This window comes from Aeromonas sp. OTU364 (genome assembly GCF_038440395.1).
Taxonomy (GTDB): domain Bacteria; phylum Pseudomonadota; class Gammaproteobacteria; order Enterobacterales; family Aeromonadaceae; genus Aeromonas.
In genome coordinates this window covers 454,236-569,578 of record NZ_JASATR010000001.1, presented here as the reverse complement: position 1 = coordinate 569,578, position 115,343 = coordinate 454,236, and the positions used below count along the sequence as shown (strand labels likewise).

Below are 115,343 nucleotides of genomic sequence, written 5' to 3'. Positions count from 1 at the left end.
CCCGCCGCAGGCGCTGCAGCATGTCGGGAATGGGGATGCGCACCGGGCACACCTCGCCGCAGGCCCCGCACAAGCTGGATGCGGTCACCAGATCCTGAGTGTTTTCCAGCCCCAGCAGGTGGGGGGAGATAATTTTGCCGATGGGGCCCGGGTAGATGGTGCCGTAGGCGTGACCGCCGATGCGGGTGTAGACCGGGCAGTGGTTCATGCAGGCACCGCAGCGGATGCACTGCAGGGTCTTGCGCAGCTCCTCGTCCCGGTAAGCCTGGCTGCGGCCGTTGTCGAGCAGCACCAGGTGCACCTCGTCCGGGCCGTCCAGCTCCCCTGCCCGGCGCGGGCCGCTGATGACGTTGAAGTAGGTGGTGATGGCCTGGCCGGTGGCCGAGCGGGTCAGGGCGCTGTAAAGGGGCGGTACGTCGGATAAGAACTCCACCACCTTCTCGATGCCGGTGATGGCCACGTGGACTTTCGGCACAGTGGTGCACATGCGCCCGTTGCCCTCGTTCTCCACCAGACACAGGCTGCCGGTCTCCGCCACCGCGAAGTTGACGCCGGAGAGCCCCATGCCGGCGCGGCGAAACTCTTCACGCAGGGCCCGCCGCCCGGTCTGGATCAGGGCGTCCACGTCGGTGGTGGGGGTGAAATCCGCCAGATTGCCGGCGAAGGTGTCGCTCACCTCCTGCTTGTTCTTGTGGATGGCGGGCATGATGATGTGGGACGGGGTATCGCCGTCGAGCTGGACGATAAACTCCCCCATGTCGCTCTCCAAGCAGCGGATGCCGTGGCGCGCCATCTCGTGGTTGAAGCCCACCTCCTCACTCACCATGGACTTGCCCTTGACGATGCTGCTCACCCCATGTTGCTGGGCGATGCCGAGGATGATGGCGTTGGCCTCGGCCGGCGTCTGGGCCCAGTGCACCCTGATGCCGTTGCGCTCGCAGTTGGCATCGAGCTGATCCAGCAGCTCCGGTAGGCGCGACAGGCAGCGCTGGCGGATCTGTTCGGCCGCATTGCGCACCGATTCTTCTTCGGCCGGGTCTGCGAAGGCGTCGCGGCGCTTGCCGCGCAGGTAATCCATGGCGCCGCGAAAATTCTGGCGCAGCACGGGGTCGGCCAGGGCCGCCTCGGCCTGGGGATGGAAGCGGCGCGGCGAATACTTAGCGTGATCACTCATGATGGGCCTCCTCTTTTGCTGACAAAGGCTCGCTGTGGGCGAGCAGGAAGCTCGCCAGATGGGTAGCAGGGAGCGTCTTGCCCTGATAGGCCAGGGATCCCTTGATGTTCAAGAGGCACCCCCAGTCCGCGCTCACCAGGGTATGAGCGCCAGTGGCCAGCAGGTGGCGGGTCTTGTCCTCCACCATGGCCTGGCTGATGTGGGGATGGCGCACCGAGAAGGTGCCGCCAAAGCCGCAGCACTCGCTCTCGTAGGCCTGCTCATGCAAGGTGACGCCATCGAGCTGCCCCAACAGGCTGCGGGCCGTGGTGTGCACCTGCATCTCGCGCCGGGCCGAGCAGGAGGTGTGCATGACGATGCTCGCCTCCCCCACCGCGTGCCAGCGCACCCGGCAGACCCGGGCCAGAAACTCGGTGAGCTCGAACACCCGATCGCAAAAATCGGCCACCTCGGGGCTCTCGGGGAAGAGGCGGCGGTAGTGGTGGTGCATCATGCCGCCGCAGGAGCCCGACAGCACCACCACCGGCCAGGGCTCGGGGAAGAGCGCCATCTGGCTTTGCGCCACCTTGCGCGCCTCCTCCTCGTGACCCGAGGTGTAGGCCGGCTGCCCGCAGCAGGTCTGTTTCTCGACAAAGTGCACCCTTATCCCCTCCCGCTCGATCAGGGCGATGGCATCGAGCCCCGCCACCGGGTCAAACAGGTCCACCAGACAGGTGGCGTAGAGATAGACATCGGCCGGCTTGGCCGGATAGACCCGCATTACCTTCATCACTTGCTCTCCTTACTTCAACTGCAGCAGTGCGTCCGAGACGTGGAAGCTGTACATGAGCGCCAACCCGATAAGGCCGGTGGCCAGCAGGTAGTAGAGGGTCGGCAGCGCCGTCTTGCGCAGTGTCGCCCCCTCACGGCCGAGCAGCCCCACGGTGGCTGACGCCGCCACCACGTTGTGGATGGCAATCATGTTGCCGGCCGCAGCGCCCACGGCCTGCAGGGCCAGCATGGCGGCGGTGGAGACCCCCAGGGTCTGGGCCACTTCAAACTGGAACTGGCTGAACATCATGTTCGACACTGTGTTGGAGCCGGCGATAAAGGCCCCCAGCGCACCTATGGTCGCACTCAGGGCCGGGAAGAACTCCCCGACGAGCCCCGCGGCAAAATTGGCCGTGGTCACCGGCATACTGGCGAGATCCGCTCCGTTGACGCCGGAGTTGATGAAGATGCGCACCATGGGCACGGTGAAGATGAGCACGAAGCCGGCGCCGATCAGGGTGCGGCTGGACTCTCCCAGTGCCCGCCCGAAGGGGGCGAGGGAGCGCGATTGCAGCCAGGTGGCGATCAGGGCGCAGAACACCAGCAGGCCCCCCGGCAGGTAGAGCGGCTCAATGGAGGCGCTGACCCCCTTCTCTCCCAGGAGGTCGGTGAAGGCGAGGCTCACCGACAAGAGGCTTGCCTTGAATTCCGGGCTCACCCGGCTGGCCACCAGCAAGAGGGCCAGCGCCACATAGGGGAGCCAGGCCAGCAGCAGGGACATGGGGCGGCCGGCGGCCTCTTTGAGATCGAGCTTCAAGGAACCCAGCCACTCGGCGGGCCACTCTTTTTCGGGGGCGAAATCCCAGGTGTTTTTTGGCACCAGGAAGCCGTGGCGCGCCGCCGTCACCACCAGGGCCAGCCCCACCAGACCACCGATGAGGGACGGGAACTCGGGACCGAGCAACATGCCGGTCAGGGCATAGGGGACGGTGAAGGCGAGCCCGGCGAAAATCGCGAACGGCAGGATGGAGAGCCCCTCGGTCCAGCTGCGGTTGCGGCCAAAGAAGCGGGTCAGCATCATCACCATCAGCACCGGCATCAAGGTGCCGACGGTGGCGTGAATGAGGGCCACGTTGGTGGTCACCTGTTGCAGGTAGATGTCCCAGCTGTTGCCACCGGCGCTCAAGGTCTGGCCGATGGCCTGGTTATCCAGCCCCTTGTTGATGCCCACCAGGATGGGGGTGCCCACCGCACCGAACGACACCGGGGTCGACTGGATCATCATGCCGAGCAGCACGGCGGCGAGCGCCGGAAAGCCGATGGCCACCAGCAGGGGAGCGGCGATGGCGGCGGGGGTGCCAAAGCCCGAGGCCCCTTCGATAAAGGCGCCGAAGCACCAGGCGATGATGATGGCCTGGATGCGCCGGTCCGGCGAGATGTTGGTGAAACCGCCGCGAATGGCGGTGATGGCACCGGTGTGTTTCAGGGTGTTGAGCATCAGGATGGCGCCGAACACTATCCAGAGCACGGTCACCGTGATCACCAGCCCCTGCAGGGTGGAGGCGAGCACCCGGGTCGGGCTCATCTGCCAGCCCCAGAGGGCGATGAACACGGTCAACAGAAAGGCGATGGGCATAGCGCGCTTGGCGGGCCAGTTGAGGCCGACCAGCAGCACGGCGGCCACCAAGATCGGCGAGAAGGCCACCAGGGCCAGCAGGGTGTCTGTCATCATTGCGTCCTTGTCCAGAGGGGCACCCTGAGGGTGCCTTGTTGTTGTTTTGTTAACCGGACGTGACCTTACCCTGTTCCTTTTTCGCGATATATGGAAATAATGAACAACATTCGTTCCAAAAGTTTATCAATATGGCCAGTACAGACGACCTCATCCTCTTCGCCCAGGTGGTGGAGGCAGGCTCCTTCAGCAAGGTGGCTGAGCAAAATTCCATTACAAATTCAGTGGTTAGCAAACGGATCGGGCGTCTTGAAGAGGAGCTCGGGGTACAGCTGCTCTATCGCACCACCCGTCGGCTCACCCTGAGCGAGGCGGGCAAGGAGCTCTATCAGGGTGCCAAAAATGTGAAGGCCGCCGCACTGGACGCCTTCGACGCGGTGGCGGGATTCGGTGAAAAGGTGAGCGGCCATGTGCGCATGTCGGTGCCCACCATCTCCGGGGAGCTGCTGCTGGCCGATGCGGTGGCCGATTTTTGCCAGCAGCACCCGGGGCTCACGGTGGAGATGTCGCTGGACAACCGCTTCGTCAACCTGGTGGAAGAGGGGTTCGATCTGGTCATTCGCACCGGTTATCTGGATGACTCCAGCCTCATCGCCCGCCATATCCTCGACTCCCAGTGGGTGATCTGCGCTGCCCCCGCCTATGTGCGCCGCTTCGGAGCACCGCGCGAGCCCGCAGACCTGCAGGCTCACAACTGCCTGCGCTACGCCTATCAGAGCACGGGGGCGTCGGAGTGGGCCTTCAAGGGGGAGGACGGCAACTATCTGGTGTCGGTGTCGGGGAGCTTTTCAACCGACAACGCCGGTGCCCTGCGCAAGGCGGCGCTGGGGGGGCGCGGCATCGTCTATGTGCCGCGCTGCCTGGTCTATCACGATTTGATGAGCGGGGACCTGGTGGATTTGTTTCCGGAACGGGTGGGCAAGAAGCTTGGCATCTACGCCGTCTACCCCTTCACCCGCCAGCCACCGCGCAAGATCCGGCTGCTGATCGAGCACATCCGCCAGCGCTATCTGGATATCGCCCACTACTTCATCTGAGGCACCAGGCGGGCCTCAGAGGGCGGGCTACGCCGCCTGGGTGGACAAAAACGCCAACGACTGCCGGTTAAAGTGCTCCGGCTGCTCCACGTTGCAGACATGGCCGCAGTTTTCGATGATCTCGAGTCGGCTGTAGGGATCCCGGGCCACCTGCTCGCGCACCGGGGCGAGGAACATATGATCCTCCTGCCCCATCACATAGAGGGTCGGGATCGGCAGGGCGCGCTCCTTGAAGTAGCGCATCAGGGGGTTCACCTCGGTGGCGAGGCGGAACCAGCGTTTGAACTCCTTCTGGCACAGTTTGCGGGCCTCGCGCACGAACAGGTTGCGGGACTCCTGATGGTGCTGGCGCGGCATGATGATGAAGGCGAACAAGCGGTAGAGCCACATGTAGGGCAGTATGTGCTGGCCGACCCGGCAAAGCTGCACCAGTACCCGGGAGCGGATGTCGAGGCGCAGGATGGCGCCGCCGAGCACCATGCTCTTGACCCGTTCCGGGCAGAGCTCGGCCAGGTGGCGAATGAGGATGGTGCCAAGGGAGATGCCGACAAAATGGGCGCGGGGAATGCGCAGGTGATCGAGCAGCCGCAGTATGTCCTCGGTCACGGCCCGAAAGCTGTAGTGCCCCTTCACCACCTGTTGCAACTGGTTGGATTGGCCGTGGCCGCGAAGGTCCAGCAGCAGCACGTTGAAGTGCTCCCGGTAGGCCCGCAGTTGCTTGAACCAGATGGAGGAGCTGCCGCCGGCACCGTGCACGAACACCACCCAATCCCGATCGGGGCCCAGCTCAAAGGTCTTGTGGTACAACATCTTATGGGCTCCCGGGGGGTTGAGGGATATACTCGGCGGGCATATTAACAGAAGCCTCGCCTCGATGAATATGCTTGCTCTCATGATCGGACCAGCCTGGAGGCCTGTATGACGCTCACCCTTTTGCGCGAATTTCTGCTCAGCCAGCCGGGGGCCACCGAGGATACCCCCTTCGGCCCGGAGATCCTGGTCTATCGCATCGCCGGCAAGATGTTCGCCCTGGTGGACTGGCAGGCCGAACCGCTGACCATCAACCTCAAATGCGAGCCTGAGTTGGCGCTTTTGCTGCGAGAGATCCACCCCGAGGTCAAACCCGGCTGGCACATGAACAAGCAGCACTGGAACACGGTGACCCTGAGCGAGAATCTGGACGCCGAGCTCTGGCAGGGCTGGATTGAACACTCCTACCAGCGGGTGGTGGCGGGCCTGCCCAAGGCCAAGCGGCCCCAGGCGCCGACCTCCCATTCCAAACCATGAGCCTTCCCATGTCTGACTCCCCTGCTCCGCACTCCCTAAACCCTGACCTCTATCGCGTCGTTCCCCTGGATGAGCGCCATATCCCGGCCCTGCTCGCCCTGTTCGAGCAGTCGGTGCGCCGCATGGGCCCTGAGCACTACAGCCCGGCGCAGGTGGAGCAATGGGCGCTGGGCGCCCGTCATCCGGGTCTCGCCAGCCAGTTGCGCGAGCACCACGGCTGGATCATCGAGCAGGAGGGCATCCCCCTTGGCTTTGTCACCTTAAGCGATGATGGCCACCTCAGCCTGCTCTATGTGAGCGCAGATCATCCGCGCCAGGGGCTCGGCGGCCTGCTGCTGGCGCAGGCCTTGCAGGCGGCCAGCCGGCTGGGCCTGCACAGCCTGACCACAGAGGCCAGTGCCTTCAGCCTCGCGCTCTTTCTTCGCCACGGCTTCGAGCAGGCCGGATTGGAAACCGTGGAGCGCGGCGGGGTCAGTTTTGTCCGCCATCGCCTCTACTGCCGCTTGCCAAGCCAAGGCCAGCCACTAAAATACCCCCCATTTCCCCAAAGCGATGAATGAAGGCAGCCATCATGGTGGTAGAGAGCGACGGTTATATTGCGCTTATCGAGTATCTGGTAGAGAGTCTGGGCCTGTTCGAGAGCCAGCAGCAGGGCACGGGCACCCAGACCATAGAGGATCTGGTGAGCAACCGAGTGGCAGGCAACCTCATGGCCATCTGCGAGCAGAACCCCCAGCTCGACCCCAAGGTGCGTTTCATGATCATGCAGGAGGCCGACGCCGTGGTGGCCGATCTGGAGGAGGTGCTCTCCGCCGTCTGGCTGCGGGCGCCCACCCCGGCCCAGCACGCCTTCCTCGATGAGTTCATCGATCTCATCAAGAACCTGTTCGACAGCACCATCGGCTAGTCCCCTCCCCCGCGGCCGCAGGGCCCGCAAAGCTCCGCAATGAAAAGGGCCGCCTCAAAGGGCAGCCCTGCTTGCTATCACTTCCGATTCATCGCGCTTGTCAGTTGAATGAATATCGAGGCAAGAAATGTGTCTGGTCTTGGCTGCCGTCCATGGTAGCTACCCTGTTAGTCTGCCGAGGTTCGGTTAAGTTCCCGGCCAGGACGCTTTTTTTAATCTTTCTTTCAAAAAAACGAAACAGGGGCCTAATGGCCCCTGTTTTATCCAGACTGCGCCTCAGCGGTTCAGGCTGGGGGGCAGGCAGACGCCAATGCCCCCCAGGCCGCAATAGCCTTCCGGGTTCTTCTCCAGATATTGCTGATGGTAATCCTCGGCGTAGTAGAAGGGTGCCAGCGGCAGGATCCGGGTGGTAATGGCGCGGGCATCGCCGCTCGCCATCATGGCCTGCTGGTAGGCCGCCAGGCTCTGCTGGGCGATGGCCTCCTGGGCTTCATCCCCATAGAAGATCACCGAGCGGTACTGGGTGCCGATGTCGCCGCCCTGGCGCATGCCCTGGGCCGGATCGTGTTGCTCCCAGAACAGCTTGAGCAGATCGCCATAGCTGATGACCTTGGGATCGAACACCACCTGCACCGTCTCCGCATGACCGGTCAGACCGCTGCACACCTCCTTGTAGGTGGGGTTGGGCGTCAGGCCCCCCTGATAACCAGCGGCGGTGGAATAGACGCCGGGCTGCTGCCAGAACAGGCGCTCCACGCCCCAGAAACAACCCATGCCAAACCAGGCCAGCTCCATCCCCTCGGGCCAGGGGCCCTGGGTCGGGTGGCCGTTGACGGCATGCTGCTGGCCGATCGCCAGCGCTTCCCGTCGTCCCGGCAGGGCCTCTGCCGGTGAAATAATCTGCTCCATATGCCCTGTCCTTGAATAAAATCCCGCGCGACGCGGCTGACGAAAAGGAACCCCGAAGATAACAGGTTATGAGCCCGGATCAACCAGGGCGGTCCCTTCAGCGGGCTGACCGCCTTCCGGCTCGCCCGGGCGCAGGGCGCCTGCGGCTGGTCAAAATGGCGGCACAAAACACCAAAACCAATATTTAGTCTTGATTTGTGAATTTATTTTCATATATTGAGCAAATTGCTGCTTTTTTATGGAACGAAACACGTGCGTGAACGCGAACCCAGCCTGGTCCATGCCTTTCGGCAATCCACCCCCTATGTCAACGTGCACCGGGGTGCCACCTTTGTGCTGATGATGGGCGGGGAAGCCATCTGCCACCCCAACTTTGCCAACATAGTGAGCGACATCGCCCTGCTGCAGACGCTGGGGATCCGCCTGGTGCTGGTGTTCGGCTCGCGTCCGCAAAACGACGAGGCGCTGGCCCGCGCCGGCATCCAGGCCCAGTACCACAGACGGATCCGGGTCACCGATGACGAGAGCTTCGCCATCATCAAGCAGGTGTGCGGCGGTCTGCAATACGACATCACCGCCCAGCTCTCCATGGGGCTGGCCAACACCCCCATGCAGGGGGCGCGCATCAGCGTGGTGAGCGGTAACTTCGTCACCGCCCAGCCGCTGGGGGTGGAAGATGGCATCGACTACTGCCACAGCGGCCGGGTGCGGCGCATCGACGTGGAGGGGATCACCCGCCAGCTGGATCAGCATGGGCTGGTGCTCATCTCCCCCATCGGCTGCTCGGTTACCGGCGAGAGCTTCAACCTGAGCTCGGAAGAGGTGGCGCGCCGGGTGGCGGTGGATCTCAAGGCGGACAAACTCATCTGCTTCAGCAGCACCCAGGGGGTGATGAACAGGCAGGGCGTGGCCATCTCCGAGCTCTTCCCCGAGCAGGCCGAGGAGCTGCTGGTGGAGCTGGAGCAGGCGGGCGAGGAGATGTCCGGCACCGCCCGCTACCTGCGCGCGGCGATTGCCTCCTGCCGGGGCGGCGTGCCGCGCTCCCACCTGGTGAGCTATCAGGATGACGGCGCCATGCTGCAGGAGCTGTTCAGCCGCGAGGGGCTCGGCACCCAGATAGTGCGCGAAAGCGCCGAGCGGGCGCGGGCCGCCACCATAGAGGACATCGGCGGCATCCTGGATCTGATCCGGCCGCTGGAGGAGGAAGGCATACTGGTGCGCCGCTCCCGGGAGCAGCTGGAGATGGAGATAGACAAGTTCACCATCATAGAGCGCGACGGCCTCATCATCGGCTGCGCGGCGCTCTACTGCTTCATGGAGGAGGCCATGGCCGAGATGGCCTGCGTCGCCATCCATCCCGAGTACCGCAACTCCAACCGAGGGGATCAGCTGGTAGCCAAGGTGGCCGAGCGGGCCAAGCGGCTCGGCATCCGCCGCCTGTTCGTGCTCACTACCCGCTCCATCCACTGGTTCCGGGAGCGGGGCTTCGATCCCCTGGAGGTGGAAGATCTGCCGGTGGCGCGCCAGCGCCTCTACAACTGGCAGCGCCGCTCCAAGGTTTTGTCCAAGACCATTTCGTAACTGATTGATCTTGTGCCTGGTTGTTGCCAATTGTGTACTTTTTTACAAACTCGATTGACAGTGCAATCCAGTGCAGGGTATTTCTACATGCACGCCACCTTCCAGGGTGGCACCAGAAGAGGAGCGCTGCCCAGGCAGCCCAAGGGAGGACACCAGAGTCCGGTGAACTTGGGTCAGGGGGAGCAGCGCCGAGACGAGTGAGGCAACTGGATACCTCAACGTCGGCTGCGGGGGCTGAATCCCCCGGGTTGTCATCGGTCGTGTGCATCCCACAGGCATCCAGCAGGATCCTTGTGGGATGGGCACCGCGGATGGAGTGCTTCTGGCCGGGATCCTTACGTTTTCCTGCCATTTTCTGCCTCCTCCTCTCTTTTGCCCGATGAAACCGGATTTTCACCTTGAGACAGGAGTATGCAATGAACCCGATCAACGTCGCCAAGTTTGGCGGAACCAGTGTCGCCGATGCCGCGGCCATGAACCATTGCGCCGACGTGGTGCTGGCCAATCCGGCGACCCGGGTGGTGGTACTGAGCGCCAGCGCCGGGGTCACCAACCTGCTGGTGAGCCTGGCCCAGGGTGAACTGGACGAAGCCGGGCAGGATGCCCAGCTCGACAAGCTGACCGGGATCCAGCAGGCCATACTGACGGCGCTCGGCAACCCGATCGAGGTGAGCGCTCTCATCCACGCCCAGCTTGGCGACATTCGCACCATGGCCCGCCAGGCCTGCCAGCACACCGATGCGGAGCTGGCCGACCGCCTCATCGCCTGCGGCGAGCTGATGTCCACCCGCCTCTTCACCGAACTGCTGCACCAGCGGGGCATCAAGGCCCAGTGGCAGGACGCGCGCCAGCTGCTGCGCACCGACAGCCGCTTTGGCAAGGCGACCGTGGATCTGGCCGCCACCCGCACCCTCTGTCAAGCCACCCTGGGCCCCCTGCTCGGTGACAGCCTCATCATCACCCAGGGCTTCATCGGCGCCGACGCCGATGGCCGCACCACCACCCTGGGCCGGGGCGGCTCCGACTACAGCGCGGCCCTGCTCGCCGAGGCGCTCGATGCCGGCAGTATCGAGATCTGGACCGACGTGCCCGGTATCTACACCACGGATCCGCGCCTGGTCACCCGGGCCCGCCCCATCCCGGAAATCAGCTTCGTGGAGGCGGCCGAGATGGCCACCTTCGGCGCCAAGGTGCTGCACCCGGCCACCCTGCAACCCGCCCTGCGCCAGGACATTCCGGTGTTCGTCGGTTCAGCCCGGGATCCCGCGGCCGGTGGCACCTGGATCCGCGCCAGCACCGGCAGCAACCCGCTGTTTCGCGCCGTGGCCCTGCGCCGCCAGCAGGTGCTGGTCACCCTGCACAGCCTCAACATGTTCCACGCCTACGGCTTTTTGGCGGAGGTGTTCGGCATCCTGGCCCGTCACCGCATCTCGGTGGATCTCATCACCACCTCCGAGGTGAGCGTCTCCCTGACCCTGGATCACACCGGCAGCCAGAGCAACGGCGAGCCCATCCTGGGCGACAAGGTGCTGGCGGAGCTCGGCCAGCTGTGCAAGGTGGAGGTGGAGACCGACTTCGCCCTGGTGGCACTCATCGGCAACCGCATGAGCGAGGCCGCCGGGGTGGGCAGCCGGGTGTTCGACGCCATTCGCGAGCACAACATCCGGATGATCTGCTACGGCGCCAGCGCCCACAACCTCTGCTTCCTGGTCAAGGAGAGCGAGGCGGGCCACATCGTCAACCGCCTCCATCAGGAGCTGCTCGACTGAGCCTGACATAACCTTGCAGTCCCTTCTCCCCGCGAGGGAGAAGGGCTGGCATCAGGGGAAGCCCATGGCGACCCTATACCAACGAAGAGGGGCGCCGATGCGCCCCTCTCGTCATGCTGTCGTCCCCATGTCAGCGCGCGGGCTGGCGGGTCCGGGTCGGCAACAGGTTGGCCCGGATCTGCTCGCGCAGCCCCCCCAGCCGCTGCAACAGCGCAGCCTGGCTGAGCCCGGCCTCGTCAAACCCCAGGTTATCGGCCAGCGCCGGGAAGTGATCCCGCACCGCCAGCTCCAGCCAGTCGAGGCGGCGCAGGGTCATGGGGCCGCAGCTCTTGCCGCTGAGATCGTCCTGGATGTCGAGCCGATGGCTACGATACATGTCGCGCCACCAGTTGGCGGCGAGCGCCTGCTCGCTTGCCAGCGCCGCGCTCCACTCCCCCACCAGCCCCTGCATCCGGGCCAGCACGGGGGCACTGGCCCCCTCCCGTGACAGATATTGCAACTCCCCCTTCGCCCAGGCGAGGCAGAGCGTGCGCCAGTGGCGAAACAGCGGCAGGGGATCGCTCTGCTCCAGCCAGAGCCCGGACAGGGTGCGGGTCTCCAGCCGCTCAGGCACATGAAACGCCGGATCGGTGAGGCCGTTGGAGTTGAACTCGTGGAGGGGATCGAAGGGCCACATGTAGCCAAAGTCGAACACCGAGATCTGCTGGCCGTCGTCGAGCAGGTTGCCCGGGCTCGGATCCCAGTCAAACCAGCCCCAGCGGGCCAGCTCCGCCTCCACCGCCAGCATCTGCGCCAGGTTGCGCTCATTGAGCCTGCGCACCGGCTCTCCCCTCAGCCAGGGGGAGACCAGCACCCCGGCGCGGGCGGAGCCGAAGCTGGTGCAGACCACGTTGGAGAGGATGGTGGGGTGCAGCTCCCGCAGGCTCTCTATCTCCCGGCGCCGCTCCAGCTCGGTGAGAAAGGCGGTCTTGCCGTCGACGTTGGCCACCAGGGAGTCTGGCCGGCACCGCTTCAGGCACCAGTGATGGCCCTCCACCTTGAGGTGGAACACCTCGGCGGTGAGCCCGTGACCATAGACCTTGACGACGTCCGGGTGATCCTCGGTCAGCCTGATCAACTGGGCCAGGGGCAGGGGGCAGTCCCGCTCACGCCCGATCCGGATCTCGTCCCCGTTCTCCAGCATCTGGAGCAATCTTGCCTGACGTGCCGCAACCTTGGGATTCATGCATGTACCTCCAACCGTTACTGAGAGACTAAACAGCGCCCCCCTCCCAGACCAGCGGCAAAGCCCCATGATGACGCTTTCATCACAGAATCAGTGCCCCTCCCGGATCGGGATCACAATTTGCACGCCCAGGCTGTCACCCAGGATTCATCCCGTCGTCATTAAATTGACATCAAGGAACAAGCCCCTCACCATCGGGTCAAAATAGATGCAGCGTTGCTGCCCTGCCCGCTCCAAGGATGAGCCCCTATGAATGCCCCCGTCTGTGGTCACAGCCCCTCCCTCTCCCGGTCTCTGGCCGGGTGGTTGTTCGGCCTGCTGATCGCCCTGCTGTTGCTGACCCTGGCCCTGCCGCTGCTCAATCCCGCCGGCTGGCTCGGGAAGGCACAACCGCTGATCCTGGGGCCCGCCGATCAGCCCATCGCCACCCTCACCCGCCACAGCCTGCTCTACAAGAGCGACAGTCGCGGCCTCTATCTGGTGGTGCGCAGCCAGTGGCAACTGCTCAAGCCGCTGCAGGCGGGGGACAAGGTGCGGGTGGAGCTGCTCAACGACAAGGGCATTCGCATCGATCAGCTGAGCCAGGCGGTGGAGAAGCGCCAGAAGTGTCGCCAGAACCGCTGCACCCTGGATCTCAACAGCGCCCTGCGCGCCCCCGACGACGCCCTGGACAGCCGCTATCAGCTGCGGATCGGCCTGCTGCTGGCGGACAGACCCGAGAGCGCCGAGTACAGCCAGATCCTGCAGACCCTGCCGGAGCGCGGCTTCAACCTGACCTATCTGATGACCAGCCTGCTGCTGGTGCTGCTGCTGAGCGCCGCCGTGCTCAGGACCCTGCTGCCGCGGCTGCGCCGCAGCTACCGCTCCCGGGTGCTGGGCAGCCTGCTGCTCGGCAACCTCACCTTCGTGCTGCTGCACGGCTTCGTGGTGTTCAAGCTGGGGGAGTTTCTGCTCTGGTCGGGTTTTCGGCCCGAGCACTACTACCTCGCCTGGGGCAGCATGGTGCTGGGCTGGAGCCTCTGCGCCCTCGCGGGCTTCAACCTCTATATGGGGCTGGTGTTCACGGCGCTCTCGGGCATAGGGCTGCTCGCCAACTTCATGAAGATAGCCATCTACGGGGTGCCGCTGGGGGGGGACGATCTCGGCAACCTGATGGCCCTGCTGCACATACTGCTCGATCAGCACCCCGTGCTGCCGGTGCTGGCCCTGCTGGGGCTCTTGTTCCTGTGCTGGCGCTTTGCCCTGTCGCGCTGGATCCTGCGCACAGCCGCCGCCACCGCCGCCTTCTTCGCGCTCTGCGTGTTCGCCACCCAGACCGGCAACAAGCTGCTGGGAGCCAACATCCGCTACGTGGACAGGGCGGTCAACTACCACAGGGACATCATCCGCGCCGGTCCCGGCCTCTACCTGTTCAACCTGGTGGACGAGATGCTGCAAAGCGGCAACATCTTCCGCTACCCCCTGCAGATCAACGAGCGTACCCCAGAGCTCAGCCAGCCGGCCCTAGGCCAGCCGCCCCGCTTCGATCTGGTGATAGTCCTGCAATATGAGTCCCTCTGGCTCGACTGGCAGGGCAGGATCTGCGCCCCCGCCCCCACCCTGAGCCTGCCCGCCGGCGTGGCCCAGTGGCACAAGACCATCCACTCCCCCACCACGGGGGGCATGACGGTGCTGGCGGAGTTCGAGATGAATACCGGCCTGCCGGCGGGCCTGCTCAAGCAGGGGGTGGTGCCCTACTACTACCTCTCGGACAAGGTGCCAGGCCTTGCCAGCAGCGCCAGGCAGAACGGCTACCAGACCCTGTTCGCCCACCCCTATGTGGAGAAGTTCTGGGGCCGCGCCAAGGCGATTCCGGCGCTCGGCTATGAGGAGCGCTGGTTCGACACCCGCTTCACCACCCTCGAACACAAGGGGATCTACATCTCGGACGATGCCCTCATCGATCACCTGATCAAACGCAGCGAGCAGGATGACAAGCCGCTGTTCGCCTACGCGGTCACCATGCAGGGGCACGGCCCCTTCGACGGGGATCGCTACCGGGCCCAGCAGATCGACAAGGCCTGCCCGGATCAGAGCCCGGCAGAGCGACAGTTGCTCAACACCTACTACACAGGGGTGGTGGACGCCATGGCGTCGCTGGAGCGGTTGCTCAAGACCCTGGACGGCTCAGGCAAGCGCTACCTGGTGGTAGCCTTCGGGGATCACCAGCCCTTCCTGATGTCGGCGGGCAAGGGCATCCATGGCGCCAAGCCCCCCCGCGATGCCCCCTACCAGATCCCCATGATGGCCTTCACCCGAAACGATGGCGCCATCGCACTCGATCGCCAGTTTGCCCCGGTGCGCCAGCTCTACCAGATGGGCCAGGCCACCCGAGCGCTGCTGGCGGGGGATCTCACCCCCATAGAGGACAGACCCCTGCTCCACCCGGTGCTCGGGGAGGAGAAGGGTTTCGACCCCTCGCCCCTGGTGCCGCAGATCCGCGCCAGCTTCCGGGCCGACGCATTACCCTGAGATCAATAAACATTTAAGAGACGGGGGCCGCAGATCCTTGCAACACCTTCCGGGCCGATGCGCTGCCCTGACAGGGATCTGAAACGCAAAGAGGCCGCAATAGCGGCCTCTCTTATGGGTGAGCACCCGAGCTAGCGCAACCAGGACTCCAGCAGGGTCAGGCACTGGCCATCGAGATCCAGCTCGGCCTGGATGCCGAGCGGCACCGTCAGCATGGGGTGGGTGTGGGCACAGTCGAACTCCGCCAGAATGGGGAAGGCCGGCTCCCCCACCACCTCCAGCAGGATATCCAGCGGCCGCTTGCCGCTGCCCTGGCCGTCAAACAGCTCGTGCTTGCCGAGCACCAGGGCACCGATGCGCTCGAACACCCCGCACAGCTTGAGGTGGGCAAATGAGCGCTCCACCGTCTCCGCCGACAGTAGGCTGTCTTCCAGCAGCAGAATGTCCCCCCGCGCTATGGGCGGCATATAGGGTGAACCCCAGATCCCCGTCAGGGTGTTGAGGTTGCCGCCGATCAGCCGGCCCCGCACCCGGCCGGAACCCACCGAGATCAACCGGTTGGGCTGGCACTGCTTGGCCCGGGTCTGGTTTTCCCAATCCAGCCGCTCGTCGGTCCATTGCGTCGGGGTCGGCAGGGTATGGGGCGCGGCGGCGCCACCGGTCAGGCAGATCTGGCAAAAGCCCGCCAGGGTCTCGTTCACCAGCGGCGAGAGCTCGCCAAAGGAGGCCACCAGCGCCGGGCCATAGAAGGTGACGAGGTCGGTCTGGGCGTGGATGCCGAGCAGCAGGGCCGTCACGTCGGAGTAACCGACGATGATCTTGGGATCCTCTCTCAGCCCCTCGTAGTCCACATAGGGCAACAGGGAGTTTGAGTTGCTGCCGCCAATCACCGACATGATTGCCCGCACCTCTGGATCCCGGATGAGGCCATTGAGCTCTTCGGCCCGCGCCGCGATGGAGCCGGAGCGCCAGTGATCCCGCTCACCGGTCAGGCTGCCCGCCTTGAGCCTGAAACCCTGCCCTTCCAGAAACGCCCTGGCACGCTCGAACCGCCGGGGAGCCCAGGCGGTGGCCGCGCTGGAGGGAGAGAAGAAGCCTATGGTGTCGCCGGGCTTGAGCCCGGCGGGTTTGCGCAGTGCCATGGATGACGGTCGCTCCTGAGAGTCTGGGGCCGGGATCTCCATGATCCGGCATCAGGCTCCATCCTAATCCAGCTGTTCTCTCCCCGACAAGGACTCATAGGCTCCGTACAGGCCCTTTTTTGTTTGGATAAACCAAACGACACAAGCCAGTCGGATAGAAAAAATAAACAACTTTCCCGGCCCAGGCCTCCCCCTCATCCTTCACCCTTCTTCCGCAAGGAAGAAGGGTGAATCGCCCCCCCATGCCATGGCGGTGCCGCGCCCAATAAAAAGCCGACCCTGGAGTCGGCTTGCTGCGGGCCGCCTTAGGCAGCCAAGGGCAAAGGCGGGCTAGATCACCACGGCGGTGCCGCTGATGCTGACCATCAGCATGCTGCCGTTCTGCCCCACCACCTCGTAGTCGATATCGATGCCGACCACGGCGTTGGCCCCCAGCGCCTGGGCGCGCTCCTTGAGCTCCTCGAAGGCGATCTCCCGGGCCCGGGCCAGCTCTTTTTCGTAGGCGCCGGAGCGGCCGCCTATGATGTCGCGGATGCCGGCGAACAGATCCTTGAAGATGTTGGCGCCGAGGATGGCTTCACCCACGACGATGCCGCGGTATTCACGAATGGTCTTGCCTTCCAGGGTGGGGGGTGGTTGAGAGGATCATGAGGTCTCCTGTGGGTTGGGCTGGGTGCGCGAGGCACCGTTGCGTCATGGTAGCAAGGCGCTGGCCAAAGCATAACCCCGCCTTGCCGGAGGCGGCAGGAGACACTGCGCCCCCGGCACTGACAAGTGACTGATTCAGCATTCAAAGTGCCATCTATACTGCCTGTGTCGCGGATCTTCTCCCTCTTTGCCAGATACATCTGGCACTTGCCTGAGGGGGCCGATCCTCAGGATTGATGGGAGAGGGACCTTGATGAAACGAACGCTGCTGCTGTTGCCACTGGCCACCTTGCTGAGCGCCCCCACCGAGGGCGCCGGCCTCTATCTGTACGAAACCGGCACCAACGATCTCGGGCTCGCCTCCGCCGGCATGGCCGCCAGGGCCCAGGATGCCACAGTGCAGCTGGTGAATCCCGCCGGCCTGAGCCACCTGGAGGGGCGCCACCTCACCCTGGGCGGGCAACTGCTCTACGGGGACGTCCCCTACGATCTGGACGATCCCGCGCAGGGGGATGTCGATACCGTCATCGGCTGGTTCCCCGCGGCCTCCGCCTACTACAGCCAGCAGCTCGATGAGCGCTGGTCGGCGGGCCTGGCGCTCTATGGCAACTTCGGGCTGGGGCTCGATTTTGGCGACTGGGCCGGCAAGCAGCTCATCAAGGAGGCCACCCTGCTCGCCCTCACCCTGCAGCCATCCATCGCCTACCGCCTCGACCCGCACTGGTCGCTCGGGGCCGGGGTCAGCATCAACTACGGCCTATTCGCCCTCACCCGGGAGGGCAGTGGCGGGGAGCAGAAGCAGGACGACAGTGACTGGGCCCTCAATGCCAGGCTGGGGCTGCTCTATGAGTGGAACCCGGGCACCCGACTCGGACTCGGCTATGCCAGCGAGGTGACCTATCACTTCGCCATCGACCGCGACATCACCTTCTCGCGCCCCAATCTGCCCGGGATCGGCGCCAGCCTCCCCCTCTCCGGCATGGTCAACAGCCCCCAACAGTTGATGGTGAGCGCCTTTCACGCCTTCGCCCACGACTGGGCCATCATGGGCAATCTGGGCTGGCAGGATTGGAGCCGCTACAACGACAACGAGGTCGCCATCTTCGACCGCACCTCCTCGCAGAAGGGGCTCTATCAGGACAGCTACCACCTGGCGCTGGGGCTCCAGCACGCGCTGACGCCGCAGTGGGCCCTCAATGGCGGCCTGGCCTACGACAGCAGCGCCTATCGGGATCAGGACCACACCTCCCTGACTGTGCCAAGCGGCGCCGCGCTGCGCCTCGGCACCGGGGTGACCTATGCCTTCAACGCCCAGGAGACCCTGGGTGCCGGGTTTGAGTACATTCACATGGAGAGCGCCAGCGTCGATGAAAGCTCCCTCTCGGGTCGCTACCCCACCCCGGCCCTCTACTTCTTCGCCCTGAACTACGGCAGGCGCTTCTAGGCAGGCCCCGCTTCGGCCATAAAAAAAGGAGAGGCCCAGGCCTCTCCTTGTGGTTTCCCTTGCCGACGCCGCTCAGTGCAGCTTCATGCTCGGGCGCAGCACCCGGTTGATGCGGCCCACCAGCATGATGAGACCGGTCTTGATGTAGCCGTGCAGGGCCACCTGGTGCATCCGGTAGAGGGAGATGTAGACGATGCGGGCGATGTAGCCTTCCACCATCATGGAGCCGCGCATCAGGTTGCCCATCAGGCTGCCCACGGTGGAGAAGCGGCTGAGGGACACCAGCGAGCCGTGGTCGTGGTAGAGGTAGGGCTTCATCTCGCCGCCGTTCATCCTGGCCAGGATGTTCTTGAACGCCTGGGTCGCCATCTGGTGGGCGGACTGGGCGCGGGGCGGCACGAACTTGCCGTCCGGCTGCGGGCAGGCGGCGCAGTCGCCGATGACGAAGATGTTCTCGTCGCGGGTGGTCTGCAGGGTCTCCTTGACCACCAGCTGGTTGATGCGGTTGGTCTCGAGGCCCGCTATCTCCTTCATGAAGTCCGGCGCCTTGATGCCCGCGGCCCACACCATGAGGTCTGCTTCAATCAGCTCCCCATCCTTGGTGTGCAGACCCTCGGCAGTGGCTTCGGTGATCATGGTGGCGGTGCGCACGTCCACACCCAGCTTCACCAGCTCCTGGTGGGCGGAGCCGCTGATGCGCTCCGGCAGGGCCGGCAGGATGCGGGGGCCCGCTTCCACCAGGGTCACCTTGAGGCTGTCGGTGGTGAGGTTCTTGAAGCCGTAGGCGTAGAGCTGCTCCACCGCGTTGTAGAGCTCGGCGGAGAGTTCGACGCCGGTGGCGCCGCCGCCGACGATGGCGATCTTCACCTTGTCACCGGGCTGGTATTCGGTGGCGAACTGCAGGAAGCGGTTCATCATGCTGTTGTAGAAGCGGTGCGCCTGGGAGGGACTGTCCAGGAAGATGCAGTGATCCTTGATGCCCTTGGTGTTGAAGTCGTTGGACACAGAACCTATGGCCATCACCAGCACGTCGTAAGCCACTTCCCGCTCGTTGACCACCAGGGCGCCGCTCTCGTCGTGGATGGGGGCCAGCACGATGCGTTTCTCGTCGCGCTTGATGTCGGTCAGGCTGCCGAGCTGGAATTCGAAGCCGTGGTTCTTGGCGTGGGACTGGTAGCTCAGGGCGTCGATGCCCGCATCCATGGAGCCGGTGGCCACTTCGTGCAGCAGGGGCTTCCACAGGTGGGTGCGGTTGCGATCCACCAGGGTGATCCTGGCCTTGTTCTTCTTGCCCAGCTTGCGGCCCAGGCTGGTCGCGAGCTCGAGACCGCCGGCGCCACCGCCTACAACGACAATATTCATCATGATGATTTTCCTTGGTTCCTCAAAACGAAAGGGAGCCATTGGCTCCCTAAAACGAAATCGGTTGACGTGATGGCTCAGGCTTCTTTGAAGGCCTTCATCCGTTGCAGATGGTGCGAGATGTTCTTGAACTTATGGGTCTCGCGCTCATCCCATACGATGTCGTAATAGTTCTTCAATTCACGTTCAGTGTCCCGATTATCGCGGATTTCATCCTGAACGGAAAGGATGCACAGGCAGTTTCCTGAATTTTTATTACGAAATTCGGTTACACACTTGGTGCCGATGTCCTCGTACTCTTCCGGCCTGTCGATCTTGCCCTGCATGTTCTCTTCCGGGTGCAGGTTGGGGTTGAAGACCACCTGTTTGATGCCGCACAGAAACCCGATCCGCTCGCTCCAGTAGCCGCCGAGCCCTACCCCGCAGATGAGGGGCTTGGGGTCTGTGCTCATGTCGAGCTGCTTCTTCACCTCCTTGAGCAGGTGGCTCATGTCGTGGCGGGGGTGAACCGTGCTGTAGTGAACGAAGCGCACATCATCATCGATAAACTGCAACTGCAGCACTTTCTCATGATTGCCGGGGCTGGTGGCATCGAAGCCATGCAGATAGATGATCATGGATAAGACCTCAAGAACTGTGTCGGTTCTATCGAAACTACCCCAGCGAACCGCAGAGGCGCCACCAAAACATCGCACTTTCTTGCTTTGGATCACGCCCCCCGCCGCCGGAAAATCCTTTCCCCACCCCGTTTGGGCGCATTCGGCAGGGGAAAAGGGGCGCCAGCCCCCTGACGAGGGCAGGCGCGCTGCCCTGCCTGCTCCCGGCCTCAGCCCAGGGTCTGCTCGAAGCGCTCCACCGCCGCCGCCACCAGGGCCAGGCTCCCCTGCCAGAAGGCCGCCTCGCGGATGTCCTGCCCCAGGTGTTTCGCCACCAGCGCCTCGGCGCTCATGCGGCCCGTGTCTCGCAGCAGGGCACGATAGGCCTGTGCTACATCCTGCTCGCCCGCGGCCTGACGGCTCATCAGCTGCTGATAGACCCCGAGGCTGAACAGGTAGCCAAAGAGGTAGGGATAGTTGTAAAAGCCGAAGCCCGCGATGGAGAAGTGCGCCTTGGCGGCCCAGAACATGGGGTGATAGCGGCCAAGGCTCTGCTCATACCAGCGTCCCCAGGCCTCGTCGGTAAGCGCCTTGAGCCGGGCCGAGGAGACATAGCCCTGCTCGCGCTCGGCCACCAGGGCCTGCTCGAACGCGAAGCGGGCCGGGATGTTGACCAGGAAGGTAGCGGCGCCGTCGGCTTCCGCCCAGGCGATGGCCTGGCGCTCCTCGGCGCTTCGGGCCTGCTCGAACAGGGCGCTGCGCACCAGGGTCTCGGCGAAGATGGAGGCGGTCTCGGCGAGCGTCATGGGGTAGCTGCGCTGGCTCATGGGCAAATCCCGGATGAGCCAGTTGTGCCAGGCGTGCCCCAGCTCGTGGGCGAGCGTGATGACGTTGTCCATGGTGCCCGCATAGGTGATGAAGACCCGCGGCTCCACCGGATCGGCAAACTTGGTGCAGTAGGCCCCGGTGCGCCGGTTCGGGGTGGGAGCCGCATCAATCCAGCCGCGCTCGGCCATCATGCGGGCAAATTCCCCCATCTCGGGATCGAACCCGGTGAAGGCCAGGGCGATGATCTCGATCGCCTCCTCGAACGGGATGCTGCGGTGGCTGCTCGCCGGGGGCGGCGCGAACAGATCCTCAGGCCCCAGCTCCTCGATGCCGAGCCGCCGGGCCATCAGCCCCAGGGCCCGCTGACCCAGATGGCGCGCTTGCCAGGTCTCCTGCATCAGGGTATCCAGGGTCGCCCGCTCGATGTGGCTCTGGTGGCAGGAGAGATCCAGCGCATCCAGGGTCCGCCCCCTGCCGCGCTGGCGCGAGAGCTCCAGCCGCCAGCCGTTGAGGGCGTTGAGGATGGCGGCCACCGTCTCCTGCTCCCCCTCCCAGCCGGCGCTGATGGCGTCGAAGGCCTCTTTGCGCAGGGCCCGATCCGGGCTGGAGAGCAGGTTGCTCGCCTCCGCCAGCCCCCGCTCCTGGCCGGCGACCTGCACCCGGATCTTGCCCACCAGATCGTTGTAGAGGTTGCCCCAGGCGTGCAGCCCGTCGGTGCCAAGGCCGATGACCAGCTGCTCCGCCTCCACCGGCAGCCGCTGATCCTGCAGGCGGCGCTCGTGGCGCAGCCGGTACTCCTCCTCCCCGAGCAGGGAGTCCTGCATCAGCTGCTCGAACTCGGCCTCCGGCAGCCCCAGCATCAGATCTTCGATGGGGGCCAGCGTCTTGAACAGGTCCGCGTTGAGGGCCCGGGCCCGGGAGGCCAGCTGCTTGGCCAGGGGATCCCGGGCGTCCTGGCTCCCCGTGCAGGCCGCCAGCACGGCGATGTTCCAGCCTATTTCGCGGATGCGGCGGGCCCGCAGCCGCACCTCTCGCAAGCCATCCCGTAGGCCATCCCGCAGGCCATCCTGCTGGGCGGCGTCCAGATCACGCAACGGCAGGCCGTCGATGAAGAGCGCCAGCTCGGCGAGGCTGGCGCGGGCCAGGCTCATGTCCGCCTCCAGCACGCTGCTGTCGAGGGAGGGGTAGATGTGCTGATTTTGCCACTGCTGTGGGTAGACTCGTTGTTGCATCGAACGCTCATTGTCAGAGACGGGTCCGGCCCGTCGTGAAACAGGGTGGCCCAGGGCCACGCACAGGAATACCAAGGCTGGCGGCGACACCAGCCGGATCAAACGCGGCGACTACACCAGCCGCTCGAGACGCTCCACCGCCTCCTCGACAGAGCGCAGGCTCTCCTGCCAGAAGCTCAGGAGGAGTCGCGACTACACCAGCCGCTCGAGGCGCTCCACCGCCTCCTCCACAGAGCGCAGGCTCTCCTGCCAGAAGCTCAGGAGGAGTCGCGACTACACCAGCCGCTCGAGACGTTCGACTGCCTCCTCCACCAGGTGCAGGCTCTCCTGCCAGAAGGCGGGCTCGCGAATGTCGACCCCCAGGTGCTTCTCCACCAGGCTCTCGGCACTCATGCGCCCTGTGTCGGCGAGCAGCGCCCGGTAGGCCTCGACGAAGTCATCGCCCACCCGCTCCTTCTGGGCATAGAGCCCCAGGCTGAACAGGTAGCCAAACAGATAGGGGTAGTTGTAGAACCCGAGATCGGCGATGGAGAAGTGACCCTTGCTGGCCCAGAACAGCTCGTCATATTGGCTGAGGCTGTCACCATACCACTGCTGCTTCGCGGATTTCATCATGGCCCTCAGCTGGCCCGCCCCCAGATACCCCTGGGCCCGGCCTGCCACCAGCGCCCGCTCGAAGTGGAAGCGGGAGGGGATGTCGAGCAGCAGGCTCGCGACCCGCTCCCCGTCCATCCAGGCGATGGCCAGGCGCTGCTCCCGGGTCTGAGCACGGGCGAGCAGGGCGTCCCGCACCAGCACCTCGGCAAACAGGGAGGCGGTCTCCGCCAGCGTCATGGGGTAGTCCCGCTGCTCCAGCGGGAGGTCTCGCAGCAGCCAGCTGTGCCAGGCGTGGCCGAGCTCGTGGGCGAGCGTGATGACGTTGTCCATGGTGCCCTCGAAGGTGAGGAAGACCCGGGGCTCGGCGGGGTCGGCATACTCGGTGCAATAGGCGCCGCTGCGCCTGTTGTCGCTCGGCGCGGCATCGATCCAGCCCCGATCCGCCATCATGCGGACGAAGGCCCCCATCTCGGGATCGAAGGCGGCGAAGGCATCGGCCACCAGGGTCAGCGCCTGTCCGAAGCCAAAGCCGGCCTGCGCCCCATAAGGCGCCGGGGCATAGAGATCCCAGGGGGCGAAATCCGTTATCCCCTGGGCACTGGCCATGGCCCGCAGGACCCGCCTGCCCAGCGCCTTGTGGGCCTCGGCCTGCGCCATCAGGGTCTCCAGGGTGATGCGCTCCAGGTGCCCCTGGTGGCAGGAGAGATCCAGCGCATCGAGCAGCCGCCCCTTGCCGCGCTGGGTGGCGAGCTCGTTGCGCCAGCCGTTGATGGCGTTGAGGATGGCGGCCACCGTCTCCTGCTCGCCAGCCCAGGCGGCCTGAATGCCGTGCCAGGCGCTGGCGCGCCGCGCCCTGTCCGGGTGGGAGAGCAGGTTGTCCGCCTGGGCCAGCCCCATGGGCTCCCCCGCCACCTCTGGCCTGAGTCTGGCCACCAGGCTGTCGTAGAGATCCCCCCAGGCTTGCAGGCCGTCCACCGCCAGCCCCTCGATCAGCTGCTCGCTCTCGAGGGAGAGGGCCTGATCCTGCAACCGGCGATCGTGGCGAATGAGGTAGGCCAGCTCGAACAGCTCGGGATCCTGCAGCAGGGCCCGCACCTGATCCTCGGGGGCGTTCAGCCAGAACAGGGCCACCGGCTTGACGAGCTGGGCCAGCCTCACCTGCAACTGCTGGCCACGGGAGAGCAGCACCCGGGCGGCTTCGTCGCGGCCGTTGCGACTGAGCCTGTTGTAGGCGAAGGTCTGGCTGTTCCAGGCTTGTCTGCGCACGGCGTTGGCCTGGCGACGAATGGCCCTAAGCAGGTGGCGCAAGGCATTGATGTCCCGCGTCTCTGGCAGGCTGGCCAGCAGGCTGGCGATCTCGGTCAGGGCCAGAGCGGCGCGCTGGAAGTCGGCGTCGATGGCCGGGCAATCGGGGGCGGCATAGATGTGATCATCCTGCCAGAGGGTGGTGGTCATAACTGTCCTTGTCTGTTTGCGTCCATGTGGGCGTCCCGCCTCTGTGGGCAGTGACCGCCAAATAGTACGAAGGGGGCCGACCCTTGCCTAGCCCCCATTCTGGTCAACAAACAGCAGATCCGACCTGCGACGCCCCCTGTCGGCAGGGGACGATTCCTGAGCGACCGCCGCTGTTATTTCGCGGGAGTCAGCTTGCCCACCAGGGTCATGGCCAGCACCAGCAGCAGGCCGGCCACCACCCCCACCAGGGCGCTCAGCAGGGTCGGCGTCACCGCGGCCAGCACGGCGCCCCCGGTCAGGGGGGCCAGGCTGGCGGCCACCCCCTCAATGAGGTGATGGGCAAAGGGCCAGCCGTGGACCAAAATGCCGCCCCCCACCATGAACATGGCGATGGTGCCGACCAGAGCCAGCAGGTGCATCAGCCGGGGTGCCGTTACCAAGAGCCCCCGCCCCACTGCCCGGCGCAGGGCGCCGGCATCAGGTTTTTGCAGCAGGTGCAGGCCTATGTCGTCGAGCTTGACGATGAGCCCCACCAGGCCGTAGACCCCCACTGTCATCAGCAGGGCTATGCCCGCCACCACGGCAATCTGCAGGCCGAGGCTCGAGCCCTGCACTGTGCCGAGGGCGATGACGATGATCTCGGCGGAGAGGATGAAGTCGGTGCGAATGGCCCCCTTTATCTTCTGCTGCTCGAAGGCCTCCAGATCGTCCGGAATCGCCTGCGCCGACGAGGCCGTCTCGCCGCTGTCGTGGGGCAGGAACTTGTGGGCCAGCTTCTCGGCCCCCTCGAAGCAGAGGTAGGCGCCCCCCAGCATCAGCAAGGGGGTGATGAGCCAGGGGATCAGGGCGCTGATGGCGATGGCGGCGGGCACCAGGATCAGCTTGTTGCGAAACGAGCCCTTGGCCACCTTCCACACCACGGGCAGCTCCCGCTCGGCCCGCACCCCGGAGACCTGCTCCGCATTGAGGGCGAGATCGTCCCCCAGCACACCGGCGGTCTTCTTGGCCGCCATCTTGGTCATCAGGGCCACGTCATCGAGCACGCTGGCGATATCGTCGAGCAGGGCCAACAGACTGGTTCCGGCCATATCAGGTATTCCTTATATCAGTGGGAAACATCTCCCCAGACAGCACGGCGTTCTTCCCAGGTGGTCTGGCGACGACCTTGCTCATCTGGGGTTCCGCATTTCAGGCAAAAGATGGCACAGTGTAGCGAGAAGCCGCCCTTTCGGCAGCCCCCATGACAGGGTCAACCGGCCTTGTTTCACCTGAAGGCCCCAGGCCCAAGGAGTACCCATGCAACCCTGGCAACCCCTGCTCGATTTCTGGTTTGGCGACGACTCTGGCGACGCCCCCCGCGCCGCCCGGCAAGCCCCCCTTTGGTGGGGCAAGAGCAGCGAGACGGACGCGCTGCTGGCACACCGCTTTGGCGAGCTGGCACAGGCCGCCGCCGAGGGGGAGCTCGCCCACTGGGCCGAGGTGCCGGTGGGCAGGCTGGCGCTGATCCTGCTGCTGGACCAGCTGCCGCGCAACCTTCATCGTGGCACGCCAGCGGCCTTTGCCCAGGATGCCAAGGCCCGGGATCTCTGCCTCAGGGGCCTCTCCCTTGGCGCAGACAAGGCCCTCTCCCCGCTGGCGCGGGTCTTCTTCTACCTGCCGCTGGAGCATGCGGAGTCCCGGGAGCAGCAGGCCAGAAGCGTGGCCCTGTTCGAGGCGCTGGCGGCCGAGCAGGGGAACGGCCAGGCGCGCGAGACCTTCGAGGGATTCGCCGACTTCGCCCGCCGCCATCAGGTGATCGTTCAGCGCTTTGGCCGCTTCCCCCACCGCAACGCCATTCTGGGGCGCACCAGCACCCCGGAGGAGACCGAGTTTTTGCGCCAACCGGGCTCCGGCTTCTGAGCCGTGCCGCCAAACGCGCATAAAAAAACGGGCCCTCGGGCCCGTTTTGCATGCAGGGTGACGGGGTCATGCCGCCTCCGCCAGCGCCTCCTCTTTCTTCTGGTAGGCCTGGGGGGAGAGCCCCAGCAACTCCTGCACGGTCGAGGCGACCGTGATGGAGGAGATGGTGCCCACCAGGATGCCGGCGAACAGGGTGAAGGAGAAGCCGAACAGGGCGTCGCCGCCGAACAGCAGCAGGGCCCCCACGGTGAACAATGTGGTGCCCGAGGTGATCATGGTGCGGCTGAAGGTGGCCTTGATGGCCACGTCGGAGCAGTCGTGGATCCCCATCTGGGTGCGCGAGCCGAGCAGGTCACGCAGCCGGTCCGAGATGACGATGCTGTCGTTGAGGGAGTAGCCGATCACCGCCATCAGACCGGCGATGACGTTGAGGTCGAACTCGATGTTGAACAGCGCCAGCAGCCCCAGGGCCACCAGACCGTCGTGCAGCACAGAGACCAGGATGCCGATGGCCTGGCGCCACTCGAAGCGCACCGCCAGGTAGGCGGAGATGGCCAGCGACGCCACCAGCACCGCCAGCATCCCCTGCTGGAACAGCTCGGCGCCCACCTGGGGACCCACTATGGTGGTGCGCAGCAGCTCCACCGGCAGGGCGAGTTGCTGCCCCAGCATGGTCGCGAGATCCTCCGCCGCCCAGGGCAACTCGTGGGGAGGCAGCTTGATGAGCCACTCGCCGGGCACGCCGGCGCCGTGCAGCTCCACGGCCCCCGCCAGGGGGGCGCTCAGCAGGGCGTTGAGCTCGTGGGCCTCCTTCAGGGTCTGGATGCGAAACTCCAGCAGTATGCCGCCGGTGAAGTCGAGCCCAAGGGAGAGCCCGTTGATGGCGAGCACGGCTATGCTCGCCACCGTCAGCAGTACCGAGGCCCACATCCCGATGTAGCGCCAGCGGGTCAGGCCCATGGCAATGATCATTCTCAGCATTCTTCTTCCCTCGACAGTTGGTGCTGGCTTCCCGCAAGGAAGCGAGTGGCGCGGAGCAGGCTCGAACGCGCGGTGTCATGACACAGGTGGTCAGTCATGGTCATACCCTCAGCAGCTTGGCGCGGCTGTTGCCCCACAGGGGGTTGATGATGGCGCGGGTGCCCCAGATGCCGGTCACCATGCTGGAGATGAGCCCCAGGATCAGGGTGATGGAGAAGCCCTGCAGCGGCCCTGAGCCGATGGCATAGAGCACCACGGCGCAGATGAGGGTCGTGATGTTGGCATCGAAGATGGTGCGAAACGCCGAGCGATAGCCAAAGTCGATGGCGTTGGCCAAGGAGCCCCCCTCCCGCAGCCTGTCCTTGATCCGCTCAAAAATCAGCACGTGGGTATCCACCGCCATGCCCACGGTCAGTACCAGGCCGGCGATCCCGGGCAGGGTCAGCACGGCCCCCGGCAGCACCGCCAGCATCCCCACCTGCATCAGCAGGTTGCCGATGAGCGCCGTGATGGCGACCCAGCCGAACTTGCGATACCAGGCCATCATGAACAGCATCATGCCCGCCATGCCGAACGCCAGGGCGGTGAAGCCCGCCTCTATGTTCTGCAAGCCCAGGGTCGGGCCTATGCTGCGCTCCTCCAGGATCTTGAGCGGCGCGGTGAGGGCGCCGGCCCGCAGCAGCATGGCCAGCTCCTGGGCCTCTGGCAGGCTGCCAATCCCTGTGATGCGGAACTGGTTGCCAAGGGCGGTCTGGATGGTGGCGACGTTGATCACCTCGCTTCGGGCACGAAGCTTGCCCTCGGCGTTGGTCTTGTACTCGGTGAAGACGGTGGCCATGGGCTTGCCCACGTGCTGGCGGCTGAACTGGTTCATCTTGCTGCCACCCAGGGTGTCGAGCACTATGTTGACCTGGGGCTGACCCATCTCCCCCATGTTGGCGCGGGCATCGACGATGTGCTCGCCGCTCAGCACCGGCTTGCGGGCCAGACCGACCGCCTGGCCGCTGCGATCCGCCATGAAGAAGCGGCTGTCGGCCTTGGCCTCGTAGAAGGCCAGGGATGCGGTGGCGCCTATCACCTCTTTCGCCTGCTTGGGGTTGTGCACCCCGGGCAGCTCGATGCGGATGCCGTCCTGACCCTGACGCTGGACCGAGGCCTCGACGATGCCGAGCTCGTTGATCCGCTTTTTGAGGATCGACAGGTTCTGGGTCACGGCGTTGTTCACCAGCAGGGTGCGCTCTGCATCGCTCAGCACCAGCTTGAGCTCATTGCCGGAGCGGGAGAGCTTCCACTGATCCTGACGGGTACCGGCGCTCTCCTTGATGATATTGAGCCAGCCCTCCTGCCCGTCGACGTCCGGCAGGGTGACGGCCAGGGCCCCCTGGGCGGTGCGCATCACGCTGGCGCCGCGCAGGTTGGCCTCGCGGAAGCGGGTACGCAGGGTGTCCACCAGGTTCTTGGTCTGGTTGTCGATGACAAAGTCCACGTCGACCCCGATCAGCAGCTGGGAGCCGCCGCGCAAGTCCAGCCCGAGCTTGATGGGATCGGCGCCGAGCCGGCTTATCCAGGTCGGGGCATTGGAGTGAAACTCCAGGGTGAGGGCGGCGCTGTCCACCCCCTGCTGCTCCAGCAACTGCTTGGCCCGCTGCTGCTCGGCCTGGGTGGCGAACACCAGCTCTACCCGCTCCTTCTGCTCGATCTGCAGCTGGGGCGCTATCTGGTGCTCCTGCAGCAGGCGCTGCTGCGCCCCGCTCAGGCGGCTCTGGCCATGGAGGCCCAGGGATGGTTGCTCACCGAAGAAGGTGGGCAGGGAGTAGAAGGTGAAGGTGAGCAGCATCAGCAGCAGCAGGGCGTACTGCCACAGGCTCATGCGGTTCAGTATGGTATGACTCTTTTTTCTCATGAAATCGGCCTCTGTCAGGCGATGGCAAGGGCGACACAGGGTCGCACCGTGCAAAAAAATGAAACAAGACAGCCTAGCCGTTCACTAAAAGTGAACAGCAACAGAGAGAAGATGAGGCAACAGCAGGCAGACTGACCCCATCGGGGTCAGGCGAGGAAGCTCTGGGAGAAGCGGTATTGCAGGTGCCGGCGCTGCAGGCGGCGCCGGTGGATGCTGGCGAAGTGATCGCGAAAGCTCGTCCTCGGGTAGAAGAGGGCGGCGTAGAGCAGCAGGCCGCACAGCAGCAGCAGTATGGCCTGCTGGGCCCAGCTCATGACCAGCTCGTAGACCACGCTGCCGGGCTGATGATCCCGGCTCAGGGAGTGCTCGAGGCGCAGCAGGTGGCTCTGGTGGGAGCCGACGAACTTGACGACACCGTCGTCGCTGTCGCTGGCGCCGTGCTGGATCCGGGCGCCGTCGGCGGAGTCCGCGGCCTCCCCCATCAGCTGGGCGGCGTGCTGGGAAGCGGGTACCTTGAGCCCCTCCACCGAAACGGTAGAGAGCAGCAGAGTGAGTGCGATGAGCAGGGTCATCGCCGCCAGTTTCACTTTGTCCAGCAGGCTCAAAAAGTTAATTCCCGAATAATAGAAAGGGCAAACTACCATAGCCCCCCTACAAGGACAAGGGCGGCAGGCCATGACGCCTGCCGCCCTTGCGGCGCGGATCCTGTCAATCAGCGGCTGCGGGTCATGGCCTCGAAGTCCTCCGCATAGTCCTTGAGCAGGGTATAGAGGTGGGCGCGCTGGGAGAGATCCATCGACTGGCTGAGGGCGCTGAGCCACTGTATGGTGCGCTGCCGTGACTGGTCGGTGTAACCGGTGAAGCGGCCATCCATCAGGCCGTCCCCCTGTTGCAGCAGGCGGGTCAGCTCCCTGCCGAAGTCCGGACTCTGACGCTGCTTCATCAGCCGCTCCAGCTCCTTGGTCCAGGCCTCCTGGAACTCCAGCCAGGGGGGCATCATCTCGTATTGCCACTCGGCCCACTGGGCGATAAGCGGCTCCTGGGCCGGCTTCACCTTGCCAATCCAGAACACCAGCCGCTCGCTCATCTTCTCCCGAAACTCCTTGAGCATCTGCGCCTTGGGCTCGGTGGCGAAATCATGCTTGCGCTCCTGCTGGCGCTTCACCCGGTCGGTCATGAAGCGCGCCACCTGGGCATCGGTCAGGGTGCTGGCGAGGCGCACGGTGCGGGGAATGGCGTTCTCCAGGGTGCGGGTCAGGCTGGCCTGGGTGCGATCCAGGTGCAGGGTGACCTGGGCCGGGGTCATGGGGCTGGCCACCGCCCTGGCCAGGGCATCGAGATCCCGGGCATAGATGGGCAGCTCGTGCTGGCGATGCCAGGCCATGAGCCCCTTCACCTCCCTGTCCAGCAGGGTCTTCTGGCTGCGGTCCAGGGAGAAGTAGTCGTCCAGTTGCCAGACGATGGCCGAGTCGAGCCAGTAGTAGATCACCCGGGTCGCGCAGCCGGTCAGCAGCAGGCAGAGCAGCAGCAGGCTCCAGCTGCGGGGTTGACGCCATGAGAATCTGGTCACCATGCATGCCTCCAAGTCGTAGAAAATAAGCGTCGCGCTGGCCCTTGCCCGGATTCACTCCAGGCGCTGGCGGTTGGTGTCGATGAGGGCCTGATAGTCGGGCCCGGGTTGCTGCTCCGCCATCAGCAGTGCCCACAACAGGCCGATGTAATCGACCCAGGGCAGGAAGACATCGGCCTGGAATCCCTTGCCATTGAGCAGCTTATGAGCGCCTCCCCTGCCTTCAAGATAGCAGCTCTCCAACTGGCACCGCAGCTCTTCGCTCCAGCCATGGGTGCGTTGTATGCTGGCCAGCTCGAAGCCGGGATGGCCGGCGGCGCCGTACTCCCAGTCGATGACCCAGGGTCTGTGGCCCAACAAGTTAGCCGGATTGAGATCGTGATGGCAAGGGAGCCAGCAGTCGTCCGGCTCCCGGCTCGCGAGCAGGGCCCGCTCCAGCGCCGGCAACCAGTCAGGGATCCGGGCCAGGCGGCCGCGATAGCCGGCGCTGTGGGCCCGCACCGCCATCACCACCCGGGGCAGCGGCAGGCGATGCAGCCGCGCCAGCACCTCCGCCATCAAGGGCGGTTGCTCGGCGAGGGGCGGCGCCTGCTCGGCCCAGTTCGGCTCGTCGCACCACGCCAGCAGCATCAGGCCGGTGGCGGGATCGCCGTGATGACAGGGCAAGGCCAGGCCCTGCCCCACGGCCCCCTGATAGAGCTGCCACTCGGTGGCCCTGTCGATGCCGAGCCGGACCGGATCCGGGTGGCCGCGCCGCAGGAAGCCGCTCTGCCCCGAGGGCAGATGCAGCCGGTAGTTGCCGTTGGTCAGGCCGCTCGCCAGTGGCTCAAGGCGCCCCTGGTTCCAGGGGGCCGGCAGGCTGGCCAGCAGGGTCAGCTCCGCCAGATCCCCCTGCTGCCGGGTCGCCTCACCAGCCAAAGGTGGAGGTCTTCGCCTGCTTGCGGATCTCTTTCTGGTCGGCCCACAGCAGCTCGCCATTCTCCAGATCCATCAGGTTCATGGTCATCTGGTAGTAGACGTCCTTCACCTTGCCGTTGTCCTTGACGATGCTGGCCAGGTTGCCATAGACCATGTAGCGGGCGCCGGTCTGCTTGCCCAGGCGCACCATGGAGGCGGGATCCACCATGCCGCTGCTCTGCTGGTACTCGAGCTGCTGCTTGACCGCGCTCACCTTGCTCATGTCCACGAAGCGGAACTTGCCGGCGCGCAGCAGCTTGGTGCGCAGGGTGTCCGTGATGGCCTCGGTGTCGATGTGCTCCGAGGTCTTGTTGCGGATGGAGTCCATGAACATCACGGGACGGCCCCCTGCGGTGATCTCGCCCGTGACCGGCGAGGCCAGCATGGAGTCCGCCATCTTGTCGGCGATGGCCTGCAAGTCGGAGGAGCCGTAATCCACTGTCACCGTCTCTGTCTCGGTCGCGTCGCCATAGCTGACGGTGGTGCTGGAGCAGCCGCCCAGCAGCAGGGCAGAGGTCAGGATCAGCAGGGCATGGTTCATTCTCATCAGTTCGATTCCTCAATCACTTCGCGTACGTAAATCCGGTAGCCCCGGGCGGCCGGGCTCGGCGCCAGGGCGGACAGGGTGCGGGTCTGGTAGCCGTGCAGCTTGATGGGGGTCCAGCCGCGGCCATCGCTGGCCACCTCCTGCCCGGCGTCATCATACCAATAGAACAGGTATTGCAGCTTGTTGTCGCCGCGCTGGGTGCTGGCGGCGGCCACGTTGACCTGCAGCAGGCCGTTTTGCTGGCGGCGGCTCAGCTCGGTCAGGGTGACATTGACGTTCTGGTGCTGCTCCGCCACCGCCGCCGCCCCGGGCGCGCCATAGAGCGCCACCCCAGAGGTGTTGGTGGCGCAACCCGCCAGCAGCAGTACCAGCCCGAGGGCCAAGCCATATGCTTTCATCTTGCTCTCCTTGCCGGCGGCCAGGGGCCGAGCCGGTCAGTGTGTGATCTTGCCCAAACGGGCACTCATAGGGGCATCACTCGGGTGCTCAGTCCTGCGCCGAGACGCTGCACCCAGACCAGGGTGGTACGGCCGGCGTGTACTGTGAGGGGCAGGGTGCGCATGGCGCTGCCCGCCCCCAGCCGGAGTTGCACCTCCCCGGCCGGGACCATTCCCTGCCAGCTCGATGCCTCGGCGGGCAGGGTCAACCAGCTGCGGGTATCGGCCCGCTCCGAGAGGGTGTTGAAGATCCCCACCAGGATGTTGCCCACATCTCCCCCCTCCTTGGCGGCGGAGCGTCTGAGCTGCTCCTTGGCCACCAGCCGCAGCGCCTGACGGGTCAGCATGCCGGGCAGCCGCTCCTGCAGATCCTTGGCCGCCAGCGCTTCGAGTCTGACCAGCTCGCTGGTCTGTTCGACTCGCTTGTCCACCGACACCGTCAGCGGGCCGGTGTCGCTGGCCCTGTTGTCGTAATAGGGTACTGCCACGGTGAAGGTACGAAAATCGCCGCTGGAGGTGGAAATCGGCAGGGGCAGGAAGATCTCTCGCCGCGCCGGGATCAGGCCATCTTCAAACAGCACCACCAGCTGGCCCTGATCCCTGGCCAGCGGCGGCGCCTTGCGGCCCACCCTTTTCTCTGTCTCCTTGAGCTCGTCCACCGAGCCGCGTAGCCGGGCCAGGCGCAGCAAGGCATCCTGCAGGCTCCGGTTGTCCGGCGCTATCTGGTAGCCGCGCTGATAGTCCACCCAGGCGTCGTTGAGCTCCCCGGCCGCCTCGTAGAGCACGCCGGAGAAATAGAAGGTGTAGGCGTTCTGGAAACCGTTTTTCACCTGACCTATCAGGCGATCGAGATCGGGGGCCCCGCGCGACATCAGCTGGCGCATCTCCCCTTCAGTTGCGGTATCTGCCTCGGCCTCTTCGCTCTCTTCCTTGGCCTTGCGCACCTCGTCGGCCCGCGCCTTGAGCGCCCGCTCCTGCACCTGGTTGGCGCGGCGCACCTCCACCAGGGCCCCTTCGGCATCCCCCCGTTGCAGGTAGTTCAGCGCCAGATAGTGGTGCAGCATGGTGCGCTCGTAGTCCGGCGCCCGGTAGGCCATGGTCTGATCGTTGGTGAGCAGGCTGCCCGCCTGATCGAGGCCGTGACTCAGGCGATACTGGGCCTGACTGTCTTCCCAGGCGAGCCGGCTGTCGGCGGCGGCAAAGCCCTGCTTGCTGACCCCGTCCTGACCCGCCAGCCAGGCGATGCGCCCTTTCTCAAGCAGATCCAGCACATAGGTGTCGTCCCCCGGGGTCGATTCCCGCACCTTCGGCAGGGCCTCGGCGGCATGCCCCAGCAGCAGCTGGTTGCGCAGGGGCACCATCTGATCGGAATAGGAGACGAAGAGATCTTGCCAGCGGGAGGCGCAGCCGCCCAGCAGCAGACCGGCCAACAGCAGGCCGGTCAATGAGGCGGGACGCATCACAGGCTGAGCAGGGGTCCCAGCGGCTGGCCACCCACCAGGTGCAGGTGGATGTGGTAGACCTCCTGCCCGCCGTGGCGGTTGCAGTTCATGATGAGGCGATAGCCGTCCTCGGCGATCCCGGCATCCGCCGCCAGCTTGCGGGCCACGGTGAACATGCGGCCGAGCGCCAGCTCGTGATCCGGCTCCACGTCGTTGACCGTGGGGATCAGCACATTGGGCACGATCAGAATGTGGGTCTTGGCCTTGGGCTGGATGTCCCGGAACGCGGTCACCAGATCGTCTTGATAAAGGATGTCGGCGGGGATCTCCTTGCGGATGATTTTGCTGAAAATGGTTTCTTGCGCCATGGGTAACTCCTTTATATGAAAAAGAAAATTCAATGCAAAACTCAAGCGACTCCCAAAAATGTCGCCACAGCCCGCCAAGTGTGACACAAGCCGACATTTGACACAGCCGTTGTCCCAATCACTTCAGTTATTGTGAAGAATACCGATAGTGAGGATGACGTCCCGAGTACCCCAGCGGCATTCCCCGTGAGGGCATGCAGGGTACCAAAGGGACGGGGTACTCAGGCAAGGGACTTTTGCATAGACAGCGGGACAATAATGAAACAAACAATGTCAGACCTCTCGATCTTACAGAGAGTCTATCTGGGCTTTGCCATCCTGGTCGCCGTCATGGTCGCCAGCGCGGTACTGACCTTTCGCGGCCAGAGTGAACTCAGCGATGCCCTGGATCAGGTAACACAAGAGTCCATGCCGCTGGTGATCGCCAGCAGCCAGACCCAGATCAGCCTGCTCAGCGCCAACAAGTGGCTCACCGACGTGCTGACCGAGCAGGATCCCAAGCAACTGCCGGCGGAAGTGGCCGAGCTGCAGCAGGCCAAGGGCCAGGTCGACAAGATGCTGACAACCCTCAGGCAGCAGGTGGCGGCGCACCCCGAATTGCAGGGGGAGATGACAGCCCTCGACAAGCTGGTGGCTGACTACCTGCAGCTGACCCAGACCCTGCCCACCGAGCACGAGGCCCTGCTCACCCGGCTGCACAAGGTCAACCAGGCCAAGGGCCAGTTCCAGGTCAGCCTGCCCCAGTTCAAGAAGAACCTCGGCGACATGATGGTCACCGTCGACGACAGCTTCATCAAGATGCTCTCCGAGACCCTGACCACTAAGCTCTCCGCCATCGAGCTCTCCACCATGGATGCCCTCAACCAGAGCATCCCCGCCCCCATCGAAGCGGCGCTCAAGCGCAACAAGATGCAGATCGAGGGCTTCAACAGCACCATCAAGGATCTCCAGGGGGAGCTCAAGGATTTCGACAACAACATGGGCCACTACGTCCATGGCTTCGTGCGCGACACCACCGCCAATGAGGGGGTGCTCGCCCAGTACCTGGCGCTGATGAAGCAGCAACAGAGCATGCGCGAGCAGAGCAAGCAGGCGAGCCAGCTCATCGTCAGCATCCAGAACAAGCTGGAGGGGATCACCGCCCAGAGCCAGCAGCTGATGAACGCCAGCATCAGGGCCTCCGATCGGGTGCAGACCCAGAGCACCCTGACCCAGGGGATCAGCATAGTCATCGCCATCTTCGTCGCCATCCTGGTGGCCTTCACCCTCGGCAAGGCCATCCGCCGCCCCCTGAAAGAGCTGCTGCGGGTACTGACCGAGGTGACCCAGGGTGACATGACCCAGCGGGTCGGCTTCAAGAGCCAGAACGAGTTCGGCCAGCTCGCCAGCCAGATCAACCTGCTGATCCAGCAGATGGGAGACGTGCTCAGGCAGCTCTCCCAGGCCTCGACCCAGCTCAACAGCGCCGCCCACGACAACCGCCACACCACCGAATCGGTGCGGGCGGATCTGGAGAAACAGCGTCAGGAGACCGCCTCGGTCGCCGCCGCCATGACCCAGATGGAGGCCTCGGTGCGGGAGGTGGCCCAGGCCGCCAACCAGACCCTGGAGCGGGTGCAGGACGTGGAGAAGGCCTCCGAGATGGGGCGCAAGGTGATGGCTGGCAACATCACCACCACCCACCAGCTGGCGGGCAAGCTGCAGCAGACCGGCAAGGTGATTGGCGACGTGAGCGCCATGAGCGGCCAGATTGGCAACATCCTCGACGTCATCCGCGGCATCGCCGAGCAGACCAACCTGCTGGCGCTGAACGCCGCCATCGAGGCGGCCCGGGCCGGCGAGCAGGGCCGCGGCTTTGCGGTGGTGGCGGACGAGGTGCGCAACCTGGCCGGTCGCACCGCCCAGTCCACCAGCGAGATCCAGACCATGATAGAGAACCTGCAGCAGGGGGTCGCCCGGGCGGTCAACGTGATGCAGGAGTGCTCCCGCGAGATGGACAGCTGCGTGGATCAGAGCTCCCAGGCCAACAACGCCATGGAGGAGGTGCAGGGCATCGTCGTGCTCATCAGCGACATGTCGAGCCAGATAGCCTCCGCCGCCGAGCAGCAGCAGGCCACCAGCGCCGACATCGCCACCAACCTCAACCGCATCTCCGACATCTCGGATCTCAACTATCAGGGCATAGAGCGGGTCGCCGAGACCAGCCAGCAGCTCGACAACCTGGCCGAGCAGCAGGAGGGGCTGGTGCAGCGCTTCCGTCTCAGCGCCTGACTCATTCCACACTGTATTGTGAAGGGGCCAACGGGCCCCTTTTTCTTGCCGTTTTCATTGCCGCACCGGCCAGAGAGTGAAAGACGGATCCCGATCACGGACAGCCGTCCTCCTCTGGGCCAGCATAGTTCTATGTTTCCTTTTGCGACCCGGTCGCCCTCCGGATGTTGTCATTATCTCCCTTAGCCAGTTACTGCTGTTTGCCGCCGCCTCCCTGCTGATGGCGCTCACCCCGGGCCCGAACATGATCTACCTGCTCTCCCGCTCCCTCTGCCAGGGGCGGATGGCGGCCATCATGTCATGGGGCGGCGTGGTGCTCGGCTTCAGCGTCCACATGCTGTGCGCCGCCGTTGGCCTGACCGCGCTCTTCATGGCGATCCCCATGGGCTATGAGCTGCTCAAAGTCGCCGGCGCCCTCTACCTGTTGTGGATGGCCTGGCAGGGGATAAAACCTGGCTCGACCTCCCCGTTCGAGCCATCATCCTTGCCTGCTCATTCCTCCGGCCGGCTGTTTCTGATGGGCCTGCTCACCAGCGTGCTCAACCCCAAGGTCGCCATCTTCTATCTCTCGGTGTTGCCCCAGTTCATCTCACCGGATGTGGGCTCCGTGCTCGGCCAGAGCCTGCAGCTCGGCACTGTACAACTGCTTATCAGCGCCGCCGTCAACCTGGGGGTAGCCCTCTCTGCCGCCCATATCTCGGGCTGGTTTGCCCGCCACCGGCTCTGGCTAGCAGTGCAGCGCTACCTGATGGCAACGGTACTGGGTCTGCTCGCCGTGCGTCTGTTGGCCCAAGGCCGCAGTTAGGCGAGACATTGCAGTCACCACGCTGATGGCCACTGTGCTCGGTTTGCTTGCCGTCCGTCTGCTGGCTCAGGGCCGCAGTTAAGGCCTGGCCGCCCTCAAGCAGGCAACAAAAAGGCTCCCATCGGGAGCCTTTTACTTTGAACAGGAGATGCCCGTTCAGGCGTAGGCGATGGCGCCCTTGCCGACCCCTTCATAGGCGACAATCTTGACGAACTTCTCCCCCACCTGCTTCTTCACTTCGCGGGCGATATAGTGGGCCAGCAGCTCTATGGTGGTGTCCGTGTCTATCATCTCCACCTCGGCGGCCGGCATGGCGAGCTGGAACAGCCCCTGGGGCGCCAGGTACTTGAAGCCCTGGTGGTGTTCCCCCAGATGGGCCTTGGCCAGCTCGCTCAACGCCAGCTCGGAGAGGGCCACCTTGTCCTCTTGGGTGCCGAGGTAGATGTCTGCCCAGCGCTCGGCCCAGTTCAGCTCCAGCTCCTCGTCGCGCGCCCCGTCCACCTCGATCTCCACCGGAGAGCGATGACCGTGGGCGATGCGCTGGCAGTTGCCGTCGTGCTTCTTCAGGCCGTGGCTGTAGTGGTAGAAGGCGCCCTCTATCTTCTCCTGGCGCAGGGTCAGGGAGAGATCCTTGATGTTGCCGGGCAGCCGCTTGGCCAGCACCGCCAGCAGATAGCGGGTCACCGACTCCTTGTCCACCTGGGGCGCGGGTATGAAGGCAAAGCCCTGGGTCGGGCAGCGCAGGTGGATGGAGCGCCCCGGGCGCAGCAGATCCACCGTGCACTCGTCGCCGTCCAGAGCGTGGACATGGACCAGGGGGCTCTCGGCCGGCACCAGCAGCTTGTGATCCACCTCTTCATCGATGATCGACTTGACGAGCTTCTTCACCCGGCCGAAATCCAGCAGCATGCTCATCTCGTTGAGCTCGCCGCTCATCTCGATGTCCACCAGCCAGCTCTCCCCTACCATGCCGCGACGCTCGCACAGATAGCTAGAATCGATCACAGTCAAATCTCTAACAAATAACTTCATTACTCAGGCCTTGCTACAGAGAAAGTGCAGTTTGCGATATTATGACCCCGGATTATCGGCAAAGGAACTGGAACCCCCCATGAACAAATTGCTTATCAAGAATGCCACCCTGGTCAACGAAGGCCGCATCTATGCTTCCGACGTCTTGATCGAGGGTGAGCGGATCGCCCGCATCGCTCCGGACATCAGCGCCCCCGATGCCGTGGTGATCGATGCCGCAGGCCGTCACCTCATCCCCGGGATGATCGATGATCAGGTCCATTTCCGGGAGCCTGGCCTGACCCACAAGGGGACCATCGCCAGTGAATCCCGGGCCGCCGTCGCCGGTGGCACCACCAGTTTCATGGAAATGCCCAACGTCAATCCCCAGACCACCACCATCGACGCCCTCGAAGCCAAATACCAGATAGCCGCCAACTCCGCCGCCGCCAACTACAGCTTCTACCTAGGTGCCACCAACGACAACCTGGAAGAGATCAAGAAGCTCGATCCCAAGCAGTCCTGCGGCATCAAGATCTTCATGGGGGCCTCCACCGGCAACATGCTGGTGGACAACCAGGAGACACTGGCGGCCATCTTCCGCGAGAGCCCGGTGATGATAGTCACCCACTGCGAGGACACCCCCAGCATCAAGGTGCTGGAAGACGAGGCCCGCGCCAAGTGGGGCGAGGATGTGCCGATGCGCGAGCACGGCCGCATCCGCAGCGCCGACGCCTGCTACAAATCCTCCAGCATGGCGGTCTCCCTGGCCAAGCAGTACGGCGCCAAGCTGCACGTGCTGCACCTGACCACGGCCAAGGAGCTGTCGCTCTTCACCGCCACCCCGGATCTGAAGGATCTCAAGGACAAGAACATCACCGCCGAGGTGTGCGTCCATCATCTGTTCTTCAACGAGGCGGACTACGACACCCTGGGCAGCCAGATCAAGTGCAACCCGGCGGTGAAGAGCGCCGCCGACCAGCACGCCCTGCTGGATGCGGTGCGCAACGACGTGCTCGACATCATCGCCACCGACCACGCCCCCCACACCTGGGAAGAGAAGCAGAACAGCTACTTCAAGGCGCCGTCCGGCGTGCCCCTGGTGCAGCACTCCCTGCAGGCGCTGCTGGAGCTCTACCACAACGGCGTCTTCTCGCTGGAAACCATCGTCAAGAAGACCTCCCACGCGGTGGCCGAGCGCTTCCAGGTGCAGGATCGCGGCTACATCCGCGAGGGCTACTTCGCGGATCTGGTGCTGCTGGATCTCGGCAAGCCCTATGTGGTCAACGACAGCAACCTGCTCTACCTGTGCGGCTGGTCCCCCTTCAACGGCTACCGCTTCCAGAGCACCATCGAAATGACCCTGGTGAACGGCCAGATCGCCTGGCAGAACGGTCAGGTCACCGATCAGGTACTGGGCAAGCGACTGACCTTCAACCGCTGATCTCTGCTTGAGAGCGACGCCTGTCACTCACGCCAGACGGCCGCCCACCAGGGCGGCCGTTTTTCATGCAAGACGGAGGTGAGGTGCCGACAAAATGCACCACTGGTCGCACTTTGATCCGAAGTTGCTCGCAAAGCAGGCAAACGATCTCGAACCGGGATTTCCCCTGTTGACAGGGTCGGGGCATCTCCATAAACTCCCTCCCCGTCAGCCGAGCTGACTCCGTCGGTGTGTAGCGCAGCCAGGTAGCGCATCTGCATGGGGTGTAGAGGGTCGGAGGTTCGAATCCTCTCACACCGACCAAATTCCCCGAGAAAGGCCTTGTCAGACGACAAGGCCTTTTCTTTTTGCCCCTCCGCGGCGGCGCCCAGGCCGGCGATTGTCTCGTGGGCTGTGCTGTGCTGTGCTGTAGTGACACCCTCTTTGCCAAGGGCCGGCACCATGTCACCAAGCTCCCCCCTCTTGTTCGTCCTCGTCCTGTGCGGCTCGCTGCTGCTCGGCGGCTGCGCCACTTCCTATGACAGCGAGAAGTCCTTCTGGAACGGCCAGACAGGTTTCTCCCAGACCCGGCTCGGGGCGACCCGCTGGCAGCTGGAGTTTGTGGGCAACGATCTGGTGGACAGGGAGACGGCCCGCAAGTACGTGCTCAAGCGAGCGGGGGAGATGGCGCTGGCGCAGGGGTATGCCTGGGTGCAGGTGCAATCGCTGACCCTGTCGCGGGATGCGGTCAGGGTCACCCCGACCCGTCCCTGGTTCGGTTTCGATGAGTACGAACCCGACACCTTCATGGACGAGATGCAGGTAGAGCACCGCACCTCGGCACTGCTGATCTTCTCCCTGGGGAGAGCCCCATTGGACGATCAGAGTCTGGAAGCTATTTATCTGGCAAAGATGAAAATAAACAGTGATTAATATAATTAATTTACAAGATCTACATCACATACAACTAATTGCAACATAAAGTTCTGATATAAGTCGCTGGATTTCCCCTTCGTGATTAGGCATGCTGCCAGCATACCGGCTGTCAGGATTCCATGGCCCGGATCACAAAAACGGACTTAGGTGGTACCCTCCCCACCTGCACAGGCACTGCACATATCGAGACTGTCCCCCCATGAAAATGAACAAATTGACCGTTGCCATCCTCATTGCGATGTTGCTTGGCATTTTTACCGGGCAAGGCTATCGCCTGTTTGCCCCGGCCCAGGCCGCCACCTTTGCCAGTGACATCACCCTGCTGACCGACATCTTCCTGCGCCTCATCAAGATGATCATCGCCCCCCTGGTGTTCACTACCCTGGTGGTCGGCATCGCCAAGATGGGCGACACCCGCACCGTGGGGCGCATCGGCGCCAAGACCCTGGGCTGGTTCATGCTGGCTTCCCTGATGTCATTGACCCTGGGGCTGGTGATGGTGCACCTGATGCAGCCCGGGGTCGGCCTCTCCCTCTCCCTGCCCGATGACGGCGCGAGCTCAGGGGTGGCCGCCACCGCCATCTCCCTCAAGGACTTCGTGACCCACGCCATCCCGAAAAGCGTGATCGAGGCCATGGCCACCAACGAGATCCTGCAGATCGTGGTGTTCTCCCTCTTCTTCGGGCTGGCTGCCGCCGCCCTGGGGGATGCCGCCAAACCCGTGGTCAAGCTGATGGCAAGCAGCGCCGAGATCATGCTGAAGGTGACCGGCTACGTGATGAACTTCGCCCCGTTCGCGGTATTCGGCGCCATCGCCGCCATGGTCGCCAAGGAGGGGCTCGGCATCCTCGCCACCTATGGCACCTTCATGGCCCAGTTCTACCTGGCCCTGGCCTGCCTCTGGCTGCTGCTCATCGCCATGGGCAGCCTCTTCATCCGCCGCCGCATCCTGACCCTGCTGGCCATGATCCGCGAGCCCATCCTGCTCGCCTTCTCCACCGCCAGCTCCGAGGCCGCCTATCCCAAGACCCTGGACAGGCTGGAGAAATTCGGCTGCGACAAGCGCATCGCCAGCTTCGTGCTGCCCATGGGCTACTCCTTCAACCTGGACGGCTCCATGATGTACTGCACCTTCGCGGTGATGTTCATCGCCCAGGCCTATGGCATCGAGCTCAGCATGGCCCAGCAGATCACCATGCTGCTGCTGCTGATGGTCACCTCCAAGGGGATGGCCGGGGTGCCGCGCGCCTCCCTGGTGGTGATCGCCGCCACCCTGAACCAGTTCCAGATCCCGGAGGCCGGCATACTGCTGCTGCTCGGCATAGACCACTTCCTGGACATGGGGCGCTCCGCCACCAACGTGCTGGGCAACGCCATCGCCGCCAGCGTGGTGGCCAAGACGGAAGACAGCCTGGGAGAGACCCAGACCGAGGGCGAACTCGCCAAGGCTTGAATCAAGAAGACCCGGCAAAAGGCCCGCAACTGCGGGCCTTTTTTCGTTTGGTGCTCAGCACCAGCGCCTCACTCGCCGGCAGTACTGCACATAGGGGATGCCGAAGCGGGCACGCAGGGCACGCTCCTCCGGCAGGATCTGGAAGCGGGTGAGCCAGCCCAGCAACAGCAGCGGCCCGAGCCAGACCCAGGGGCCCCCGAGATAGCAGGCCAGCGCCAGCAACCAACACAGTAGCCCCAGGTACATGGGGTTGCGGCTGATGCGATAGACCCCCCGGGTCACCAGCACCCGGCTCTGCTGCAAGCGCACGGGATTGACCGTGGTGCGCTGACGGGCAAAGTGCAACAAGGCCCCGCCGCCGAACACGGCGCCCACCAGCAGCAGGGCTCCTGCCAGGATCAGCAAGACGCCCCTCCCCCTGTCATCTCCGGCTCCCAGCCACATGGCGAGCGCGATGACGACAAACAGTAGCAAAGGTGGGATACGCAGCTCGAAACGCATATTTTCTTCCTGCAAAAAGTGCCACGAATGGCGCCAATAAGATACACTCTCGTCGTCGTCAAATTATAAAAAATGGATAAATATCATCCACATACGAATAAATTCCCAGGCGACTAACGCTCGCGTCCACACCCGGACGCCCCCAACCTCAACAATAAGAAGGTATCATCCCATGCACAAGAAAACCCTGCTCGCGACCCTGGTCTTCGGGTTGCTCGCCGGCCAGGCCGTCGCCGCCCCCTATCTGCCCCTGGCCAGTGACACCCGCAACGGTCAGGAGCAGACCGCCGCCAACGCCTGGCTGGAGGTGGATTTGACCGCCTTCGAGCACAACATCCAGACCCTCAAGGATCGTCTCGGCGACAAGGGCCCGCAGATCTGCGCCATCATGAAGGCCGACGCCTACGGTCACGGCATCGATCTGCTGGTCCCCTCCGTGGTCAAGGCGGGCATTCCCTGCATCGGCATCGCCAGCAATGAAGAGGCCCGGGTGGCCCGCGAGAAGGGCTTCGAGGGCCGTCTGATGCGGGTCCGTGCCGCTACCCCGGCCGAAGTGGAGCAGGCCCTGCCCTACAAGCTGGAAGAGCTGGTGGGCAGCCTGGAGAGCGCCAAGGGGATCGCCGACATCGCCCAGCGCCACCATACCAACATTCCGGTGCACATAGGTCTGAACTCCGCCGGCATGAGCCGCAACGGCATCGATCTTCGCCAGGCGGACGCCAAGGAAGATGCCCTGGCTATGGTCAAGCTCCAGGGGATCACCCCGGTCGGCATCATGACCCACTTCCCGGTGGAAGAGAAAGAGGACGTCAAGCTGGGGCTGGCCCAGTTCAAGCTGGACTACCAGTGGCTGATCGAGGCGGGCAAGCTGGATCGCAGCAAGCTCACCATCCACGCCGCCAACTCCTTCGCCACCCTGGAAGTGCCGGAAGCCTACTTTGACATGGTACGCCCGGGCGGCATCATCTACGGCGACACCATCCCCTCCTACACCGAATACAAGAAGGTGATGGCGTTCAAGACCCAGGTCGCCTCGGTGAACCACTACCCGGCGGGCAACACAGTCGGCTATGACCGCACCTTCACCCTCAAGCGCGACTCCCTGCTCGCCAACCTGCCGCTCGGTTACTCCGACGGCTACCGCCGGGCGCTCAGCAACAAGGCCTATGTGCTGATCCAGGGCCAGAAGGTGCCCGTGGTGGGCAAGACCTCCATGAACACCATCATGGTGGACGTGACCGATCTCAAAGGGGTGAAGCCCGGTGACGAGGTGGTGCTGTTCGGCCGTCAGGGTGAGGCCGAGGTGAAACAGGCGGATCTGGAGGAGTACAACGGCGCCCTGCTGGCGGACATGTACACCATCTGGGGTTACACCAACCCCAAGAAGATCAAGCGCTAAGCACGGATCTGATATGAAAAGGGCTCCCGAGGGAGCCCTTTTTTGCGGGTACTTACACCGTCTTCTGGTCGGTCACCTTCTTGCGGGTCACCCAGAGGCTGAGCCCCATGGAGGCCAGCAGGATCAGGGCCACCACGCCCAAGGCGATGCCGGTCGGTATCTTGAAGATGTCCAGCAGCAGCATCTTGACCCCGATGAACATCAGGATCAGCGCCAGACCGTATTTCAGCAGGGCGAAGCGCTCGGCGACGCCGGCCAGCAGGAAGTACATGGCGCGCAGGCCCATGATGGCGAAGATGTTGGAGGTCAGCACGATGAAGGGATCCGTGGTCACCGCGAAGATGGCCGGGATGCTGTCCACCGCGAAGATGAGATCGCTCACCTCCACCAGCACCAGGATGAGCAGCAGCGGGGTGGCATAGCGCACACCGTCACGCCAGACGAAGAAGTTCTCCCCCTCCAGGGTCTCGGTCACCTTGAAGCGGCGACGCATCCAGCCCAGCAGCGGGTTGTTGGCGAGATCCGGCTCCTTGTCGGCGGCCCACAGCATCTTGACCCCGGTCAGCAGCAGGAAGGCGCCAAACAGGTAGAGGATCCAGTGGAACTGCTCGATGAGCCAGCTGCCCGCGAACACCATGCCGGCACGCATGACGATGGCGCCCAGCACCCCGTACAGCAGCACCCGGCGCTGCAGCTCGGCCGGAATGGCGAAGTAGCCAAACAGCATCAGCCAGACGAAGACGTTGTCCACCGCCAGCGCCTTCTCGATGAGGTAGCCGGTGAGGAACTCCAGCCCCTTCTCGTTGGCGATCTCACGCCCGGCACTGTGATCCAGCCAGAGCCAGATGGCCAGGTTGAACAGCAGGGCCACGCTGACCCAGACGAGGGACCAGATCCCCGCCTCTTTCAGGGACACCTTGTGCGCCTTGCCGCCGCCGACAAAGCGGATGTCAATCCACAACAGGACCAGCACTATGCTGAAGAAACCGGTCCACATCCACCATTCACCCATTTTTCACTTCTCCCAAAACGACAAAACCCACGACCGAGAGGCGTGGGTTTGCGTTTGGAGCAGATACACCTTGCCTCTCGGCAAGGTCTCACTTACAGCCAATGTTCATCGACTGCCCGGCTGCCGGGTGCACTGCAGGATATGGGTGCACCGTAATGACGACAAACCGGCGAGAAGTTACTCCCCTTGTGCGGCGGATAGTAACAGCCTCCAAAGGTGGCGCCAAGGGGCATCTTCACCGCGAATGGAAATAAAACGGGGCACCACCTGGGTGCCCCGCATGCTCGTTCACGCCCTCAGAGTGGATCCACCTTGAGGCAGGAGACGGCGTGATCGAAGTTCCCCTCCAGCATGGGGCGGGTCTTGGCGCACTCGGGGCCCGCCACCGGGCAACGGGTACGGAACACGCAGCCGGACGGCGGGTTCATGGGGGACGGCAGGTCCCCCTCCAGGATCTGGATCACCTTGTTGCGTTCCAGATCCGGATCCGGAATGGGCACGGCCGACATCAGCGCCTTGGTGTAGGGATGCAGGGGATTGGCGAAGATCTCCTGACGGGTGCCAAGCTCCACCGCGTTGCCCAGATACATCACCAGCACCCGATCCGAGATGTGTTTGACCACGGACAGGTCGTGGGCGATGAAGATGAGGGAGAGCCCCATCTCCTTTTGCAGGGACTTGAGCAGGTTCACCACCTGGGCCTGGATGGAGACATCCAGCGCCGAGACAGGCTCGTCGCAGATGATCATCTTGGGCTCCAGGATCAGCGCCCGGGCGATGCCGATGCGCTGGCACTGGCCGCCGGAGAACTCGTGGGGGTAGCGGTTCACCAGGTTGGGCAACAGCCCCACCTTGGTCATCATGGCCCGCACCTTCTCCTTCACCTGCTCCCTGGAGAGATTGGGATAGAAGGTGACCAGGGGCTCGGCGATGATGTCGCCAATGGTCATGCGCGGGTTCAAGGAGGCCAGCGGGTCCTGGAAGATCATCTGGATCTCCTTGCGCTTCTCCCGCAGCGCCCCCTGCTCCAGCTTGGTCAGATCCTGGCCCAGCCACACCACCTTGCCGTCGGTGGCCGGCACCAGGCCTATCAGGGCCCGGGCGAAGGTGGACTTGCCACAGCCGGACTCCCCCACCACCCCCAGGGTCTCCCCCTCGTAGAGCCGCAGGGTGACGCCATCCACCGCCTTCAGGGCGGAGGGCTTGGCCCAGGGCCAGGCCTTGTCACTCTTGATGCTGAAGTGAACCTTGAGGTCGGACACTTCCAGCAGCAGTTTCTTGTCAGTACCCATCAGTTCACCCCCTTGATCATGGCATCCGATACCCAATGGCAGGCCCTTGTCCGTCCGTCGCCGAAGGGGGTCAGGACGGGAGATTGCTGGCCGCAAATCTCGTGTGCCCGGTGGCAACGCTCCTGGAAGGGGCAGCCGGTGGGCAGACGCAGCAGGTTGGGCGGATTGCCCGGTATGGTGGGCAGCACTTCCCCTTCGGTATCGAGACGGGGAATGGCGCGCAGCAAGCCTTCGGTATAGGGGTGGCTCGGGCGATAGAAGATGTCGTTGACCCGGCCGTACTCCATGGTGCGGCCGGCGTACATCACCAGCACCTTGTCACAGATGCCCGCCACCACGCCAAGATCGTGGGTGATCATGACGATGGCGGTGTTGAACTCCCGCTTGAGCTCGTTCATCAGGGTCATGATCTGGGCCTGCACCGTCACGTCCAGCGCCGTGGTCGGCTCATCGGCGATGAGCAGTTGCGGCCGGCACAGGAGCGCCATGGCGATCATCACCCGCTGGCGCATGCCGCCGGAGAACTCGTGGGGGTACATGTTCATTCGCTTGCGCGACTCGGGGATCTTCACCGCGTCCAGCATGCGCACCGACTCCTCGAACGCCGCCGCCTTGCTCACTCCCTTGTGCAGCATCAGCACTTCCATCAGCTGATCCTTCACCTTCATATAGGGGTTCAGGGAGGTCATGGGGTCCTGGAAGATCATGGCGATCTTCTCGGAGCGGATCTTGTTGAGCTTGTGCTCAGGCAGATTCAGGATCTCGTCCCCCTGAAACTTGGCCGAGCCGGTAATGATGCCGTTCTTGGCGAGCAGCCCCATGATGGCAAAGGCCGTCTGGGACTTGCCTGATCCTGACTCACCGACGATCCCCAGGGTCTCGCCGGCAGAGAGGGAGAAGTTGAGGTCGTTGACCGCCACCACATTGCCGTCCGGGGTCTTGAACTCGACCCGCAGATCTTTCACATCCAGTAATTTCATATCAGCACTCCTTATCGCGCTGTCGTGATGCCAGCCTGCCCATCCCGTGAACGCAGTGCGTTCTCTGGACGGGTCTTATGGCCCCTTGGCGTCTTGCCTGTCCCTTGGTGTCAGCGATCCTTTGGATCCAGGGCATCACGCAGACCATCCCCGAGGAAGTTGAAGCAGAACAGGGTCACCACCATGAAACCGGCGGGGAACAGGAGTTGCCAGATGGCCACTTCCATCGACTTGGAGCCTTCATCCAGCAGGGCACCCCAGCTGGTCATGGGCTCTTGCACACCCAGCCCCAGGAAGCTCAGGAAGGATTCGAACATGATCATGCCAGGCACCAGCAGGGTCGCGTAGACCGCCACTATCCCGAGCACGTTGGGCACGATATGACGGGTGATGATCTTCCACTTGGAGACGCCGCAGACGTGGGCCGCCTCGATGAACTCCTTGCTCTTGAGGCTCAGGGTCTGGCCTCGCACTATCCGTGCCATGTCGAGCCAGCTCACCGCGCCTATGGCGAGGAAGATGAGGGCCAGGTTGCGACCGAAGAAGGTCACCAGCATGATCACGAAGAACATGAAGGGGAAGGCGTTGAGGATCTCGAGCACCCGCATCATCAGGCTGTCGACCCGACCGCCGATGAAGCCGGAGGCGGCACCGTACAGGGTGCCGATGATGACGGCCACCAGGGCCCCCATGATACCGACCATGAGGGAGATGCGGCCACCCAGCAGGGTGCGCACGAACAAGTCGCGCCCCAGGCTGTCGGTGCCGAACCAGTGTCCCGTCTCCATGTCAGGGGCGGCCTGCATGGCTCCCCAGTCCGGATCGTCGAAGGTGTATTGGGAGAGATGCGGCCCGACGATCACCGCCAGACCAATGATGGTCAGGATGATGAGACTGGTCAGGGCCGCCTTGTTGCGCAGGAAACGGCGACGGGCATCCTTCCACAGGGAGCGTCCTTCCACCACTTCCACTTTCTGGGCGAACGCCTCGACGGCTTCGCGCTTTTCAGTTGTGACTACCATGATGTACTCCCGGCTTAGTAACGGATCTTGGGATCGATGACGGCATAGAGAATATCGACCACGGCGTTAAAGGTGATGGTGAGGGCGCCGACCAGTATGGTCAGACCGAGCACCATGGAGTAATCACGGTTGAGGGCACCGTTGACGAACAGCTGGCCAATCCCCGGCAGGCCGAAGATGGTCTCGATGACCACGGAGCCGGTGATGATGCCCACGAACGCCGGGCCCAGGTAGGAGACCACCGGCAGCATGGCCGGACGCAGCGCGTGTCGCAGGATGATATGGCGCAGCGGCAGCCCCTTGGCGCGGGCGGTACGGATGAAGTTGGAGTTCATGGTCTCAATCATGCTGCCACGCATGATGCGGGAGATGGCGGAGATGTAGTACATCATCATGCCGAACACCGGCAGCACCATGAACTGCACCCCGCCCCCCTGCCAGCCTCCCGCCGGGAACCAGCCCAGGTAGATACTGAAGAAGAGCACCAGCAAGGGTGCCAGCACGAAGCCGGGTATCACCACCCCGGCCATGGCCGACGACATCAGCAGATAGTCGATGAGGGTGTTCTGTTTCAAGGCCGCAATGGTGCCGAACGTGACTCCCAGCGTCACCGCCAGCAGGAAGGCGACCGAACCAATCTTGGCGGAGACCGGCAGCGCCTGGCTCACCAGATCGTTGACGGTGAAATCCTTGTATTTGAAGGAGGGCCCCAGATCCCCCTGGACCAGGTTGCCCAGATAGGTGAGGTATTGCACGCCGATGGGCTTGTCCAGGCCATATTTGGCCTCGATGTTGGCAAGCACTTCCGGCGGCAGGGCGCGTTCGCTGGTAAAGGGGTTACCCGGCGCGAAACGCATCATGAAGAAGGAGACTGTGATCAAGACCAGCAGAGTCGGGATCGCTTCCAGTAGACGTTTAAGGATGAATTTCAACATAGACATTTCCTGTCCTGTACTGCTTCCAAAGGGTCGCGGTTGTAATAAAGGCCCGCCGTCCGGCGGGCCTGCTTGTTATGCGACTTGTTTCTTTACTCAGTGAGCAATGATGTACATGTCTTTGCTGTAGAGGTTGTCCAGCGGGTTGGCCGGGTAGCCGCCCACATAGGGCTTGACCATGCGGGAGGTCACGTACTGATAGATGGGGGCGATCGGCATGTCCTTGGCCAGGATATCTTCGGCCTGGACATAGAGCTTGTTGCGCGCATCCGCATCCACCTGATTGCGGGACTCGCTCATCAGCTTGTCAAAGGCGGTGTTGGAGTACTTGCCGTCGTTGTTGCCGTGGGTGGTCTGCATCAGATCCAGCATGGAGGAGGCTTCGTTGTAGTCCGCAATCCAGCCGGCGCGACCCACGTCGAAGTTACCCTGCTTCTTGGTTTCCAGGTAGGTCTTCCACTCCTGATTCACCAGGCTCACCTGCACGCCCAGCTTCTTCCACATGGAGGCGACGGCCACGGCCACCTTCTTGTGGTTGTCGTCAGTGTTGTAGAGCAGCTCGAACTTGAGCGGCTTGCCCGGGCCGTAACCGGCCTCGGTCAGCAGCTCTTTCGCCTTGGCGTCACGCTCGGCCTGGGTCAGCTTGGACCAGGCCGGGGCCACCGGCTTGAAGCCATCCACGAAGTCAGGCACCAGGGTGTAACCCGGGGTCTCGCCCTTGCCCATCACCTTGTCGGCGATCACGTTGCGATCGATGGCATAAGAGAGCGCGGTACGCACCCGCACGTCGTCAAACGGCTTGTGCTTGAAGTTGTACTGGTAGTAGTAGGTGCCCACATAACCGCTCACCTGCACCTCGTTCGGGTGCTCCTTCTTCATCTGCTTGAAGCGCTCGATGGGCATGTTGTAGGTGAGATCGACTTCACCGGCCAGGTAGCGGTTCAGCTCGGCGTTGGTGGACTGGATGGGCAGGTAGGTGACCTTCTCGATCACTGTCTTGGCGTTGTTCCAGTAGCTGGGGTTGCGCTCGACGTCGACGCGCTCGTTGACCACCCAATCCTTCAGCACATAGGCGCCGTTGGAAACCATGCTGCCGGGCTGGGTCCACTTGTCACCAAACTTCTCGACCACTTTCTTCGGCACCGGGTAGGTGGTGGTGTGGGAGAGCATGCTGACGAAGTAAGGCACCGCCTTCTCCAGCTGTACTTCGAAGGTGTAGTCGTCGCTGGCTTTCACCCCCAGGGTGTCGGCCGGTTTCTTGCCACCAATGATGTCGGTAGCGTTGACTATGGTCGGGATCTCCATGTACCAGGAGTAAGGAGAAGCCGTCTTGGGATCCACCGCGCGCTGGAAGGCGAAGACGAAATCATGGGCGGTGACCGGATCCCCGTTGGACCACTTGGCATCTTTGCGCAGGTGGAACACGAAGTGTTTGTTGTCCTTGGTTTCCCAGGACTCGGCGACGCCGGGCAGGGTTTCACCCTTGGGGCCTGAGGTGACGAGACCCTCGAACAGGTCACGCAGAATATTGGATTCAACCGTTCCTTCGGTCTTGTGCGGATCCAGGGTGGCTGGCTCGGAGCCATTGCCTTTCACCAGAGTCTGCTCGGGGGCGAGCTTGGTGCCGGCGGGGACGTCGGCGGCCTGGGCCAGGGTGGCGCCACCAAAGAGTGCAGTCAATAAAAGGGTATTAATAATTGTTTTTCTATGAGTCATTTCCATACTCCAACAAGAACATTCCATGCATTTGTCCATTCACGAGATAAAAATCCCGCTGCCCGCATAATTCCCTGACAATTCTGATAATGCAACAGATATCATCAGGTGGGGGCGGCTTTGGCGGTCAAAAAAACAGCTTTAAACCATTTATTCAGCATTTAAATATCGTGAGATGGGCGTTTTTTATACAAAGCCGCTCGATTCTAGGAAATGACTAACAAAAAAGAAACAATAAAAAGCCGGTCACGAGGACCGGCTCCGACAAAACAGACCTGAATCACATCAATCCGGGAAAGACTCCCTTGATCCCCGCCACCATGATCTCGATACCGAGGGACATCATGATGAGACCCATGATCCGGGTCACCACGTTGATGCCGGTGTTGCCCATCAGCTTGAACAGCAGAGGGGCGGCACGGAAGATGAGCCAGGAGCAGTAGGCAAAGGCCATCACCACCACGAACATGCCCATCAGCTCGGGCAGGGTCTTCTGGCTGGCATAGACGATGGAGGATGAGATGGCCCCGGGGCCGGCCATCAGCGGCAGCGCCAGGGGCACCACGGCGATGGATTCGCGTGCGGCCAGTTCACCCTTCTCCTGCTTGTTGTGCTTCACCTCCCCCAGCTTGCCCTGCAACATGGACCAGGCGATCAGGGTGATGAGCGAGCCGCCGGCAATGCGGAACGATGCGAGCGAGATGCCGAAACCGTCGAGGATCAGCTGCCCCATGCACATGGAGACCATGAGGATGATCATCACGGCAATATGGGCCGTGGTGTTGGTCTTCCTGCGCTCATCCGGCTGCATGTGGCCCGTCAGGCTCACAAAGACCGGCAACAGACCCAGCGGGTTGATGATCGCAAACAGGCCAACGAAAAATTTCAGGTATAAAGAGAAGTCAATTGCTGCCATAAGCGCCATCCAGAACCAATTCGGGCCACTGAGGGCCATCCCCGTCAAACTGCGCGTAAATTTACACCATGATATTTCCCTTCTCCAATCAAATAATCTCACCCTTTCCGGGGCTTTTCAGTTAGTTCCTCTAATGAATCGACAAAAATCAACATATCGAGTTGTTAACCGTCATGGAGGCCATTTAACACGCTTGCAAAGTGTGGCGGCGTTTTATGTCGAAACTCCCTGTCATCACCCTATTTCCCTTCAGGAAAGCGTCATTTTCATGGATTGATCTGGAGGACCCCAGGGGATAACCCCTATTCACCTCCACAGCGCGCCCCAGGCTGGCACCCTATCTTCACCCCGATCTGCCCGGGGCGGCCATGCAGCAAGCCGTGCCCCCCGCACAGGCGTCGCCATGGGATTTGCCGAACACCGCCTAAAGTCCGGCGCAAAGGCCCGGCGCTGGATGAAAACAACCACCATTTTTTCCAACAGAAATGAAACGCCGGCCCCTCTATCAGGGCGAGAGGCTTGCAAGGGCCGCCACCAGGCCTGGCCTCACCGTCCTCCTTGCCAGCGGCGAAACCGCGGGGGGATGTGAGACAACGGTTTGATACCTGGCGCAAAAATGGCTGTTCACCTCGTGTTCATCCCCCCGGCGCTCTACTCTACAAATGCGTAACATCTGGCCGACCGGGATGGTGAAACAAAATTTCTTTTGTTCTTTTGTTACATATGATCCAGATCAATCTTTTCTGACACATCCCGGCTCTATAATCGAGCCAGAAAACAATTTAGTAAGGCATGTAAATACCCCGTTATGGTGATTCTCTCCTTGACAGGGCGGCTATAATTGCCGGGCATTGCCAAGGTCTTACTAAACAGTTTTCAAATCATCAGGAGATAAACATGGCAGTAACCAATTTGGCTGAACTGGATGCACTGGTTGCCCGCGTCAAAGAAGCCCAGCGTGAATTCGCCAGCTTCTCGCAAGAGCAGGTAGACAAGGTCTTCCGCGCCGCCGCCCTGGCCGCCAGCAACGCCCGTATTCCCCTGGCCCAGATGGCAGTGGCTGAGTCCGGCATGGGCATCATCGAAGACAAGGTCATCAAAAACCACTTCGCCTCCGAATACATCTATAACGCTTACAAAGACGAGAAGACCTGCGGCATCCTGAGCCAGGACGACGAGATGGGCACCATCACCATCGCCGAGCCGGTAGGCATCATCTGCGGTATAGTGCCGACCACCAACCCGACTTCCACTGCTATCTTCAAGGCCCTCATCTCCCTGAAGACCCGCAACGCCATCATCTTCTCCCCGCACCCCCGCGCCAAGAACTCCACCAATACCGCTGCCAAGCTGGTACTGGATGCAGCCATCGCCGCCGGTGCCCCGAAGAACATCATCGGCTGGATCGACCAACCGTCCGTCGAGCTCTCCAACGCCCTGATGAAGCACAACGACATCAACCTTATCCTGGCCACCGGTGGCCCGGGCATGGTGAAGGCCGCCTACTCCTCAGGCAAGCCCGCCATCGGTGTGGGTGCCGGTAACGTACCCATCGTTATCGACGAAACCGCCGACATCAAGCGTGCCGTCGCCTCCATCCTGATGTCCAAGACCTTCGACAACGGCGTGGTCTGTGCGTCCGAGCAGGCCGTCATCGTGGTCGACTCCATCTACAACCAGGTCAAGGAGCGTTTCGCGACTCACGCCGGCTACATCCTCTCCAAGGACGAAGCCGACAAGGTGCGTAAGGTGCTGCTGATCAACGGCGCCCTGAACGCCGACATCGTGGGCCAGCCCGCCACCAAGATCGCCGCCATGGCCGGTGTGACAGTGCCTGCCACCACCAAGATCCTCATCGGTGAAGGTCTGGAGCTCTGTGCAGAGGACGAGTTCGCTCACGAGAAGCTCTCCCCGACCTTGGGTATGTTCCGCGCCAAGAACTTCGAAGAAGCCGTCGAAATGGCCTGCGACATGGTCAACATCGGTGGTATCGGCCACACCTCCGGCCTCTACACCGACCAGGATCGCAACGCCGACCGCATCAAGTACTTCGGCGACAAGATGAAGACTGCCCGTATCCTGATCAACACCCCCTCCACCCAGGGCGGTATCGGTGACCTGTACAACTTCGCTCTCGCCCCGTCCCTGACCCTGGGTTGCGGCTCCTGGAGTGGTAACTCCATCTCCGAGAACGTCGGTCCCAAGCACCTGATCAACAAGAAGACAGTCGCAAAACGGGCAGAAAATATGCTGTGGCACAAACTTCCGAAATCCATCTACTTCCGTCGTGGTTCCCTGCCGATCGCCCTGGGCGACCTGGAAGGCAAGAAGCGCGCCATGGTGGTCACCGACCGTTTCCTGTTCAACAACGGTTATGCCGATGAAGTGGTTCGTCTGCTCAAGAAGCTGAACATGGAAGTGGAAATCTTCTACGAAGTGGAAGCCGACCCCACCCTGTCCGTGGTTCGCAAGGGCGCCGAGATGGCGAACTCCTTCAAGCCGGACGTGATCGTCGCCCTGGGCGGTGGTTCACCCATGGATGCAGCCAAGATCATGTGGGTCATGTACGAGCACCCGGACACCGCGTTCGAAGACCTGGCCATGCGCTTCATGGACATCCGCAAGCGTATCTACAAGTTCCCGAAAATGGGCGTGAAGGCCGAACTGGTCTGCATCACCACCACTTCCGGTACCGGTTCTGAAGTGACCCCGTTTGCGGTCGTGACCGACGACGCCACCGGCATGAAGTACCCGCTGGCCGACTACGAGCTGACCCCGAACATGGCCATCGTCGACGCCAACCTGGTCATGGGCATGCCCAAGTCCCTGTGTGCCTTCGGCGGTATCGATGCCGTGACCCACGCCATGGAAGCCTATGTCTCCGTACTGGCCAACGAATACTCCGACGGTCAGGCGCTGCAAGCCCTGAAACTGCTCAAAGAGTATCTGCCCTCCAGCTACCAGAACGGTGCCAACGACCCGGTTGCCCGCGAGAAGGTGCACAACGCCGCTACCATCGCCGGTATCGCGTTCGCCAACGCCTTCCTGGGTGTGTGCCACTCCATGGCCCACAAGCTGGGTGCCGAGTTCCACATCCCCCACGGCCTGGCCAACGCCCTGCTGATCAGCAACGTCATCCGCTACAACGCGAACGACAACCCGACCAAGCAGACCGCGTTCTCCCAGTACGACCGTCCGCAGGCTCGTCGTCGCTACGCCGAAGTGGCCGACCATCTGGGTCTGACTGCCGCCAGTGACCGCACCGCGGCCAAGATCGAGAAGCTGCTGACCTGGCTGGACGAGCTGAAAGCGACCCTGGGGATCCCGGCCTCCATCCGTGAAGCCGGCGTGAACGAGACCGACTTCCTGGCCAAGGTTGACCAGCTGGCCCTGGAAGCCTTCGATGACCAGTGCACCGGCGCCAACCCGCGCTACCCGCTGATCACCGAGCTCAAAGCCATACTGATGGACACCTACTACGGCCGTCCCTTCACCGAGGAAGCTCAGGTAGCGACCAAGGTTGAGGCCAAAGTCGACGCCAAGGTAGACAGCAAGAAAAAATCCAAGGCCTGATAACCGGCAAGGATGACAAGAGCCCGCGCACATGCGCGGGCTTTTTTGTTTGTCTATCTGTTTAATTTTGCTAGCTTGTTGATAGGCAAATTCGACAGAAGAGTGAGTCTATGGCGCTGATCCAGGCCTCCATCGAGCAGTTGAGAGTCGGCCACTACATCCATCTCCCCACGGGATGGACCAGCCACCCTTTCATGTTCAACGCCTTCAAGATCAAGGACCAGCAGCAACTCGAGATCATCCGCCACCTCGAACTCACCCTGCTGATGGTGGATCCCGACAAGAGCGATCTCCCCGTCGAGCCCCTGCTGCGGGCCGAGCCGGCACCTTCGCCCGATCTCGGGGCTGCGCAAGATGCCTCCGCCCCACCGACCGAACCCGCGTTCGACGAAAAGGCCTTTCGCCGTTCCCTGCGCACCGCCGACAAGGCATTCGGCCAATCCCTATCAGACCTTCGCGATGCCCTCGGCGCCCTCAATCTCAAGCCGGACGAGGGACTGGCCAATACCGCCCAGATGGTGCGCACCGTCGCCGCCCGCCTCGCCGACCACCAGGGGCCCCTGGGCCTGCACCTCATCCGCAGCCAGCACACGGACATCCTGCTGCAACACAGCCTGAGCGTGGCCTTCATCGCCATGCTGATGGCAAGGGAGCTCGGCATGAGCCATATCGAGATCGAGGAGGCGGGGCTGGCCGGCCTGCTGCACGATATCGGCGAGCTCAGGATCCCGAGCCAGATCACCCAGAAGCGGGGAGAGCTCAGCCGCGCCGAGCAGAATTTTCTCAACATGCATCCCCAGTACGGGCTGGAGATGCTCAACCAGTGGCAGGCCTTCGAACCCAGGATCCGCGAAGTTGCCCACCTCCATCACGAGCGGCTGGACGGCAGCGGCTTTCCCCTCGGCATCCAGGGGGACAGGATCCCTCCCCTCGCCCGCCTCATCGGCCTGGTGGACTATTACGACGAGCTGCTGCACCCGCGCAGCGGCCTCCACCCGGCGGGGCCGAGTCAGGCCATCGGCCAGCTCTACAAGTTGTCCCAGAAGAGATTCGATCAAGATCTGGTCAGATTGTTGATAAAGGTGCTGGGGGTCTATCCGCCCGGATCCCTGGTACGCCTGGAGGATGATACGGTGGCATTGGTGCTCTCGACAGAGCCCAGCATGCCCCTCAAACCCAAGGTGCAACCCTATATCAGGGGACAGCGCCCGGAAGCCGTGGCCATGATGGATCTGCGGGAAGATGGGAGAAGCATCATAGCCACCCTCAGGCAGGAGGAGCTGGATGAGGGGCAGCGGCCGTTTTTCAACCTGGGCCGACGCGTCTGCTACTATTTCGCCTTCTGAGTTATCCCCAGAAGCTGGGGATAACTCATTGGACAAACCTGAATAATTGCTCGAGCCCCCTCAAAATCGTCCGCCATTGGAGCTGGATAAAAAACGCCCAACCGAAGGCCGGGCGGAGCATGCCACCTCCGTGTGGCGCACCCAATGGGCACATTCATGCTCACTCCAGCAATATCAAGCTCCGCCCGGTTACACAAATATCAATTTAACATGCTGATTTTATATGGTTTTATTTTTTCATTCTGGCAAACTGCCCCCGCCATGGGGCCGCGTCCTGCATCAGGACGGGATCTTGCTCACAGTACGCCCTGGTGGCGCTCTGACCCGGGATCACTCTTGAGGAAGGTTTTTTATGCAATTAGTCCTCTCCCTGCTCCAGCAGATGAGCGTCAGCCTGGTCATTGCCTACCTCTTCTCCAAGAGTCCCTTGCTGCGCCCCCTGGCCAACTACTCGGTCAGACTTCCGCACAAGATACTGATATACGTCATCTTCTCCTGCTTCTGCATACTGGGCACCTATGTGGGGCTGGACATAGACGATGCCATCGCCAATACCCGCGCCGTCGGCGCCGTGCTGGGAGGGCTGCTGGGGGGCCCCATGGTGGGCTTTCTGGTAGGGCTGACCGGGGGGCTGCATCGCTATACCCTGGGGGGCTTTACCGATCTCGCCTGCGCCATCTCCACCACCTGCGAGGGGCTGCTGGGGGGCCTGGTGCACTGGCGGCTGATGCGAACGAACCGGGTGGATGCCCTGTTCACTCCCCGGATTGCCTTCTTCACCACCCTCTACGCCGAGATCCTGCAGATGGTGATCATACTGCTGGTCGCCACCCCGTTCGATCAGGCCCTGCAGCTGGTGCGCACCATAGCCACCCCCATGATCCTCGCCAATTCCTGCGGGGCGGCGCTCTTCATCAGCATGATCCGCGACCAGCAGCGGATGTACGAGAAGTTCTCCCGGGTCTTCTCCGCCAAGGCGCTCACCATAGCCAACCGCACCCTGGGGATCATGGCCCAGGGCTTCACTCCGGAGGCGAGCCGCAAGATAGCCCACATAGTGCAGGAGGAGACCGGGGTCGGCGCCGTCGCCATCACGGACACCGACAAGATCCTCGCCTTCATCGGCACCGGGGAGGATCACCACAAGCCGGGCACCCCCATCACCTCCGCCATCACCCTGCAGGCCATAGCCCAGAACAAGGTGCTGTTTGCCGACGGCAATAGTCAGCCCTATCGCTGCAGCATCTCCCCCCAGTGCCAGCTCGGCTCCGTGCTGGTGATCCCGCTGCAGGGAGACAGAGGAGTGATAGGTACCATCAAGCTCTACGAGCCCAAGAAGCGGCTCTTCCTCAAGATCAATCACACCCTGGGGGAAGGGATAGCCAACCTGTTGTCGCAACAGCTGCTGGCCGGCCGGCTGGAGCAGCAGCAGCGCCTGCTGGTGCAGTCCGAGCTCAAGCTGGTGCAGGCACAGATCAATCCCCATTTTCTGTTCAACACCCTCAATACCATCAGTGCCATCACCCGCCGTGATCCGGGCCGGGCGCGGGAGCTGCTGCTGCACCTCTCCCGCTTCTTTCGCAACAACCTCAAGCGTCAGAGCGGCTTGACCACGTTGCGGGAGGAGCAGGAGCACTGCCAGTCCTATCTGGAGATAGAGCAGGCCCGCTTTGGCGAGCGCCTGACCGTCATCAACGAGATACCGCCACACCTGGCCGACATGCAACTGCCGAGCTTCACCCTGCAGCCCCTCATCGAGAATGCCATCAAGCACGGGATCTGCTCCCTGCTGGAGCAGGGGCGGATCCGGCTCTTCGCCGAGGAGGGGCAAGAGAGTGTCACCCTCTGCGTGGAGGACAATGCCGGAGCCTGGCAGCCGGGTCCCCAGGGGGACGGCCTTGGCATGAGCATTGTGGACAGGCGGCTCAAGAGCGCCTTCGGCGAGCGCTTTGGCATCCAGGTGCAGTGTGAGCCGGAGCACTGGACCCGGGTCTCTTTCACCCTGCCCAGACAGCCGGATTCCCCTTCCAAGGAGATGACATGATCCGCACCCTGATAGTCGACGACGAACCCTATGCCCGCGAGGAGCTAGCCGAGCTGCTCGGCAGCGACCCCGACATCGAGATCCTCGGCTCGGCCGCCAATGCCATAGAGGCGCTCTCCCTCATTACACGACTCAAGCCGGAGGTGGTGTTTCTCGACATCCAGATGCCCAAGCTCAGCGGCATGGAGCTGGTGGCCATGCTGGACCCCCTGCCCCGCATCGTCTTTGTCACGGCGTTTGATGACTATGCCATCCAGGCCTTCGAGGAGAACGCCTTCGACTACCTGCTCAAACCGGTGGAACCTGCCCGCCTCGCCAAGACGCTGGCGCGCCTCAAACAGGATCTCAGCCACCAGCCGGTGGCGGCGCTGACACCGGCCATTCGCCACATTCCCGGCTATCTGCACAACCGGGTGCGGCTGCTGCCCATAGAGCAGGTGGAGTACGCCTTCTCGGATCTCGGCGGGGTGCACGTCGCCTGCCAGGGGGAGCTGTTTCACACCCAGCTCACCTTGAAATCCCTGGAGGAGAAGACCCCGCTGCTGCGCTGCCACCGCCAGTACCTGGTGGCCCCGACCGCGATCTTCGAGATCCAGTTGCTGGAAAACCAGCTGGCCCAGATAGTCACCCCGAGCGGTGCCCGGGTGCCGGTCAGCCGACGCTATCTCAAGGAGCTGAGAGACGAGCTGGGGCTGGAATAAGGTCGCCCGCTGTGCGCCGGATCACAACGGGCGACCGCTCGGGTCGCCATGTCGCCGCTCACCCTCATTTACCTGCCGTTAACAGAAGCCCCCACCTAGACTGGCTGCGCACACCAAACAATAACAAAGCAGGAGCGTAGCAATGATCTGGTTCTTCCTCTGTGTCGGCTTACTTGTCGCCGGCTACTTCATCTATGGCAAATTCGTCGAGCGCATATTCGGGCCCAAGCCCGAATTGAAGACCCCCGCCATCACCATGGCGGACGGGGTGGACTATGTCCCCATGTCGGACAAGAAGGTCTACCTGGTGCAACTGCTCAACATCGCCGGCGTCGGCCCCATCTTCGGCCCCATACTCGGTGCCCTCTATGGTCCGGTCGCCATGCTCTGGATAGTGTTCGGCTGCATCTTCGCCGGCGCGGTCCACGACTACTTCTCCGGCATGCTGTCGGTACGCGCCAGAGGCGCCTCGGTACCGACCGTGGTCGGCGAGCACCTCGGCACCGCCGCCAAGCACTTCATGAACCTCTTTGCCGTGGTGCTGCTGATGCTGGTGGGTGTGGTCTTCGTGCTGAGCCCGGCGGGTCTCCTGGCCAACCTCACCTCCACCGATCTGGTCTACTGGATAGTGGCGATCTTCGCCTACTACATCCTCGCCACCATAGTCCCCATCGACAAGATCATCGGCCGCTTCTACCCCATCTTCGGCGCCCTGCTGGTGTTCATGTCGGTCGGCCTCATCATAGGCCTCATCGTCTCAGGCAAGGGCTTCTACAACACCGGGATGGATTTTTCCAACCTGCACCCGACCGAGCTGCCGCTCTGGCCGCTGCTGTTCATCACCATAGCCTGCGGCGCGGTATCGGGCTTCCACGCCACCCAGTCACCGCTGATGGCGCGCTGCATGCAGAACGAAAAGTCCGGCCGTTTCATCTTCTACGGCGCCATGATAGGTGAAGGGATCATCGCCCTCATCTGGTGCACCCTGGGTCTCTCCTTCTACGACAGCACGGAGGCGCTCAACGCCACCATGGCCAACGGCGGCCCGGCGGCCGTGGTACACGAGGTCTCCACCAGCCTGCTCGGCACCGTGGGCGGCATCCTGGCCATCCTCGGCGTGGTGATCCTGCCCATCACCTCAGGTGACACCGCGTTTCGCAGTGCTCGCCTCATAGTGGCGGACTTCCTGAAGATGACCCAGAAGCCGCTGGCCAAGCGACTGCTGATCGCCATCCCCATGTTCATCCTCGGTTTCATCATCTCCAAGGCCGAGTTCGGGGTGATCTGGCGCTACTTCGGCTGGGCCAACCAGACCACAGCCGTCATCATGCTGTGGGCCGCAGCCGCCTACCTCATCAAGGAGGGCAAGCTGCACTGGATCTGCACCATACCCGCCATCTTCATGACCGCCGTGGTGATCACCTACCTGGCCAACGCCCCCATCGGCTTCGGGCTGGCGATGAACGTCTCCACCATCATAGGTCTGGTGAGCACCGCCTTCATCACCCTGGCCTTCCTGGTGAAGTTCAGACCCTCCCAACTGAGGGAAGCCAAGGAGAGCTGAGTCCCGAGACTGCATTTTCCCCATGACAACAGGCCCGGCATTGCTGCCGGGCCTCTTCATTTTCCGGGGAGCTACCCTTTGCTGGTCGTCCCTGGCGCCTCGGCGGGCGCCTGGTACCAATGTTCCCTCGCCACCAGTACCGCCTGCTCCGGCTGGGCGATGAAGTTGGGGGACATGATCTGCACCCCGAACTCGTTGAACACGTCCTGGATATGGCCGTGAAGCTCGGTCTTGACCACGGCGGGGAGCAGGTCCGCCTTCATCCGTACCTGCAGCTCGTATTCCACATACCAGTCCTGCAGATTCAGCTGGCGCACCAGGGGTGGCTCGGACTGGTTGAGCAGGGTGCAGCGGCGGGCCGCCAGCTCCAGCATGGCGTGCACCTGACGCCAGGGCGCATCGTAGCCGATAGTCACCTTGGTCAGCAGTGCGACCCCCTTCTCCCCCGCCAGCCGCGTCAGGTTCACCACCTTGCCTCCCACCACCACGGCATTGGGCAGGGTCACCTCGTGATCCTGGCGGGTCACCAGCTTGGTGGAGAGGGCATTGAGCTCGCTCACCATCCCCTCAACTTCACCAATCTGCACCAGATCACCGGGCCGCAGGGCGCGGGAATAGATAAGCACCAGGCCGCTCATGGCATGGTTCATGATGCCCGCCGACCCCAGGGTCACCATGAGACCGAAGAAGACGCTGATCCCCTTGAAGGCGTCGGAGTTGGCACCGGGCAGATAGGGGTAGGCCACGGTCAGGGCAAACAGCCAGATCACCACCGAGAGCAGCCGCCGGGTGGCCCCTATGGTCTCGGCATGCAGCCCCTGCACGCGAAACTGCCCCCGCTCGATGCGATCGAAGAGGATGGCCAGCATCCGGATGAAGAAGCGGGTGATGATGGCGATAAGCAGCACTGTCACCAGGCCCGGCATGGCCGCAATCATGCCCTCCAGCATGTCGCCGCACAGGGCAAACAGGGAGTCTCCCAGCCGCTCGCTCCAGGCACGGGTCTGGGGGAAGAGGCCAAGCACAAAGGTGAGCCAGCCATAGGTGAGCATGAAGACCAGCAACAGGGTCAGCAGGCCGAGCAAGCGGACCTCCACGTTGCCCGCCACCTGACGCCACTGGTGGGGGATCAATCCCTTCTGCAGCAGGAGGCGATTGGCGAGCCACTTCCTGAGCCGTCTATGTCCCCATTGCAGCGCCCAGATGAGGCCGAAGAAGATCAGGCTGGCCAGGATCGCCATGCCGCTGGCCTTGACCAGATAGGGGGTCGAGTGCAGCTCAAGGTACTTGAGCCGTACCTTGTCGAGCCGCTGGCGGACCCGCTCGCTCGCCTGATCCAGGCTCAGCTCGTCGAGGGCTTCCAGATCCCCCTCCACCAGCACCAGTATCCGCTTGCCATTGACCAGAAACTCCCGGCTGTCCTGCCCGAAGCGCCTGGCGCTCACCAGGGTCACCGGCTGTTCAAGATCGGAGGCCTGCATCTGCTTGATCCGCTCCTGCACCAGCCGGACCCTGCCCGCCCCGTCCAGACTGCCAAACTTGGCCTGGAGCATGACGATGGGTTCATGGAGCAGCACCAGGGTCTGTGCCTGCTCCTGCTCGGTTGGCTCCAGCCTGGGTTCGGCGGCCCATGCCACCGTGGCCTGGGCAAGCATGAGCAACAGCCCCAGCCAGAGGTTCATTCTGTATCGCCTTTCCATCGCGCATCCTTTCTGTTACGAGACATACGAATCTCTTTCCTGCTTGATTTTATAGAAATAATTAGACGGTGCATGTTAAATAACCAACCGGTTAACCTAGCCTGTACTGGCAAGCTAACTCCCCGATTGCACTCTTGCGATCTGCTAATATGCTGTCATCATGAGCCGATTATTGTGAATGCCAGGCTCCGGGTATGGCCTCGCGACTTAGATGGGAGAAATCGATGGTACTTGACTACATTGCCCTGGGAATATTGGTGTTCGTCGTCTTGATCATGTTCTATGGAGTCATCGTCATCCACGACATTCCGTATGAAATCGCCAAGCATCGCAATCACCCCCACCAGGATGCCATTCATGTGGCCGGCTGGGTCAGCCTGTTCACCCTGCACGTACTCTGGCCTTTCCTCTGGATCTGGGCCACGCTCTATCGCCCCGATCGCGGCTGGGGGTTCAGTCAGCGTCTTGAAAAAGACGAAGACGAAATCAACGCTCTCAAGCAGGAACTTGCCGCCCTGCAGGCCCGTATGACCACGCTCGAACAGACTGAAAAATAGGTAACCCTCCATGGATTTGCTACTTATTCTCACCTATACGGCCATCTGTGTAGGGATTTTCAAGATCTTCAAGATCCCGCTCAACAAGTGGACCGTACCGACCGCCGTGCTGGGTGGCGTCATCATCATAGGGGCCCTGATCACCCTGATGAACTACAACCACCCCTATGCCCAGACGGCCCGGAATTACTACGTCTCCACCCCCGTCGTGCCCCTGGTGAAGGGGCGAGTGACCGAGGTCCCCGTCCAGCCCAACCAGGCTGTGAAGCAAGGCGACGTGCTGTTCAAGATAGATCCGGTGCGCTTCGAGCAGAAGGTCAACAGTCTGGCCGCCCGTCTCACCGCCAGCAAGGAGAGCCTCAACTCCATCAACGCCAGGCTGCGCTCTGCGGTGCTTGACCGGGATCGGGCGAAAGAGCTGATGCGCCGTGGTATCGGCAAGCAGCGCGATCTGGATGTGACACAGGCCAACGTCGATGACATCACGGCGCAGATAGATCAGCAGAAGGCGGCCATCGACGATCTGCAGGCCCAACTGGGCGAAGCGCAGTACAACCTGGAGCAGACAGTGGTCTATGCCCCCTCGGATGGCTATGTGCTGCAAATGGCCCTGCGCCCCGGCATGGTGGCCACCCCCTACCTGTATCGCCCCGTGATGACCTTCGTTCACAAGGACGAGAACTTCTATGTGGGCTGGTTCTGGCAGAACAGCATGCAACGCCTCAAGGCAGGTGACGAAGCGGAAGTGGTCATCGATGGTGCCCCGGGCCGCATCTTCAAGGGCAAGGTCGAGGCCATCATCCCAGCCATGGCACCCGGCAACATACAGGCCAACGCCCCCTTGCTGGACCAGAACTCGGCGCAGCAACCGGGTCGCCTGCCGGTGCTCATCCGCATCACGGATCCGGACTGGGCCCAGTATCAGGTGATCGCCGGCTCCAGCGGCCAGGCCGCCATCTATACCGAACACATGCACCACGTGGCCATCATGCGCAAGATCCTGCTGCGCATGGGCAGCTGGCTCAACTACCTGTTCCCCTTCCACTAAGCACCTTGGTGGTACCTGCGGGCCGGCATCATGCCGGCCCGCTGTTTTTGTGGCCCCAAGATCCCTATAATGGCGCCATCCTGCGCCGCACCATGTCCACACGCCACACCCTCATGTTCGTTCTCAGACCCTATCAAACCGACGCCGTCAACGCCGTGATCAGCCACTTTCGCAAACACCCGGATCCCGCCGTGGTGGTGCTGCCCACAGGGGCGGGCAAGAGTCTGGTGATCGCCGAGCTGGCCCGCAAGGCCCGTGGCCGGGTGCTGGTGCTGGCCCATGTCAAGGAGCTGGTGGAGCAGAACCACGCCAAGTACGAGGCCTGGGGGCTCAAGGCCGACATCTTTGCCGCCGGGCTCGCACGCAAGGAGGCGAGCTCCCAGGTGGTGTTCGGCTCGGTGCAGTCGGTGGCGCGCAATCTGGATGCCTTCGACGGCGCCTTCTCGCTGCTCATCATCGACGAGTGTCACCGGGTCTCGCTCGATGACGACAGCCAGTACCATCAGGTGATCGAGCACCTCAAGGCCGCCAATCCCGCCCTCAAGATCCTCGGCCTCACCGCCACGCCTTATCGGCTGGGGCTGGGCTGGATCTACCGACGCCACTACCACGGCATGGTGAAGAGCCACGGGGAGCGGCTGTTCGGTGACTGCGTGTTCGAGCTGCCCCTGCGCTTCATGGTGAAAAACGGCTACCTGACGCCGCCGCGCATGATCGATGCCCCCATAGTCCATTACGACTTCAGCAAGCTGGTAGCGCGGGAGAACGGCCTTTTCAGCGAGGCGGATCTCAACGGCGAACTCAAGCGCCAGCAGCGGGTCACCCCCCATATCCTGAACCAGGTGCTGGAGTATGCGGCCGAGCGCCAGGGGGTGATGATCTTCGCCGCCACCGTCGAGCACGCCCGGGAAATTCAAGGACTGCTGCTCGCCAAATCCCAGAGCGCGGCCCTCGTCACCGGCGAGACGCCGGGGCCGGAGCGCGATGCTCTCATCCATGCCTTCAAGGGGCGGGAGATCAAGTTTCTGGTCAACGTGGCGGTGCTCACCACGGGCTTCGATGCCCCCCACGTGGATCTCATCGTGATGCTGCGGCCGACAGAGTCGGTGTCCCTCTATCAACAGATCGTCGGCCGGGGCCTGCGGCTCTCGCCGGGCAAGGAGGATTGCCTGGTGCTCGACTATGCCGGCAACAATTTCAACCTGTTTGCCCCCGAGGTGGGAGAGCCTCGCCCCCACGCCGGCACGGAGCCGGTGCAGGTGCCCTGCCCCGCCTGCGGTTTTGCCAACACCTTCTGGGGCAAGACGGACGAGGATGGCAAGGTGATAGAGCACTACGGCCGCCGCTGTCAGGGGTTGTTTGAAGATGACGAGCGCCACCGCGAGGAGTGCGACTACCGCTTTCGCGCCAAGAGCTGTCCCGCCTGCGGCGCCGAGAACGACATCGCCGCCCGCCGTTGCCAGTCCTGCGATCAGCTGCTGGTGGATCCGGACGACAAGCTGAAAGAGGCCCTCAATCTCAAGGACTGCATGGTGATCCGCTGCGCCGGCCTCAGCCTCGCCAGCGGCCGCGGCAAACAGGGGGAGCGGCTGGAGGTGACCTACCACGACGAGGACGGCCTGACCCTGGTGGAATACTTCGGCTTTCACTCGAGCGGTGCACGGCGCTTGTTTCAACAGCGCTTTGTGCGTCATCATTGGCCCGCCCCGGGCCTTGAGCCCGAATTCACCACCCTGGAGAGCGTGCTGGCCGCCGAGAGCCGGTTCCGCCACCCGGACTTCGTCATCGCCCGCAAATCCGGGCGCTTCTGGCAGGTGAAGGAGAAAATTTTTGACTATCAGGGCCGTTATCGCACCGCCGACACCCTCGGCTGATGGCACCCTGGCAGGTGAAATACCGGTTTTGATTATCGGGGATGGTGCGAGATGCCAGGCCCCTTTCGTTCAGTTTGAGGATCTTATGCGGCTGTTGATTGGTTTTTATGCTCTGTTCGCCACACTCTTTGCGGCGCTCTTTTCCCTCCAGGCCCATGCCTCCCCGCTGACCCCCCCCAAGGGAGGCCAGTACGCCGTCATCGTCCAGGGCAGCAACGGGGTGGAATTTGCGAGCCACGCCGACGACATGATAGCCCCCGCCTCCACCATGAAGGTGCTGACCGCCCTGGCCGCCCGCCTCGAGCTCGGCGCCGATTTCCGCTTCGCCACCGACATCCAGGCCCAGGCCGGTGCCAAGCAGGGGGATGCCATCAACGGTGATATCTGGATCAACTTCGTCGGCGACCCCACATTGTCGCGCATGGATCTGGTCGCCCTGTTCAAGCAGCTCGGCGTGACCCGCATCAAGGGCAATGTCTACGTCAACACCGGCGCCTACAACGGCTACGAGCGCGGCAACGGCTGGTCCTGGGGGGATCAGACCCTCTGCTTCGCGGCTCCCGTCTCGGCCGTCATCATCGACAAGAACTGCGCCTACGGCACCGTCACCGCCACCCAGATTGGCAAACCCGCGGTGGGCAACGTCGCCACCGGCGTCCCCATCGGTATCGGTGCCGACAACGTGGAGGTGATGAGCTATGGGGACATGGCGCGCCAGTTCTGCGCCCTGGAAGTGGACATGGCCAAGGGCAACTTCTATGAGCTCAAGGGCTGCATCACCCCGAACAAGGAGCCGCAAGGCTTGCGCTTTGCCATCCACGACGTGGAAGCCTGGGGCTGGGACAACATCCGCTGGGCCATGAACCGCGCCGGCATCAGCCACGACGGCCTGCTGCGAGTCACCCATCAGGCCCCTGTGGGTGCACAGACCCTGGCCACCCACTACTCCGTCTCTCTGCCGGTGATGCTGTCCAAGATGCTGAAGAAATCGGACAACCTCTACGCCGATACCTTCCTGAAGACCGTCGGCCGCCACTACTACAACAAGCCGGGCAGCTATCGCAGCGGCACCATGGCGGTACGCGCCATCCTGACCAAGAACGGCATCGATCTGGGTAACGCCACCCTGGCCGACGGCTCCGGTCTCTCCGCCCACAATCTCATCAGCGCCCGCCAGATGCTGTCGGTGCTGAACTTCATCCAGAAGAACGACGCCCAGCTCGACTTCATCAAGCTGCTGCCAAGCTCCCAGGTGGACGGTACCCTGGCCTGGCGCCGCAGCGTCACCGCCCCCATGATGAAGAACAAGGTGCATGCCAAGACCGGCACCATCACGGGCACCTCCAACCTGGCGGGCTTCATCGACACCGCCGGTGGTCAGCGCAAGGCCTTCGTGATGTTCCAGCGCGGCCTCTCCCAGGATCCGGCGACCCACGAGCGCTATCGCGCCAGCAAGGCCGCCTGGCCCTGGACCGTCTTCGAGAAGGGGGTGCTGGAGAGCATCTATCAGCAGCAGCCCATCCAGATTGCCGAACAGTAAAGGGATGCCCGGGAAACCTCTATCTGAAGCAGTTCGAATAGATGGCCGGGTAGAGCTCCCGGGCAATCGAGCACGGCGAATGGGCGTATCGGTATTTTCAGCTTTGACTGGCCAGGAGCCGAGGCTATGCTGTCGCCAGCCTCGTCTCAACGGCCTTATCTAACGGAGAGAAAAGATGTTTGTAGAAATTTTTGGTCGCCCGGGTTGCCCCTATTGCGTTCGTGCCAAGCAGATTGCCGAGCAGCTGACCGAGGATCGCGATGACTTCGAGTTCCGCTATGTGGACATCAACGTCGCCGGGCTCACCAAGGACGATCTCGCCGCCAAGGCGGGCAAGCCCGTCACCACGGTGCCGCAGATCTTCCTGGACGAGCAGCACATCGGTGGTTGCACCGATTTCGAAGCCTATGCCAGAGCCAATCTGGGTCTGTAAGACAGATTACCAATGCAAAAGGCGCCTCAGGCGCCTTTTTTCATGTCACTTTACCAGGCTCATGCCACCGGCGTGAAGCGGCTCACCACCTGCCCCTGATGCTCAATCCACTCCATGAACATGGCGACCGGGCGGGCATAGACCTGTCCATCCTGCTCGGATTGGTAGACAACCAGCTGTTCCTGGGTTTCGGTGTGCAGGGCCAGGGCGAGCACTTGATAGTAACCCCCCTTGAAGTGGCGGTAGCGACCGGTGGCGGGTGCGTGCATGAAGAGCCTCGACGACAGGATGAAAGGGCGCCCTGGGCTGCGCGCGCCCTTGGCTGGCAGCAGGGGTTGAAGCAGATTTTTACCCCAGCCAATCGTGCCAGATGGGGTGGATAATTCAATACACTCTTGCTGCTTTATGAACCTCCCCCTCATCTTTCACTAGTCTCTTGCGAGAGAGGCAAACGATCCTGCTGAATTTAACAGACTGGCAACCCTGTTTCAGGGGTAAATATCAGGGATTTATTCCATAAATTAGATTGTTCTAGCATTCAATTCTGTGAAGAATAGGGGTAGAGAAATTTGATACTAAAAACAGCTTTTCTGCCAACGCGCCCCCAGGGGAAGGAATCACGCTCACCATGTTCACTATCGACAAGTCGCACAAGCTCGACGATGTCTGCTATGACATTCGCGGCCCGGTGCATAAAGAGGCCCGCCGTCTCGAGGACGAAGGCCACCGCATCATCAAGCTCAACATCGGCAACCCGGCCCCGTTCGGCTTCGATGCGCCGGAGGAGATCATCAAGGATGTGATCCTCAACATGCCCCAGAGCCAGGGCTACTGCGACTCCAAGGGGCTCTTCTCGGCCCGCAAGGCGGTGATGCAGTACTACCAGCAAAAGGGGATGCGCAAGGTCGACATCGATGACATCTACATCGGCAACGGCGCGAGCGAGCTCATCGTGATGGCCATGCAGGCGCTGCTCAACAACGGCGACGAGATGCTGGTGCCCTCCCCCGACTACCCGCTCTGGACCGCCGCCGTCACCCTCTCCGGCGGCCATGCGGTGCACTACCGCTGCGATGAAGGGGCCGACTGGTATCCGGATCTCGACGACATCCGCGCCCGCATCACCCCGCGCACCCGCGGCCTGGTGCTGATCAACCCGAACAACCCGACCGGCGCCGTCTATGGCAGCGAGTTCCTGCTGGAGGTGATCGAGATCGCCCGCCAGCACAACCTCATCATCTTCGCCGACGAGATCTACGACAAGATCCTCTACGACGACATTTCCCACACCAGCGTCTGCACCCTGTGCGACGATGTGATGGTGGTGACCTTCAACGGCCTCTCCAAGGCCTACCGCGCCTGCGGCTTCCGCCAAGGCTGGATGGTCATCACAGGGCCCAAGGGCCGTGCCAAGGGCTACATCGAGGGGCTGGAGATGCTGGCCTCCATGCGCCTCTGTGCCAACGTGCCCATGCAGCACGCCATCCAGACCGCCCTGGGTGGCTATCAGAGCATCAACGAGCTGATCCTGCCGGGCGGCCGCCTGCGCCGCCAGCGGGACAAAGCCTGGGAGCTTTTGAACGAGATCCCCGGGGTCTCCTGCGTCAAGCCCAAGGGGGCACTCTACATGTTCCCGCGCCTCGACCCCAAGGTGTACGACATCCGCGACGACCAGAAGATGGTGTTCGATCTGCTGCAGCAGGAGAAGCTGCTGCTGGTGCAGGGCACCGGCTTCAACTGGCCCGCGCCGGATCACTTCCGACTGGTGTTCCTGCCCCGGGAAGAGGAGCTGGAAGAGGCCATCGGTCGTCTCGCCCGCTTCCTCAAGGGCTACAAGCAGTAAGCTCCGCCCATGAAAAAGGCTCCCTCGGGAGCCTTTTTGTTATCTGTCGTTTTTATCCGTGCCATCAGCCGTGGAGCAGGGCCCCGGCCACCAGCACCCCCATGGTGATGAGGGCGACGCCGATGATGAAGGGCAGTACCCAGCGCACGAAGCGATCGTAGGGGATCCTGGCGAGCGCCAGACCGGCCACCAGGTGAGCAGCGGTAGGGGCGAACAGGTTGATCCAGCCGGAGGCGGACTGATAGGCGGTGATCACCAGATCCCGGGAGATGCCGGAGAAGTCCGCCAGCGGCCCCATCAGCGGCATGGAGACGGTCGCCAGCCCCGAGGTGGAGGGAATGAAGAAGCTCAGGATGATGTGCACCAGATAGGCCATCAGGATGAAGACCGACGACGACAGTCCGGTCACCAGCCCTTCGGCCCAGTGCAAAATGGTGTCGATGATGACGCCCTGCTCCATCACCACATAGATGCCCCGCGCCACCGCCACCACCAGGGCCACCCCGATCAGATCCCGCGCGCCATTGAGGAAGGTCGCCACATAGTTGGACTCCGGCATCCGGTTGATCAGCGCAATCAGGATGGAGGCGCTGAAGAACAAGGTAGAGAGCTCGTCAAACCACCAGCCAAGGGTGGGCAGCAGATCGATGCCCAGATCAGACCAGGGCACCACCGCATAGATCATCAGCAGGAAGGTGCCGAAGAAGACCAGCATGGTGAGCTTCTGCTTGCCGCTGAAGGCGAGGTTGCCGCTCTTCATCTGGGAGAATTCGTCGTCATATTGGATGTCGGCCAGCACGGAGCGGGACTTGTCCTGCTGCACCTGCTTGGCGTAGCGCATCACGAACCAGGAGGCGAAGATCACCAGCAGCAGCCACTGCACGACCCGCAAACCAATCCCCTCCCCGATGGGAATGCCGGCAAAACCGGAGGCGATGCCGGTGGCAAAGGGGTTGACGGTGGAGGCGAGCACCCCGACCCCGGAGCCGAGCAGGATGATCCCCGCTGCCACCATGCGATCGAAGCCCGCCGCCATCATGACCGGCACGATGAGCGCCCAGAAGGCCACCGTCTCCTCCGCCATGCCGAAGGTGGAGCCGCCAAGGGCAAAGAGCGCGATCAGCACCGGGATCAGCAGCCGCTCACGGCCGGCGAAGGCGCGCACTATGGCCCCCACCCCGGCATCGAGCGCCCCGCTCTGCATGGTCACCGCCAGAAAGCCGCCGATGATGAGCACGAAGAGCGCCACGTCGGCCGCCTTGTGAAAGCCCTGGATCGGTGCCTGGAGCACCTCGAACACCCCCTGCGGCTGGGCGGGCAGCTCTGTGTAGCTGCCGGGCACCGGCAACAACCGCTCGTCGCCGCTGTAGTCGGCCACGGCCGCCGCCGCAATCGGCTGCTGGGTCTTGGCCGTCAGGTAGTTGTACTTGCCCGCCGGCAGCACCCAGGTGAGGGCCGCCATCAGGGCGATGATGATGAAAAGCAGGGTATAAACGGTGGGGAGTTGGCGCTTCTTGGGCGCCTCGGTTGATGTGGTCATGGCTTCCCTTCCTCGGCAATGCCGTCATGTGATCCAAACAGCGCAAGACTAGCGGGTTTGTTCGGGGAAAAAGGTGATCACGGATAATAAACCTGCGGCAACAGCTTGAATGAGCGGCAAAAAAACAGGGCCCCGCAGGGCCCTGTCGTCACATGGTCAGGCTCAGAGCTCGACCACGTCGAATGTCACGTCCGGATTCACATCCGCATCGTAATCCACCTCGTCCAGACCGAAACCGAACAGGCGCAGGAACTCCTGCTTGTAGCCGGCGTAGTCGGTGAGCTCACAGAGGTTCTCGGTGGTGATGGAGGGCCAGAGATCGCGGCAGGTCTGCTGCACGTCTTCACGCAGCTCCCAGTCATCCATGCGGATGCGGGCCTGCTCGTCCAGTGCCAGCACCTCGCCATAGAGACGGGTGCGCAGCATGCGATCCACCTGCTCCATGCAGCCCTCGTGAATGCCCTTCTCCTTCATGATCTTGAAGGCCATGGAGATATAGAGCGGCATCACAGGAATGGCGGAAGAGGCCTGGGTCACCACGGATTTCAGCACGGCCACGTGGGCGGTGCCGCCCTTGGCAGCCAGATCGCCACGGATGGCGGCGGCGGCGCGGTCCAGATCTTCCTTGGCGCGGCCCAGGGTGCCATGCCAGTAGATGGGCCAGGTCAGATCGGTGCCGATGTAGGAGTAAGCCACGGACTTGGCGCCGTCGGCCAGCACACCCGCATCACGCAGGGCAGCCATCCACAGCTCCCAGTCCTGACCGCCCATGACGGTGATGGTGCTCTGGATCTCTTCCTCGTTCGCCGGCTCGACGGTGGCGGTGATGATCTGATCCTTGTTGGTGTCGATGGCGGTGGAGGTGTAGACCTCGCCGATGGGCTTGAGGGCAGAGCGCACCACTTCGCCGGTGTCCGGCATCTTGCGCACCGGAGAGGCCAGGGAGTAGACCACCAGATCGATTTGACCCAGATCCTGCTTGATGAGCTCGATCACCTTGGCACGGCACTCGTGGGAGAAGGCATCGCCGTTGACGCTCTTGGCGTAGAGGCCGGCCTCTTTAGCGGCCTTGTCGAAGGCGGCGGAGTTGTACCAGCCAGCGGAGCCCGTCTTGGTCTCGGAGCTCGGCTTTTCGAAGAAGACGCCAATGGTGGCGGCGCCGCTACCGAAGGCAGTGGCAATCCGGGAGGCCAGACCATAACCGGTGGAGGCGCCGATCACCAGTACCTTCTTGGGACCATTCTCGATGGTGCCCTTGGCCTGGGTGTAAGCAATCTGGCGACGAACATTGGCTTCACAACCGACCGGGTGAGTGGTGGTGCAGATAAAGCCGCGAACCTTGGGTTTGATAATCATAGGGGTCTCGGATCCGTTAAATGGATGAAATCGGGGCATAAGATACCTCATTGTGGCCCGCTATGGTGCTCTGATGTGTTGAACTGCCGGGAAAACCGGCCAACATCCCGCCGTTTGGCACGGCAACCGGACACCCTGCGAGCAGGAAAAGAGGACAGGGCGACACGGCCCCCCCCTCGCTTTCATTGCGGGTGTCGGGGGCGATTGTCTGACCCGGCGCCATGTACTAGTGTGCAAGGGGAGGATTCAAGGAGGAGTCTATGTCACGCACCCTGGTCATCTGCCTCACCCTGCTGGTGGCAGCCACCCCGCTCTCTGCCGAGGTCTACAAATGCACCGTCAACGGCAACATCACCTTCAGCGACATCCCCTGTACCGGTGACAGCGAGCCGGTGCGGATGAACATCTTCACCCCCTCGCCCGAGGAGGTCGAGCGGGCGAACAAGCGAACCCGGGATATAGAGGAGAACCTGGCCAGCGGTCGGAAGCAACGCCAGCTTGAGGCCCTGCGCACCGGGATGGGCGCCAGGGATCAGAAGATAACCCCTGAGATAGCCGGTGAGCGCAATGACCAGAGGGCGACGACCGAGACAAGCGATCTTGAGGACAGAGTACGCTCTCCCGGGATGCAGGGCGTGGCGCGCCAATACCAGAACGAGATGGAGGCGCTGAACAAGAAGATAAACACCCTCCAGCAGTCAAAATAATCCCCTTCCCCTGCCCGGTGCACAGGCCCGTTTTCCACGGGATGACCACTGCCCGCACACCGACACCAAAGGGTCACACCACCGACAGTGCCAATGGCGCCGCCTTCATGCCACTCTCGGCTCGGCCGGCAGTGCCCCGTGGCCGGCATGTGGACGATGCCATCCGACGCCCTGTGCCGAGGGAACATAAATCGGGATTGAAAATAAATATTCAAAAAGTCGATGCGGAGTCGATTAAGGTTCATCAAGCAGCAATGTTATTGTTAATTCACTCAGATTACTGTCGGTCTGTCATTCAAGGGTCTCATGGAGGAGCTCCGTATGTTCTGGAATCACAAAGCAAGCAAGGAAGCGAATGAACAGGTAGCGAGGATGTCGGAGCTGGGTGCTTTCGAGCAGGCCATCCAGTCCCAGGTGCCTTTCATCCAGTTTACCCCGGCGGGCATGGTCACCTTCGTCAACGACCTCTTCCTGAAGATCGTGGGCTTCCAGCGTGAGGAGGTGATGGGCAAGCACCACAGCACGCTCTGCTTCCCGGAGGACGTCAAGACCCGTGATTACGAGAGCCTGTGGCAGGATCTGCGCGGCGGCATCTCCCGCAACGGCCGCTTCATCCGCCAGTCGAAATCGGGCAAGGCGGTCTGGCTGGAGGCCACCTATTTCCCCATCATGATCGATGGCAAGGTGGCACGCGTCGCCAAGGTCGCCTCGGACGTGACCCAGCAACAGTCTTCCCTCGAGCGCACCCAGGCCCTGCTGGCGGCGCTCGACAAGTCGCTGGCGGTGATCGACTTCCAGCCGGACGGCACCGTCATCACCGCCAACCAGAACTTCCTCCACTGCTTCGGCTACCGGCTGGAGGAGGTGGTCGGCAAACACCACCGCCAGTTCTGCGACCCCGAGTTCTACCAGAAAAACCCCAACTTCTGGCGCGATCTCGGCTCGGGGGACATCAAGTCCGGGCTCTTCATGCGCCTCGGTCACCGCGGGGAGAAGATCTGGCTGGAGGCGACCTACAATCCCATCTTCAACCACGAGGGCAAGGTGGTCAAAATCATCAAGCTGGCGAGCGACATCACTGAGCGGGTCGAAAAATCCATCTCCACCCGGGAGGCGGCCCAGAAGGCCTGCGCCATCGCCAGCGAAACCGTCGCCAGTGCCGCCAAGGGGCGCGAGGTGATCGACAAGGTGCTGGAGACCTCCTCCCACATCAACACCTCGGTCAACGAGGTGAGCAAGCAGATAGATCTGCTCAATCAGCAATCCAAGAGCATAGAGTCCATCATCTCCACCATCAGCGGCATCGCGGATCAGACCAACCTGCTGGCCCTCAATGCCGCCATAGAGGCAGCCAGGGCCGGCGAGCAGGGCCGGGGGTTTGCGGTGGTCGCCGACGAGGTGAGGCAGCTGGCGGCCAGAACCTCGACCTCCACCAACGAGATCGTCTCCGTCATCAAGCACAACTCCGACATCACCTCCAAGATCACCCAGACCGTCTCCATCGTCTCAGGCAAGGCGGTGGCGGGGCAGGATCAGGCCAACATCATCGCCGACGTCATCAAGGAGATCATCGAAGACGCCAACTCGGTCTCGGACACCGTCAAGAGTCTCTCCATCTGAGCCCGGGGTGCACCATCCAAAAACAACGCGGGGCCAGGCCCCGCGTTGTTTTTTGCTCATCCAAGACACGCCAAGAGGCGTCAATCCCCTCCCTGCAGATAGTGCCTCGCCTCCTCGTCGGCCTGACCCAGGGCCAGCTCCCACAATTCGGCGATGCAGAGTCCCTCCTCCCCCACCGCCGCTTCCTCCAGGGCCTCCAGGGCTCTGGCATCGGCCAGGGTAAAAGGGTGGTGGCTCAACAAGGTCTTGGCCTCGGCCAGCAACTTCATGTCGCTCATGGTGTGGCTCCTTCATGGCCAGCATAGGTCCCTGTCCAGACTGTAGCCGATCGGGGGAAAGTCAACTCTGGGCGGCGGCGCTGCGCACCCGGTTTTTGCCCGCGGGCAACTGACCGACCCCGATGCCGGCCAGCACGGCGGCGCAGGCAACCCATTGCAGGGCCCCCAGCGTCTCCCCCAGCAGCAGATAGGCGAGCAGCAGGGTGAAGACCGGGATGAGGTTCACATAGGCGGCCGCCAGGGTCACCTTTACCTGGGTGACCGACCAGTTGTAGAGCAGGTAGGCGCCGAGCGTCACGAAGGCGCCGAGGAAGAGGATGACCCCCATGTCCTGCCAGGCCCAGGCTGCAGGCCAGGGGACACTGAACGCGAAGGGGGCGAAGAAGAGGGTGCCGACGAAGGCCTGCAGGGCGGTCAGGGTCAGCACGCCGTAGCGGCTGGAGAGCTTCTTGAACACCACCGAATAGGTGGCGGCGCAGAGCATGGCCCCCATCTCCAGACTGTTGCCGAGCAGGGCGTTGGGGGCGAACTCATCTGCCCCCTCGGCCAGCCCCAGCAGGGCGATGCCGCAGATGGCGATGGCAAAACCCAGCAGCTGGCGGCGGCTCACCCGCTCCCTCAGCAGCACGAAGGCCACCAGGGCCACCATCAGGGGCAGCAGCGCACAGACCATGCCCGCCTGCCCGGCACTGGTGTAGCGCAGAGCGTTCACCTCCAGCAGGAAGTAGAGGCAGGGCTCCAGGGCGCCCATCAGGGCCAGCCAGCGCCAATCCCCTTTTTGATAGTGGAAGTTGCCGAGGTGACGGTAACAGAGCAGCCAGCAGCCCGATGCCACCGCCATGCGCATAAACAGCACCTGACCGAAGGACCAGACCTCCAGCACATATTTGAGGGCGATAAAGGAGCTGGACCAGAGCAGCATGGCCAGGGTGAGGGTCAGTATGGGTAACGGGCGCACAATGCCTCCATGAATTGGGCCCACGAATAATAACCATACGGCCTTGCGGTTGTCTAAAGGCACCTAACATCAGATAATACTGCCGCCTTCACACCGGAAAACCCATCGTCAATGACTGAGTACCTGCTTTTACTGGTCAGTACCGTGCTGATCAACAACTTCGTGCTGGTGAAGTTTCTCGGCCTCTGCCCCTTCATGGGCGTCTCCGGCAAGCTGGAAACCGCCATCGGCATGGGACTGGCCACCACCTTCGTGATGACGCTCGCCAGCGCCTGCTCCTATCTGATGGAGCACTATATCCTGATCCCGCTGGACATCGCCTATCTGCGCACCCTGGGCTTCATCTTGGTGATCGCCGTGGTGGTGCAGTTCACCGAGATGGTGATCCGCAAGAGCAGCCCGACCCTCTATCGCCTGCTCGGCATCTTCCTGCCCCTCATCACCACCAACTGCGCCGTGCTGGGCGTCGCGCTGCTGAGCATCAACGAGCGTCACAACTTCATCCAGAGCATCATCTACGGCTTCGGGGCTGCCTGCGGTTTCTCGCTGGTGCTAATCCTGTTTGCCGCCATGCGTGAGCGTCTGGTGGCCGCCGACGTGCCGGCCCCCTTTCGCGGCGTCTCCATCGCCATGGTCACCGCCGGCCTGATGTCCCTGGCCTTCATGGGCTTTACCGGCCTCATCAAGATATAGCGCTATGACTCACATACTCTTTGCCATCCTGGTGCTGGCCCTGCTGGCCCTGGCCTTCGGCATCATTCTGGGCTATGCCGCCGTCAAGTTTCATGTGCAGGCCGACCCCATCGTCGACCAGCTCGATGCCCTGCTGCCTCAGACCCAGTGCGGCCAGTGCGGCTACCCGGGCTGCAAGCCCTACGCCGAGGCCCTGGCCAACGGCGACAAGATCAACAAGTGCGTGCCCGGTGGCGATGCCACCATGCGCAAGATAGCGGATCTGATGGGGGTCGAGCCCCAGCCGCTGGACGGTGGCGACGAAGCGGCCGTCCCCGTCAAGAAGGTCGCCTTCATTCACGAGGACATGTGCATAGGTTGCACCAAGTGCATCCAGGCCTGCCCGGTCGATGCCATCCTCGGCGCCACCAAGGCGATGCACACCGTCATCGCGGCCGAGTGCACCGGGTGCGATCTCTGCGTCGACCCCTGCCCGACCGACTGTATCGAGATGATCCCGGTGCCGACCACGGTCGACAACTGGAAATGGGATCTGGCCAAGGTCGCCATTCCGGTCAAGATAGTGGAATAAACAGCGGAGTAACCATGCAGCATCTGCTAGAACGCATCAAAGCCGGCACCCTCTGGGATTTTCACGGTGGCATTCATCCTCCCGAGAACAAGCACCAGTCCAGCCTGACCCCCGTCGTGGACGCGGGTCTTCCCCCCCAGCTCATCATACCGGTGCGCCAGCACGCGGGCCCGGCTGGCGAACTGCTGGTGCGGGTGGGTGACAGGGTCAAGAAGGGCCAACCGCTGACCCGTCATGACAAGGGCCGCATAGTGCCGGTGCACGCCTCCACCTCGGGCACCATCACCGCCATCGAACAACACACGGTGGCGCACCCCTCGGGCCTGGACGATCTCTGCGTCATCCTGACCCCGGACGGGGAGGATGCCTGGGGTGAGCGCAACCCCCAACCCGACTACTGGAATCTGGAGCGGGGCGAGCTGCTCGAGCGCATCCAGCAGGCGGGCGTCGCGGGGCTCGGTGGCGCCGTCTTCCCGACCCACAGCAAGCTCGATGGCCGCGGCCAGCTCACCGAGATCCTGATCGTCAACGGCCTGGAGTGCGAACCCTACATCACCACAGACGATCGCCTGATGCAGGAGTATGCCGACGAGATCATGGACGGCATCCGGGTGCTCAAGCACCTGCTCAAGCCCAAGCTCACCCTGATCGGGGTGGAAGACAACAAGCCGGCGGCCATCGACGCCCTGACCCGCCATGCCACAGACGAGGATGTGCTGGTCAAGTCGGTGCCGACCAAGTACCCCTCCGGCGGCGCCAAGCAGACCATAGAGCTGCTCACCGGGCGCCAGGTGCCCAAGGGAGGCCGTGCGGTCGACATGGGCATCATGGTGCTCAACGTCGCCACCGTGTTCGCCATCAAGCGCGCCATCATCGACGGCGAGCCGCTCATCTCGCGCATCGTCACCCTCACCGGTGACGCCTTCAAAAAGCCCGGCAATGCCTGGGTGCGCCTCGGCACCCCGGTGCGCTGGCTGCTGCAGCGTTTCGAACTGCAACCGGAGGCGGATCAGCGGGTCATCATGGGGGGCCCCATGATGGGCTTCACCCTGCCCCATGCCATGGTGCCCGTGGTCAAGGCCACCAACTGCCTGCTCTCCCCCACCCGCGCCGAGCTGCCGCCCCCCGGCCCCGAACAGGCCTGCATCCGTTGCAGCGCCTGTGCCGACGCCTGCCCCGCCAACCTGCTGCCCCAGGAGCTCTACTGGTACAGCCGGGTCAAGGAGTATGACAAGGCCGAGAAGCTCAACCTGTTCGACTGCATAGAGTGCGGGGCCTGTGCCTGGGTCTGCCCGAGCGAGATCCCCCTGGTGCAGTACTACAAGATTGCCAAGGATGACATCCGCGAGGTCCGTGCCGAACACGAGAAGGCGGAGCGCGCCAAGCAGCGCTTCGAGGCCAAGCAGGCCCGCTTCGAGCGGGACAAGGCCGCGCGGGAGGCTCGCCACGCCGAGGCCGCCGCCCAGCGTCGCCAGGCCATGGCCGCGGCCGGGGGGGATGATCCCGTCGCCGCCGCCCTGGCCCGCCTCAAGGCCAAGCAGGAGGCCGCCAGCGCAGAGACTCCGCCGGACAACGCCGCCATGATGGCCGCCCGCGAGGCGCGCAAGCAGGAGGCGCTGGCGCGCCGCGCCGCCAAGGCGGTCGAGACCGCACAGCCGGATGATGCTGGCACGGCTGTCGTTGCCGAAGCCGATCCCAAGAAGGCCGCCATTGCCGCCGCCCTGGCCCGCGCCAAGGCCAAGAAGGCTGCCCAGACTGCCGGTGACGAGGCCAGCAACACGGCTGCCGCTCCGGGCGAGCCGGTGACTGAGCCCGCTGCCGAGGCCGATCCCAAGAAGGCCGCCATTGCCGCCGCCCTGGCCCGCGCCAAGGCCAAGAAGGCAGCCCAGGCTGCCGGTGACGAGACCAACAACACGGCCGCCACTTCGGATGAGCCGGTGGCTGAGTCCGCTGCCGAGGTCGATCCCAAGAAGGCGGCCATCGCGGCTGCCATCGCCCGCGCCAAGGCCAAGAAGGCAGCCCAGGCTGCCGGTGACGAGACCAGCAACACGGCCGCCACTTCGGATGAGCCGGTGGTCGAGTCCGCTGCCGAGGTCGACCCCAAGAAGGCGGCCATCGCCGCTGCCATCGCCCGCGCCAAGGCCAAGAAGGCTGCCCAGGCTGCCCAAGCTGCCGGTGACGAGGCCAGCAACACGGCTGCCGCTCTGAGCGAGCCGGTGGCCGAGCCCGCCCCCGAGGCCGACCCCAAGAAGGCGGCCATCGCCGCTGCCATCGCCCGCGCCAAGGCCAAGAAGGCTGCCCAGGCTGCCGGTGACGAGACCAGCAACACGGCTGCCGCTCCGGGCGAGCCGGTGGCCGAGCCCGCTGCCGAGGTCGATCCCAAGAAGGCGGCCATTGCCGCTGCCATCGCCCGCGCCAAGGCCAGGAAGCTGGCGGCCGACGCCGCGGCGCACACCCCTTCCCCTTCGACCGACAAGAGCCACTGATCCATGTTCAATCTCGCGAGTGCGCCCTTCGCCCATAACCGCAGACAGACCCAGACCCTGATGCTGCTGGTGATCCTGGCCTGTCTGCCCGGCTTCCTGGCCCAGACCTGGTTCTTCGGCTGGGGGACCCTGATCCAGATCCTGCTGGCCCTGGTGACGGCCCTGGGCTGCGAGGCCCTGGTCCTGCGCCTGCGCGGCCGCCCTGTCAAACCGGCCCTGCTGGATGGCAGCGCGGCCCTCACCGCCGTGCTGATCGGCCTCTCCCTGCCCCCCCTGCTGCCCTGGTGGATGCTGGTGCTGGGCACCGCCTTTGCCATCATCATCGCCAAGCACCTCTATGGCGGGCTCGGTCAGAACCTGTTCAACCCGGCCATGGTGGCCTATGTGCTGCTGCTGGTCTCCTTCCCGGTCCAGATGACCAGCTGGCTGCCCCCCTCCAGCATCGCCGCCTACGGGGTCGACTTTGGGGATGCCGTCTCGGTGATCTTCACCGGCTTCAGCCTGGACGGCTACAGCCTGGCGCAGCTCAAGCAGGGGGTGGATGGCCTGACCATGGCCACTCCCCTCGACACCCTGAAGACGGGCCTGACCCAGGGGCTCACCGCCAGCGAAGTGATGACTCACGCCGTGTTCGAGGGTTGGGGCGGGATTGGCTGGAGCTGGGTCAATCTCGGCTACCTGCTGGGTGGCCTCTTCCTGTTGCAGCAGAAGGTGATCAACTGGCGCATTCCCACCGCCGTGCTGGGGGCCCTGCTGCTCTCTGCCACCCTGGGTTATCTGGCCACGCCGGACTCTACCGCCACCCCCATGCTGCACCTGTTCAGCGGCGCCACCATGCTGGGGGCCTTCTTCATCGCCACCGATCCGGTGAGCGCCAGCACCACGGCCAGGGGGCGCCTCATCTACGGCGTGCTGATCGGCGTGCTGGTCTACCTCATCCGTCGCTTCGGCGGCTACCCGGATGCCTTCGCCTTCGCCGTGTTGCTCGCCAACCTCTGCGTGCCGCTCATCGACAGCCTGACTCGTCCCAAGGTCTATGGGGATCGCCGCAAATGATCATCGCGCACATCTCACTCTCAGGAGCCTTCCCATGTTAAAGAGCATGCGCAAAAACGGCGTCACCCTGGCCCTGTTCGCCCTCGGCTGCACCGCCATGGTGGTGCTGACCAACGAGCTGACCCGGGATCGCATCGCCCACCAGCAACAGCTGGAGAAGCTGCGCACCCTGGAGGCCCTGCTGCCGGCGGGGAGCTATGACAACGATCTGGTGGCCAGCTGCAGGCTGGTCACCAGCCGCGAGTACCTGGGCAGCGATCAGCCCATGCCGCTCTACACCGCGACCCTCAAGGGGGAGCACACCGGCTATGCGCTGGAAACCGTGGCCCCCGACGGCTACAGTGGTGCCATTCGCATGGTGGTCGGCACAGATGCCAGCGGCGCCATCAGCGCGGTGCGGGTGCTGGCTCACAAGGAGACCCCGGGTCTTGGCGACAAGATCGAGCTGAAAAAATCGAGCTGGATAGAGAGCTTCGTCGGCAAGTTCCTTACCAAGGAGAACGCGGCGAGCTGGGCGGTGAAGAAGGATGGCGGCGAATTTGACGCCTTCACCGGCGCCACCATCACCCCCCGCGCCGTGGTCAAGGCGGTGAAGAATCTGCTGCTGCTGCAACAGGAGCACCCTGAGCTGCTGCAACAGGCCCCCTCCTGCGACGCCACCCCCTGACACCGGAGCCCCCTATGGCGCATACAACGGAACAAGCAATGGAACAAGTTGATGTGATTGACGGCCAGAGCCCGGCCGATGAGGGCAACAGCCGCCGCGAGGAGCTCAAGGAGCTGATGCTGCAGGGGCTGTGGAAGAACAATCCCTCCCTGGTGCAGGTGCTGGGGCTCTGCCCGACCCTGGCGGTCTCCTCCACCTTTACCAATGCTCTGGGGCTGGGTCTTGCGACCATGGTGGTACTGGTCTGCTCCAACCTGGCCGTCTCCCTGGTGCGCAACTGGGTGCCCAAGGACATCCGCATCCCGGTCTACGTGATGATCATCGCGGCTCTGGTGACCAGCGTGCAGCTGTTGATGAACGCCTACACCTATGGCCTCTATCAGGCGCTCGGCATCTTCATCGCCCTCATCGTCACCAACTGCGTCATCATAGGCCGGGCCGAGGCCTATGCCTCCAAGAACCCGCCCCTGCTCGCGGCCATCGACGGCTTCATGATGGGGCTGGGCTTCACCCTGGTGCTGCTGTTGCTGGGGGGCTTGCGTGAGATCATCGGCATGGGCACCCTGTTCGACGGCGCCGACCTGCTGCTGGGTGACTGGGCCAAGTCATTGCGCATCGAGCTGTTCCACGCCGATGCCAGCCTACTGCTGGCCATTTTGCCGCCGGGGGGCTTCATCGGCCTGGGGCTGCTCATCGCCGGCAAGAACGCCATCAACGACTGGATGGGCCGCAAACAGCGTGCCGACAAGGCGCACTGCAGCCTGCCCGCAGCCGGTGCCCGCACCACCCAGCTCTGAGGGCTGGCACCAAGACAGACATGAGACGCAATGAATAACCAAAAACGCAGAGAGATACTGGAGCGGCTGCGGGAGAACAACCCGCACCCCACCACCGAACTCAACTTCAGCTCGCCGTTCGAGCTGCTGATCGCCGTGCTGCTGTCGGCCCAGGCGACCGATGTCAGCGTCAACAAGGCCACCGACAAGCTCTATCCGGTGGCCAATACCCCGGCCGCCATGCTGGCTCTCGGGGTGGACGGCGTGAAGGAGTACATCAAGACCATAGGCCTGTTCAACACCAAGGCCGAGAACGTCATCAAGACCTGCGCCATCCTGCTGGAGCGCCACGGCGGCGAGGTGCCGGAAAATCGCGAGGCACTGGAAGCCCTGCCAGGGGTGGGCCGCAAGACCGCCAACGTGGTGCTCAACACCGCCTTCGGCTGGCCCACCATAGCGGTCGATACCCATATCTTCCGGGTGTCGAATCGCACCGGCTTCGCGGTGGGCAAGAACGTGGATCAGGTGGAGGAGAAGCTGCTGAAGGTGGTGCCCGCCGAGTTCAAGCTGGATGTGCACCACTGGCTCATCCTGCACGGGCGCTACACCTGTCTGGCGCGCAAGCCACGCTGCGGCTCCTGTATCATCGAAGACCTGTGCGAGTACAAAGAAAAGGTCTACCCGGAGAGCTGAGCAATGGGGTGCCGCCACAGCCACCCGTCTGGCTCGCACACGTCTACGGCCGTGGCTCCTGTATCATCGAAGAGTTGTGCGAATACAAAGAAAAGGTCTACCGGCAGAGCTGAACGACCTCCTGTCCGTTCACTGCCCGACCTCAAGACCTAGATTGAAAGCAGTACCAATCACCAACCCGGAGAATTGAGCAATGAGAATTCTGCATACCATGCTGCGCGTCGGCGACCTGCAACGCTCCATCGACTTCTACACCCGCGTGCTGGGCATGACACTGCTGCGCAAGAGCGAAAACAGCGAATACAAGTACACCCTGGCCTTCGTCGGTTACGGTGACGAGAAGGACGAGGCCGTCATCGAACTCACCTACAACTGGGGCGTGAGCGAGTACGAGCTGGGTTCTGCCTACGGCCACATCGCCCTGGAAGCGGACGACATCTATGGCACCTGCGACGCCCTGCGCGCCGCCGGCGCCAAGATCACCCGCGAGCCGGGCCCGGTCAAGGGTGGCACCACTGTCATTGCCTTCGTGGAAGACCCGGACGGTTACAAGATTGAGTTGATCGCCAAGAAAGACACAGGAACCGGCCTCGGCGTCTGAGCCAGACCGGCACCCTCGCGGTGACGGTGACATAGCAAACGGGGCCCTGGGGCCCCGTTTTTGTTGCTACTCTGCCAGCCGCCCACCATCAGGCGAGGCGGAAGCGGCCTATGGTCTGGCGCAGGCTAGCCGCCAGCTGGCTCAGCTCCAGACAGGCGCGGGCGGTGTGATCGGCACCGGTCGCCACCTCGTTGGAAGAGTCGTTGATCCGCTCCACGTTGCGGCCCAGCTCGTCGGAGACCGCATCCTGCTCGCCGCAGGCGCTGGCGATCTGGATCGCCATGTCGGCAATCTGGCCGACCGCCTCCTCGATCTGCTGGATCCCCGAGCTGGTCTGCTCGCTCTGGCTCACGCACTGGCGGATCATCTCGCAGCTCTGGCTGGTCACCGCCTTCGCCTGGTTGGCACGGGCCTGCAGGGTTTCGATGATGGCGACGATCTCGCCGGTCGAGGCCTGGGTACGGCCCGCCAGGGTGCGCACCTCATCGGCCACCACCGCGAAGCCGCGCCCCTGCTCGCCGGCGCGGGCCGCCTCTATGGCGGCATTGAGCGCCAGCAGGTTGGTCTGATCGGCGATGCCGCGAATGACGTCCACCACCAGGTTGATCTGGGCCGATTCCCGCTCCAGCTCCGCCACCAGGGTGCCCGCCTGCTCCATCTCCTCGGCAACCCGGGTGATGGCCACCAGGGCGCCCTGCACATCCTGATTGCCGCGACGGGCCAGGGCATTGGCCGAGCTGGCGGACTCCGAGGCGACCTCGGTGTTGCCCGCCACATCGGCCACCGTCGCCTTCATCTGGGCCATGGCGGTCGCCACCAGGGAGATCTCCTGCTGCTGGCTCTGGATCCCCTGGGCCGACTGCTCGGAGACGGCGCTCACCTCCTCGATGGCGGCCCCCAGCTGGGTCACGGCGGCGACCACCTCCTCGATGAGACCGCGCAGGTTGTCCTGCATCTTGAGGGAGGCACTGGCCAGCATGCCCAGCTCATCCTGCCCTATGTGCTGGCGATCCAGCCTGTGGGTCAAGTTCCCCTGCGCGATGGCATTGGCCTGGGCGACCACGGCCTGCAACGGCAGGCAGATCTGGCGCGTGAGGAACCAGGTCATCACCCCCATGAACAGCAGCAGGGCGCCGATGCTCACAGTGGCGAAGCTCGTCACCATGTTGACGCTGCCAAGCAGGCTGCCGCGGTTCTCCTTGACGAAGCCGAGGTTCACCTCCACCAGGGCATTGACCCCCTGCTCCAGCTCGGTGTAGCTCCCGTTGGACTGGAACAGCGCGTCCCTGGCCTGCTCCTTGAGCCCCTGCACCAGCAGGCTGTCGACCCGGTTGACCGCGCTCAGGTAGTGCAGCCACTGCTGCTTGGCCCGGTTGAACACCTGGCGCTCATGCTCGGCCCCGACGGTGGCCTCATAGGCGCTAAGGGCGCGCTCCACCTTGGCCACGCTCTCCTGGATGCGGCCGCGACGGGCCTGCACATCGGCGGTGTCCTCGACCATCAGCAGGGCAAACTGGGCGCGGCGCACATAGGAGACGTCGTAGAGCAGGTTCTCTACCGAGATCACGCTCGGCAGGGTGGAGTCGGTGAAATTGAGTACCCGATCCCGTACTCCGCGCAGTTCGCTGGCGAGAAAAAGACCGAATATCACGTTGATGGCGGCGATAACCGCAAAGACCACGGCAATCTTCTTGCCGATGGAGAGGTTCTTGTAAGACATGTTGACTGGTGATCCTCGACTGCTGATAAGCAGGTGCACTGTGGCGATCACATCCGTGTAAACGGTGACCCGAGACTCCTGACGGGAAAATGAAACAACACGAACAAGCGGGGAAGAGCGTTCGCAGGCGCGCACCCTATCACAGCTGCCGCCCTCGCTCATCCCTCTCGTGTTGTACAGGCCACGCCGTTTGGCATGTGCCCGGGATACAAGATCGACCGGATGACCACAAACTTGAGCCGATTGCCCCAATCGTCCCGCCATCATGGACAAACGGGAGGCCAGGTTATGTAATGGCCCTCTCGTCTCTCCCAACCACAATCCCCCGAGGCCCCATGGATAATGCGTCGACCCTCAGTCCCTCCTGGTCAGTCCAACTGCGCGAGCAGATAGCGGATCGCCCCCTCATCGCCCTGGGACTGCTGCTCGCCCTGGCCGCCGTGCTACTGCTCCTGTTACAGAGCCTCGTCATGCTGGCAGCTGGTGACATCAGCCCCGGGGTGCGTTATGGCCTCATCGGCGGCGTCGCCGGGTTTGCCGCCACGGCGCTGGGCGCCCTGCCCGCCCTGTTCCTGCGATCTGTTCCCCAGCGGGTGGAAGACGCCATGCTGGGCTTTGCCGCCGGCATGATGCTGGCGGCCAGCGCCTTCTCCCTGCTGCTGCCGGGGCTGGAGGCGGCCGAGGGGATCACAGGGGACGGCTTTCTCGCCGCTGCCGTGGTGGTGGCCGGCATGACCCTCGGGGTCTTGCTGATGCTGGGGCTGGATCAGTTCACCCCCCACGAGCACGACAAGACGGGCCCCTGCGGCCCCGGCCACGAGAGTTGCTCCCGGGTCTGGCTGTTCGTGTTTGCCATCGCCCTGCACAACCTGCCGGAAGGCATGGCCATCGGGGTCAGCTTCTCCCAGGGGGATATGGCGGTGGGGCTGCCGCTCACTACCGCCATCGCCCTGCAGGACATCCCCGAGGGGCTGGCGGTGGCGCTCGCCATGGGCGCCGCCGGCTTTCGTCCCTCGGTCGCCGTCATGGTGGCCATCGGCAGCGGCCTGCTGGAACCGCTCGGCGCCCTGCTCGGGGTCGGGCTCGCCAGCGGCATGGCCATCACTTACCCCATAGGTCTCGGGCTCGCGGCAGGCGCCATGTTGTTCGTGGTCTCCCACGAGGTGATCCCCGAGACCCACCGCAACGGCCACCAGACCCACGCCACCCTTGGCCTGATGGCCGGCTTTGCCCTGATGATGACGCTGGACACGGCCTTGGGTTGATATGGGTGCAAGAGGCCGGGGCAGGATGCAACCTCGGGGCTTCCACCCAGTGGACTCCAATCCCATCACCACGGTCACCAGACCCATCACCACCCGGGGCTGATGGCCGGCTTGCCCTGATGATGACGCAAGATACGGCCTTGGGTTGATAACACGCTGATAAATAGCCTAATGTCTAGTTCCTTGCGTTCCTGATCCGGCTGATGATGGGTTAGCGTCGCCCCTATCGAGACCCTGCATGAGATGATCTTCCGGATGGCTCTGCTGCTTTGCCTGCTTGCCCCAGCCCGTGGGGCCGTCGGTGCCACCGAGGTTTACCACACGGCGGCACAAGCCGATTCGGCCCCCAAATACCTGACCCTGGCGGGAGGGAAGATCGGCGGGATCTGCGTCGATCTGTTTCGGCGCATGGAGGCACGGGAGCCGACCCTGCGCATCGCGGGAGAGCAGGCCTCCCTGCCCCTCAAGCGCCTGGAGAAGAAGGTGCGGCACGGCCAGCTGGATTTCATCTGCGGCGTGGGGGACAGCCCGGAGCGCCGCAGCCAGTTCGTCTACCTGCAACCCGCCATCTTCACGGTGCGCTACCACCTGGCGGTGCGCAGCGACGATCCGGTCGAGATCCGGGGCTGGGATGACGTCAGGGCACTCGGTCAGCAGGGGATCATCCTCATCAATCACGGCAGCGGCGCCATCGCGCGGCTCCAGGCCATCGGCGGCCTCCTCATCGACAGCGGCGGGATCGGCAGCAAGGCCAACTACGACAAGCTGTTGATGAAGCGGGCGCGATTCGTCTACTACCGCTCCCCGGGGTTTGAATCCGATCTGCGCGAGCATGGGCTGGGGGAGCGGATCCGCATTCTCCCCACAGTGATGGAAGAGACCCCCTTCTACATACTGTTCCACCGCCACAGTGCCCCCGAGCGACTGACTCTGTTTGCCAACACCTTGCAGCAGTTGGCCTCGAGCGGCGAACTGGCCGCCCTGGTCGAGCGCTACCGCTGACGCAGGAGATGCCCCGGCAACCCCACAGGAATGCTCGGCGTCACCGCCAAGTTTTGTTATCATCCCCGCCAACTTTTCCGGCCCAGCGGCCACAGAGACGAGGTAGATGATGAAAGTAGGTATTATCGGCGCCATGGAGCAGGAAGTGGCCCTGCTGCGCAGCCAGCTCAGTGAACCCACCACCCTGCAACTGGGCGGCTGCGAGTTCTATCAGGGCCGTCTGGCCGGTAAAGAGGTGATCCTGACCCGCTCCGGCATCGGCAAGGTTGCCGCCAGCGTCGCCACCAGCCTGCTGCTGGAAAAATTCGCCCCCGACTGCGTCATCAACACCGGCTCCGCCGGCGGCTTCGCCCAGGACCTGCACATCGGGGACGTGGTCATCGCCAGCGAGATGCGTTTCCACGACGTGGACGTGACCGCCTTCGGCTACGAGATGGGTCAGATGGCCCAGCAGCCCGCCGCCTTCCCCTGCGATGACAAGCTCATCGCCCTGGCCCAGGCCTGCATCGCCGAGCAAGGCAAGCACCAGACCAAGGTCGGCCTCATCTGCACCGGTGATCAGTTCATGTGCAAGCCGGACGCCATCGCCAAGGCCCGCGCCGACTTCCCGCAGATGCTGGCAGTCGAGATGGAAGGGGCCGCCATCGGCCAGGTATGCCACATGTTCAAGGTGCCCTATCTGGTGGTGCGCGCCATGTCCGACATCGCCGGCAAGGAGCAGGTGGAATCCTTCGATGCCTTCATCGAGGTGGCGGGTCAACACTCCGCCGAGGTGATCATGGCGCTGCTCGGCAAGCTGTGATCGACACCCTTCCCTGGGACGCCCTGATGACCGCCCTCGCCTCGACGACGGCGGCCATCATGGTGGGTGCCGCCCTGCTGGAGGCCCTGCTGCCCTGGCCCGCGCGTTTCAGGCCCGGCGCCACTGTGCCGCTGCTGGCCCGCCTCGGCCACAAGGTGTATCGCCCGGACGGTTCGCCCGGTCAGCAACGCCAGGCGGGGCTGTTGGCCCTGCTGGTGGTCTGGGTGCCCTGCGCCGCCGGCCTCTGGGCGGTGCGCAATCTCTCCCTCTCCGAGCCTCTGTTCGACCTGCTGTTCCTGCTGCTGATGCTGGAGTCGCGCCCCCTGCGGGAGCTCGCCCAGGGGAGTCGCACCCTGGCGACCCAGGAGACGCTGGTGGTGGCGAGGTTGCAGGCAGCAAGCTGGCTCAAGCGAGAGACGGGCGCCCTGTCGGTGATGGGATTGAACAAGGCGGTGAGCGAGACCTGCGTGCTGCGCCTCGTGGGCCAGTGGGCCGGCCCCCTGCTAGGCTTTGCCCTGGCCGGGGTACAGGGGGCCCTGCTCTGGCGCCTCGCCCAGCTGATGAATCAGGCCTGGAGCCCGAAACAGGCGGAGTTCGTCCACTTCGGCCGCGCCGCCAGTGCGCTCTATCAGGGGCTCTGTGCCCCCGCCATATTGCTGCTGGCGCTCCCCCTCGCGCTGACCCGGTTGCGCCAGCTTGGGGGCAAGCTGCGCCTTGCCCTGCGCTGGCCCTATCCGGCCATGGGCGCCCTGCTCGGCCTGCTGGCACAGAGCACCGGCAGCCGCCTCGGGGGGCCCCGCTACTATCAGGGCCAGCTGGTGCGCCTCCCGGTGATGGGCGATGGGAGCGAGCCCGACGCCACCCTGCCCCGGCGCCTGCTCCATCGCCTGCTGCTGATCGGCTGGGGCTGGCTCGGGCTCTCGCTGATCCTGACCCTGATGGCACTGACTCATGGCTGACCGCTTCCCCCTTCGCACCCTCTGCCTGCTGCTGTGCCTGCTCGGCTGGCCCCTGTCAGGCGCGGCGGCCACCCCGCAGCGCATCATCAGCCTCACCCCCCACCTGACCGAGCTGCTGTACGACATAGGGGCCGGGGATCGCATAGTCGCGACCGACGATGCCTCCGATTTTCCCCCCGAGGTGGCGCCCCTGCCACGGGTCGCCAACTACCGCAGCATCAACCTGGAGGCCCTGCTGGCCCAGAAGCCGGATCTGGTGGTGGCCTGGCGCTCGGCCCAGTCCCGCATGCTGGCCCCCGTCGAGAAGCTCGGCATCCCCGTCTTCTACTCGGAGCCCACCGACTTTGCCTCCCTGGCCGACGAGATGCGCAGCCTGGGGCGCCTGCTCGGCACCCGGCAGAAGGCCGACCAGCAGGCCGACGCCTATCTGGCCAGGCTCGATGCCCTGAAACGGCGCTACGGCAAGCCCAAACCGGTCTCGGTCTTCTATCAGCTCTGGTATCCGCCGCTCACCAGCGTCAACGACTCGACCTGGCCGGGCCACGCCATCAGGCTCTGCGGTGGCCGCAATATCATGGCAGATGCCAGCTCCCCCTACCCCCAGGTCGGGCTGGAGCAGGTGATCAAGGCCAACCCCGGGCTCATCCTGGCCGGCAGCCGGGATCCCGCCGTGCTGGCCCACTGGCGCCAGTGGGCCATGCTGGATGCCGTCAAGCAGCAGCGGCTCGTTCTCATCAACCCAGATGAGCTGCACCGCTTCACCCCGCGGGCCCTCAACGCGGTGGAGCAGGTGTGTGAGGCGATCATACTATCAACGACTCATTCTCAGGCAGGTTGAGCTTTGAAACTTATAGCCATACTCATGCCGTCTAAGGCTAATAACACATCTGACTCTTGAAAACCGTCGGCATGATAGTCACATGGTCAACAGAGCTATATGAAAAAGGTTTGCTAGAGATCACATGTATATTGAATTGCCATCAAGCTGGTAGTATATAAGTACTTTACCCTCTACTGCACCTTGAAATAAATATACAGCTTATTTTAATAAAAACACATATAAGATTTCGACATCCTTTATATGTATAGAAATATAAAACCAGGCCTTTATATAGTTAAAGAACAGATTTTTTTTCTACCGCATTTTTTCTATAGAGATGAACAATCTCACAATCTGATTCATCAATAAAGTTTAGAGCCTCAGGATATGTGACTTTCATTGTTTTGAAAAAGTCGATCATGATTTCAATAGCAGGCCTAACCACCTGTTCGTCCATATCATCATCATCAAATGAATACATGATGGTATTTATGAAGGAGAAAAAATAATTTATTGACCCTACGAGAACCCTATGAATGTGATGCTGGCGGGTTTCTGATATATATACCAGGTACTCAAAATGCTTTTGCATGAGCTCAGAAATTTCATCACGACTGGTTCCAGTAATGCTCCAATCAGATATGAAACGATTTATAATGTCATCAAAAAAGTCAAATGCCATGAAAGATTCAATTTTCTCTCTAGAGATATCCAAAGCAGAGAAAAACTCATCATATATACGTTCAGTCAGCTTATGTTTATCTATTATGCAATCACTCTTCATGAGGACATTACTTATACGAAGCGGTATTGCCCCTTTTATTTCCGCGCCATCGCTGCAATTGTAGCATGCAACCTCTTTATTGGTTCTCAGTAATGATTCCATCGATTTTATGGAAACGCAAAAGAGTCTACTTGCCGTAACATCACCACCAAAATTCCCTGGTATTATATAACCACCATTCTGTGTTACCAGCTTGGTTAATTTCTCTATAGGTTGACCATTATCATCATAATAAGCACTATATTTTGAATGATGATGTGAGGCATTTTTATATCCATTATCGATCCCGCAGAGATATATTTCTTTAAAACCCAATGTAATTGCATAACTCAGCCCTGTATTACCAACAAATGGATTAACTCCATTTAAATGACAATAGTTAGGCATCGCATCAAAATTACGAGCCAAAAGAGAATGCATTGGTTCATGTGGCTTAAAGCCTACACCCATTCTGAAAAAATACGAGCGACACGCTGGATGAATAATATCTACACTAAGGAACAATATGTCCTTTAAATATTCGTCATCGTTGATCAATGATAGGAAATCAGCTGAGCTCTTGGTTCTTTCAACAGCGAGTAGAACATCCGGCTTGATACCTGCTTTATGGAGTGCGGTAATACTACTGCCACAAGCAAAGATAAAAAATCGCTCATGATTTTCCTTGATAAATGGAATGGCTTCATCCAAAGATGGTCCATTCCCGACAACCAGCGCAGGCAATCCCTTGCTAAATTGTGATACATCTTTATTTTTCAATAAAAAAGGGACTTTATTTTCAATATTCTTTGCACTATGCGCCAGAGCGAACAAATTATCATCAAAGAATCCCCATCCTGATTTTAGAAGATAAAATTCTTTTTTTATACGCTCTGTTAATGAAAATATCTTATCTGAAGGATAATGCCAAAAACCAAACAAGCTGGATATCCAGAATGCTCCGCGTCGATGCAAGACAGGCAATAAATCCTCCATCAAGCTATCTTCATCTTGCCCTAAAAATAGATGAAGACTTAATCCTTCTTCATTCAGATGTAGAAGCAGAGAGTACCAGTCAAATGAAAATAACGATGCATAAAACAAGTCAAGGTCAGGTTCAAAAACAAAGAGATTCTTGACACTGCATCTTTCATAAAGATATGACAATTGATACCCTAGCCCCACACCAAACATCATCACCATGGGGACATGGTTTGGAATGCGACTCAATTTTTCGAGTGATCTTTCTGCTTCATCATACAACTCACATAGTTTGTTCAGATACTGAACATGAGCTTGATTGAATAAATCATTTTCCACACTAAAAGAAAACTTATCAATCTTAGAACGGCATAATACTTGTTCTATTTGAGACTCTGAGTATTCGTAGGGATTCTCACCATAAAAAGAAACTTCATTGTCAAGCCACAAGATATTAGGTATGCCATTTTCATTACAAAAAAAACGAAATGGACGAGTAGGGGTATATGTCTTGAATTGTTCATAAACAGAGGGGATATACTTTTTAAAAGCAGCCATGTTATTATCAAAGCGAACAGGAAGAACATCAATCATAGCCTGCTCTTGTTCTTTCTGTCGCTGCAAGCGAATTATTTCCGCTTCAATATTCTGTATATCTTTATCCATATCCATGAAGGATCCCTATCTATCTTGAATGCACTTTATAAAGTTGGGTAGCTTTGTCCGCAATGACTACATCGTGTAACTTACGTTGTATATCATCTTTCTTCTGAGAAACGAGCAACATAAGCTTTTCATTATGATGAAACGTCTCTTTTGCTGTTTCAACTAACTCCATAGTGTAGCTATTTTCAAGTGTAAGCTGTTGCAACAACATAAGTCGCTCATCCATTACCTGATGAGCAAGCTCCAAATTATTTTCGATGATGGCCTGTTCAAGTCTGATTGCTGACTCTCTCAGAATCTCGGCATGTGTCATATGCTTGCCTGTTGGCTTAATGCCTGCATTCGATCATCTAATGGTATGGAGTCCCATCCACTCTTAATTGTCAGCATCAGTCGACCTACTTCGTCCAGAGGCCCAACATCCATATTACTACTGGCGTCCAGCAAACGCTGTTTCATATAGTCATAAAGAGCGAACAAGTCTTCAGGTACTTTACCGTATGAAAGATCCAAAGCATCCTGTAAACCGTTAATTAACGCCATACTTTTGGAAATCGCAATAGACTTGCCTTCAAAATCCCTGCGCTCTATTGCCCCTTTCGATTGAGCGAGACGCTCGATACACCCTTGCATCATCAACTGAATGACGCGATAGGGATCCGCCACAGCCATCTCTGCTTGAAGGTTTTGGGTGGTGTAGGCTTTGATGTTCTTGCGATACATGGTTGCTCCTCCTCATTCGGGATCGCGAATATATAGCTCAGGATGATGAGCCTGAGGTATTAATAAGGCTTAGATAGGATGCCGACTGGTTCATTTTGGCAAGTAATGTGTCCAAGCCACCATAACGAGCCCGTAGGCTGGCTTCATATTTCACCAATTGGGCCGAAGCATCGGATTCTTTTTGCGCCAGTGTCCGTAGATCTGAGTTGAGAGAATCTTCTCGCTGGGCAAGCAATCCTCCGGTCTTGGAATAATCTTCCAGAGAGGTCGCCAACTTTCCAGCCACTCCATTTTCACCCCCGAAAATGGCCACTACTTGCTCGAAGTTTTTATCAAGTGCCTCATCAAACTTCTCACTGTCAAGAGAGAGTACCCCCTTGTTATCCATCTTGATCCCAAGCTGGAAAATGGTGTCAAACACGTTCGAGTTGTCAGAAGGGGTGATTAGAAGACTGCTCATCTGATTGACGACGCTTCGAGTCACTGAGTCACCGGCAAGGGCTCCACCATCATCCTGGCTCTGCCCGGCAACTATACTATTGCGTTTGCCCAAGGCATCCGCTTTGCTGACCAAGGTGTTGTAACCATCGATAAAGCTTTTGACCATGGTTTTGATACCATCTTTATCGGTGGCAACATCAACCTTATTGGATTTGGCATTACCGTCAGTATCTTTATCTGATTCACGCAACACTGTCACTTTCAATCCTATGATGGTGCCATCAAAGGTATTCGTATCGCTACTGAGGGTGCTGCCATCTACCGTGATTTCGGCATTGCTGGCACTCTGAGTTTTGGTCAGTGAAGAAGCAAAGCTGGTTATGCCAGTTGTACTACCCGTGATCTGCAGATCCTTGCCGGTACCACTTACACCTGAATCCATCACAAGCTTGGCCTTGCCATCCGCAGTATTGATGATGTTGGCCGTCAGCCCAAAGTTGTCACCGTTATTATTGATTTTCTTTCGAATAGTCTGAAGAGAATCGCCAGCTTTGACCTCAACATTGAATTTCTTGTCTCCAGCAGTAAAGGTGAGAGTGCCATCTTCAGTCGCCAGCGGAGCTGTCGAACTGTCAAAAGTCCCTTCAAATTTGCTGGTAGTTGCCAATTTATTGACAGTGATATTGTACTGACCATTCGAGGCCCCTGCTTTGCTTTCTACCTTAAGGATGGGGTTATCTTTGTCTTGGGTGATATTGACAGCGCGTTTGTTGAATGCATCCGTCTTTGCCATGTCTTTGAGGGTGGTGACATAAGAGGCAATTGCAGATTTCAACTGCCCCACCCCGGAAAGCGTGATCTGGGCGTTGGTCTTCTTGGTGGTGATTGGCTGCTGGAGCTGTGCCTTTCTGGCGTTCAGACTGGCGGTGATCACGCTTTCCAGATCGAGACCAGATCCTGCACCTGCCGAGGTAATTGTTGCCATTCTCTTTTTCCTATTCGTTATGAATCGCTCATATCTCGCTGTCGAACAGCAAGCCAATCCTTGGGTTTGCTCCTGCTTGCCCCTGTTGCAGAGCCAGGATCCGCTTGTTGATAGCGATGAGCTCTTCGCTGGGGATCTGACGGATCACCGATTGGGTATCAGCATCCATCACCTTGATCACCACCTGTTCCAGCTCTTTTTCCACGCTGAAGTTCACTGTCCAGCCTTGAAGCTGGGCAAACTCATGCAAACTTTGTACCTGCTTTTCGATATCAGCCTGAATCTGTTGCCCTGAACGTTCAAGTCCATTTGCGCCCTTTTGATCCTGCTGTAAAGCCTTGGCCTCTTCCACCGCACCAGAAAGCAATTGAGCGGCCACTTGGCCGCTCTTGTCACTTAGCTGTACGGAAGCGCCACTGACAGATGACAGATTTCCGAGTTCAGTTGTCATCTCTTCTCTCCCATATCAATCAGCTAGCTGTCTACGATTAGCCGAGCAAGGACAGTGCTGACTGCGGCCGCTGGTTGGCTTGTGCCAGAATGCTGGAAGCCGCCTGCTGCAGGATGTTCTGCTTGGTCATGTTGGCAGTCTCGGTCGCGAAGTCCGCATCACGGATACGGGAGCGCGCTGCACTCAGGTTTTCGGAGATATTGGATTGGTTGCGGATGGTCGAATCGAAGCGGTTCTGCACCGCACCCAATTCGGCTCGCTTGCTATCTACAACCTGGATCATTTTGTCCAGGTTGGCGAAAGCCAATTGAGCGTTGGAATCTGTTGAACCAGAAATGTCACTGATAGTAGACCATGAGACGGCCGTGGTTGCAGCAGTTACTACCCAAGCATCAGCTGTAGTGCTGGCGGCCGAGTTGGTGGCCGTTGCAATAGTTGCACTGCCTTTGGTGGCACTGGCAATACCGGACATGGTAAAAGCAGTGGTCATCTTGAAGGAGATGGTCTGACCCGCATCAGCTCCGACCTGGAAAGAGCCCTTGTAATTGCCATCCAGCAACTTCTGACCACCGAAAGTGGTATCACCCGCGATCCGGTTGATTTCTGTGGTCAATTGTTTGTACTCAGACTGCAACGCATCCCTGTCATCCTTGTTATTGGAACCATTAGAGGATTGCTGAGCCAGGGTACGCATCCGTTGCAGCATGGAGGTCACTTCATCCATGGCCCCTTCGGCAGTCTGGGCGACGGAGATCCCGTCGTTGGCGTTGCGGTTGCCCTGATCCAGACCATTCACCTGGGAGGTCAAGCGGTTGGAGATCTGCAGACCCGCTGCATCGTCCTTGGCGCTGTTGATACGCAGGCCGGATGCCAAGCGGGTGTAAGAGGTATCTAGAGATTTGTTGGTGTTCATCAAGTTACGCTGGGCGTTCAATGATGAAGTATTGGTATTGATATACATGGCCATAAAAGATTTCTCCTGATGAACAAGAAACTGCGGGCTCTGCTTGTGTCTACAAAACAAGGATCCCACCGTTCAGACGGACAGATTGAACGGTCTGTACCATCTGGCGGGTCCTCTGTTTGAACGGACATTGGACCCGCAGTTGCGCAAATGTTGGTTTTCCGAACACCCCTCAATTTGCTTCATATTATGTAGCGGCAGCCCCATCGGAAGCTTTAGGAAATTTATTGCCGCCCTCATCAACAAAGAGGCAAACGCTCTCCGCCCAAGATGATGACAAGAAAAAGCAACACCATCACGACAGCAGCGCCTCTCAATTGCCGCCGTACTTGCATGTTGAACACTTGAGCATGATGAGTTGGCACACATTGTGCTTAAGATTATGGGCCGTCGATTTTATGGCGTCCATAAAAAAGGCCGACTATGTGTCGGCCAAAGAAGAGCTTACGCTCAGGAGAACAACCTCGAGGGTGACAGAGTGAACGATCTGCGCAACACTCGAGGGGTATACCAATAAGAGAACTTCTCTTTCGATAGGACAAGGCGTAAATCCGAACACCCCATTGTTCCATCTTGTTTACCAGGGCGGCCTGAACAACCGCCCTTTTTCTTTTTCTTGCAATCAGTCAGTTTAGCCTTGCAGCAGAGAGAGCGCAGACTGCGGGCGCTGGTTCGCTTGGGACAGGATGCTGGAAGCCGCCTGTTGCAGGATGTTCTGCTTGGTCATATTGGCCGTCTCTGTCGCGAAGTCTGCATCGCGGATACGGGAGCGGGCCGCACTGACGTTTTCCGAAATATTGGCCTGGTTGCGGATGGTGGAGTCGAACCGGTTCTGTACAGCACCCAGTTCGGCTCGTTTGCTGTCTACCACCTGGATCATCTTGTCCAAGTTGGCAAACGCCAGTTGAGCATTGGAGTCGCTTGAACCTGAAATGTCGCTAATGGTTGACCAAGTAACAGCAGTTGTCGCGGCCGCTACGACCCAAGCATCGGCACCTGTAGTATCGGTTGAGGCTACTACAGCAGTAACTGTCGCACTCCCTTTGGTAACACTGGCAATACCAGACATGGTAAAGGCAGTGGTCATCTTGAAGGAGATGGTCTGACCCGCATCAGCCCCTACTTGGAAAGTACCTTTATAATCCCCAGCCAACAGTTTCTGACCACCAAAAGTAGTGTCGTTGGCAACACGGTTTATCTCGGTAGAAAGCTGTTTGTATTCGGCCTGCAATGCATCTCTGTCATCTTTACTGTTAGAGCCGTTGGCAGACTGTTGGGCCAGAGTACGCATCCGCTGCAGCATGGAGGTCACTTCATCCATGGCGCCTTCAGCAGTCTGGGCAACGGAGATACCGTCGTTGGCGTTGCGGTTGCCTTGATCCAAGCCGTTGATCTGGGAGGTCAGACGGTTGGAGATCTGCAGACCCGCCGCATCGTCCTTGGCGCTGTTGATGCGCAGGCCAGAGGCCAGACGAGTGTAGGAGGTGTCCAGAGATTTGGTGCTGTTCATCATGTTACGCTGAGCGTTGAGCGATGAAACGTTGGTATTGATATACAGACTCATAATTTTTCTCCTAAGCTATTAAATTTTATCTTTAATTCACTCAGGCTTTATTTTGTTTTGTGCCTGATATGTTTAGTTAACGGCGCTGTTTGGTAAGACTTTAATTTCTTTTTTCTGCCTTTTTGGCAGTAATCGCCGCCTAACCTATATATCGGCCTCTATTTCCCTGCCTTGAGAAAAAAATCAGAATTTTTGTCGCTGACCCCCAACCGACCCGCAGATAGGTGGCCAGATCCCGCACCCGCTGGGTCTGTGCTGCCAGTCACCCGTCCTCCCCTGCCCCCCAGAAACCCGCTCTGGCTCCCACTTTTGCATACCGGCATTGCTCACACGCGCCCCTTGCCCCTAAAATCGCCGCCCCATCATTAATTGGACGTGAGTTGTTCTCCATGCAGACACTGGTTGAGCAGATTGTTTACATCAGCGACATGTTTGGTACTGCGGTATTCGCGTTTTCGGGGGTATTGGTGGCAGGGCGCCTTCGAATGGACGGCTTCGGCGTCATGGTGCTGGCCGCGGTGACCGCCATCGGTGGTGGCACCATACGTGACATGATCCTGGGCGCCACCCCGGTATTCTGGGTACGCGACCCCCTCTATATCTGGGTGGTGATCGCCACAGCCCTCATCGGCATGTGGATGGTCAAGCTGCCCCGCCGCATGCCCTGGTATGTGCTGCCGGTGGCCGACGCCTTCGGGCTGGCGCTCTTTACCGTGATAGGCGCCCAGAAGGCGCTCAACTTTGGCACCTCAGGGCTGATTGCGGTGCTCATGGGCACCATGACAGGGGTTGCTGGCGGCATGATCCGGGACGTGCTGGCCCGGGAAGTGCCCATGGTGCTGCAAAAGGAGATCTACGCCACCGCCTGCATCCTGGGGGGCATCCTCTATACCCTGGCGCTGGAGGTCAACATGGACAGGGTCACCGCCATGCTCATCTGCATGACGGCCGTTTTTGGCCTGCGCGTGGCCGCCATCTACTGGCACCTCTCCCTGCCGACCTTCTCGTTGCAGCGCAACTGAACCTGGGCTGGGTGGGCGAGATCCCACCCTTGCAGGGGCAAGATTGAACCAAGCCCGCTTTTCTGTTGTCATAGAGTGGTCGTTTCAAGCCGGATTACCTCATGCAAAAACTTGGGCTCATTACCACGCTGATTCTGATGATGGTGGCAGCGGCTCATGCGGGGGCGCAGGCCCTGTTCGGGCGCCTGGCATCCACCCCGGTGCAGCAGTTCAACCAGCAGATCCGTCAGGCGAGCAGCAGTCAGCAGGGCTGGGTCAACGACTATCGCGAAGTGGCCCGCCGCTTCGTGGGTCATGAAGACGTGCCCACCCGCATCCATGCCCAGCAACTGGACAACGATCTGGTGCTCTCGGTGGCCTTCGATGGCCAGAAGAGCGACATGATCTACATCCTGACCCTGTTTCGCAGCAACAACCTGTGGCAGATGCGTCAGGCCGAGATGGGCTGGCGCTGCCATGGCCAGGAGACCTTTACCCCCGTCCCCTGCCCCTGATCATCACCGAACATGTGAAATAAAAAAATCCGGCACCTTGGCCGGATTTTTTTATGGGCGCATGGGCACCGCTATCAGGGGCGGTACACCTTGACGTTGTCAAAGCCCTGCTCTTTCAGATAGAGCGCCTGCAGCTTGCTCATCACACCGCGATCGCAATAGAGCAGGTAGGTCTGCTCTTTCGGCAGATCGCCAAAGGCGGTTGCCAGCTTGAAGAAGGGGATGTGCAGTACGTCGCGCCCTTCCACCACCAGCGGCTTCTCGTCGCGCTCATCACTGGAGCGGATGTCCAGGATGACTTCGTTGGCGGCCAGCACCTGGGTGGTCTCCACCTCCTGCACCTGGGCGGCAGTCTCCTCGCCGATGCGGCGGATGTCGAGATAGCGGGCTTCGCTCACCACCTTGTCCAGGATGGCGAAGTCGAAGTTGGCCTCTTCCGCCTCGATGCGAGAGAGCTCGGCCTTCACGGTCGGCTTCTTGGAGATGACACCGCAATACTCCGGCATGGTCTCGGCGAACTCCAGGGTGCCGATGCGACGGGCTTCGCTGATGATGTCCGGCTTGTCCCAGGTGATGAGCGGGCGCAGGATCACCTTGTCGGTCACCCGATCGATGACGTTCAGGTTGGTCAGGGTCTGGCTGGAAACCTGGCCCACGCACTCGCCGGTCACCAGGGCCGGGATCTGGAAGGTGTCCGCCACCTGGCCGGCGGCACGCATCATCATCCGCTTGAGCACCACCCCCATCTGACCGTTGTCGATCTTCTCGAGGATCTCGGCCACCACGGGCTCGAAGTCGATGGCGGTGAAACGCACCTTGTGGGAGGCACCGAACTTGTTCCACAGGTAATAGGCGACCTGCTTGACCCCGATCTCGTGGGCGGCGCCCCCCAGATTGAAGAAGCAGTAGTGCACGCGGCAGCCGCGCTTGATGAACTGGTAGGAGGCCACGCCGGAGTCGAAGCCACCGGAGAGCAGGCTCAGCACGTCCTCCTGGGTCGCCATGGGGAAGCCCCCCATGCCGTGGTGGACCGCACTGATGATGTAGAGCTCGTCGTTTTCCACTTCCAGGTTGACCTGGATATCGGGTTTTTTAAGGCGCACACCGGCGGTTTCGCAGTGCTGGTTGAGGCCACCACCCACATAGCGCTCCAGCTCCAGGGAGCTGAAGTCGTGCTTGCCGACGCGACGGGCGCGCACGCAGAAGGTCTTGCCTTTCAGGCGATCACCCCAGACGGCGCGGGTCTGCTCGAAGATGTCGTGCAGATCGGTAAAGTTGCTCAGCTTCACTTCGAGGAAGTACTGGATGCCCGGGATACAGGCCAGGGTCTCGAGATACTGGGCGTGGAACTGATCGTTGCGGGAGCTCACTACCAGCTTGTCCCAGTCCATCCGCACGCGGGCGTCTTCGTCAAAGCGGCGCAACACGTTACGGATGTTGCCCTGCAGCATCTTGGTGAAACGCTGACGCACTGACTTGCTCTTGATGGTGATTTCGGGGAACAGCTTGATAATGAACTTCATGGTGTTGACTCGGGTGGCCTTGATTTAAGGGCGCGAATTATATCAGAAGTTTGGCGCCAGCGCCTACTGGCCAGGCGACGGCATATTTTCCCACGCAATGTTTGCCGCAAGGCGGCAATCTTGCGTATATTCCCGAGCCTGCGCCTTGGCCACCGGCTTGAACCCTGACGATCCGATGAAGACCTATATCTACTACCCCGGCATGGAAGTACGGGATGAACTCTGGCTCAAGTTTGCTCTTATCTATCTGGAGCGGCTCGCCTTCGTCTTCACCGTCAGCGAGAAGAGCGGCCTCACCGCCCTGCTCGATACCCTGCGCCAGCAGAGCGACCTGCTGACCGAACCGCCCGAGCCCGCCTTCTTTGCCGCCATCACGCCCCAGGTCGAGAGCCAGATTGCCGGCCTTGTCGCCCCCGACTTCGTCCGTCACAAGGTGTTTGGCAACAAGGAGCTGATCACGCGCTGGCGCCAGCGTGCCAACCACGACTGCTTCTGCCCCGCCCAGCCAGGTCTGGAGCGGCTGCACGGTTTTTGCCTGAGCCAGGGCTTTGCGACGCAGGATGATGGGGGGATAAGAATGGCGCGGCGCTTCGCCAACCTGCTCTCCATGCGCCTCGCCCGTGAGTGGGCGCTCGCCAATGAGGGGGCCCTCATCACGGATCACGACTATCTCGACCGGCTGCTTCACCTGCTCGAATCCCGCTACCACAATCGCGGTGGTCAGGACTGCTTCCACCTCGAGATCCCGCTGCAAGTGCCCACTCACCTCGCCGAGATCTCTTTTGCGGAGCTGATTGCCCTGCGCGGGCGCAGCGGTTTTCGCCAGCAGCTGGCGGCCTTCCACCAGGCTCTGGATGCCCTGCTCGCCATGCTTGGCAGCGGCTACGCCGACCCTGAGGTACTGGCCCGCTTCGAGCAGGCGCAGCAGGGGCTCAACCAGCTGCTGGGCCCGCAGACTCGCAGCCTGCCGCTCACCACCCTGGTCAGCTGCTCATTGCCCGCCATGGCGATGATCCACAGGCTCAAGGAGAGTCATCCCGACAGCACTCTGGTCTTCCATCCCATCAAGAAGAGCCACTTCCACCAGCGCAAGAGCCAGCACTTCTTCACCCGGCTGGGTCAGGTCAAACCCTGAGCCAGCTTAGGCACAGAGGCTGCCGTCAAAATATTGTCGCCCTGAACGGGTAGCCCCTTTGACTCGCCTCTCTCAGGAGGGGTTCTCCAACCGAAACTCGATGCGATCGCTGTTGCCCGCCTCGTCCACCACCACCAGCTGGTAGCGCCCCGCCTCGCTCAGCACCTGATCCCCGTCCCAGCGCAGCCGCTGTCCGTTGAGAAACCAGGCCGGCTTGCCCACGCCCCCCAGCACTTTGGGTTGCAACCGATAGCGCTGACTGCGGATAAGATTCCCCTCCCCCAGTGCCAGGATGCGAATGGGGGCCTGCAGCTCGGCGCTTCGTCCCTCCCCTGCACAACCGCTTGCCAGCAGCGACTGGCGCCGCTCTCCTGGCACCCGCCAGGGCTCCAGCGAGAGCGGCCAGAGCGCCCGAACGCCGGATTGCGCCGCATCCTGGCAACGGGCCAGGGTCGGCTTGCCCTCGGCGGTCAATGCCACCTGCCGCAACGGCGAAGGCCAGTCCATGGGATCCGGCAAGGTCTGGGGATCGCGCCCTTCCAGCAGCCAGGCACTCTGGCGCTGCAGACACGCCTCTGGCAGGGTCGCGCTCGATTTGCGTCCCAGCGGCCAGCAGATCTCCGCCTCGCTCACCGTATTGGGCTGCTCCGGCAGAGGGCTGTTGTCGGCCAGGCGCGAGTAGACCGAGAGCAGCAGCGGCACCGCCGCGCTCTGGCCGTAAAAACCGGGCATGGGGGTGCCGTCGGGGCGTCCCAGCCAGACGCCTATGGTCCAGCGACCGGAGACCCCCATGGCCCAGCTGTCGCGATAGCCATAGCTGGTGCCGGTCTTCCAGGCAAGCCGGTTGACCCGGCCGGTCGCCTCGCTGGCAAAGGGCTGATCCGCCCGTCCCTGGGCGCTCAATATTTGCCAGATGATCCAGGCCGCCCCCGGGCTCAGCAAGGGGCGTGACACCGCCTGCTGCCCCGCCAGCCAGACCGGCATGGCCACCTGCCCCTGCCGAGTGAGGGCGCTGTAGAGCGCCACCAGCTGTTCGAGCCGAATGCCCGCCGCCCCCAGCGCAATGGCCGGGTTGGGTTTGTCCGAAAGCGCGAGCCGCACCCCGGCGTTGTCGAGGCGGCTGACCAATTTGTCGGCCCCAAGCGCCTCCAGCACCTGTACCGCCGGCACGTTGAGGGATTGCTGCAGCGCCTGGGTCAGGGTTACCGGCCCCTGAAAGGCGCCGGAGAAGTTGGCGGGTCTATAGTCCGACCCCAGCCTCGGCGCATCGGAGAGCAGGGAGGCGGAGTGCACCAAGCCCTCGTCCAGGGCCAGACCATAGATAAAAGGCTTCAGCGTAGAGCCGGGGGAGCGGATCGCCTGCACCATGTCGAGGTAACCGTGGCGGCGCAAATTGCCATACTCGGCGCTGCCCACATAGGCGCGCACCGCCATGGTGCTGTTGTCTACCAGCAGCAAGGCGGCGGAAGTCTGCTCGGGGAAGCGGCGGATATAGCTTGCCACCCGCCCCTCCAGCCAGCGCTGCAGATCCCCGTCTATGGTGGTGTGCACCAGCGCCCCGGCCTGATTGTCGGCGGCGAGACGGGCAAACAGCGGCGCCTCCATCGGCGTGAAGTGGCCGCGGGCCAGCACCGGCTCGATGCGCCCCTCCTGCCACGCCTGCTCGGGCCAGACGCCCTGTGCCACCAGTCGCTGCATCACCTTGTCCCGGGCGGCGCGGGCCCGCTCGGGATGCCGGTCCGGCCGGTTGCGGCTGGGAGCCTGCGGCAGCACCGCCAACAGAGCAGCCTCGGCATAGGTCAGCTTGGCGGCGCTCTTGCCAAGATAGGCAAAACTTGCCGCCTGCACCCCCTCCAGATTGCCGCCAAAGGGCGCCCGGTTGAGGTAGACGGTGAGCAGGGTGCGCTTGTCATGGTGCCACTCCAGCTGCAGTGCGCGCGCCATCTGGCGCAGCTTGCCGGGCACGCTCCTGTGGTAAGGCTCGATGAGGCGGGCCACCTGCATGGTGAGGGTCGAGCCACCCGACACGGCGCGCCCATGGCGCAACCACTGCCAGACCCCGCGCACCATGGCCACCGGATTGACCCCGGGATGGCGCCAGAAATGGCGATCCTCGTAGCCCAACAGCGCCTCTATATAGCGGGGGGAGACCTGCTCCAGGGTCACGGGGTAGCGCCACACGCCGCTGGTGTCGGCAAAGGCGCGCAGCGGCCGCCCCTTCATGTCGAGCACCACCCGTGCATAGGCGGGGTCGAGCGGTGGCGGCGGGAACATGCGATCGAGCGCCAGCAGCGACAGGAACAGGGCTACAACGCCCAGCACCGAGCAGCGCAGCCAGCGTGGCAGACGGCCCAACCAGACGAGGCAGACGCGGCCACCGTGACAAAGTCGCAGCCAGCCACGCTGCCAGAAAGTGAGCGGGCGAACCCGCTCGAGGGAAGGGACGTTACTCAGAGGGCGTCTGCTACTCATCAAGCGCCAGCTACTCAGAGATAGTTACCTCATGGATATCCTCACCCACAGCCCTGAGCTCAGGCCGGTACATATCCTCCACCTGGGTCGGTGGTACCTGATAGCGACCCGGCGTCACCGCCCGCATCAGGTAGACCAGCTGCTGGTTGCTCCCGGCGCTCAGATCCAGCGCCGCCGTATAGCGGTCATCGCGAAACTCCTGATGCTTGAGGTAGTCGTTCCACTCGCTCTGCCACGCCGGTTTCCCCTCAATCGAAAGCTCTTCGAGCTTGATGCTGTTGCCAAGAGCCGGGTTCTCCAGCTCGAAGCCTGCCGGCACCATCTCCACCAGCAGGGCATCGGGCACTGCCGATTCACTGCTGACATTGAGCCGCACCACCACCAGATCGCCGACCCGTACCTTGGTCGGGTCAAAACGCTGACCCTCGCTGTTGAACCAGCTGCGGGTCACGCTTATCCCCTGACTCAACCGGGCAGGAGCCTGTTCGGGATAACCGACCAGAGTGCGCTGCACATAGAGGGATCCCTTGCCCTCGTTGGTGACGACGCTGGCCGCCAGCGCCTCGGGGGCGCCCAGTTGCAGCGGAGCCGAACCGCTCAGAGAGTCACTGCCAAGGGGTGAATCGACCCTGGCCTGCCAGTCGGCGGCAGGATCAACTTGCGCCAGTCGCAGCAATGCGAGCCGCTCCTGGGTGCTGAGCCACTGACGGTGAGCCAGGGTGTCGGCCACCTTGGCGCTGAGATCAGGCCAGCGCTCCTCGGCCAGCTTGTGCTGGCGCAGCAGGGAGAGCTCGAGGGCCTGGTCGCGCAGGGGCGAGCCGTAATCCCCGAGATAGTCGTCGCCGCGCTCGGTCGCCAATGCCCGGGCAAGGGCCTTGGCGGCGTTCTGCTCATCCCCCATGGCCGAGAGCGCCAGGGAGAGTTGCAAGAGCGGCAGGCCCGAGCGGGCGTGATCGGCCTGCTGCTCCCAGATGAGGCGCAGGGTGGCGAGCGGCGCCTTGCCCACCCGGGCCAGCACATAGGCGCTGTAGGCCTGATAGGCCAGCCGGCTGTGCTCGGGGGCACTGCTCCAGCGCTCGCCGTACTGGCTGTCGGTGAGATAGCTCTGCAGCCTATTCAAGGCCTGATTGAGCATGGCCTCCGGCACCGTATCACCCGCCTCCTTGCGGGCCAGCAGGTAGTCGGCGGCATAGGCGGTAAGCCACTGCTCCTCGTCGGAGCGGCCATCCCAGAGGCCAAAGCCGCCGCTTGGCAGTTGCAACCGCTGCAGCCGTTGCAGCAGGGCGCGCTGCAGGTCAGCCTCGCTCACCGCTTTCTTGCCCTCTGCGGGGTTGCTCCAGGCGGCCCGCTCATCCGCCGTGGTCAGCAAGTAAGGCCAGGCGCGGGACAGGGTCTGCTCCAGACAGGCATAGGGGTAGTCGGCCAGCGCCTGCCACTGGGCAGCCGGATCCCAGGGCGGAGTGCCGGAGAGGCTGAGCAGCCCCTGCAGATTGCCGCGATCCAGCCCGACCAGCTCAGCTGGCGCAAAGCTCATCTGCTGGCCGGGGGGCAACATCTGGTAGCGCTGGCGAGTCTCGGCAGGCCAGGGGGAGCGCAGCGGCAGAGTCCAGTCGCGGCTGATGGCAAAATCCTTGCCGCTGGCCGCCAACTGCAGGCTCGCCACGCCGCTTGCCCCGGTCACGGTGAGCGGCAGGGTCAGCCACTGCTCCTCGCCGTTTTTAAGGGCAAGGGTGCCGGGCAGCTCGCCGTTTGCTTTCAGCCCGCCATTGAGGGTCCAGGCAAGAGAAAGGGTCTGATCCTCGCCGCTCATGTTGCGCAGCTGCACCAGCGCCCGGGTCTCATCCCCTCTGGCGCCAAAGCGCGGCCAGCCAATCTCGGCCACCAGGGGTGCCACCACCTTGACGGCGCGCTCGGCCTCACCGACTTGCTGTTCGTTCCAGGCCAGCGCCATCAGCGCCAGCTCGCCGTTGAAGTTGGGCAGTTCGAGCGGGATCACCGCCTTGCCCTGCTCGTCAAAACTCACCTCGCCGCTCCAGAGCGCGGCGATCTCGACCCGGCTCTCCAGCGCGCCACCCTTTTTCAGCGGTGCCCGGTCCCCCCCGTAGTTGAGGCGGGCCAGCTTGCCATCCTGGAGCGGGATCACCTGGCCGTAGTTGTCGAACAAATCTTGGGAGAAGCGCTTGCGACCAAAGAAGATCTCGAACGGGTCGAGAGGCTGGTAGTCGCTGATATTGAGCACGCCCCGATCCACCGCAGCCAGCACCACGCGGCCCTGACTGTTGGGGGTGGAGGTCGCGGTCACTTCCAGTCGAGTGAGCGGCACCGCTTTATCAGGTGCGCTCAGGGTAAGCGGAAGACGGCGCGCTTCCCGGTCCAGGGTGAGCGGCACCAGACCGACCGAGCGCAGGCTCTGCACACTCTTTTGGCTCACCGGCTTTGAGTCACTGTCTGGCGCGGCGATCTGGGCCGAGATATGCAGATCATGACGCTGCCACTCGGGGCTGACCGGGATCTCGAACTCGCCGCGGGCATCCTTGGCATCGTCGCCGGCGCCCTTGAGCTCGATACGCTGCCACCAGCGCAGGCCGTCGCCATCTTCCACCATCAGCAACCCCTTGCCGGGGCGCGGCGCCACCAACGTCACTTTGGCCTTGTCACCCGCCTGATAGGCGCGCTTGTCGAGGGTGATGGCAATCTTGTCGGGCCGCGCCTGCTCGCCACCGCCGCCCCAGGCGTAACTGCCTATCTCCAGCCGCAGGCTGGATTGATGGCCCTGACTGTTCTCCACCTCCAACCGATACCAGCCCGCAGCCAGCTGCAGCGTGAGCGGGGTCGGCCCCTTGCCATCCAGCTGCAAGGTCTGCTCCTGCTCCAGATAGGGCTGACTGTTGAACTCGTACTTCCACCCCTCCCCATCAGCGTAGTGCCAGTAGTAGTCGCGGTACTCGTTGATGAGGCGCACCTTCACAGTCCCCACCACCGGCTCGCCTTGCTCATCGAGGTTGAGGATCTGGAAGGGGAGCGGCTTGCCCCCTTCCACCCGATCTGCCACAAAGTCGGCCTTAAGCGCAGGCCACTGGCTACCCGCGGGCCAGCCATACTGGGTACGGCTGCGATTGACGGCGCGACCGCCGGGCTCGGCGAGCGACACCCGATAGGCCACCTCCAGCGGCCCGAGGGCGCGCACCCCATCAAGTTCATCAGCCAGCGAGAAGGTCCCCTGCCCCTGTTCATTCAGGGTGATATTGAGGGGCTCCGGCTCTTTGGCCTGCTCGGCGAGCTGCACGTCACCCAGAGTGAACTCCTGCCACTGGGTAAAGGGCATGGTGGCGCGGCTTAACTTCACCTCCGCCTTGGCCTTGGTGGCGCTCGCTGGCGCACCGTAGAGATAGTCCCCTTGCAGCGGCAGAGTGAGGGCGGCGTCCAGACTCGTGACTTCCCCATCCGGCCCCTTGCCAAGCTGCAGTTTCAACCGTTCCGGCAAGAACTCCTCCACCAGAAAAGGCCACTCGAAGCGGCTGCCGGCAGCAGTCTTGAGGTTGATGGTCCAGCGCCCGAGCGGCGCATCGTCCGGCAGACGCAGACCATAGTGGGCGGCGCCAAGGCTATCGGGCAGCAGCCGTTTCTGTTCGAGCAGCTGGCCGTCCGGCTGCTTCACCTCCAGCTCCACCGCCATGCCCGGCAGCAACTGGCCATCCTGCCCCTTGAGCAGGATCTCGCTGTCGAGCCGCTCGCCCGGGCGGTAGAGATCCCGCCCACTAAAGAGATAAAGCTGCTGGGCCTGCCAGGGCTGGGTACCGAGATCGAAGGTGGAGAGATCGAGCGCTGCCCCGTCGAGACGCAGCACAGCCAGATGCTTGCCCTGCTCGGCCAGCAGCAGCCGGGCCCCCTGCACCTGATCGAAGCGGCGATGGCCCTGGGGATCGGTGTTTTGCACCTGCAGCCGGTTGCCCTTCTCGTCGAGCAGGGAGAGCTGCACCTCCTTGAGGGGGTCGGCGCTGGCCAGGGAGCTGACGAACACCTCCAGCTGATCGCGGTAGCGGCGGGCGCTGAGCCCCATGTCGCTCACCGCGAAATAGGTGGTCTCCTTGCGCCAGTCGTAGTTGCCAAGGGGAGACATCACCGCAAAGTAGACGCCAGCCTCGGCCAGCTGCGGCTCCTTCACATTGATGAGGCGGGTCTCGCGCCGGTTGGCATCGAGTTCCAGGGCATAGCGACCGCTGAACACCCGCTTGGCTCGCCGGGTGACCTGCTCCAGATCCCAGTTGCCCATGCCGGCACCGGGGCGATACTCGGCCAGGAAGCGAGGCAGATACTCTGCATCGACCCGGAAGAAGTCGATGTTGACCTCGTCCACGTTCACCGCGCTGATGGGCAGGCGCAGCTCGTCGCGCAGCGGCAACACCATGCCGCTGGCGGTAAACGAGGCCCCCGCCTCCAGCGGTCGGGTCTTGAGGGTCCAGCTCTGGGGGGATGGGCCCAGCCCCGCCTTGAGACTCACTTCGTAGCTTCTGTCAGGCTGGACGTTCGGGAAATAGAGGGTGCGGCCATCGTCGGCCAGGATCCACTCCCCCTGCACCTGCTTGCCCCCTTCGCTGACCGTGAGCCAGCTCTGCCAGTTTGCCTTGGGCGCCAAGGGGCCGGAGAAGACCAGCGCCAGCGCCGGGGCATCGCGATATTGGCGAGCATTGGCCTGCACCACTGAGGTCGGTGCCCCGGCCTCCTGCTGCACCTCGGTTGGGGAGGATGCGGGGGCCGGGGTGTCCGGGCCGCAGCCTGTCAGCAGCAGAACCCCCACACCCGCCAGTAACGAGGCCAGCAGACGAGGGACGCGAGACACAGGAGAGGGCTTGAGGAGACGCATAGATTTGATCCCGGGTTGAGTCGCCGCCAGTGCGGCGCAGGAGCCAATAGGATAAAACGTCCCCCCCATTAACACAAAACTCAGTGCGGTGGGCACATCATCCACGGCATGCCGTTGCTGGCAGCAGAAATAGCTATTTATGAGCAGGCAATAATATTCCCCATTCGGGGCTCTTTTTTGGGCGGCTATTTTAGATAGGAAAACTTTCCCCGTTTTCTGAACCCAAGCCAAACTGGGAACAACTGTTCGCTTGTGCGGCACGAGGGGACTCTTTACTCTCTGGCCCCGCTGAAGTTGTAGAAGCAATCAACCTAATATCAATCGGTTAAATATTTTTTAAACATTGAGTTCCTGTGCCATACATTAAATGCAGGCAAGGTCAGCGTGCCCCCACGCGCTGAACTCAGTGTTATTTATTACTGCACAACCCATGCCTGCTGGCCCGACATCTATGTTGGGCCAGCATGGTTGTGTGCTCATCCCCCGTCGGAGTCATACCAGAATGGAAAATAACGATCTGTCCATAGTCGAAAAAAGGTTGGTTGCCAGATTCCTGGATATGTTCATCAAGTTTGGCCTTATCCTGGCACTGGGCTCTTTCTGCTTCACCGTGTTCTCCCCCTTCATGAACATGATGCTGTGGGCGCTGATCCTGGCCGTCACCCTCTATCCCCTCCACCAGCGCTTTGCCGCGCGCCTGGGCGGGAAGCAGGGCAAGGCCTCCACCCTGCTGGTCTTGCTGGGGGTGCTGCTCATCGTGGCCCCGACCGTGGTCATGGTCAGCTCCCTGGGTGACAGCGTCAGCGCCCTGGTCGACAAGGTGAACAACAATACCCTGGTGATCCCGGCCCCCTCCGCCGACATCGCCGACATCCCGCTGGTGGGCGCCAAGCTCCATGCCGTCTGGCTGAAGGCCTCGGTGGACCTGCCCAGCCTCATCATCAGCTACCAGCCGCAGCTCGGGGATCTCGCCAAGAAGGTCGTCGGCATCCTGGCCAGCATGGGGGGTGGCCTGCTCGGCTTCGTCTTCTCCTTCATCGTGGCCGGCATCATCATGGCCTGGGGCGCACCGGGTGCGGTGAGCGCCGATCGCATCGCCATGCGCATCACGGATGAACGCAAGGGGCTGGCGCTGACCAAGCTGTGCACCAGCACCATACGTGCCGTCGCTCAAGGGGTCATCGGGGTCGCCTTCATCCAGGCGCTGCTGGCGGGTATCGTCATGATGCTGGCGGGGATCCCGGCGGTCGGCATCTTCTTCGTCCTGGCGCTGATCCTCGGCATCGCCCAGGTGCCCGTGATCCTGGTGACGGCTCCCGCCATCGCCTACATGTGGAGCACGGGTGATCACGGCACTGCGGTGAACATCATCTACAGCGTCCTGCTGATCGTCGCAGGCATGGCCGACAACGTGCTCAAGCCGCTGCTGCTGGGTCGCGGTGTCGATGCCCCCATGCCGGTGGTGCTGCTGGGCGCCCTTGGCGGCATGGCGACCAGTGGCATACTCGGCATGTTCATCGGCGCCACCCTGCTCTCCATCGGCTATCGCATCTTCATGGCCTGGGTCAACGAAGGTCTGGCTTCTGCGGATAAATAACCCCATGGCCGTCCAACGTCACAACATGCGCCCCCTGTTCACGGGGGGCGCATGCCTGTTATTGAGTGCCTGCACAGTGCTGGGCCCCGACTATCAGGCCCCCAGAGTCGAGGAGATGGCCGGCTGGCACAGCGTCAGCGAGGGTCAGCAGGCGAGTGCGACCGCCGACTATCGCCAATGGTGGAACCGCCTCAACGACCCCGTGCTGAGTGCCCTGGTCGAGGAAGCGCTGCGCAAGAACCCGGATGTGCGGATCGCCGGCTTGCGGATCCTCGAGGCCCAGGCCCAGCTCGGCATTGCCGAGAGCCTGCTCGGCCCCCAGGCCACCGTGGGCACGGGCGAGTTCCTGCAAGCCGGGCAGACCCGGGGCGGCCACAGCAGCGCCGGCAGCAGCTATGGCGCCGGGTTCAACCTCGGCTGGGAGCTCGACTTCTGGGGCAAGTTCGAACGCGGCATCGAAGCGGCGGATGCCAACTACTTCGCCACCCTGGCCCAGTATGATGACATCCAGGTGCTGATGGCCGCCCAGGTGGCCCAGCTCTATGTGAGCATCCGCACCGTGGAGGCTCGCCTCTACATAGCCCGGGAGAATGCCCGCCTCCAGCAGCGTAGCCTGGAGATCACCGAGCGGCTGTTCAAGAGCGGCAACAGCGCCGAGCTGGACGTGCAGCAGGCCAAGACCCAGTACCTCGGCACCCTGTCCGGCATTCCGCAACTCGAGACCAGCCTGCGCCAGAGCCAGAATGCCCTCTCGACCCTGATTGCCAGGCCCCCGGGCCCCCTGCCCGAGATGGCCACCAACACCGGCAAGATCCCCCAGGGCGAGCTGGCCCTGGTCACCGAGATGCCGGCCGATCTGCTGCGCCGGCGTCCCGACGTGCGGGTCGCGGAGCGGCAACTGGCCGCCCAGTCTGCCCTGATCGGCGTGGCCGAGAGCGAGCTCTACCCCTCCATCACCCTGCTGGGCACCCTGGGCGTCAACGCCACCAATGGGGAGAGCGGCACCTTCTCCTGGGCCGTCGGTCCCTCGCTCAGCTGGAACCTGCTCGATCAGGGACGGCTCGGCAACCAGATCCTGGTGCAGGACGCCCGCTTCCAGCAACTGCACGAGCGCTATCGTGACAGCGTGTTCAAGGCGGCCCGCGAGGTGGATGACGCGGCCGTGGCCTACGCCAACGGCCAGGACGAGATCGTCCTGCTGACCCAGACCGGCGAGGCCGCCCGCCGCTCCCTCGAGATAGCCAACACCCAGTATCGCGAGGGGATGGCGGACTTCCAGCGGGTGCTCGACTCCCAGCGCGCCCTGTTCAACCAGCAGGAGCGCCTGGTCAACAGCCGTGGCGCCCGGATGCGGGATCTCATCACGCTCTACAAGGCACTGGGTGGCGGTTGGGAACAGGGGCGCGAACGTCCCCTGGTGACCCCCGAGGTGGAGGCCCAGCTGCGCACGCGCGCCGACTGGGCTCCCCTGCTCGACGCAACCCACTCCCCCATGACACAGAAGGCAAGCCCCCATGACTGACAGCACTGCATCTCCCGGCCAGGCCAGCCGCCGCGCCACCCTTGGGCTGCTGGCTGCAATCCTCCTCCTGCTCATCTGGTATCTGCTGGCGGACCGGCTGACGCCATACAGCTCCCAGGCCCGGGTGCAGGCCTTCGTGGTCCCCGTCGCCGCCGAGGTGTCCGGCCAGATCAAGCGGGTCTATGTTCACGACAATCAGGACGTGGAGGCAGGCTCCCCCCTGTTCGACATCGATCCCGAGCCCTATGACATCGCCCTGGCCAAGGCCAGATCCGATTACCAGACGGTCTTGAGCGGCGTCAAGGCGAACACCGAAGGGGTCAAGGCGGCCGAGGCCTCCCTGATGGCCATGCGCGCCGCCTATGACAACGCGGCCAAGGATGCGGAGCGTCAGGAGCGGCTCTATCGCGAGGATCCGGGCGCCATCTCGGTGCGTCGCCTCGAGGTGGCCCAGGCCAGCCGCGAGACGGCCAAGAGCCAGGTGGCGGCAGCGGAGGCCGACGTCCGCCGCGCCATCGAGGCCGCCGGAGCGAGCGGCGATGACAACTCCCAGCTGCTCAGCGCCCGCTCGGCGGTCCACAAGGCGCAGCTGGATCGCCAGAACACCCGAGTGGTGGCACCCGGTCGGGGGCTCATCACCGACTTGAGCACAGATGCAGGCCAGTTCATCGGGGCCGGCGCACCGGCCATGACACTGATCGCCATCCACGACGTCTGGGTGTCGGCGGATCTGACGGAGAACAACCTCGGCAACATTCGGCCAGGGGACAAGGTCACCATCCTGCTCGACAGCCTGCCCGGACAGCTGTTCAAGGGGGAGATCCGCAGCGTCGGCTACGGGGTGGGCGATGGCAAGAGCCAGCCCGCCGGTGCCCTGCCCACTGTGGACAACAACCGCGACTGGCTGCGTCAGGCGCAGCGTTTCCCGGTCAAGATCGCCTTCCAGAGTGACGACTTTCCGCCGGTCGAGGCGCTGCGGGTCGGCGGCCAGGCCGATGTGCTGGTCTACACCGGCGAGAGCGGGGTGATGCACTTCCTGGGGGCGCTCTATATCCGGCTGATGAGCCTCTTCTCCTTCCTCTATTGAGGCGCCATATGCATAACGCCGACAGGGCTGTACTGCGCATTGGCACCGGCATCGGACTCGCGACGGGGATCTGTTACGGCCTGGCCCTGCCCATGCCCCACCTCGGCGTCATCATGGCCTGGGTGGTGCTGTGCCGACCCGGGGAGGCCCTTGGCCTGAAAAAGGGGCTGGCAGGGGGGCTACTGCTGCTGGGGATCATGGCCGCCGGGGTGCTGCTGGTCCCCCTGCTGACCCACTATGCCCTGGCGGCCGTGCTGCTCATCGCCCTGCTGCTCTACCTGCTGATGCAGCAGTCGATGGCCGGCAAGGGGGCCGCCGCCATGCTGCTCATCATGGCCATCACGGTGATCCCGGTGGCCGGGCTCATCGAGCAGTCCCTTGCCATCGCCATCGCCCAGATGATGGGACTGGGGATCCTGATAGGCACCCTGGTCAACCGCATGGCCCACGCGCTCTTCCCCCCCCTGCCGGTGACAGGGGGGGCGGCAAGGCCGGTGCCATTGCCTCCCGAACATCCCGAGCGGCTGGCGCTGCGCGCCGTCGCCATCGTGCTGCCGGTGTGGCTGCTGGCCCTCGGCAACCCGGCGTTCTACATTCCGGCGGTGATGAAGACGGTGGCGCTGGCCCAGCAGAGCACCTCCCTCAACGCCAGACAGGCGGGCCAGGAGCTGGTGCTCTCGACCCTGGCGGGCGCCCTGCTGGCGTTCGCACTCTGGATGGGACTCAGCCTCTGGCCCTCCCTCCTGATGCTGGTGCTGATGCTCTCCCTGATGACCCTGTGGCTGGCGCGGCGTCTGATCCGGCTGGTGGCGGGGCGCTTCCCGCCCTCATTCTGGAGCAACGCCTGGATCACGGCGCTCATCCTGTTTGGCCCGGCCATCGAGGACAGCGCCACCGGCAAGGATGTGTGGTTGGCGGCCGCCATGCGTTGCGGCCTCTATCTGGTGGTGGCCGGCTATGGCTGGCTGTGTATCTTGCTGCTCGAGCAGTGGTGGCCGGTCGGCCGCCCGCTGGCAGAAGCCAAGTTAGGAGACTGACATGTTTCTCATTTTTATGGTCGGCATCCCGGTGATCCTGATCAACATGCTGTTGCAATCCCTGGTGTCCGTCTGGTGCATCCGCTTCTACATCAAGCGGGTCGGCAAGCGTGAAGGGGTGGTGGCCGGCATGCTGGCGCTGTTTGGCATCATCACCCTGGTGATGCTGGGCAACCTGGCCCAGATCGGCGTCTGGGGAGGGCTCTTCCTGTGGCTCGGGGAGTTCGACACCCTGCAGGAGGCCGTCTACCACTCCGGGGTCAACTTCGCCACCCTGGGCTATGGCGACATCGTCAT

General features: G+C 62.4%; 96 protein-coding genes, 1 tRNA gene, 2 pseudogenes and 1 riboswitch (2 of these 100 cut by a window edge). Of the genes and pseudogenes, 51 read left to right on the top strand and 48 right to left on the bottom strand.

The genetic code is table 11. The features are described 5' to 3' along the window. The 3 genes in view from AAHB08_RS02635 to AAHB08_RS02625 are tightly spaced (at most 12 nt apart) and all read right to left on the bottom strand, a layout consistent with a single transcriptional unit that may run on beyond the window. Positions 1–1,174 carry the 5' portion of a LutB/LldF family L-lactate oxidation iron-sulfur protein gene (locus tag AAHB08_RS02635; protein ID WP_342058013.1) on the bottom strand. It extends 263 nt beyond the left edge of the window, so 1,174 of the gene's 1,437 nt are visible here — the first part of the coding sequence; the start codon lies at positions 1,172–1,174; its stop codon lies off the left edge, out of view. Further along, a complete protein-coding gene (locus AAHB08_RS02630; protein WP_342058055.1) occupies positions 1,167–1,943 on the bottom strand; it encodes a (Fe-S)-binding protein in 777 nt (258 codons plus the stop codon). The genes AAHB08_RS02635 and AAHB08_RS02630 overlap by 8 nt, the downstream gene beginning before the upstream one ends. A gap of 12 nt (positions 1,944–1,955) precedes the next feature. Beyond that, positions 1,956–3,653 carry an L-lactate permease gene (locus AAHB08_RS02625; RefSeq protein ID WP_342058012.1) on the bottom strand — a complete coding sequence of 566 codons (1,698 nt, stop codon included), beginning with the start codon at positions 3,651–3,653 and terminating at the stop codon, positions 1,956–1,958. 62 nt (positions 3,654–3,715) lie between these two features. Between AAHB08_RS02625 and AAHB08_RS02620 the strand changes: the two genes are divergently transcribed. Next, positions 3,716–4,693, top strand: coding sequence for a LysR family transcriptional regulator (locus tag AAHB08_RS02620; RefSeq protein ID WP_342058011.1), 978 nt, complete (start codon positions 3,716–3,718; stop codon positions 4,691–4,693). A gap of 27 nt (positions 4,694–4,720) precedes the next feature. Here the strand turns inward: AAHB08_RS02620 and AAHB08_RS02615 are convergent, their stop codons facing one another. After that, the gene (locus AAHB08_RS02615; RefSeq protein WP_342058010.1) at positions 4,721–5,503 is read right to left on the bottom strand and encodes an alpha/beta fold hydrolase; all 783 of its coding nucleotides are present in this window, start codon (positions 5,501–5,503) and stop codon (positions 4,721–4,723) included. Between the two features lie 108 nt (positions 5,504–5,611). Here AAHB08_RS02615 and AAHB08_RS02610 point away from each other — a divergent pair, with 108 nt between their 5' ends. From AAHB08_RS02610 to AAHB08_RS02600, 3 genes are read left to right on the top strand one after another with little or no spacing between them, the layout of a single operon-like run. Then, positions 5,612–5,980, top strand: a complete 369-nt coding sequence (locus AAHB08_RS02610; RefSeq protein ID WP_202045174.1) for an MmcQ/YjbR family DNA-binding protein — start codon at positions 5,612–5,614, stop codon at positions 5,978–5,980. Between the two features lie 8 nt (positions 5,981–5,988). Next, a complete protein-coding gene (locus tag AAHB08_RS02605; protein WP_342058009.1) occupies positions 5,989–6,540 on the top strand; it encodes a GNAT family N-acetyltransferase in 552 nt (183 codons plus the stop codon). 11 nt (positions 6,541–6,551) lie between these two features. Next, the gene (locus tag AAHB08_RS02600) at positions 6,552–6,887 is read left to right on the top strand and encodes a DUF3802 family protein (protein WP_139436190.1); all 336 of its coding nucleotides are present in this window, start codon (positions 6,552–6,554) and stop codon (positions 6,885–6,887) included. 276 nt (positions 6,888–7,163) lie between these two features. Here AAHB08_RS02600 and msrA read toward each other — a convergent pair whose 3' ends face one another. After that, complete coding sequence (gene msrA, locus AAHB08_RS02595; protein WP_342058008.1) at positions 7,164–7,796, bottom strand: peptide-methionine (S)-S-oxide reductase MsrA; 633 nt, start codon at positions 7,794–7,796, stop codon at positions 7,164–7,166. 252 nt (positions 7,797–8,048) lie between these two features. Between msrA and argA the strand changes: the two genes are divergently transcribed. Next, entirely contained in the window at positions 8,049–9,377 is a 1,329-nt protein-coding gene (argA, locus tag AAHB08_RS02590; RefSeq protein ID WP_139436071.1) for an amino-acid N-acetyltransferase, read from the top strand. Positions 9,378–9,485: 108 nt separating this feature from the next. Further along, positions 9,486–9,707: riboswitch (Lysine riboswitch) on the top strand. 86 nt (positions 9,708–9,793) lie between these two features. Beyond that, positions 9,794–11,146 (top strand): lysine-sensitive aspartokinase 3, encoded by a 1,353-nt coding sequence (gene lysC / locus AAHB08_RS02585; protein WP_342058007.1) that lies wholly within the window; start codon positions 9,794–9,796, stop codon positions 11,144–11,146. Positions 11,147–11,276: 130 nt separating this feature from the next. On the opposite strand, the gene AAHB08_RS02580 is transcribed toward lysC, so the two are convergent. Further along, positions 11,277–12,371, bottom strand: coding sequence for a hypothetical protein (locus AAHB08_RS02580; protein ID WP_342058006.1), 1,095 nt, complete (start codon positions 12,369–12,371; stop codon positions 11,277–11,279). 249 nt (positions 12,372–12,620) lie between these two features. Between AAHB08_RS02580 and AAHB08_RS02575 the strand changes: the two genes are divergently transcribed. Next, complete coding sequence (locus AAHB08_RS02575; protein WP_342058005.1) at positions 12,621–14,882, top strand: LTA synthase family protein; 2,262 nt, start codon at positions 12,621–12,623, stop codon at positions 14,880–14,882. Between the two features lie 131 nt (positions 14,883–15,013). Here AAHB08_RS02575 and AAHB08_RS02570 read toward each other — a convergent pair whose 3' ends face one another. Both AAHB08_RS02570 and AAHB08_RS02565 read right to left on the bottom strand, forming a co-directional pair. After that, entirely contained in the window at positions 15,014–16,024 is a 1,011-nt protein-coding gene (locus tag AAHB08_RS02570; RefSeq protein ID WP_342058004.1) for a S66 family peptidase, read from the bottom strand. A 330-nt stretch (positions 16,025–16,354) separates the two neighbouring features. Continuing rightward, a pseudogene (locus AAHB08_RS02565) lies at positions 16,355–16,673 on the bottom strand (heavy metal-binding domain-containing protein). A gap of 252 nt (positions 16,674–16,925) precedes the next feature. Here AAHB08_RS02565 and AAHB08_RS02560 point away from each other — a divergent pair. Continuing rightward, a complete protein-coding gene (locus AAHB08_RS02560; RefSeq protein WP_342058003.1) occupies positions 16,926–18,116 on the top strand; it encodes an OmpP1/FadL family transporter in 1,191 nt (396 codons plus the stop codon). 72 nt (positions 18,117–18,188) lie between these two features. Here the strand turns inward: AAHB08_RS02560 and AAHB08_RS02555 are convergent, their stop codons facing one another. The 5 genes from AAHB08_RS02555 to AAHB08_RS02535 form a co-directional block, all read right to left on the bottom strand. Beyond that, positions 18,189–19,481, bottom strand: a complete 1,293-nt coding sequence (locus AAHB08_RS02555; RefSeq protein ID WP_139436062.1) for an NAD(P)/FAD-dependent oxidoreductase — start codon at positions 19,479–19,481, stop codon at positions 18,189–18,191. Positions 19,482–19,555: 74 nt separating this feature from the next. Continuing rightward, complete coding sequence (gene ycfP, locus AAHB08_RS02550) at positions 19,556–20,095, bottom strand: alpha/beta hydrolase YcfP (protein ID WP_005331594.1); 540 nt, start codon at positions 20,093–20,095, stop codon at positions 19,556–19,558. A gap of 209 nt (positions 20,096–20,304) precedes the next feature. Then, on the bottom strand, positions 20,305–22,134 hold the full coding sequence (locus tag AAHB08_RS02545; RefSeq protein ID WP_342058002.1) for a M3 family oligoendopeptidase: 1,830 nt from the start codon (positions 22,132–22,134) through the stop codon (positions 20,305–20,307). A gap of 273 nt (positions 22,135–22,407) precedes the next feature. Then, positions 22,408–24,186 (bottom strand): M3 family oligoendopeptidase, encoded by a 1,779-nt coding sequence (locus tag AAHB08_RS02540; protein ID WP_342058001.1) that lies wholly within the window; start codon positions 24,184–24,186, stop codon positions 22,408–22,410. A gap of 173 nt (positions 24,187–24,359) precedes the next feature. Further along, on the bottom strand, positions 24,360–25,274 hold the full coding sequence (locus tag AAHB08_RS02535; protein WP_139436055.1) for a DUF808 domain-containing protein: 915 nt from the start codon (positions 25,272–25,274) through the stop codon (positions 24,360–24,362). Between the two features lie 208 nt (positions 25,275–25,482). Between AAHB08_RS02535 and AAHB08_RS02530 the strand changes: the two genes are divergently transcribed. Then, entirely contained in the window at positions 25,483–26,085 is a 603-nt protein-coding gene (locus tag AAHB08_RS02530; RefSeq protein ID WP_139436053.1) for a DUF924 family protein, read from the top strand. Between the two features lie 66 nt (positions 26,086–26,151). On the opposite strand, the gene secF is transcribed toward AAHB08_RS02530, so the two are convergent. The 9 genes from secF to hinT all read right to left on the bottom strand — a co-directional run bounded on the left by secF (position 26,152) and on the right by hinT (position 34,290). Continuing rightward, on the bottom strand, positions 26,152–27,066 hold the full coding sequence (gene secF / locus AAHB08_RS02525) for a protein translocase subunit SecF (RefSeq protein WP_202045164.1): 915 nt from the start codon (positions 27,064–27,066) through the stop codon (positions 26,152–26,154). Positions 27,067–27,166: 100 nt separating this feature from the next. Further along, positions 27,167–28,969, bottom strand: coding sequence for a protein translocase subunit SecD (secD, locus tag AAHB08_RS02520; protein ID WP_139436050.1), 1,803 nt, complete (start codon positions 28,967–28,969; stop codon positions 27,167–27,169). Positions 28,970–29,115: 146 nt separating this feature from the next. Beyond that, positions 29,116–29,613, bottom strand: coding sequence for a hypothetical protein (locus AAHB08_RS02515; RefSeq protein ID WP_342058000.1), 498 nt, complete (start codon positions 29,611–29,613; stop codon positions 29,116–29,118). 68 nt (positions 29,614–29,681) lie between these two features. Next, positions 29,682–30,542 carry a DUF6279 family lipoprotein gene (locus tag AAHB08_RS02510; RefSeq protein ID WP_202045161.1) on the bottom strand — a complete coding sequence of 287 codons (861 nt, stop codon included), beginning with the start codon at positions 30,540–30,542 and terminating at the stop codon, positions 29,682–29,684. A 51-nt stretch (positions 30,543–30,593) separates the two neighbouring features. Beyond that, positions 30,594–31,457: a phosphotransferase gene (locus AAHB08_RS02505; RefSeq protein ID WP_342057999.1), complete on the bottom strand. Its 864-nt coding sequence runs from the start codon at positions 31,455–31,457 to the stop codon at positions 30,594–30,596. Next, on the bottom strand, positions 31,447–32,043 hold the full coding sequence (lpoB, locus tag AAHB08_RS02500; protein WP_202045159.1) for a penicillin-binding protein activator LpoB: 597 nt from the start codon (positions 32,041–32,043) through the stop codon (positions 31,447–31,449). Before lpoB ends, AAHB08_RS02505 begins: the two co-directional genes overlap by 11 nt. Next, a complete protein-coding gene (locus AAHB08_RS02495) occupies positions 32,043–32,441 on the bottom strand; it encodes a YcfL family protein (RefSeq protein WP_247626719.1) in 399 nt (132 codons plus the stop codon). The genes lpoB and AAHB08_RS02495 overlap by 1 nt, the downstream gene beginning before the upstream one ends. Before the next feature lie 65 nt (positions 32,442–32,506). Beyond that, a complete protein-coding gene (locus tag AAHB08_RS02490; RefSeq protein WP_342057998.1) occupies positions 32,507–33,940 on the bottom strand; it encodes a COG3014 family protein in 1,434 nt (477 codons plus the stop codon). After that, positions 33,940–34,290: a purine nucleoside phosphoramidase gene (gene hinT / locus AAHB08_RS02485; RefSeq protein ID WP_043761336.1), complete on the bottom strand. Its 351-nt coding sequence runs from the start codon at positions 34,288–34,290 to the stop codon at positions 33,940–33,942. Before hinT ends, AAHB08_RS02490 begins: the two co-directional genes overlap by 1 nt. Positions 34,291–34,548: 258 nt before the next feature. Between hinT and AAHB08_RS02480 the strand changes: the two genes are divergently transcribed. Both AAHB08_RS02480 and AAHB08_RS02475 read left to right on the top strand, forming a co-directional pair. Next, entirely contained in the window at positions 34,549–36,561 is a 2,013-nt protein-coding gene (locus AAHB08_RS02480) for a methyl-accepting chemotaxis protein (RefSeq protein ID WP_342057997.1), read from the top strand. A 142-nt stretch (positions 36,562–36,703) separates the two neighbouring features. Beyond that, entirely contained in the window at positions 36,704–37,366 is a 663-nt protein-coding gene (locus tag AAHB08_RS02475; RefSeq protein WP_342057996.1) for a LysE family translocator, read from the top strand. A gap of 156 nt (positions 37,367–37,522) precedes the next feature. Here AAHB08_RS02475 and AAHB08_RS02470 read toward each other — a convergent pair whose 3' ends face one another. Continuing rightward, positions 37,523–38,398: a 6-carboxytetrahydropterin synthase gene (locus AAHB08_RS02470; protein ID WP_342057995.1), complete on the bottom strand. Its 876-nt coding sequence runs from the start codon at positions 38,396–38,398 to the stop codon at positions 37,523–37,525. Positions 38,399–38,477: 79 nt separating this feature from the next. Here AAHB08_RS02470 and AAHB08_RS02465 point away from each other — a divergent pair, with 79 nt between their 5' ends. The 4 genes from AAHB08_RS02465 to AAHB08_RS02450 all read left to right on the top strand — a co-directional run bounded on the left by AAHB08_RS02465 (position 38,478) and on the right by AAHB08_RS02450 (position 42,189). Further along, positions 38,478–39,821 carry a dihydroorotase gene (locus AAHB08_RS02465; protein WP_042649277.1) on the top strand — a complete coding sequence of 448 codons (1,344 nt, stop codon included), beginning with the start codon at positions 38,478–38,480 and terminating at the stop codon, positions 39,819–39,821. Between the two features lie 226 nt (positions 39,822–40,047). Continuing rightward, positions 40,048–40,124 (top strand) — tRNA-Pro (locus AAHB08_RS02460). A gap of 138 nt (positions 40,125–40,262) precedes the next feature. Further along, positions 40,263–40,733: a CC0125/CC1285 family lipoprotein gene (locus AAHB08_RS02455; protein WP_342057994.1), complete on the top strand. Its 471-nt coding sequence runs from the start codon at positions 40,263–40,265 to the stop codon at positions 40,731–40,733. A gap of 202 nt (positions 40,734–40,935) precedes the next feature. Continuing rightward, a complete protein-coding gene (locus AAHB08_RS02450) occupies positions 40,936–42,189 on the top strand; it encodes a dicarboxylate/amino acid:cation symporter (protein ID WP_162519107.1) in 1,254 nt (417 codons plus the stop codon). A gap of 54 nt (positions 42,190–42,243) precedes the next feature. Here the strand turns inward: AAHB08_RS02450 and AAHB08_RS02445 are convergent, their stop codons facing one another. Beyond that, positions 42,244–42,690: a methyltransferase family protein gene (locus AAHB08_RS02445; RefSeq protein ID WP_247626726.1), complete on the bottom strand. Its 447-nt coding sequence runs from the start codon at positions 42,688–42,690 to the stop codon at positions 42,244–42,246. Positions 42,691–42,862: 172 nt separating this feature from the next. Between AAHB08_RS02445 and alr the strand changes: the two genes are divergently transcribed. After that, positions 42,863–44,089, top strand: coding sequence for an alanine racemase (alr, locus tag AAHB08_RS02440; protein WP_202045151.1), 1,227 nt, complete (start codon positions 42,863–42,865; stop codon positions 44,087–44,089). 52 nt (positions 44,090–44,141) lie between these two features. On the opposite strand, the gene AAHB08_RS02435 is transcribed toward alr, so the two are convergent. The 7 genes from AAHB08_RS02435 to AAHB08_RS02405 all read right to left on the bottom strand — a co-directional run bounded on the left by AAHB08_RS02435 (position 44,142) and on the right by AAHB08_RS02405 (position 51,962). Then, the gene (locus AAHB08_RS02435; RefSeq protein WP_106887185.1) at positions 44,142–45,101 is read right to left on the bottom strand and encodes a TerC family protein; all 960 of its coding nucleotides are present in this window, start codon (positions 45,099–45,101) and stop codon (positions 44,142–44,144) included. Between the two features lie 296 nt (positions 45,102–45,397). Then, positions 45,398–46,393: a murein tripeptide/oligopeptide ABC transporter ATP binding protein OppF gene (gene oppF / locus AAHB08_RS02430; RefSeq protein ID WP_139434112.1), complete on the bottom strand. Its 996-nt coding sequence runs from the start codon at positions 46,391–46,393 to the stop codon at positions 45,398–45,400. Next, on the bottom strand, positions 46,393–47,373 hold the full coding sequence (oppD, locus tag AAHB08_RS02425; protein ID WP_043129280.1) for an ABC transporter ATP-binding protein: 981 nt from the start codon (positions 47,371–47,373) through the stop codon (positions 46,393–46,395). Before oppD ends, oppF begins: the two co-directional genes overlap by 1 nt. Before the next feature lie 110 nt (positions 47,374–47,483). Further along, positions 47,484–48,395 carry an oligopeptide ABC transporter permease OppC gene (gene oppC / locus AAHB08_RS02420; RefSeq protein ID WP_139434113.1) on the bottom strand — a complete coding sequence of 304 codons (912 nt, stop codon included), beginning with the start codon at positions 48,393–48,395 and terminating at the stop codon, positions 47,484–47,486. A gap of 14 nt (positions 48,396–48,409) precedes the next feature. Further along, positions 48,410–49,330, bottom strand: a complete 921-nt coding sequence (gene oppB / locus AAHB08_RS02415; RefSeq protein WP_041205427.1) for an oligopeptide ABC transporter permease OppB — start codon at positions 49,328–49,330, stop codon at positions 48,410–48,412. Between the two features lie 96 nt (positions 49,331–49,426). Continuing rightward, positions 49,427–51,046: an ABC transporter substrate-binding protein gene (locus tag AAHB08_RS02410; protein WP_342057993.1), complete on the bottom strand. Its 1,620-nt coding sequence runs from the start codon at positions 51,044–51,046 to the stop codon at positions 49,427–49,429. Between the two features lie 280 nt (positions 51,047–51,326). After that, the gene (locus AAHB08_RS02405) at positions 51,327–51,962 is read right to left on the bottom strand and encodes a YchE family NAAT transporter (protein ID WP_162519108.1); all 636 of its coding nucleotides are present in this window, start codon (positions 51,960–51,962) and stop codon (positions 51,327–51,329) included. Between the two features lie 897 nt (positions 51,963–52,859). On the opposite strand from AAHB08_RS02405, the gene adhE reads away from it, so the two are divergent. The 5 genes from adhE (at position 52,860) to AAHB08_RS02380 (ending at position 61,190) form a co-directional block, all read left to right on the top strand. Continuing rightward, complete coding sequence (adhE, locus tag AAHB08_RS02400) at positions 52,860–55,535, top strand: bifunctional acetaldehyde-CoA/alcohol dehydrogenase (protein ID WP_319917840.1); 2,676 nt, start codon at positions 52,860–52,862, stop codon at positions 55,533–55,535. A gap of 110 nt (positions 55,536–55,645) precedes the next feature. Next, a complete protein-coding gene (locus AAHB08_RS02395) occupies positions 55,646–56,881 on the top strand; it encodes an HD-GYP domain-containing protein (RefSeq protein WP_342057992.1) in 1,236 nt (411 codons plus the stop codon). Positions 56,882–57,233: 352 nt separating this feature from the next. After that, positions 57,234–58,925: a sensor histidine kinase gene (locus AAHB08_RS02390; RefSeq protein ID WP_342057991.1), complete on the top strand. Its 1,692-nt coding sequence runs from the start codon at positions 57,234–57,236 to the stop codon at positions 58,923–58,925. Then, positions 58,922–59,626 carry a two-component system response regulator BtsR gene (gene btsR, locus AAHB08_RS02385; RefSeq protein ID WP_342057990.1) on the top strand — a complete coding sequence of 235 codons (705 nt, stop codon included), beginning with the start codon at positions 58,922–58,924 and terminating at the stop codon, positions 59,624–59,626. The genes AAHB08_RS02390 and btsR overlap by 4 nt, the downstream gene beginning before the upstream one ends. 142 nt (positions 59,627–59,768) lie before the next feature. Next, the gene (locus AAHB08_RS02380; protein WP_342057989.1) at positions 59,769–61,190 is read left to right on the top strand and encodes a carbon starvation CstA family protein; all 1,422 of its coding nucleotides are present in this window, start codon (positions 59,769–59,771) and stop codon (positions 61,188–61,190) included. A 71-nt stretch (positions 61,191–61,261) separates the two neighbouring features. Here AAHB08_RS02380 and AAHB08_RS02375 read toward each other — a convergent pair whose 3' ends face one another. After that, the gene (locus AAHB08_RS02375) at positions 61,262–62,872 is read right to left on the bottom strand and encodes a mechanosensitive ion channel family protein (RefSeq protein ID WP_342057988.1); all 1,611 of its coding nucleotides are present in this window, start codon (positions 62,870–62,872) and stop codon (positions 61,262–61,264) included. A 242-nt stretch (positions 62,873–63,114) separates the two neighbouring features. On the opposite strand from AAHB08_RS02375, the gene AAHB08_RS02370 reads away from it, so the two are divergent. From AAHB08_RS02370 to AAHB08_RS02350, 5 genes are all read left to right on the top strand, one after another. After that, positions 63,115–63,447, top strand: a complete 333-nt coding sequence (locus AAHB08_RS02370; RefSeq protein WP_202045145.1) for a DUF3302 domain-containing protein — start codon at positions 63,115–63,117, stop codon at positions 63,445–63,447. Between the two features lie 10 nt (positions 63,448–63,457). Next, positions 63,458–64,495, top strand: coding sequence for an HlyD family secretion protein (locus tag AAHB08_RS02365; RefSeq protein WP_202045144.1), 1,038 nt, complete (start codon positions 63,458–63,460; stop codon positions 64,493–64,495). Between the two features lie 113 nt (positions 64,496–64,608). Next, positions 64,609–66,369 carry a DEAD/DEAH box helicase gene (locus AAHB08_RS02360; RefSeq protein WP_342057987.1) on the top strand — a complete coding sequence of 587 codons (1,761 nt, stop codon included), beginning with the start codon at positions 64,609–64,611 and terminating at the stop codon, positions 66,367–66,369. An 85-nt stretch (positions 66,370–66,454) separates the two neighbouring features. Beyond that, positions 66,455–67,909 carry a D-alanyl-D-alanine carboxypeptidase/D-alanyl-D-alanine endopeptidase gene (dacB, locus tag AAHB08_RS02355; RefSeq protein WP_342057986.1) on the top strand — a complete coding sequence of 485 codons (1,455 nt, stop codon included), beginning with the start codon at positions 66,455–66,457 and terminating at the stop codon, positions 67,907–67,909. Between the two features lie 175 nt (positions 67,910–68,084). Next, positions 68,085–68,342 carry a GrxA family glutaredoxin gene (locus AAHB08_RS02350; protein WP_202045141.1) on the top strand — a complete coding sequence of 86 codons (258 nt, stop codon included), beginning with the start codon at positions 68,085–68,087 and terminating at the stop codon, positions 68,340–68,342. A 59-nt stretch (positions 68,343–68,401) separates the two neighbouring features. Here the strand turns inward: AAHB08_RS02350 and AAHB08_RS02345 are convergent, their stop codons facing one another. Further along, positions 68,402–68,611 (bottom strand): DUF1653 domain-containing protein, encoded by a 210-nt coding sequence (locus AAHB08_RS02345; RefSeq protein WP_005326862.1) that lies wholly within the window; start codon positions 68,609–68,611, stop codon positions 68,402–68,404. A gap of 359 nt (positions 68,612–68,970) precedes the next feature. On the opposite strand from AAHB08_RS02345, the gene AAHB08_RS02340 reads away from it, so the two are divergent. After that, positions 68,971–70,185 (top strand): pyridoxal phosphate-dependent aminotransferase, encoded by a 1,215-nt coding sequence (locus AAHB08_RS02340; protein ID WP_117403192.1) that lies wholly within the window; start codon positions 68,971–68,973, stop codon positions 70,183–70,185. A gap of 64 nt (positions 70,186–70,249) precedes the next feature. Here the strand turns inward: AAHB08_RS02340 and AAHB08_RS02335 are convergent, their stop codons facing one another. Continuing rightward, positions 70,250–71,725 carry a YfcC family protein gene (locus AAHB08_RS02335; RefSeq protein WP_342057985.1) on the bottom strand — a complete coding sequence of 492 codons (1,476 nt, stop codon included), beginning with the start codon at positions 71,723–71,725 and terminating at the stop codon, positions 70,250–70,252. 162 nt (positions 71,726–71,887) lie between these two features. Continuing rightward, positions 71,888–73,081, bottom strand: a complete 1,194-nt coding sequence (gene fabV, locus AAHB08_RS02330) for an enoyl-ACP reductase FabV (RefSeq protein ID WP_342057984.1) — start codon at positions 73,079–73,081, stop codon at positions 71,888–71,890. A 260-nt stretch (positions 73,082–73,341) separates the two neighbouring features. On the opposite strand from fabV, the gene AAHB08_RS02325 reads away from it, so the two are divergent. The 3 genes and pseudogenes from AAHB08_RS02325 (at position 73,342) to AAHB08_RS02315 (ending at position 75,408) form a co-directional block, all read left to right on the top strand. After that, the gene (locus AAHB08_RS02325; RefSeq protein ID WP_342057983.1) at positions 73,342–73,788 is read left to right on the top strand and encodes a DUF4124 domain-containing protein; all 447 of its coding nucleotides are present in this window, start codon (positions 73,342–73,344) and stop codon (positions 73,786–73,788) included. A gap of 306 nt (positions 73,789–74,094) precedes the next feature. Next, positions 74,095–74,868 (top strand): annotated as a pseudogene (locus AAHB08_RS02320) (PAS domain-containing protein); the annotation flags it as partial. Between the two features lie 96 nt (positions 74,869–74,964). Next, a complete protein-coding gene (locus tag AAHB08_RS02315) occupies positions 74,965–75,408 on the top strand; it encodes a methyl-accepting chemotaxis protein (RefSeq protein WP_342058053.1) in 444 nt (147 codons plus the stop codon). 80 nt (positions 75,409–75,488) lie between these two features. Here the strand turns inward: AAHB08_RS02315 and AAHB08_RS02310 are convergent, their stop codons facing one another. Continuing rightward, complete coding sequence (locus AAHB08_RS02310) at positions 75,489–75,686, bottom strand: hypothetical protein (protein ID WP_139434130.1); 198 nt, start codon at positions 75,684–75,686, stop codon at positions 75,489–75,491. 61 nt (positions 75,687–75,747) lie between these two features. Continuing rightward, the gene (locus tag AAHB08_RS02305) at positions 75,748–76,644 is read right to left on the bottom strand and encodes a DMT family transporter (protein ID WP_342057982.1); all 897 of its coding nucleotides are present in this window, start codon (positions 76,642–76,644) and stop codon (positions 75,748–75,750) included. A 111-nt stretch (positions 76,645–76,755) separates the two neighbouring features. Between AAHB08_RS02305 and rsxA the strand changes: the two genes are divergently transcribed. The 8 genes from rsxA (at position 76,756) to gloA (ending at position 84,187) form a co-directional block, all read left to right on the top strand. Then, entirely contained in the window at positions 76,756–77,337 is a 582-nt protein-coding gene (rsxA, locus tag AAHB08_RS02300) for an electron transport complex subunit RsxA (RefSeq protein ID WP_005326871.1), read from the top strand. Between the two features lie 4 nt (positions 77,338–77,341). Further along, complete coding sequence (gene rsxB, locus AAHB08_RS02295) at positions 77,342–77,908, top strand: electron transport complex subunit RsxB (RefSeq protein ID WP_005326872.1); 567 nt, start codon at positions 77,342–77,344, stop codon at positions 77,906–77,908. A gap of 14 nt (positions 77,909–77,922) precedes the next feature. Continuing rightward, positions 77,923–80,394, top strand: a complete 2,472-nt coding sequence (gene rsxC, locus AAHB08_RS02290) for an electron transport complex subunit RsxC (protein WP_342057981.1) — start codon at positions 77,923–77,925, stop codon at positions 80,392–80,394. Positions 80,395–80,397: 3 nt separating this feature from the next. Beyond that, positions 80,398–81,450 carry an electron transport complex subunit RsxD gene (rsxD, locus tag AAHB08_RS02285; RefSeq protein ID WP_342057980.1) on the top strand — a complete coding sequence of 351 codons (1,053 nt, stop codon included), beginning with the start codon at positions 80,398–80,400 and terminating at the stop codon, positions 81,448–81,450. 34 nt (positions 81,451–81,484) lie between these two features. Continuing rightward, positions 81,485–82,117, top strand: coding sequence for an electron transport complex subunit RsxG (gene rsxG / locus AAHB08_RS02280; RefSeq protein ID WP_202045131.1), 633 nt, complete (start codon positions 81,485–81,487; stop codon positions 82,115–82,117). Between the two features lie 38 nt (positions 82,118–82,155). Then, positions 82,156–82,914 (top strand): electron transport complex subunit E, encoded by a 759-nt coding sequence (locus AAHB08_RS02275; protein WP_342057979.1) that lies wholly within the window; start codon positions 82,156–82,158, stop codon positions 82,912–82,914. A gap of 30 nt (positions 82,915–82,944) precedes the next feature. Next, the gene (gene nth, locus AAHB08_RS02270) at positions 82,945–83,586 is read left to right on the top strand and encodes an endonuclease III (RefSeq protein WP_139434134.1); all 642 of its coding nucleotides are present in this window, start codon (positions 82,945–82,947) and stop codon (positions 83,584–83,586) included. Positions 83,587–83,779: 193 nt separating this feature from the next. Further along, entirely contained in the window at positions 83,780–84,187 is a 408-nt protein-coding gene (gloA, locus tag AAHB08_RS02265) for a lactoylglutathione lyase (protein ID WP_025326535.1), read from the top strand. A gap of 88 nt (positions 84,188–84,275) precedes the next feature. Here gloA and AAHB08_RS02260 read toward each other — a convergent pair whose 3' ends face one another. Beyond that, positions 84,276–85,907 carry a methyl-accepting chemotaxis protein gene (locus AAHB08_RS02260; protein ID WP_342057978.1) on the bottom strand — a complete coding sequence of 544 codons (1,632 nt, stop codon included), beginning with the start codon at positions 85,905–85,907 and terminating at the stop codon, positions 84,276–84,278. Positions 85,908–86,242: 335 nt separating this feature from the next. Here AAHB08_RS02260 and AAHB08_RS02255 point away from each other — a divergent pair, with 335 nt between their 5' ends. The 5 genes from AAHB08_RS02255 to AAHB08_RS02235 all read left to right on the top strand — a co-directional run bounded on the left by AAHB08_RS02255 (position 86,243) and on the right by AAHB08_RS02235 (position 90,773). Continuing rightward, positions 86,243–87,172, top strand: coding sequence for a ZIP family metal transporter (locus AAHB08_RS02255; protein ID WP_342057977.1), 930 nt, complete (start codon positions 86,243–86,245; stop codon positions 87,170–87,172). 243 nt (positions 87,173–87,415) lie between these two features. After that, entirely contained in the window at positions 87,416–88,174 is a 759-nt protein-coding gene (locus tag AAHB08_RS02250) for a substrate-binding periplasmic protein (protein ID WP_342057976.1), read from the top strand. 109 nt (positions 88,175–88,283) lie between these two features. Continuing rightward, positions 88,284–88,976 (top strand): 5'-methylthioadenosine/S-adenosylhomocysteine nucleosidase, encoded by a 693-nt coding sequence (gene mtnN / locus AAHB08_RS02245; protein WP_043129316.1) that lies wholly within the window; start codon positions 88,284–88,286, stop codon positions 88,974–88,976. A 26-nt stretch (positions 88,977–89,002) separates the two neighbouring features. Then, positions 89,003–89,935 carry a cobalamin biosynthesis protein CobD/CbiB gene (locus AAHB08_RS02240; protein WP_342058052.1) on the top strand — a complete coding sequence of 311 codons (933 nt, stop codon included), beginning with the start codon at positions 89,003–89,005 and terminating at the stop codon, positions 89,933–89,935. Continuing rightward, entirely contained in the window at positions 89,928–90,773 is an 846-nt protein-coding gene (locus tag AAHB08_RS02235; RefSeq protein ID WP_342057975.1) for a cobalamin-binding protein, read from the top strand. The genes AAHB08_RS02240 and AAHB08_RS02235 overlap by 8 nt, the downstream gene beginning before the upstream one ends. Before the next feature lie 277 nt (positions 90,774–91,050). On the opposite strand, the gene AAHB08_RS02230 is transcribed toward AAHB08_RS02235, so the two are convergent. From AAHB08_RS02230 to flaA, 7 genes are all read right to left on the bottom strand, one after another. Further along, positions 91,051–93,171, bottom strand: coding sequence for a motility associated factor glycosyltransferase family protein (locus AAHB08_RS02230; RefSeq protein WP_342057974.1), 2,121 nt, complete (start codon positions 93,169–93,171; stop codon positions 91,051–91,053). 13 nt (positions 93,172–93,184) lie between these two features. Beyond that, a complete protein-coding gene (locus tag AAHB08_RS02225) occupies positions 93,185–93,478 on the bottom strand; it encodes a hypothetical protein (protein ID WP_342057973.1) in 294 nt (97 codons plus the stop codon). Next, positions 93,475–93,888, bottom strand: a complete 414-nt coding sequence (gene fliS / locus AAHB08_RS02220; RefSeq protein WP_342057972.1) for a flagellar export chaperone FliS — start codon at positions 93,886–93,888, stop codon at positions 93,475–93,477. Before fliS ends, AAHB08_RS02225 begins: the two co-directional genes overlap by 4 nt. A gap of 37 nt (positions 93,889–93,925) precedes the next feature. Beyond that, on the bottom strand, positions 93,926–95,314 hold the full coding sequence (gene fliD / locus AAHB08_RS02215) for a flagellar filament capping protein FliD (protein ID WP_342057971.1): 1,389 nt from the start codon (positions 95,312–95,314) through the stop codon (positions 93,926–93,928). A gap of 28 nt (positions 95,315–95,342) precedes the next feature. Further along, on the bottom strand, positions 95,343–95,765 hold the full coding sequence (locus tag AAHB08_RS02210) for a flagellar protein FlaG (RefSeq protein WP_342057970.1): 423 nt from the start codon (positions 95,763–95,765) through the stop codon (positions 95,343–95,345). A gap of 37 nt (positions 95,766–95,802) precedes the next feature. Then, positions 95,803–96,732, bottom strand: coding sequence for a flagellin B (flaB, locus tag AAHB08_RS02205; RefSeq protein ID WP_342057969.1), 930 nt, complete (start codon positions 96,730–96,732; stop codon positions 95,803–95,805). 628 nt (positions 96,733–97,360) lie between these two features. Beyond that, positions 97,361–98,293 (bottom strand): flagellin A, encoded by a 933-nt coding sequence (gene flaA, locus AAHB08_RS02200; protein WP_283941508.1) that lies wholly within the window; start codon positions 98,291–98,293, stop codon positions 97,361–97,363. 389 nt (positions 98,294–98,682) lie between these two features. Here flaA and AAHB08_RS02195 point away from each other — a divergent pair, with 389 nt between their 5' ends. Further along, positions 98,683–99,315: a trimeric intracellular cation channel family protein gene (locus AAHB08_RS02195; RefSeq protein WP_025326511.1), complete on the top strand. Its 633-nt coding sequence runs from the start codon at positions 98,683–98,685 to the stop codon at positions 99,313–99,315. Positions 99,316–99,416: 101 nt separating this feature from the next. Beyond that, positions 99,417–99,809: a hypothetical protein gene (locus tag AAHB08_RS02190; protein ID WP_342057968.1), complete on the top strand. Its 393-nt coding sequence runs from the start codon at positions 99,417–99,419 to the stop codon at positions 99,807–99,809. Between the two features lie 74 nt (positions 99,810–99,883). Here the strand turns inward: AAHB08_RS02190 and thiI are convergent, their stop codons facing one another. Beyond that, on the bottom strand, positions 99,884–101,332 hold the full coding sequence (thiI, locus tag AAHB08_RS02185; protein ID WP_139434152.1) for a tRNA uracil 4-sulfurtransferase ThiI: 1,449 nt from the start codon (positions 101,330–101,332) through the stop codon (positions 99,884–99,886). 175 nt (positions 101,333–101,507) lie between these two features. Here thiI and AAHB08_RS02180 point away from each other — a divergent pair, with 175 nt between their 5' ends. Next, positions 101,508–102,467 carry a hypothetical protein gene (locus AAHB08_RS02180; RefSeq protein ID WP_342057967.1) on the top strand — a complete coding sequence of 320 codons (960 nt, stop codon included), beginning with the start codon at positions 101,508–101,510 and terminating at the stop codon, positions 102,465–102,467. A 72-nt stretch (positions 102,468–102,539) separates the two neighbouring features. Here AAHB08_RS02180 and pbpC read toward each other — a convergent pair whose 3' ends face one another. Then, the gene (gene pbpC, locus AAHB08_RS02175) at positions 102,540–104,939 is read right to left on the bottom strand and encodes a penicillin-binding protein 1C (RefSeq protein WP_342057966.1); all 2,400 of its coding nucleotides are present in this window, start codon (positions 104,937–104,939) and stop codon (positions 102,540–102,542) included. A 10-nt stretch (positions 104,940–104,949) separates the two neighbouring features. Next, positions 104,950–109,803 carry an alpha-2-macroglobulin family protein gene (locus tag AAHB08_RS02170; RefSeq protein WP_342057965.1) on the bottom strand — a complete coding sequence of 1,618 codons (4,854 nt, stop codon included), beginning with the start codon at positions 109,801–109,803 and terminating at the stop codon, positions 104,950–104,952. Between the two features lie 559 nt (positions 109,804–110,362). Between AAHB08_RS02170 and AAHB08_RS02165 the strand changes: the two genes are divergently transcribed. The 5 genes in view from AAHB08_RS02165 to AAHB08_RS02145 are tightly spaced (at most 8 nt apart) and all read left to right on the top strand, a layout consistent with a single transcriptional unit that may run on beyond the window. Continuing rightward, positions 110,363–111,400, top strand: a complete 1,038-nt coding sequence (locus AAHB08_RS02165) for an AI-2E family transporter (protein WP_342057964.1) — start codon at positions 110,363–110,365, stop codon at positions 111,398–111,400. A gap of 4 nt (positions 111,401–111,404) precedes the next feature. Beyond that, positions 111,405–112,922 (top strand): TolC family protein, encoded by a 1,518-nt coding sequence (locus tag AAHB08_RS02160; protein ID WP_342057963.1) that lies wholly within the window; start codon positions 111,405–111,407, stop codon positions 112,920–112,922. Then, complete coding sequence (locus AAHB08_RS02155) at positions 112,915–114,009, top strand: HlyD family secretion protein (protein WP_342057962.1); 1,095 nt, start codon at positions 112,915–112,917, stop codon at positions 114,007–114,009. Before AAHB08_RS02160 ends, AAHB08_RS02155 begins: the two co-directional genes overlap by 8 nt. 8 nt (positions 114,010–114,017) lie before the next feature. Then, positions 114,018–115,046 (top strand): hypothetical protein, encoded by a 1,029-nt coding sequence (locus tag AAHB08_RS02150; protein ID WP_342057961.1) that lies wholly within the window; start codon positions 114,018–114,020, stop codon positions 115,044–115,046. 1 nt (position 115,047) lies between these two features. After that, positions 115,048–115,343, top strand: the 5' portion of a protein-coding gene (locus AAHB08_RS02145) for an ion channel (RefSeq protein WP_342057960.1). Its footprint extends 133 nt past the window's final position; only the first 296 of its 429 coding nucleotides appear in the window; the start codon lies at positions 115,048–115,050; its stop codon lies off the right edge, out of view.

Coding starts and splice junctions, on each gene's coding strand:
- AAHB08_RS02630 (WP_342058055.1), bottom strand. CDS start 1,943: ATGAAGGTAATGCGGGTCTATCCGGCCAAGCCGGCCGATGTCTATCTC.
- AAHB08_RS02625 (WP_342058012.1), bottom strand. CDS start 3,653: ATGACAGACACCCTGCTGGCCCTGGTGGCCTTCTCGCCGATCTTGGTG.
- AAHB08_RS02615 (WP_342058010.1), bottom strand. CDS start 5,503: ATGTTGTACCACAAGACCTTTGAGCTGGGCCCCGATCGGGATTGGGTG.
- AAHB08_RS02610 (WP_202045174.1), top strand. CDS start 5,612: ATGACGCTCACCCTTTTGCGCGAATTTCTGCTCAGCCAGCCGGGGGCC.
- AAHB08_RS02605 (WP_342058009.1), top strand. CDS start 5,989: ATGTCTGACTCCCCTGCTCCGCACTCCCTAAACCCTGACCTCTATCGC.
- AAHB08_RS02600 (WP_139436190.1), top strand. CDS start 6,552: ATGGTGGTAGAGAGCGACGGTTATATTGCGCTTATCGAGTATCTGGTA.
- msrA (WP_342058008.1), bottom strand. CDS start 7,796: ATGGAGCAGATTATTTCACCGGCAGAGGCCCTGCCGGGACGACGGGAA.
- lysC (WP_342058007.1), top strand. CDS start 9,794: ATGAACCCGATCAACGTCGCCAAGTTTGGCGGAACCAGTGTCGCCGAT.
- AAHB08_RS02580 (WP_342058006.1), bottom strand. CDS start 12,371: ATGAATCCCAAGGTTGCGGCACGTCAGGCAAGATTGCTCCAGATGCTG.
- AAHB08_RS02575 (WP_342058005.1), top strand. CDS start 12,621: ATGAATGCCCCCGTCTGTGGTCACAGCCCCTCCCTCTCCCGGTCTCTG.
- AAHB08_RS02570 (WP_342058004.1), bottom strand. CDS start 16,024: ATGGCACTGCGCAAACCCGCCGGGCTCAAGCCCGGCGACACCATAGGC.
- AAHB08_RS02560 (WP_342058003.1), top strand. CDS start 16,926: ATGAAACGAACGCTGCTGCTGTTGCCACTGGCCACCTTGCTGAGCGCC.
- AAHB08_RS02555 (WP_139436062.1), bottom strand. CDS start 19,481: ATGATGAATATTGTCGTTGTAGGCGGTGGCGCCGGCGGTCTCGAGCTC.
- ycfP (WP_005331594.1), bottom strand. CDS start 20,095: ATGATCATCTATCTGCATGGCTTCGATGCCACCAGCCCCGGCAATCAT.
- AAHB08_RS02545 (WP_342058002.1), bottom strand. CDS start 22,134: ATGCAACAACGAGTCTACCCACAGCAGTGGCAAAATCAGCACATCTAC.
- AAHB08_RS02540 (WP_342058001.1), bottom strand. CDS start 24,186: ATGACCACCACCCTCTGGCAGGATGATCACATCTATGCCGCCCCCGAT.
- AAHB08_RS02535 (WP_139436055.1), bottom strand. CDS start 25,274: ATGGCCGGAACCAGTCTGTTGGCCCTGCTCGACGATATCGCCAGCGTG.
- AAHB08_RS02530 (WP_139436053.1), top strand. CDS start 25,483: ATGCAACCCTGGCAACCCCTGCTCGATTTCTGGTTTGGCGACGACTCT.
- secF (WP_202045164.1), bottom strand. CDS start 27,066: ATGCTGAGAATGATCATTGCCATGGGCCTGACCCGCTGGCGCTACATC.
- secD (WP_139436050.1), bottom strand. CDS start 28,969: ATGAGAAAAAAGAGTCATACCATACTGAACCGCATGAGCCTGTGGCAG.
- AAHB08_RS02515 (WP_342058000.1), bottom strand. CDS start 29,613: ATGGTAGTTTGCCCTTTCTATTATTCGGGAATTAACTTTTTGAGCCTG.
- AAHB08_RS02510 (WP_202045161.1), bottom strand. CDS start 30,542: ATGGTGACCAGATTCTCATGGCGTCAACCCCGCAGCTGGAGCCTGCTG.
- lpoB (WP_202045159.1), bottom strand. CDS start 32,043: ATGAGAATGAACCATGCCCTGCTGATCCTGACCTCTGCCCTGCTGCTG.
- AAHB08_RS02495 (WP_247626719.1), bottom strand. CDS start 32,441: ATGAAAGCATATGGCTTGGCCCTCGGGCTGGTACTGCTGCTGGCGGGT.
- AAHB08_RS02490 (WP_342057998.1), bottom strand. CDS start 33,940: ATGCGTCCCGCCTCATTGACCGGCCTGCTGTTGGCCGGTCTGCTGCTG.
- hinT (WP_043761336.1), bottom strand. CDS start 34,290: ATGGCGCAAGAAACCATTTTCAGCAAAATCATCCGCAAGGAGATCCCC.
- AAHB08_RS02480 (WP_342057997.1), top strand. CDS start 34,549: ATGAAACAAACAATGTCAGACCTCTCGATCTTACAGAGAGTCTATCTG.
- AAHB08_RS02470 (WP_342057995.1), bottom strand. CDS start 38,398: ATGAAGTTATTTGTTAGAGATTTGACTGTGATCGATTCTAGCTATCTG.
- AAHB08_RS02465 (WP_042649277.1), top strand. CDS start 38,478: ATGAACAAATTGCTTATCAAGAATGCCACCCTGGTCAACGAAGGCCGC.
- AAHB08_RS02455 (WP_342057994.1), top strand. CDS start 40,263: ATGTCACCAAGCTCCCCCCTCTTGTTCGTCCTCGTCCTGTGCGGCTCG.
- AAHB08_RS02450 (WP_162519107.1), top strand. CDS start 40,936: ATGAAAATGAACAAATTGACCGTTGCCATCCTCATTGCGATGTTGCTT.
- AAHB08_RS02445 (WP_247626726.1), bottom strand. CDS start 42,690: ATGCGTTTCGAGCTGCGTATCCCACCTTTGCTACTGTTTGTCGTCATC.
- alr (WP_202045151.1), top strand. CDS start 42,863: ATGCACAAGAAAACCCTGCTCGCGACCCTGGTCTTCGGGTTGCTCGCC.
- AAHB08_RS02435 (WP_106887185.1), bottom strand. CDS start 45,101: ATGGGTGAATGGTGGATGTGGACCGGTTTCTTCAGCATAGTGCTGGTC.
- oppF (WP_139434112.1), bottom strand. CDS start 46,393: ATGGGTACTGACAAGAAACTGCTGCTGGAAGTGTCCGACCTCAAGGTT.
- oppD (WP_043129280.1), bottom strand. CDS start 47,373: ATGAAATTACTGGATGTGAAAGATCTGCGGGTCGAGTTCAAGACCCCG.
- oppC (WP_139434113.1), bottom strand. CDS start 48,395: ATGGTAGTCACAACTGAAAAGCGCGAAGCCGTCGAGGCGTTCGCCCAG.
- oppB (WP_041205427.1), bottom strand. CDS start 49,330: ATGTTGAAATTCATCCTTAAACGTCTACTGGAAGCGATCCCGACTCTG.
- AAHB08_RS02410 (WP_342057993.1), bottom strand. CDS start 51,046: ATGACTCATAGAAAAACAATTATTAATACCCTTTTATTGACTGCACTC.
- AAHB08_RS02405 (WP_162519108.1), bottom strand. CDS start 51,962: ATGGCAGCAATTGACTTCTCTTTATACCTGAAATTTTTCGTTGGCCTG.
- adhE (WP_319917840.1), top strand. CDS start 52,860: ATGGCAGTAACCAATTTGGCTGAACTGGATGCACTGGTTGCCCGCGTC.
- AAHB08_RS02395 (WP_342057992.1), top strand. CDS start 55,646: ATGGCGCTGATCCAGGCCTCCATCGAGCAGTTGAGAGTCGGCCACTAC.
- AAHB08_RS02390 (WP_342057991.1), top strand. CDS start 57,234: ATGCAATTAGTCCTCTCCCTGCTCCAGCAGATGAGCGTCAGCCTGGTC.
- btsR (WP_342057990.1), top strand. CDS start 58,922: ATGATCCGCACCCTGATAGTCGACGACGAACCCTATGCCCGCGAGGAG.
- AAHB08_RS02380 (WP_342057989.1), top strand. CDS start 59,769: ATGATCTGGTTCTTCCTCTGTGTCGGCTTACTTGTCGCCGGCTACTTC.
- AAHB08_RS02375 (WP_342057988.1), bottom strand. CDS start 62,872: ATGAACCTCTGGCTGGGGCTGTTGCTCATGCTTGCCCAGGCCACGGTG.
- AAHB08_RS02370 (WP_202045145.1), top strand. CDS start 63,115: ATGGTACTTGACTACATTGCCCTGGGAATATTGGTGTTCGTCGTCTTG.
- AAHB08_RS02365 (WP_202045144.1), top strand. CDS start 63,458: ATGGATTTGCTACTTATTCTCACCTATACGGCCATCTGTGTAGGGATT.
- AAHB08_RS02360 (WP_342057987.1), top strand. CDS start 64,609: ATGTTCGTTCTCAGACCCTATCAAACCGACGCCGTCAACGCCGTGATC.
- dacB (WP_342057986.1), top strand. CDS start 66,455: ATGCGGCTGTTGATTGGTTTTTATGCTCTGTTCGCCACACTCTTTGCG.
- AAHB08_RS02350 (WP_202045141.1), top strand. CDS start 68,085: ATGTTTGTAGAAATTTTTGGTCGCCCGGGTTGCCCCTATTGCGTTCGT.
- AAHB08_RS02345 (WP_005326862.1), bottom strand. CDS start 68,611: ATGCACGCACCCGCCACCGGTCGCTACCGCCACTTCAAGGGGGGTTAC.
- AAHB08_RS02340 (WP_117403192.1), top strand. CDS start 68,971: ATGTTCACTATCGACAAGTCGCACAAGCTCGACGATGTCTGCTATGAC.
- AAHB08_RS02335 (WP_342057985.1), bottom strand. CDS start 71,725: ATGACCACATCAACCGAGGCGCCCAAGAAGCGCCAACTCCCCACCGTT.
- fabV (WP_342057984.1), bottom strand. CDS start 73,081: ATGATTATCAAACCCAAGGTTCGCGGCTTTATCTGCACCACCACTCAC.
- AAHB08_RS02325 (WP_342057983.1), top strand. CDS start 73,342: ATGTCACGCACCCTGGTCATCTGCCTCACCCTGCTGGTGGCAGCCACC.
- AAHB08_RS02310 (WP_139434130.1), bottom strand. CDS start 75,686: ATGAGCGACATGAAGTTGCTGGCCGAGGCCAAGACCTTGTTGAGCCAC.
- rsxA (WP_005326871.1), top strand. CDS start 76,756: ATGACTGAGTACCTGCTTTTACTGGTCAGTACCGTGCTGATCAACAAC.
- rsxB (WP_005326872.1), top strand. CDS start 77,342: ATGACTCACATACTCTTTGCCATCCTGGTGCTGGCCCTGCTGGCCCTG.
- rsxC (WP_342057981.1), top strand. CDS start 77,923: ATGCAGCATCTGCTAGAACGCATCAAAGCCGGCACCCTCTGGGATTTT.
- rsxD (WP_342057980.1), top strand. CDS start 80,398: ATGTTCAATCTCGCGAGTGCGCCCTTCGCCCATAACCGCAGACAGACC.
- rsxG (WP_202045131.1), top strand. CDS start 81,485: ATGTTAAAGAGCATGCGCAAAAACGGCGTCACCCTGGCCCTGTTCGCC.
- AAHB08_RS02275 (WP_342057979.1), top strand. CDS start 82,156: ATGGAACAAGTTGATGTGATTGACGGCCAGAGCCCGGCCGATGAGGGC.
- nth (WP_139434134.1), top strand. CDS start 82,945: ATGAATAACCAAAAACGCAGAGAGATACTGGAGCGGCTGCGGGAGAAC.
- gloA (WP_025326535.1), top strand. CDS start 83,780: ATGAGAATTCTGCATACCATGCTGCGCGTCGGCGACCTGCAACGCTCC.
- AAHB08_RS02260 (WP_342057978.1), bottom strand. CDS start 85,907: ATGTCTTACAAGAACCTCTCCATCGGCAAGAAGATTGCCGTGGTCTTT.
- AAHB08_RS02255 (WP_342057977.1), top strand. CDS start 86,243: ATGGATAATGCGTCGACCCTCAGTCCCTCCTGGTCAGTCCAACTGCGC.
- AAHB08_RS02250 (WP_342057976.1), top strand. CDS start 87,416: ATGATCTTCCGGATGGCTCTGCTGCTTTGCCTGCTTGCCCCAGCCCGT.
- mtnN (WP_043129316.1), top strand. CDS start 88,284: ATGAAAGTAGGTATTATCGGCGCCATGGAGCAGGAAGTGGCCCTGCTG.
- AAHB08_RS02240 (WP_342058052.1), top strand. CDS start 89,003: ATGACCGCCCTCGCCTCGACGACGGCGGCCATCATGGTGGGTGCCGCC.
- AAHB08_RS02235 (WP_342057975.1), top strand. CDS start 89,928: ATGGCTGACCGCTTCCCCCTTCGCACCCTCTGCCTGCTGCTGTGCCTG.
- AAHB08_RS02230 (WP_342057974.1), bottom strand. CDS start 93,171: ATGGATATGGATAAAGATATACAGAATATTGAAGCGGAAATAATTCGC.
- AAHB08_RS02225 (WP_342057973.1), bottom strand. CDS start 93,478: ATGACACATGCCGAGATTCTGAGAGAGTCAGCAATCAGACTTGAACAG.
- fliS (WP_342057972.1), bottom strand. CDS start 93,888: ATGTATCGCAAGAACATCAAAGCCTACACCACCCAAAACCTTCAAGCA.
- fliD (WP_342057971.1), bottom strand. CDS start 95,314: ATGGCAACAATTACCTCGGCAGGTGCAGGATCTGGTCTCGATCTGGAA.
- AAHB08_RS02210 (WP_342057970.1), bottom strand. CDS start 95,765: ATGACAACTGAACTCGGAAATCTGTCATCTGTCAGTGGCGCTTCCGTA.
- flaB (WP_342057969.1), bottom strand. CDS start 96,732: ATGGCCATGTATATCAATACCAATACTTCATCATTGAACGCCCAGCGT.
- flaA (WP_283941508.1), bottom strand. CDS start 98,293: ATGAGTCTGTATATCAATACCAACGTTTCATCGCTCAACGCTCAGCGT.
- AAHB08_RS02195 (WP_025326511.1), top strand. CDS start 98,683: ATGCAGACACTGGTTGAGCAGATTGTTTACATCAGCGACATGTTTGGT.
- AAHB08_RS02190 (WP_342057968.1), top strand. CDS start 99,417: ATGCAAAAACTTGGGCTCATTACCACGCTGATTCTGATGATGGTGGCA.
- thiI (WP_139434152.1), bottom strand. CDS start 101,332: ATGAAGTTCATTATCAAGCTGTTCCCCGAAATCACCATCAAGAGCAAG.
- AAHB08_RS02180 (WP_342057967.1), top strand. CDS start 101,508: ATGAAGACCTATATCTACTACCCCGGCATGGAAGTACGGGATGAACTC.
- pbpC (WP_342057966.1), bottom strand. CDS start 104,939: ATGAGTAGCAGACGCCCTCTGAGTAACGTCCCTTCCCTCGAGCGGGTT.
- AAHB08_RS02170 (WP_342057965.1), bottom strand. CDS start 109,803: ATGCGTCTCCTCAAGCCCTCTCCTGTGTCTCGCGTCCCTCGTCTGCTG.
- AAHB08_RS02165 (WP_342057964.1), top strand. CDS start 110,363: ATGTTCATCAAGTTTGGCCTTATCCTGGCACTGGGCTCTTTCTGCTTC.
- AAHB08_RS02160 (WP_342057963.1), top strand. CDS start 111,405: ATGGCCGTCCAACGTCACAACATGCGCCCCCTGTTCACGGGGGGCGCA.
- AAHB08_RS02155 (WP_342057962.1), top strand. CDS start 112,915: ATGACTGACAGCACTGCATCTCCCGGCCAGGCCAGCCGCCGCGCCACC.
- AAHB08_RS02150 (WP_342057961.1), top strand. CDS start 114,018: ATGCATAACGCCGACAGGGCTGTACTGCGCATTGGCACCGGCATCGGA.